This window comes from Phyllobacterium sophorae (assembly GCF_003010965.1).
Taxonomy (GTDB): domain Bacteria; phylum Pseudomonadota; class Alphaproteobacteria; order Rhizobiales; family Rhizobiaceae; genus Phyllobacterium; species Phyllobacterium sophorae.
Window position 1 is genome coordinate 55,630 of record NZ_PGGM01000012.1, and the last position, 115,343, is coordinate 170,972.

A 115,343-nucleotide genomic window follows, 5' to 3' on the forward strand; every position below is an offset into this window, starting at 1 on the left:
TTCGCGGCGGTCGAACCCAACCAGCGCCGCATCCACCAGATCGTCTACCTCCATCACGTTGGAAAGCGGGTTGACGTCGGCGCCGACGTGCTCCCAAATCTCGGTTCGCGTCGTGGCGGGAAGCACGGCCCGAACGTAAACTCCATTCGGCGCGAGCTCGAGGCTGAGGCCCTGCGACAGTACGAGCGCCGGTCGAACGAAAGAGCGGAATAGGATTCGCGGCTCGTATAGGAGGACCCCCCGAAAAACCCTATTCCACTATACTGTAAGCGATGTATTGATGGCGCGATGAACGGGAAAATATCGTCGAGTGACGCTCGGCAACTCTTGCGAACGGACATTCCACGCCAAGGTTCTCGCCGTAATCCAAGGACAATAAACTTTCTTCGATGAAACTCGCCCTCTGCCCACTCTGGCATCAATGGCAGTGATGCATTCCGTCGGCATTGGACGAGACATGATCATCAGTCAAAGCGCCCCTTGCTTTCCCGTTGGGTTAGTAATTGGATACACGGGGGGAGGGAAAAGGAGTCCGCTATGCTCGAACTTACCTATCCTAATGGCTTTCCGGTGCATGTGAACCCGTATGCAGTCATCACGATTACCCAAGCCGGCGAGACCACGAATATCGTCACGACCAATGGTGAATTCTCCGTGAAAGAGGACCTGACCATCGTCTCTCAGAGATGGGTGAACCTCATGTCTCAATACGCGGGCCGTGGCTAATCATTCTGCCGCCAGCCAATCCGGTTTCGAGAACCCACTATCTCCGGTACGTCGGAGGATGGTTCCCAATGTAGTCTCTTGGGCATTCGCCCTTTGATTGCAGCCATCTGCATTGACCGGTAATGGCTTCTACCTCACACATCGGCACTTTGTTGAACTACTGGATGTAGTGGGCGAGTTCGTGAACGAGCACGCCCGGGTTCAGCCAGTCCGCAAACGCCAGCAACGTACTCACAGCGCGAATGCAGCGTCGCCTCCGTCACGTCGACAAAAGCTCCGCCACAGAGGTGGCGCCATAGGACAGCAGGTCGCCTTGCCAATTGCTGCGTTTCACAAATTGCTCCCAAGTCAACGCATGCGGATCGATTTTCCGACTCCACGTCAGGTCGCGATCGGGGGCGTAATAGCCATACTCGACAGCGTATTCCACCATGCCCACCAATTCGCGCACGAGATGCTCGTCGGCGGCAAAATTCGGAAAGTGGCGCAACAAGTCTTCGCGCGAGTAAGCGGAGGCATAGTGCGCCCGCTGACCGGTAACCCGCACAAAAGTGTCCACCATTTCTTGCGCCGAGAGAAACTCGCCGATCACTGGTAGGGTTTTGCCGGTGTATTGCGTCGGGTGATCGAAAATCTCGCGCACCGCCGGTCCGGCGGCAGTGAGCGGATCACAGAACGGCATGGGTATATGCGGGGGCAAGTATATGGCGAACGTTATGCCGTCCGCCCCGCGCTGCGGCACATAGTATTCTAGGAAGTTGGTGTAGTAAAATGCCAGGTACACGAACGAACTGCGAACGGGCAAGGTGCGAATGTAGTCCTCCACCTTCGCCTTGTCGGTGAAGTGCGGCGCCCACTTCGTGCCGCCGGTACGCGCTTCGACATTTTCGAGCCCGCTGAAAACCACATGTTCGACCCCAGCGGCCACCGCCGCGTCAGCCAATTCCATTCCGAGGGTAAGCTCGAGTTCCTCCGGCGGCACCTTGACGATGGGCGGCGTCATCAAGAACGCTCCGTACGAGCCGCTCATGGCCGCGGTTAGCTCGGCTTCCATGCCGAGTTCAAGGGGTGCCACCACGACCTCGGCGCCCTTTTGCGCCAAGATTTGCGCGGGCTGGCTATCGCGGCGACGCGTCAGGGCACGCACCCGGTAGCGCCCGCTGTCGAGCAGCGCCTCGGCGACACTGCGGCCTTGCTTGCTCGAGGCACCGACAACAGTGATCAGAGGTTTGGAGGTATCGGCTTGGATCATGCAACTTCTCCTAGTCTTGAGATTCCTGATCTTGAGGTCGTGAAGTAGTCGCCCGGTTGCTGTCCACCAGGTGCTAGTGAACGGCGACCGCGGAAAAGGTTGGACCTCAGGCCCGGAAGTCTCGCCTGTTTCGAGCTATATTTGAAATCATAGGAATGTTCGGCTACTATCCATTCAATGGATACCAAGCGCCTGGATCTCAATCTGCTGGTCACTCTTGAGACGTTGCTCGTGGAGCAGAACGTGACGAAGGCGGCCGCTCGCCTGAATCTGAGCCAACCGGCGGTAAGTGCCCAGCTAAACCGCCTCAGGCATGAGTTCGACGACCCACTGCTGATTCCTGCACAGCGAGGAATGACGCCGACCGCTAAAGCAATGGAGTTGCTCGACCCTTTGCGCCAGGCCCTTGACCAAGTTCGAGCCACGGTTGTTTCCCATAGGAACTTCGACCCGGCTCAAGCCAAGCTAACCGTCTCTATCGCCTGTACAGATTATCTGCAGGCGGTGGTGGTCAAGCCGCTCGTCGTGGAACTCAGGATGCGGGCACCCGGAGTTCGTGTCGCGCTGCGCAATCTCGACGTGCCGCAGTTGGACGCGCAGATGGCGCGGGGTGATGTGGATCTGGCGCTCATGACGCCGCAGGCCGCTTCGCCGAGTCTTCGTACTCGACACCTGTTTAACGAGCGCTATGTGCTCATCGGCCGACGGAAGCATCCGAGACTACGAGAGGGAATCACGGTCGAGGAGTTTGTTGAGATGGACCAGGTAATTGTTTCCTTGGACGGCGGTGGCTTTGTGACGCCAGTGGACAGGGTTTTGGCTGACCTCGGACACAGACGCAATGCGGTGTTATCTGCAGCCTCATTCTTGTTCGTTCCTGAGATCGTGTCTTACTCGGACCTCGTTGCCCTTGTTCCAGAACGTCTCGTACGCGACCGTGCCGACAAGCTCATGGTAATAGACTGCCCATTTCCCGTCGAAGGTTTCGCAGTGGGAATGGTGTGGCACGAGCGTTGTCACGGACACGGCGGCCAACGCTGGATCCGGGAGGCTATTGTGTCGCTAATGGCGCACACATAAATGGCTGCCCTGGCCGTGACGAAAGCGACACGACTTGGCGGACTAGGGCGTCCTCGAACGTGCGACTGAGGAGCGGGCATCCCAACGCATCGACTTGGAACTGAGGTTCGGTGGTTACGATCTGGCTTTGGCTTCTCGAAACTATCTTCAGTTACAATGCGCAGATCCGAGGGCGGCGGTTCACGTAGACGAGGAAATCGTCCGCGCCCGCAGGGCTCCAGCCACAGAAAGCGGAAGAATACTATCACGAACCCGCCGAGTGAACCCGCCCATGGTGGTCTCGCCCCCTTATTTAAGAGCGCTTACCTTATCTCATTTCCTATTTAAGCCAAGTGGCTATTGCTTAAATAAGGCCTCAGCATCATATTTGGGTCATGTCTGAACCCGCCTCCATCTCCGGCTAGGCCACTTTGTCGAGACCCCCGTTGCGGGTGAGATGGTGCGCGCCTTCGTGCCGCCGCCCTTGCCGCCGGAGCCGTCGATCGACGTGCTTGCCTTGTTGGAGCGGCTGAGTCTGGCGGAGCGAGCCTTGGGGCGTCTGGACGGCATCACAATGCTGCTCCCGCGTCAGGAGCTGTTCCTTTATATGTATGTGAAAAAGGAAGCTGTCCTCTCGTCCCAGATTGAGGGCACACAATCGACCCTTTCGGACTTGCTCCGCTTCGAGACCGAGGCGCAAACCGGCCAGCCGATCGGCGACATCCGCGAAGTCTCGAACTACGTCGATGCCATGATGTACGGGCTGGAGCGGCTGGAAGATTTACCGCTGTCGTTGCGCCTGATCCGTGAGATGCACGCCCGACTGCTACAAAGCGGACGCGGCGGCACGAAGAGTCCTGGCGAGTTCCGACGCTCGCAGAACTGGATCGGCGGCACGCGCCCGGGCAATGCGCTGTTCGTGCCGCCACCTGTCACCGAACTGGACGGCTGCCTCGATGCGCTTGAGCGTTTCATGCATGAGGAAGGGTCGCTACTGCCCGCCCTCATCAAGGCCGGTCTGCTGCACGTTCAGTTCGAGACCATCCATCCGTTCCTGGACGGCAACGGCAGGATCGGCCGCTTGCTGGTCACGCTGTTTCTTTGCGTCAACGGCGTGCTGCGCAAGCCGCTGCTCTATCTGAGCCTTTATCTCAAAACCCACCGTGGCGACTATTACCGCCTACTTCAGGAAGCGCGCGAGCATGGCGCATGGGAAGCCTGGCTCGACTTCTTTCTCACCGGTGTCGCGGACACCGCCAATCAGGCTTTCGATGCCGTTACCCGGATCGTCGAATTGTTCAAGGAAGACCGCGAACGCATTACGGCAGAGAGTGACCGGGCTGGCTCGGCGCTGCATATCCACGATCTCTTTCAGCAGAATCCCTATCTGACGGCCAACCAGCTCGTTCAGCAGACGGGCCTTTCTGCCCCGACGGTCAATGCGGCGCTCGCCGATCTGGAGCGGTTTGGCATAGTCGAGGAGGTTACTGGCCGCAAACGGGGCCGCGTTTTCAGTTACCGGCGCTATCTCGCAATTCTGAGCGAGGGCACCGACCCGCTCCCCACTGCCGCCTGACGGAAGGAAGCCTGTGCGTATCGAATCCGTAACCTTGTCCAGCGTCCGCTGTTTCTGCCCTGATCCGATCACGGTGCCTATCTCATCGCAGATTGCGGCCGTCGTCGGTCCGAACGCGGCGGGAGAGACCGCACTTCTCCATGCACTGTCGAAACTTTCTGGCGTGTCGCGTGCGCAGCGTACCGGTGCAGCGTTCGGATTTCCACTTCTTGGGCGCGGACGACGATCCGGATGATCGTGAACCCAGGGATCTGTTCATCGACGTGGTGATCGGATTGCCCGAACTGGCCGATGGCATTCGCGCCAACGCGGCCACCACAGGTTCAACTCCCTAGAGCCCTTGGCGCGACGCGACCGCTCCTGTTGGCCCAAGCCCATGCGGTCACCGCTATGCCGATCAACGCTGGCAGTGAGACCGCCGGGAAATCTCGAGGAATGACAGATGGCGCGCAGATACCCACGGCTACTTCCCATAAATGAAGATCGCGTGTGCGGAGAGCCACAATGTTGGCGCTGCCCAAAGGCCCAGCCGCAAGTCCGGTTTGCCTATACCCGCCACATACGCCGCACCAATGAATAGTTCGATGAGGCCGATGTCGCGGATGAAGTGCTGGTTGAACAAACCGGCGGCGGCAACACCTGGAACCGCAAAATACCACGCTTCGGGGTTCACCAGCATGAAGACACCGTTAGCAAACATTGCCGCACCCAGGAAGCCGGCAAATCCGAACACAAGTTTAGACATGTTCGTCGCTCCCGTTGGCCTGTTGCATAGCAACGTCCTTGCTCAGCTTCTGTCTCTTTTCGGCGTCAATGACCAGATGGGGATCGAAATAGAAGACGCGCAAAGTTGCAAGACGACCGTCTCGAACGGTCCAGTGTTCTGCGAGTCTCGTGATGTCATTTTGGCCTTTGATACCGGCATAAACAAATGCGGCCACCGTGGTGTCGTCCGCAGTGAAAGAATCATAGCCGAACCTGTCAAAGTCAAACATTGCCGCAACGCGCGGAAGGACTTGCGTTACAAATTGTTCGGCCCCGAGACCCTTGCCGCCCCATGGCAAGATTGCCGGCACATCCCATAGGAAATCTTCGGCAAGATATCGGGAAAAAGTCTTCGTGCTGCCAGCGAGAGCTGTTCCGTTAAAATCACTTACCAGTTGCTTGTTTTGCTCGCTCATTGCGGCTCTCCTTGAAGCAAAAATTGGTTGAGATAGGGCGAGCCGCATCATTGCGGCCCGCCAGATTACGCCTTGATCGGGCAGAGCGTGCTGCTCGGCCCCAGAGTGAATGGCCCGATCAATTTGCAGAAAGTTGTGATCGATACGCGCACCTACAGGCTGAGTGCTTGCTGAGGATCGGCCGCGGCGAATGCAGCGTCACGGTCGGCTGGTGGATAAATCAGAGTACCATTGATCATCATCTTCATTGTTTTACCCTCGGCTCCTGTCAGCCAGATCTTTCGATCCCTGCCCCGGGTGACGACCGCTCCAGCCGATCCCAGATCGAGGCAAGTCACATAGTGGGGTTGGCTGTAGGGGGTTGGACGCTGGCCCAGCAGATCTGCGGCAGCATTGTCACCCGCGGATTTTCCAGCGGGTATCGCATGCTGGCACGACATCAATGTATGATTGCCTTGATCATCGGTGGGCGCCACAGCGGCATCCCCTGCGGCAAATATTTTGGGCGCAGACGGCACACGTAGATCATGGTCCACGCGAAGTCGTCCGAGTTCGTCTCGCTCCGCCGAAATCTGCGCCGTAAGTGCGTTGGCGCGTACACCAGCAGTCCAGATGATCGTGCCGGCTTCAATATATTCGCCGTCGGCAGTTTTCAGACCGTCAGCGCTGATCACGGCCACCGCTGATCCGAGACGGTATTCGATGCCGAGTTCTGACAGAGCCTTGTCGATCACCGGCCGCGGTCCGCTGCCAAGGCCCGGGCCGATCGCGTCGGCCCGCTCGACGATCATGATCCTTATATTGGCGTCTGACCCCAGAACCTTCTTCAATCGGCCCGGAAGCTCCGTTGCGATCTCCAGTCCTGTGAAACCACCACCGGCAACAATGACCGTATCGCGCTTCAGCGATGCCGGTTGCTGTGCCAGATTTTTAAGATGGACATCGAGAGCGGCAGCTTCGTCGCGTTGATCGACACTGAAGGCGTACTGACGAAGACCGGGAATGTCAGGACGAAACAATTTGCTTCCTGCCGCCATGACGAGCCGATGATAAGAGAGGGTCAGGCGTTCACCGGATGCATTAATATAGTCAACCTCGTCCGTATTGGCGCGGATCGTCTCGACGCTACCTTGGATATATCGAACGCCGGTCTCTTCGAAGAGGTTCTCCAGCGAAGCAGTCATATCGTCGGGCGCAGCTTCGTACAGCCTTGGCCGGATCGTGAGTATCGGCTCTGGCGCAATCAAGGCCACTTCGATTGCACCGTCTTTGCTGCCCTCAATCTCAAGGCGACGGGCCGCAGCGAGCGCGCTCCACAGGCCGGCAAAACCGGCACCTATAATGAGTATGCGTTGCATGATGGTTATCCTTTCAATCGGCGCACGAATGCCTTCGGCTCCGGCGGAGCCGATTTAGGTGTCCATAGGGTATGGAAAAACGACGGCTTAGTTTTCGTCGCTTCGGTGTCGGGCCTTTGGTTTTTTCAGGGCCACGACGCGCGTTTGTTCACGGGTATCGACCCGATCGGCAAACCACGTTTGGAGTTGTTCGGCGAAGCCGTCCGGGGCCTTGCGCGCGACCCCTTTCGTCAGATCGCGTATCGTGGTGCGGGCAAGTTCGTCACGCAGGGTCTTTTCTGCGCGCAGCATGACGGCGTGAATACTGCAGACACCGCTCGTCATCCAGGCTGGCGGCTTGTCTTTGAAGAGGGCGCAGCGCCCGCGGATGTCCTGACAGTCAAACAGTGGTTTTCTGCCCTCAACGGCGTCAATAACTTCGAGTACCGTGATTTCCTTGGAATCTCGCGCCAGCTTGTAGCCGCCGCGAATGCCTTCCGAAGCGGCGACGATCCCGGCCTTTTCCAGTTTCGGGAATATCTTGGCAAGAAAGGATGGCGATACCCCCTGTAGTTCGGCAAGGTCACGGCTGCTTGCGGGTTGGGCAAGCGGCTGATCGAGCAACAATAAGCAGTGAAGAGCGTACTCAACGCCGGTTCCGAGATGTGCCATAACGCAGACTATATTAGTCTGTGTTATAATTCGCAAGGACTTTTATCGCAATCACGCGGCCATAATATCCCGCTTGAAAATGGAGGTGGAAAAATAGGAGCAAGGCGAGTTTCCGTTCCTCCTGGCGCAATCAATCCTGGCGAGTGACTGCTCTTCCCGCGTACACTGCGGCACCGCCGGATTGTTGGGATGTGGGGCGACTTTGGAAAGACGACGTCGCGGGGCACCTTTTTGCATAGTCTATTGCACGTTTGTTGGACAGCGAGATTTCATACGTTTCTTTCGCCTCCCCGGGCGACATAGGAGCTAGGGCAACGCTTTATCCTGGATCGCCGCCCCGGTTGGAATCGTCATGTCGGGAAGCAAAATTGCGGCGTAGTCGCTGTCCCCGATCCGTGCTCCGAATGTCGCATAAAGCCTCCTCTGGACCCGCACCTGGGAAATCTGCATTGAATGGGACTGCGGCTCGGTTCCTTTCAAGGCGAGGAATATTAACCCCGGGCGTTGTGAGGCATCATTGCATTTCTGTGTAGATGTTCGAGATCTTGTTCTGAAAAATCGCAATGTCTCAAGAACGGGTGCCGCACTGAAGTCATCCGGATTTGCATCCACTCAGTGCTCTGCTAATTGCAGCAGATCATTTGAACGGGAGGATACTCGAATGTACAAAATCTTGATCGCAATTGCTTTCACACTCATGGCGTTCCCCGCACAAGCGTTGGACAGTACAGTCACGGTCACCCCGGTTTTCAAAACGACACGGACGATAGCTGATCAACCTGTTCAACTCCCGCAAAAAAACGTCGAGGTCATTGTGTCGATGTACGATATCCCGCCTGGCGCAGAGTTGCCCGTACATCAGCACCATTATCAACGTTATGCGTACGTTCTCTCCGGAACGCTTAGCGTCAACAATCTCGAGTCTGGAAAGAACAGTACGTTTAAGCAAGGCGAATTCGTGGTCGAATCGCTGTCTCAATGGCACAAGGGAGCAAACAATGGCACTGAGCCGGTTAAACTGCTTGTCATAGATCAGATCGAGCAAGGCGCCGAAAGTGTCACCTTAAGAAAGTAACGGCGAGCCCACCGTGACCTGCAACATCGACAGATTTGGGACGCTGTATTGGCCATACATTCTGATACTCGCTGCGGCTCGGGGGTGGAGACCAGAGAGCCTCTATTCCCCAACGCCCATCGCTCTGTTGAATCGCGAAGTGCGTATTGACCCTAATTCTTGCCTTTACCTCCCGAGGCCGGGAGCATCCGACTCGGGCCGGGGCTGATTATCGCGCGCCGAAAGATAAAAATTCATACCGCCCGCGAATTCCGAATTGATTCCCCGATCTTGAGCTCGACAACGATGAAGCAGCGCTACCGGAAATCATCAGAAGATCCAGATCGTAGGTCCTGGCCACCAACTTCAATGCGATGCTGGCTACCCACGAATGCAAAGCCCTTACAGAGCTCAGGAATCAAGAGCGCAAGAATGCTCAAATAGGCCTTTCTCGATTTCGCGCTCGGACATTGCTGGGCCAAGCGCGAGAAAATCGAAGTTAGGGATCTTTGATTGCTTCTTGGGCCAAGTCAGACTGTGGCGCAGGCAGGCAGTGTCCGCGCGAAGTTGGTCCGTGCTTTGCGTTGTCGTCGATCAAGACCACTTTCGATCTGATGCGCGAGAACGTTGCGGCTCCCCCATGTTCCAGTGCGTTGCGGGCAGACCAAAGCCGCTCTCCAGGACTCTTCAAAGCCTCAATGGCGCGATATGCCCGGTCCATATCGATGCGCTATCATGGCGCATGGGCTGATCAAAAACGTGAAGCTGTCCGGCGCGGCGATGAGGCCGTGTCCATAAGCGGTGTCGGGTGCGTAGCCATTGGCGCCGGTCCGTCGCTCCGGCCGAATTGTCCCAGGATATTTTCGGAAATCTCCTGACAATATCGGCAAAACCGGGACGTTTGGCAGGTCATAATCGGCTTGTGCAGGCGGGCATCGGTGGGCTGACAGCCCGTTTCTTGTGACTGCACTGTCCAGTTTTTTCGCTGTGCAGTGCAGCAACGATTCACACTTGAAATGTTGAGTAAAATAGATATTACTTAACACAATTACTCAACATGATGGAGAGAGATCATGGGGAGTATCGAGGGAACAAGCGAGATTTTTGAGAGCGGCGCGGTGTCGCTTATGTATCTGGGAGGAATGCATGCAGACGATAAAGCAAGCCCTGCTTGGGGCGACATCGGCACTTGTGCTGTTCACGGCTGCGCCGAGTTTGGCAAAAGCCGACGAACTCACTTTATGCTGGGCGGCGTGGGATCCGGCCAATGCTCTCGTTGAGCTTTCAAAAGATTTCACGACCCACAGCGGTACGGCGATGAAGTTCGAGTTCGTGCCGTGGCCAAATTTCGCCGATCGCATCCTCAACGAACTCAACTCCGGGGGAAAGCTCTGCGACCTTCTCATTGGCGACAGCCAATGGCTCGGTGGGTCAGCCGAAAACGGCTATTATGTAAAGCTCAATGATTTCTTCGACAAGGAAGGGATCAAGATGAGCGATTTTGCGGACGCCGCGGTCAACGCCTATGCGACCTGGCCGAAGGGCACGCCCAACTATTGGGCGCTTCCGGCAATGGGCGATGCCAACGCCTGGTTCTACCGCAAGGACTGGTTTGCCAAGCCCGAAATACAAAGCGAATTCAAGCAGAAGTACGCCCGCGACCTGGCAGCACCAGCGACCTGGGATGAACTGAAACAGGTCGCGGAATTCTTCAATGGGCGCGAAATAGACGGCAAGAAGGTCTATGGTGCCGCGATCTTTACCGAACGTGCTTCGGAAGGCATTACCATGGGCGCAACAGGGGCGCTCTACCCCTATGGCTTCAAGTATGAAAATACGCCGGGTAAATACGACATGGAAGGCGCGGTCAACTCACCTGACGCGGTCGCCGGCCTTGAGGCGTACAAAGCCCTTTATAAATGCTGCACGCCGCCCGGATATACGGATGCCTATATGGGCGAAAGCCTCGATGCATTCAAATCGGGACAAGTGGCGATGGCGATGAACTGGTTTGCGTTCTTCCCGGGCCTTTACAAGGACGAGAAGGTCGGCGGCGACAAGATCGGGTTCTTCGTCAATCCCAAGGAAAAGGTCGCAGCGTCGACACTGGGCGGACAGGGAATTTCCGTCGTTGCCAATACGGACAACATGCAAGGCGCGCTTGCCTATATCAAATGGTTCGCCCAGCCGGACGTTCAGAAAAAGTGGTGGTCGCTCGGCGGTTATGCCGTACACAAGGCCGTCTTGACCGATCCGACCTTCACCGAGAGCCAGCCATTTGCAGCCGACTTCCTGGTTGCCATGAATCAGGTTCAGGATTTCTGGCAAGAACCGTCCTATGCTATTCTTCTGCAGGCCATGCAAAAGCGCCTCCACGATTACGTCGTTGCAGACAAGGGCACGGCCAAAGAGGCGCTTGACGGGCTGGTCAAGGACTGGACGGAGGTCTTCAAGGACGATGGGAAGCTCTAGAGCTTCGGTGCTTTAGGTGACCCGTGCTGAAATGACTGCCCGGATCCGAAAAACGTACCGGGCAGTACTTTCGAATGCTACGCTCTAAAACCCAGGTGAAGTCTGTGACCGATACAAGTTCCTCCATTTTGGGTGAGGGGGTTGCCCGTGCTACGCCGGCACCCATCGCTACCAGAATTCGCGGCATATCTGATCGGGCCATGGCGTGGCTGTTTATTGCGCCGACGATTGTCTTGCTGTTGGCCGTCAATATCTTCCCGCTAATTTGGGCCGTCTATCTCTCATTCACGAACTTCAGGGCAAATCGGCCCAACGCACCTATCGAAGGCGTTGGCCTGAGCAACTACAGCCGGGTGCTGAATGATCCGAATATCTGGCAGGCCATGCAGACAACGGCTCATTTCGTCTTCTGGACAATCCTGCTGCAGACGCTGATCGGGTTTTCTCTTGCCTACCTGATCGACCGGAAATTCCGGGGTCATGCCTTGTGGACCACCATCATCCTGGTGCCGATGATGTTGTCGCCGGCCGTGGTCGGCAATTTCTGGCGGTTCTTGTATCAGCCGCAGATTGGCCTCTTCAATTACATCGTCTCTTTTGTCACGGGTATCCCGCCGTCTTCGTTCGAAATGCTCGGTTCGGTGCCGTTGTCGCCCTGGGCCATCATCATCGTCGATACATGGATGTGGACGCCCTATGTCATGCTGATCTGCCTTGCAGGTCTGCGGTCCATCCCCGATTACATCTACGAGGCTGCCGAAGTAGACCGAGCATCGCTCTGGCGCCAGTTCTGGTCTATCACTCTGCCAATGGCGCTTCCTTTCATCATGCTGGCGGTGCTCTTCCGCGGCATTGAAAACTTCAAGATGTTCGACATGGTCACCCTCCTCACCGGGGGCGGTCCGGGTTCGACAACCGAAGTCGCTTCCATCACGTTGAAGCGGGAGGCGTTCGAAAGCTGGCGCACCGGCAGGGCATCTGCCTTTGCCATCATTCTGTTTGTCGCGGTGTTTGGTCTCGCCAACATCTATGTGAAAGCCCTCAACAAGGTGAAACAGCGATGAGTTCCGTCAATTCTGCCCATTCGGTCGTTGCGCCGGGCGCTACGTCAAAGCGTATCGCCGCTACAATCGTCATCGCCTATGCCCTCATCACCATGGTTCCCCTTGTCTGGATTGTGATGACGAGCTTCAAATCACCGCCTGATTCAATCAGCTACCCGCCGAAAGTTGTTTTTCAGCCAACACTTGAAGGCTATTGCAACCTTTTCACCACCCGCACGCGTCAGACTTCCGATTACATCGCTTCGCTTGGTGCACCAACAAGCACCTGTGATGAGATCACGCGAAGCCGCAATATGGTCATCGCGGGGCCCTCGAACTACTGGCCGCGTTTTCAGAACTCACTGGTGATTGCTTTCGGCTCGACATTTCTTGCCGTTTCTCTCGGTACCTTCGCCGCTTACGGATTTTCGCGTTTCAAGGTTCCGCTAGCCGAGGATCTGCTGTTCTTCATTCTCTCGACACGCATGATGCCGCCCATAGCCGTCGCGATCCCGATCTATCTGATGTATCGCGAGCTCGGTTTATCAGACACTGCGCTGGGCATGATACTTCTCTATACGGCGGTCAATGTTTCACTTGCCGTTTGGCTCCTGAAAGGCTTCATCGACGAAATTCCGCGGGAGTATGAAGAGGCGGCCATGATCGATGGCTATACGCGCATGCAGGCCTTTTTCAAGGTTGTCCTGCCGCAGGCGACCACCGGCATTGCCGCTACGGCCATCTTCTGTCTGATCTTTGCCTGGAATGAATATGCCTTCGCGGTGCTTTTGACCTCGGGTGCGGCCCAGACTGCTCCACCCTTTATCCCAACAATCATTGGGGAGGGCGGGCAGGACTGGCCGGCGGTTGCCGCTGGAACCACGATCTTCGTCGTACCCATCCTGGTGTTCACGGTTCTTCTGCGCAAGCAGCTGTTGCGCGGTATCACCTTTGGAGCTGTACGCAAATGACGCCACAATCACCGCTCCACTTGAAGCCGAAACGGGCGTTCTTTCTCAGACGCGGTCCGATGGAAAATGTTGCAACCGGCCTCATCGGCCTCGGATTCGTGATGTTGTTCCAGCCTTTCCTGCTGATCCTTTACACCTGGTCGCTGGTCACGCTCCTGATTGGTACCGTTCTTTTCATCATTGTGTCGAAGTTCCCGGAGTAGGCGATGGCAGAGATCAGAATAGAAAATCTGCGCAAGGAATTTGGTAGTTTCAGCGCGGTTGAGGATTCGAGTTTCGTCGTTCGCGACGGAGAATTCCTGGCCCTTCTTGGCCCGTCCGGTTGCGGCAAGACAACAACGTTGCGCATGATTGCGGGTCTCGAGCTGCCGACCAGCGGCAAGATCTTCCTTGCAGGCGAAGACGTCACATTCAACCGTGCCAGAGAGCGGGACATCGCCTTTGTCTTTCAGCTCTTCGCGCTCTATCCGCACATGAGCGTGCGCAGGAATATCGGCTTTCCGCTCCTTGCCCAAGGCGTGGCGAAAACCGAGATTCGCTCCCGCGTCGAAGAGACGGCAAGGCTGCTGCAGATCGATCATATACTTGACAGGTCTGTATCCGGTCTGGCTGGCGGAGACCGCCAGCGTGTGGCGCTGGGAAGAGCGATCGTGCGCCGGCCGAAGTGCTTTTTGATGGACGAACCCCTTGGCACGCTGGATGCGGAGTTTCGCGATCTGATGGTGCGGGAACTGCGCGAACTGCATAACCGGATCCATGCTACCACCGTCTATGTCACCCATGACCAGATGGAGGCGATGGCCATGGCCGACAAGATCGCGGTGATGAATCATGGCGTTATCGAACAATTCGGCACGCCACAGGAAATCTACAATCGGCCCGCGACCATGTATGTCGCCGATTTCATCGGTTCACCGCCAATGAACTTTTTACGGTTTACTTCTGGTTTGCGAAAGGGAACGCGCTCGGTTTCCCTCGACGGCGTGGATATCCCCGTACCGGAAATCCAGCAGGATCTGGCGCAGGGCGAGCTTGCGCTTGGCGTGCGTCCCGAGGATATCCGCTTCAGCGACGCCTCCTCCTTGCGTGGTTGCGTCTATGCCAGCGAATATCACGGCACAAACCAGATTGTTGCCGTGGAAATGGCAAAAGGACTGGTCAAGGCGCGGGTTCCAGCCGATCAGAACTTCCGCATCGGCGAAACCGTCGGACTTGAACTCAACTACGAAAAACTATCCGTCTTTGACTGCGAGTCGGGCAGGGCCGTTGCGTCATCCCGCTATGCGGAGCATCATCATGGCTGAAGTCGTCCTGAAAGGCATCAACAAGAATTTTGGTGAATCGCGTGCCGTTTGCGATCTGGACCTGGCCATCGCCGATGGTGAATGCGTCGTCCTGCTTGGTCCCACCGGTGCCGGCAAAACCACCACGCTGCGTCTGATTGCCGGGCTGGAACGGCCCGATAGCGGGCGCATCATAATTGGCGGATACGATGTGGCAAGAGAAGCGCCGGCCGGGCGCGACGTGGCCTTTGTTTTCCAGCAATATTCACTCTATCCGCATTTGTCCGTGTATGAAAACCTCGCCTTTCCGCTCCGCTCGCCGGCACGCCGTCTCGGCAAGGATGAGATCGACCGGCGCGTCCGGGAGGTGGCGCGTATGGTGCGCATCGAGCACAAGCTCGATAATCGTTCGACCCGTCTTTCGGGTGGCGAGATGCAGCGCGTGGCCATCGGCAGGGCACTGGTGCGGCGGCCGGCGATCTATCTCATGGACGAGCCGCTTTCCTCGCTCGATGCCAAGCTCCGTGCCGAACTGCGGCTGGAACTGAAACGCATTCAAAAGGAGCTCGGCTCAACGATCCTCTACGTGACGCACGATCAGATCGAAGCCATGACCATGGCTGATCGCATCGGCATTCTTGCCGATGGACGGCTGGTACAGATTGGAACGCCGCGCGAGATCTATAGCAACCCGGCCAATGTTCACGTTGCTTCGCGCCTTGGACAGCCGCACATCAATCTTTTTCCGGCCAATTTGCTGCCCGACAGCAGGACGCCGGCTGCTACCCGGACGGTTGGAGCGCGCACTGAACACCTGGAGATCTCCATCGGTGGTGATGCAAACGCGCAAGTCGATTGGGTCGAACATTTGGGAGACCAGAATCATCTGCACATCCGCGTTGGTGACTGCAAACTCGTCACCCTCGCCAATCCCTACCTTCCCGTCAGGCAGGGCGACAAGATTGGCCTGGCACTCAGAAATCCTCTTTATTTTGGAACTGATGGAAACCGGGTGTACTGACTGGGTCGTCCCCGATCGATCGCATTTTGTTGAACCACGCAAAACAAGGCAAAGACTGGAAGATGCAGATGAAACACTTCTTCAATCGCAGGGAAAATATCGTCACCGAGGCGCTTGATGGTCTCTTGCTGACAAGCCGTCCAGGAATGCTTGCGCGGCTCGACAGCTATCCCGACATCAAGGTCATCCTGCGTGCCGACTGGGACAAGTCCAGCGTTGCCCTCATATCGGGCGGCGGAGCGGGGCATGAACCTTCCCATGCCGGCTTTGTCGGAAAGGGTATGCTCACGGCCGCTGTGTCGGGTGAGATTTTTGCCTCACCGAGTGTTGATGCTGTCCTGACGGCAATCCGTGCGGTCACAGGGCCAAAAGGGTGCCTGCTGATCGTCAAGAACTACACCGGGGATCGGCTGAATTTCGGGCTGGCCGCCGAACGCGCGCGCGCCGAAGGCTTCAAGGTGGAAATGGTCATCGTCGCGGACGACATCGCCCTTCCAGACCTTGCCCAGCCGCGCGGCGTCGCGGGTACATTGTTCATTCACAAAATCGCAGGTTTTCGCGCCGAACGAGGCGATAGTCTTGGAGATGTTGCAGCCTTTGCCGCGTCGGCGGCCGCTGACATTGTGTCGCTGGGGGTTTCGCTGTCCACCTGCTCGATACCAGGACAGGAGCATGAGCAACGTCTCGGCCTCGATGAGGGGGAACTTGGGCTTGGTATTCACGGCGAACCGGGCGTGGAACGTGTCCAGATACAGGAGGCCGGCAAGATTGTCGCGATCATGGCCGAACGGCTTGCGGCGTCGCTGCCGGTTACTGGCGAATATGCGCTGTTGATCAACAACCTGGGGGCCGTACCGCCGCTGGAAATGAGCCTCATTGCCCGGGATGTTCTTTCCTCGTCACTTGCCGATCGGGTGAAGCTCATCATCGGCCCTTCGCCGATGATGACAGCGCTCAACATGAATGGCTTTTCGCTGTCGCTTATTCGCCTCGATATGGAACGTGAGGCAGCACTTGCCTCCTCCGTGGAACCCCACGCCTGGGTTTCCCCGGTGCCGTGCCACAGCATAAACATTCTTCCGCTACCACGGGCGCCGGTGGGAGAGGCCGTTGCCGCGGCCAGTCAAAATCCGCTCACTGAAAAGATGGTGGCCGCCATTTGCGAGCATCTGGTTTCGCTGGAAGTGGAACTCAATCGTCTCGACGCGCGCGCTGGTGATGGCGATACAGGATCGACCGTTGCTGCAGGGGCACGTGGTATTCTTGCGCAGATCCGATCATTGCCTCTGGCTGACACACCGGCGACGCTTGCGGCGGTCGGCAGAATTCTTGCAACCAGCATGGGCGGTTCAAGCGGTGTTCTGCTCTCCATATTTTTCACGGCCGCAGCAAAATCGATGGCTGGGACGGGAATTCTATCAAGCGCGCTGCTTGCAGGTCTTGAGCGTATGACGTTTTACGGCGGGGCAAAGCCGGGTGACAGAACCATGGTGGACGCCCTTGAACCAGCATTGCGATCCCTGGCAGCAAGCGGGCTTTCGCAAGCAGCCCGAGCTGCCCGCGCTGGTGCCGACGCCACGAGCGCAATGACCACAGCAAAAGCAGGTCGCGCGTCCTATGTCGGTGCAAGGGACCTCGTTGGGGTTCCTGATCCGGGCGCTGTGGCCGTGGCAGCAGCTTTCGAGATTGCGGCAAACGTGATTTCAAGCCAGGTTGCACGCGGGGAGGCGACAGTCGTTGCAGATTAATCGTGCGCTCATCCTTGGGTTGATCGAGACATGCCACGAGGTGATTGCGTCTCATGCCGATGATCTTTGTGAACTCGATCGTGCGATCGGCGACGGTGATCACGGCACCAATATGCGGCGCGGTTGCGATGCAGTCTATCTTGATAGGGAAAGATTGGGCGCACTGCCGTTGCCGCAGGCGCTCGAGACGATCGGCACGATGCTCGTCATGAGCGTTGGCGGTGCGTCCGGGCCGCTTTATGGAACACTGCTGATCGAGATAGGACGGCGGCTCGGCGCCCGGCAAAACGGCGCAGATTTCGCCAATATTGTTGGAGAGGCAATCGAAGCAGTGGCAAAGCGCGGCCGCGCTCAGGCAGGGGACAAAACATTGCTCGACGTGCTTTACCCTGTCCACAGCGAAATGGTAAGGCAGTCTGCTCTCGTCCATATCGCTGAAAGGGCGCAGCAGTCCGCGCAACTGACCGCTGGTATGAAGGCGATGCGCGGGCGCGCTTCCTTTCTAGGGGATCGTTCCATTGGCCATATCGATCCGGGGGCCTCGAGCTGCGCCCTCCTGACCACGGCCATTTGCCGCTACCTGAAGGAGTACCATCCGGCATGAAAGGCAAGATTGCAAATGTGGGAATTGTGATTGTCTCGCATTCACCGCTTGTCGCCAAAGGCACTGCCGATATGGTGCGCCAGATGGTCGGTGACGGCGTGCCGCTTTCATGGTGCGGAGGCAATGCTGAAGGCGGTCTCGGCACCAATGCCGCGGGCATTCTTGCGGCCATCGAGGCGGCATGGTCCGATCATGGTGTTGCCGTGTTCGTCGATCTTGGCGGTGCGGAGACAAATAGCGAAATGGCAATCGAAATGCTGGGCGAACCGCGCTCCAGTCTCGTTGCCATTTGCAATGCGCCTCTCGTGGAGGGAGCGGTCATTGCTGCTGCCGAAGCCTCCGGCGGGGCTCCACTTGCAAAGGTGGTCGCTACGGCAGAGGAACTCTCGCCCTTATGAGCAACAAGCAGGACGCGAGGCCGCAGGAGAAGGATCACGTGACGAAGCAGTGGCAGACGGAAATCGAAGTCATCCATGGGATCGGGCTGCATGCCCGGCCTTCCGTAATTTTCACCCGTTTAGCCAAGACCTTTCCCTGCACGATTGAAATTGAGGTGAACGGAAGCAGCGTCTGGTTGAATGGCAAAAGCATCGTCAAGGTCATGGGTGCCAAAATTCGAAAAGGTTCCGTCCTGAAAATTCGCGCTGACGGAATCCGTGCAGCAGAAGCAATTGCAGCATTGAAAGAACTGGTCGAGCACAATTTCGACGAGGGCAAACTCCATGGCCGAAATGTTTAGACTGCAAGGGCAGGGAACGTCGCCGGGTACGGCTTTTGGGCAGATTCACCTGGCGGTTGAGACCGAAGCAATGTTCTCGTCTCAAACCAATCCTTCCGCTGAACGTGCCATCCTTTTGGACGCGGTCCAGGTTTCCATCGCCGCCCTGCGTGCGCTTGCTGCACGATCCCCGGCGGAAAGTGCTGCGTTCCTCGAGTTCCAGATCGAAATGCTCCTTGATCCCGAGATCACCGAAATGGCTGCCGGGCGTATTGGTAGCGGAGATGGCGCAGCTCTTGCCTGGGTGACGGCTCTTGATGATTACATCGCCGGCTTTGAACAATCGGACAACGATGACGTCCGCGCACGGGCAGCCGACGTCATCGACATCAAGAACCGTGTGCTCGCGGCCATGACAGGAAAATCGGTCGCGGATTTCCCGGCAGGGACGGTGTTCGTGGGCAAAGACATCTCGCCGAGCCTTTTCCTTGCCCATGACTGGTCGGCCGGCGGTGGAGTCGTCCTGTTCAAGGGGAGCGCCGCAAGCCACGTCTCCATGCTTGCCCGCGCCAAATCGGTTCCCATGGTCATTGGGACCGGCACCTTCAACATCGCCGGGAAAACGCAGCTTTTGCTCGATGGAGGCTCGGGTTGCGTCGTTTTACATCCTTCCGATGAAGAGCTACGGCAGGCGCTATTGACGCCGTTGTCCATGCGCCAAAGCGCAGACGAGGGAGAACGACCTTGCCCGACCGCAGTGCGAACCGCCGATGGTGCAAAGATCAGTCTCTCGATCAACGTCAATGATCTTTCTGATCTGATCGGTGTTGATCATGCGGGAATTGCAGGGATCGGGTTGCTGCGCACCGAGTTCTTGATGTCATCAGCTGCCGATATCGCTAACGAAGACAGGCAATACGGCATCTACCGCCAAGTCCTGGAGTGGGCCGGACAAAAGCCTGTCACCATTCGCTTGCTCGATCTAGGTGGTGACAAGCCGGTTCCCAGCGCTGACAAAGGCGATTGGACATCGTTTCTCGGCTTGCGTGGTATCCGTCTTTTGCTTGCCCGGCCAGAGATCCTGCGCATCCAGGCGCGCGCGTTGCTGCGGTCCGCCATTCACGGTAAGCTGAAGGTAATGCTGCCGATGGTGACGTTGCCTTCGGAACTCGAAAGAACGGTCACGATATTCAGGGAGGAATCCACCCTCTTGGAACGGTGCCGGGTTAACCATCGTATCCCGCCGATAGGGATCATGGTCGAGGTTCCCGCGACCGCCCTCATGCTGGATACATTCGGCGCGGCGGATTTCTTCTCCTTCGGAACCAATGATCTCGCGCAGTATCTGACCGCTGCCGCGCGCGACAATGCCGCCGTCGCCGATATTTACACCCATGCCGCTCCTGCAATCTTCAGACTGCTCGCACACAGCTTGCAGATCGCGGCAAACTTAGAAACGCCCGTCAGTGTCTGCGGTGATATGGCGGGCGACCCGGAGTGCATTCCTGGCCTATTGGGCTGCGGATTGCGGCATTTCTCGCTGGCGCCGGTGCAACTGGTCGCAGTGAGATCACAGATTGCGCAATTCAACGCGGATGGAACGATGGCAGTGGACAAATAGGATGGCACGGGAACCCATGGAAGACGCCATTATTTCCTACAAGGCTATCCTGGCTCAGATCATTGACAATCGTCCTTCCGGAACACGTCAACGCCTGGCGGCGGCACTCGGCAAGCACCGGAGTTTCGTTACCCAGATTACAAGTCCGGCCTATGCCACGCCCCTACCGGCGCGGCATCTCGCGACGATTTTCAGGGTTTGCCACTTTAGTCCGGTTGAACAGGATCGTTTTGTCGAGGCCTACCATGCTGCGCATCCGGGAAAATTGCCGGAATTTGGCAGTTCCGAAGGATTGAGGTCACTATCACTGATGGTTCCGGATCTCGGAGACGACAAGAAAAATCGCCTGTTAGACGAGGCAATTACAGATTTTGTCCAGAAAATCGCAACGCTGTTGGGAAATACAGATTAGCACATGATCCTCGCGATGGTGGTAAGATCATGCACCAGACAGAGGGGTAAGGAACTCGACCAGATGGAAAGGCAATCATCTTGCCTCGACTCGCGCCGCAGCAAGACGTTGCGGTTGGATAAGGACGCTGGCGCGGGAGGGGCGGGATGAAAAAGTTCATGAACGGGGCCGCGTCAATGGTTGCCGAAAGTCTCGAAGGTTTCGTTTCGGCCCATGACTCGATGGTCATGTTCGGTGCAGGCCGGAAATTTGTTCGGCGCCGTCATCTTGCTCCCGGAAAGGTTGCAATCATATCGGGCGGAGGGGCGGGGCATGAGCCAATGCATGTCGGCTTCGTCGGACACGGCATGCTTGACGCTGCCTGCACCGGTCACATCTTTACCTCGCCAAATCCTGATCAGGTCATTGCCGCCATAGCAGAAACCGACACCGGAGCAGGGTGTCTGTTGATCGTCAAGAACTATGACGGTGATGTCATGAATTTCGAAATGGCCGCTGAAACGGTGTCGGGGCGCCACCGGATTGAGACGGTCATCGTGAGCGACGATGTTGCTGCGCAGGGCGCGGCGCGCAGAACCGGTCGTCGAGGCGTTGCTGGAACGCTCATCGTCGAGAAGATGCTTGGAGCAGCCGCCGAGGCCGGATCGGATCTCGCCGGGCTAAAGGCGCTGGGTGACCGGCTGAGTACGCAAATTCGTACCATGGGCGTAGCACTCAGTGGCGTTACCGTTCCCGACACGGCGCGTGCCACCTTTACCCTGGAACCGGATGAGATGGAGGTCGGGGTGGGGATCCATGGCGAACCTGGACTTTACCGCCAGAAGATCGCTGATGCGGACACAATCGCCAGCATGATCTGCAACGCCATACTTGCAGATATGGGGCAACACAACAGCGACCAGGCATTGCTTTTGGTCAATGGCTTTGGGGGAACCCCGACTCCAGAGCTCTACCTCATCTACAATGTCGCCCGCCGCTTGTTTGAAGCCAGCGGCATCCGGATCGCAAGATCTCTCGTTGGAACCTACGTGACCTCGCTGGATATGGCCGGTCTCTCCGTCACCTTGTCGCTCCTTGATGAGGAGACATTGCACCTTTGGGATGCACCTGTTTTGACGGCTGCATTGCGGTGGCTCCGTCATGACCCAACGAACTTTGGAACAGAGGACGTTCATTTGAGCTAAGATGGATGGATGTGGGCCGAATACCTTTTGAGTGGCCCTCGTGCGAAGAATTCACGCTTTGGATGCAAGAGTGAAACGGGTGTCCGCACGAGCAGCAGACATCGGCTGAAATGCGGCCGTCGCCTATTGTAAAGAAGAGGGCTGATAAAGACTGGCAAGCATACAAATCAGAACCGAACAGAAAAACCCGGCACGCGAAAAGTGCCTGCCGGGCAAGATCATAGAAAATAACTATTTGGTGGCGTGAATGATTATCGTCCCCGAAGATACCTTTGGCGCATCCACACCAATGTGTGCTGCATTTTTTGAAATCCACTCCTTGGCAATTCGGACACTCTCTTCCGTACCGGCCTTGTCCTGACATACGGTCATCGACAGGCCACCATCGCTCTCATTACTGCGTGCCAGGGTGTAACTCACAAAGCCTTTGACTGAGCGCATGGCCTTTTCAACGTCTGACTTTTTCTCTTCCAGCAGCGAAAACAGCTCTTTCGAGCCCTTACCTGAATAAGTTCTTACAACGACATCCATGATAGATACCCCCTCTGCATAGCCGTGCATTGTGTGAACGTGCATTCTGGAGAGCATCGATCCGAACCAAAGGTTCCGGTCCTGCTGACCGACTTTGCAGTATAGTCCTTTCATCCACTGAAGACGATGCAACTATGAGCTTGGACGTCTTCCGCGTTGTGGCTCCTACTCACACAGCGGGCTCCATCGCTCCAACGGTGATGCTTCAGGATAGATGGATCAAAGCCGCGCGAGGGTCACTGCCGGGATTTTGCCCAAGGATCGATGTTTGGACACTGTCAAAGCCTAACCTGCAGGCCCGGTGTAGCCGATCGCATTTGGCCCGCCATTCATCTCTCGAAGCTTGGTTACATATTGTTGGGGACGGAGCCAGATGCCGGGCGTCTTATACCCCATGGAGCGCGCAATGTTCCCAACGAAGGCATTGCAGTTGTTGACTGTGGCTTGCCAAAAATGGGAGCGGGCCTTTAGGTCGCGGATGTAGGCAACGACTTTGTTGTATTCGGGTTCGCTCAGCATAACGCGCCAGCTCGCCGACCTGAACCTGTCATCCAGATCACCGTCGCTCTCCCCAGTTTCCGCCGGCACGGGTATGTAGTGGCCCAGAACATAAGGTACGGCACTATTCGAAGCCGGGGCAAGGCCGGCCACTTCGCGATCGATCATCTGGCCCGCCTGGTCCACGCGCCCAAAAATCACGTAGGTGTGGCCGTAGGTGAGGGCATAGCGGGAGCGGAACTCAATGAAGTAACGGCCTTTCGTCTGTTGCGGTGTTGCCGTGGTCGAGGGAGCGCCGGCCGCCATGGAGCCTTGATTGTTGTAGGACACGACGTTCGGCTTGATTGCCGCATCCGGCGCACATCCCGCTACCGCGAGGGCAAGCAAGGCTACAAACAATAAACGACCACTTGCAATCATCATCACACTCCCAAACTCCAAAAAGGCGCGGCAACTCGCCCATACCCACGCCCGACGATCAGACAGTCGTGGGTTTGAAACAGGCCAAGTCCGGATCACATATTCATGGGGGAGGGGTATAGCCACCGTCTCCATACTGAGCGAATGTCTTGTTTTTGAATCCTGCTCATCTGACGATACTTCCCCAAGACGATTCGGCTGTCGACTGTAACGTACCACAAATACTAGCGAAGGCCAGGGTTTGGCTTAGGGAAGGCACAGTCTCTCAGCGGTCTGCAAAAGCTCAGACAGCGGTAAACCCCTCCAATTCGGAAATCTAGACGAGGGCTTCCTTGAGCCGCAATTCGATGAGCTAGGGATCAAAAATGGGTAATTGAGACTTTCGTTCCCGGATTGCCTGCGACGGTCGTAAACGTAGCATCAAGCTGTTTTGCCATCGCATCAACAATGCCCGTGCCCAAGCCGGGCTTGGAAAACTTGGGATCTGCAGAGACCCCGACACCGTCGTCACTTACCGACATCGACCATTTCGAGTTTTCGGAACGATAGTCGACGACGATCTTACCACTGCGATCGCGGGGAAACGCATGTTTGAGCGCATTGATCACCAGTTCGGTGACAATGAGACCGAGACTGACAGACACATTCGCCTTGGCGGTACTGTCATCGACCGTCACCTCAATCGAGAGCTTTTCGGGATCGTGGATCATTGATGCCCCGAGGCTTTGGCAAAGCTGCGTGAAGTACGGCCGGAGGTGAACATCACCAAGTCTGGAGACCGCTAGCTGCTGTTGGACAGAGGCGATAGACAGCACCCGGCCGTGTGCTGATTGCAGGTGCGCGCGGGTCTCCTCGGACTGAACTGCTCGTGCGCTTTGCATGAGGATGCTGGCGATGATTTGCAGGCTGTTGGCAACCCTATGCTGGATTTCCTGCAGGAGAATGGCTTTTTCCCGTAAGAGGTCATCCTTGAGTTTTTCGGCGAGGCGGGCGTCGGTGACATCTGACACCGATAGAAGAAGTCGAACGCCGTCGGTGTCCCCGTATTGGAGTTTCTGCGCGTTCAATACCAGGCGTCGCGGTTCTTGACCTTCACGGGTCAAGTCCATCTCGTAGGCGCGGATATCGGCGCTGCCTGTAGCAGTAGCCTGTAACAGTGACGATAACCGCCGCGAATTCCATTCTCCGCTCCCGAGATCCGTCAGTTTCCCGTTCGAAACCTGGGCCGGATCAATCTGAAACTCGCGGCAAAAGGATTCACTCGCTGCAATCACCACGAGGTCACCGTCAAGGAGAAGTAGCGGCGCATTGGATGATGCAACCACCGCCAAGGCAAGGTTCATACCACCTTCCGGCTCAATTGGGATAGTCATTAGAATTTGTCCTTGTGGGGACCGGAGGCTCGCGGTGCGAAAGCCTTCCCCGGGCATGGACGTTGCTCGCTCCATAGTCCGAGTGTACGCAAAGACACAATAGCACAGATAAAACCTGCGCGTTGATCTCAATTTGATCCGACGAGGGGGCGAGGAGCCATATCGACAAATCGGAGTGATTGCGGAGCACGTCACGTCATTATGCTGAGTTGCAATGCTACGGGCACTTGGCCGCTGTGGACGAACTTAATCGTCCTTGGCTGGTCCCATATTTTTATTGGCGTTTTGACGATCCATTAGAAAAGCCAGTATGTCGCCATTACAAGCATCCCTAAGCTCTTCCAACGTGAATCCTTCGGCTAATGCGTGGGTCTTCAAGTCATCGGCTTCTTGGACCATCTGAACCTTATCTTCTTCGTGCGCTTGCGATGTGATGTTTACATCGACCCACGCTTGAATACACTTGCTAATTTCTGGCATTTTTTCTCCTTGGAGACCGAGTGCTACATCGTGGATCTGTGGATGTCGTCCATACCTTGAGCGAACACGATCCGGTTGCCATCCGGGTCCTTGATGATCGCAGTTTTGACGGCATCCCCATCTGAACCGCTGCTGGAGACTATTTCGATGACTTTGGCTCTCAAGTCTTCGATGCGGCCATCAACACTGTTCTCCACAAGCGTGACAAAAGACCTTGCGGCTCCGCTCTTGACCTCAAAGACCTGAAGCCATCCGCCCTTTTCGAATTCCCATTCGAGCAAGCCCTCCATGGGTCGCGTATCGGGCGGGCGCCCAAACAACTTCTCATACCATGGACCGGTCTTGTCCAGATCTTTGACGGCAACGCCAGCCAAGACATTGATGACTTCCATAACCAGTTCTCCGGAGCACCGCGATCAAATAAGGGCAGGTGGCAATCACACAACTCCAGGCCACCGTCATTGTTCCCTGTGACCAAGCAAGCGCACCATTTGAAGATGTGGTCTTACAGGCACCAATGGAACCTAAATCGGTTTAGTCCGTTGTGCAGTACCGTCAGAAATGTTTTGGGCGGCTTAAAGATCACAAGAGGATGAAATGGATATCACCACAATTCTCATAGTCGTTTTGATCGTACTTTTATTGGGTGGAGGCGGCTTCTACGGTCGCGGCCGTTGGTATTAAGATAAACCGGGAGCTTTAGAAAAGCTAAGTATCCAATCCAGTGAGGACGCACGCCCTCGAAATCTTCCGGCGTAAGTCCGCAAGAATGGTTCCCAAGGGCGAAGCAATCTGGGTGACCGACAGCAGGAACCCATTTGCGATGTTCGGTAGAACTGTCCAGCAAGTGACTAGGCTCGGGACAGAGAGCTTATCGATATCTCCGGACGCTTGACGCCAGTTGAATTCGAGCCGAAACGGCTCACTCCCGCGGCGTAAGACCTCCATAAATGTCTGCGCCCCAATTCCAGTCGTTGACAGCAGGTGCAACAAATGCCCGGATTCGACCCGTTGCGGACATTCAGCGGTTCATGCACGTTGCCACATTGCCAAAATGTAATGAGCTTGCCAGAATAGCGTTGACAACAGAGCGGGGACACATGAGCGGAATTCTGGACGCCGCTGTCATAGGGGCAGGTTACGCCGGACTTGGCGTTAGCTACTTCCTGCAACGGCACGGCGTAACGCATGAGGTGCTCGAACGCTCCAGGATCGGTGAGACGTGGCGCACGCAGCGATGGGATTCGTTTCGGCTGAATTCACCACATGTGCGCTCCATGCTGCCCGGGGACTCCTACGAAGGACCAGACCCCTGGGGTGCCATGACCCAGCATGAATTCGTCGCCTATCTGGAAGAATACGCCAAGCGCAATCGCTTGCCGGTAAGTACCGACACTCCGGTGAAGGAACTGACGAAAGAGAACGGTGCCTATCAGTTGGCGACAACCCGCGGCACGCTCAGGGCACGCAATTTATTGATCGCGACCGGCAATCTGAATTGCCCGGTGCGCCCGCCATGGTCCGCCAACCTGCCGTCAGCTCTTGGGCAGATTGATTGCTCGGCATATCGCAATGCGGCCGAACTCGCAGATGGGGCCGTCTTGGTCGTCGGCAGCGGCCAATCAGGCGGGCAGATCGCCGAGGACCTGGCCCGGGCGGGGCGCTCCGTGTTTTTAGCGACCAGCCGCACCGGCCGCTTGGTGCGGCGATACCGTGGTGGCGATACCTTCAATTGGCTCACAATATCCGGCTTTCTTGACGTGCACCGGAAGGAAGTCATGCTGCCGTCTGGCAAAGTGCCGCCGCGCGCCTTGCTCGGCGCAACCCATACAATCAGCCTGCAATCGCTTAGTGCTCAAGGAGTCGTATTGCTCGGCCGCTTCCAAGGTGTCGAGAACGGCCATCTCATGTTTGGCGATGAATTGGACGAGCATCTTCGCTTCGCCGACGAAGCCTCCGCGAACGTCAAACGCTTTCTTGATCAATACATCGAACGAACTGGACTCGATGCGCCAGCGGCAGAGGATGATCCGGCCGAGACGGTTGAGCCGCAGCTGCCAAGGCCGCCAATCCGTTCTATCGATTGGGCGGCGAGCAACATCACGTCAGTGATTTGGTGCACCGGCTTCGTAGGCGACTTCCGGTGGATCCAGCTCCCCGGCGTCCTCGATGAGGCAGGCCAGCCCATTCACGAGGACGGCTTGGGGGTCCTTCCAGGCCTCTATTTTGCCGGCCTCGATTTCGGATCGACGCGGAAATCGGGGACAATACCGGCAATTGCTGACGAGGCCGCCCGCCTCGTCAGCCATATTGTCACAAGGCGAGTCGACTTGTTGTAGAGACGCCCGCAGTATCGAAGCGACATACTGGCACCGGTCAACGAAAATATGGATTGCGTAAAATCCTAAAATTGAATCATTCACGGTAGACCCTGCCTGGGCTATCGCGCAGATTGCCACATCGGAAAAGACGACAACGCATACCACGGCCATCAGAAGATAGAACAGCCTTGCGGATATGCGATCGAGCCGATCCCGGGGTGGAGCCGGCGGGCCAAAATCTTCGACTAGCAGACGACCACCGAGGCTCTCAAATCGTTTGGCGCTTCGTAGTGGCAAGAAAGCATAGCAATCCACAACGAATTGTCCGCCCGGCGACGGATCTAACAAATCACAATTGGCAGACAAGGGCAGTGGGGCCCAACGTAAGCACCAAAGCAGTGAAACGTGCAACGCCGAGCCCCGTGCCGGCACCAGCTCTGGGATTGTGGCCCATTGGCTGAAAGGTATCAATCAATCGCGGGTTCGCTAGAATTCATTACTGTCGAGCAAGTTGACGCGGTCTCTGAGCTCCGCTGCTCTGAGCGATGCGGTGAAACGAGTGCCAGATTGGCGCGCTTTGCAACAGAGAGACAAAGGGGAAGATAACCGAGGAAGGAAAATCGAGCCGTCAATCCTATGTCCTCAATGATGGCCCGATTGGGCCCAACTGGTGACCTCGTAGACAACGACAAACCGCTACGGCGCTGTGAGGTCCTTTGCTGGCGCAATACCGTCGTCCCCTCCTGCCTTGATAAGCCCCGCGCGCAGGTGATCGACGTCGGATTGTTGCGCGTAGTGCAACGTGGCGAGGAAGGATTCGACAGCATACGCGGGCTGGAGCTTTTTAACCTTCTGCATATGAGCCGCAGCAGCGGTCCCATCGCCAAGCCAGCCGTAACATGCTGCAACGAATGCGTGCTGAATCTCATCCATGACAGACAGGTGCATGAATGCTTCGATCGCTTCGCCATACTGATGCGCAGCAAAGTGTGCTTTTCCAAGATGACTCCAAAATCTTTCAGGGTGATGTGGATTCAGCCGCATTGCCTTGCGGATCCATTCGATACCCTCTTCAGGCCGCCCCAGCCAGGTCAGCAGTTCCCCTTGCTGGACCACCACAAGGTCGTAGTTGGGATTGAGGGAAAGGGCGCGCTCCTGGTGATAACGGGCCGTGGTCAGAGCGTTATTGTTCACACTCACCGCGGCCAGAATGCGGTGCACGTCGGCATCATTGTCATCCAGCGCCAAAGCCCGATCCAGCGCAGCAACAATTTCGCTCCACACAAAATCCTTGTCTTCGCACCAGCCGTGGACCCAGGCCTGGCCAAGAATGCACGCCCGCCAGGCATGGGCATGGGCATAACCCGGGTCGAGCGCGACTGCTCGGTCAATCAGGGACTGCGCTTCCCGATTGTCTGCAACTGTGCCTCTGTGATGCAGCACCTTGGCGGCTAGCGCGCATTCGTATGCCACCATGTTTGCAGGTTTTGTCCGTGCAAGCTGGTCGCGCTGGGCCGCTTCGACGCGTCCGGGTAGGGTTGCTGCTATAGCTGCTGTTATTTCATCCTGGATCGCAAAGATGTCGTCCAACTTGCGGTCGAATTTATCCGCCCAAATATGAGCCGCGTTGGCTGCGTCGATGAGCTGGACCGTTACACGCACCCTATCGTCGATCTTGCGCACGCTTCCCTCGACCAGGTACTGAGCCCCGAGTTTCTCGGCGACTTCGCGCACATTTACGGCCCGGTTCTTGTATACGAAACTGGAGTTGCGTGAGATAACGAACAGCTCGTGGCGGCGAGACAATTCCGTGAGGATGTCTTCGGTAAGGCCATCTGCGAAAAACTCCTGATCAGGGTCGCCGCTCATGTTGTTGAAGGGCAGAACCACGATCGATGGTTTGGAGACAGAACGCTTTGCATCGAAATCCGCCGCCCGAGCGGGCAAAGCAGAGTGCTCAAGTCCGATACGAAACAGACGAACAGGGCGGCTTATATTTTTTAGCGTCTTCTCACCCAGGTCCTCGAGGGAAACTTCGAGACGATCGGCGATTTGTGTTGCCACCGCAGCGGTGACACAGATACCGCCCACGTCGGCAAGTTGTTCAATACGCGAAGCAATATTCACACCGTCGCCGAAAATGTCCTCGTCTTCGAAAATAATGTCGCCGAGATTGATGCCGATCCTGAATTCGATCCGCCGATCCTGAGGCACATCCGAATTTCGCCGCTGCATGCGCTGCTGGATCTCCACGGCGCACTTTACTGCGTCAGTCACGCTCTGGAATTCCACGAGCATGCCATCGCCCGTCGTCTTAATGATCCGTCCCTTGTTCTTTGCGACGGCGGGATCGATCAATTCTATCCGGTGCGTTTTGAGGCGGGCGATCGTGCCTACTTCATCGGCCTCCATTAGCCGGCTATAGCCTGCCATATCGGCTGCTAGGATTGCGGCTAGTCTCTGCTCCATTGATTTGCCAACATAACGAGAACCGATGCGCGCTTTCGGTCCGGCGATAACAGCGCGTCCGGCGTGATTTTATAGCACCCCAATGAAATCGCCTATCTTTTTTAGCGTTGCCTTCTGAAAGTAGCGCGGTGCCGCACGGTCGAGTGACGTGGACGCGCGGTTTGCGGTCGAGCCCCGACAGTTTGGCACTAAACAGCATCACCTTCGGTGAATAGATCGCTTTGACAATCGAAGTATGAGCGTTCGTTTGAAGCTGACCGCGAAACGGCCCCGGATCTGCGAAGCTCGATGCTTGACCGCATTGACAGTCGAAATCTGCAAGGAAGCGTCGCCGCCCGCTGTCTCGCTGGCGGGCCAAGGCCATGCCAATGCCAGTTACAAACCCGCCGCTGCAATCCCGAGCATCGAGGAGAAGACAGACAGTCCTCTGATTTGCCGCCGCCGGATGTACATTGGTGTTGAACATCGTTATGCAACCCAATATTCGTACAGACGGTGGTGTATGAGGAGAACGAGTTCACGCCGATCGAAGGCCTTGGCCAGCCCGGTAATTTACGTCCCATGCAGGCCGCTTTCGTTAAACACGATGGTCTTCAATGTGGATACTGCACGCTTGGACAGATCTGTTCCGCTATCGCGGCGCTGGAGGAAATCAAGTCGACACCTAAAGTCACGTCACCGTTGATCTGACGGCGCGGGCCCAGCTTGTGCTCGATTGTACAGACACCGCCAAGACTACCTGGCGGAATGACGGTCGGCTGCCGGGACAAGCGGAATTTTTCAGGCCAGTCGCTCTGCCACTTGCCCGGCGGCACGCAGCCCGCTTTCCCAGGCCCCATGCGCGGTGGAAAAGTCTGAATTGTGGGTCGCCTCTCCGGCGAAGAACAGTCGATCGCGAATCGGCCGTGCCAAAATCTGGCGGGCGCCCGCGTGTCCCGGCAGCGCATGGCTGTAGGAGCCGCGTATCCAGTCGGTGCGACACCAGGAAGTGGCGGCGAGCGGCCGCAGATGGCGACGGATATTACTGCCCAACAGCGCGGCCAACTCATCCAGGGCAAAGGCGAACGCATCCAGCAGTCCGGCGCGCTCAATCATGTCGGCGCCGGTCCCGCCGAAGAATCCCTCCACCACCGGTCGGCCGAGCGGGCGAATGTAGTAGCTGCCGGTATCGCTCTTGCGGGGATTGCCGAGAAGGTGCGTTTCGGCCTCCAACCCGTGATTGCCATGCAGTTCGAAGAAGAGCTTGTCAGCAAGGCCAAGTGGCAACTGGCTCGATGCATGGATGTGGTCGTCGGCTTCCGTGTCAAACGCGATCGCGCCGGCAGCAAGCACATTTGTCGATGCTGTGATGACTGCTGCGCGGGCGGCGACCGGACCGCGGTCGGTGTCCAACCGGACGCCGCGACTGGTCAGCGCGATGCGGCGCACAGGACAAGACAGCCTCAGCGTCACATCGGGAACGCTCGCCGCGATAAGATTGCCGTAGCCTTCGCACACCCGCCAGTTGCCGTCGCTTGCCGCAGCGTCGTAAGCAAGGAAATCGGTGATCGACAGCCGATCAAGTGGCGCGCCGTTCATGTATCCGCTTAGCGACTGGCAATAGGCGTTCCATTCGCCGTTCGGCGGCAATGCGTCGGCTGCCCGGTCACTCGCAGGGGGATTGTTTCTCATCCGACTTGCAAGCGCATTCCACGCCGCCGCTGCTGCGGTCTGATCTTCGGATGCGAAGCCGAGATCATGCCATTGCATTTGCCATGCCGTCGGTCCGCGCGCAATCGTAAACCCACTCGCGCGGCCCACGGCTATGAGGGGATTGCGCTCTGCCGAATGCAGCCAGCCACAGCCCATATCGAGGGGGATTCCGCCCAGTTCGATGGTCCAAGCGCGACCGCCTACCCGGTCGCTGGCTTCAAGCACAATAACGGCCCGGCCGGCGGCAGCCAGTGCGCGTGCCGCAGCAATTCCAGCAGCCCCTGCGCCGACAATCGCAATCTCGTAATTCATCGTCGCCCCTGCGCCGTGAAGCGCTTCATCACCCGTCACGCCATAATTTTTATAGGGGAATCGCTCCCGCTTCAACGCGCGCGAAAGGCTGCTACTATGTGACGATGACTTTCTTCGAAACACTCGTTGCGTTGCTTGCCGTCGCCATCTTGCTATTGCAGGTGACGCGTCGCATGCACCTGCCTTACCCCGGCATCCTTGCCGCCGCAGGCGTGGCGGTGGCGATGCTGCCCGGCGCGCCCAGCATTCCGATTGATCCGCCCACCGCACTGGCGCTGTTCATCGCGCCGGTCCTCGTCGACTCGGCCTACGATTTCCCGTTAGCCGCGGCACGACGCATGCTACTGCCGCTGTTCTTTTACGCTGTGATGGCTGTGCTGGTCACGACCGGCGTGGTGGTCTCGATCAGCACGCTGACCGTCGGGCTACCGATCGCGGCGGCGATCACGTTGGGCGCAATCGTTGCGCCGCCCGATGCCGCCGCGGCCACGGCGGTCCTGTCCAATTTGCCCGTCGCCCGTCGTGTGGATGCATTGCTCAAGGGTGAAAGCCTGTTCAACGACGCGACCGCGCTGCTGCTGTTTAGTGCCGCGCTGACCGTTCAGGCGCGGGGCGGGTTCGATACCGGGACGGTGCTTCAACTGGCGTCCGCGGCACCCGGAGGGATTGTGTTCGGTATCGCCTTCGGATTTCTGGTCTCGCGGCTGCGGCCGGTAACCGAAAACACAGTCGGCGGCACCCTGCTTCAGTTCGTCTATGCGTTCGCGACATGGCTGATTGCGGAGCGATTGCATCTTTCGGCCGTTCTGGCGACAGTGGCGAGTGCGATGACGATCGCCACGCTTGCCTCGGTCGGTGATTCACCGCGCATGCGGGTGCATTCGTTTGCTGTGTGGACGACGGTCGTATTTTTGTTGAACGTCGTGGCGTTCCTGTTGATGGGATTGCAGGCTCGCCGCATCGTCGAGGCGATGTCGGCCGCCGAACTGCAGCGAGCGATTGGCTTTGCCGCGATTGTCGTTGCCGGCGTTATTGCGGCCCGTCTGGTGATCGCATTCCTGTTTCACGCTATCGTGGTCCATCGCCATCGACGCGGCCATGACCTGGCACCCTTCGCACCGGGCGAAACCTTGCTTGTCGGATGGGCCGGAATGCGCGGGCTTCTCACGCTCGCCACAGCGTTCGCTTTACCGGCAAACTTTCCCGAACGGGACCTGGTTGTCTTGACGGCCTTCGCGGTTGTGCTGGCGACATTGGTTATCCAGGGTGCCACTCTGGCGCCCATGATCCGATACTTCAAACTTGGCCGAGGGGCCGAGGCGCGCCACGAGCTTGAGGCGGCGCGAAGGTCGCTGGCTGAGGCCGCGCTATGTCGGCTTGATACGGAGGAGGGCGCCGAGGCTGAAGCCATCCGCCAGGCTTACCGGGCGCTTCGCGACGGGAGTGATCCTGTGCAGCTATCGCCGCTTGACCGCCGCCGCGGCCTTTCAGTCGCCGCAGTGCTGGCGCAACGCCAGCGCCTTGAAGAGCTGCGCGATGCCGACCAGATCGGTCCTGGCCAATATCTCGAACTCCAGGAGGACCTGGACTGGAAGCAGCTTGCGGCCGCTTCCGAAGAAGATCGGCGTATGACTGAAAGTTAGGGTGCGGCGTGATGGGGGTCGGAACGGACCTGTCCGGCCACAATGTCGAGGTGGTCCTGGTCGGCCACCGCCTCGATAATCTGCTGTTCCCGCGCAACAGATCACTGCCAATCCGGGTAACTCCATATCCGTGCCGAATGCCTGGCGAAGCAAAAAGCGGAACGTTCGCGAGGTCCTGGTTGCGTGCCCCCGAACGACAGATGCGCGGTCGCAGCTGGCGCATTTTCCGGGCTTGGCTGCGACCAGGAGGCCCCATCGAAACGCTATGCTCGTGGTTCAAGCCACATCGCGGTACCAGCGGAGCAGGTGTCCACAGTATCAACCGCGATTCTCCTCTTTCCCATCAAGGATGGAAGCCGACTGAGCAAAATGCTTGATCGAGAGTCCACGATCTGCGAAGTAACATCGGAGCGCCTCCGAATCCTGCTGGCTGGCCGCCAGCGCGACATAGGTGTCGGGCCGCAGCAAATACATGGCGTTGCGGGCAAGTCCCGTTCCCCGATATTCCTTCTGCCAAGGGAAAGTATGGAGCGGAAGTCCATGACGTTTGCACCAGTCGCGCAGCCCCCGGCTGGATTGACCATAAACATGCACTTGCCAGCCGATCGGGCGCAATGTCGCGAAATTGTCGGCGCTCGGTGCCCATGGAAGGCGATCGCCGCCGCTGACGTCTCCAGCCTTGCCTTGGCTGAGGGCGCTGTCGTGGTAGGCGATGACGAGCTGCGACACAGCACTGAACATATAGTGGCGCGCTGCTGCGAATTTGAAGAGCGTGGGAACGACCAGGGGGACAATGCGCGTGCGAATGAAGTCGGCCGCCCGTCCTTGCGCAGTCGCGAGTGTGAAAGCTTTGTCAGTGGTCGCCACAAGCTTTTGGGCAAAGGCCCGGCGCTCCGTTTCGTAAGTATCCAAAAGGGCCGTTGACGCTTGCCCCGCCAAAACGGCCTTCAACTTCCACGCCAGATTGATGGCGTCGCCAATGCCCGTGTTCATGCCCTGGCCGCCGGCTGGACTGTGAATGTGCGCGGCGTCGCCCAGGAGGAAGATGCGGCCCTTGCGGAAATGCGCGGTGACACGGTGGTGGACGTGATAGGTCGAGAACCAGTTGACCTTGCGGATCTGCACTTTCATGTGCTCGATAGCGCGGTCACGGACGTCTTCGAACTTGAGGTTTTCGGCGTGCGCCGCCCGCTCGTCGCGGACAGTCCCGATCAGCCGCGCGCGGCCTTGGCCCTTCAACGGGAAGACCGCGAGAAAATCTGCCTCATCGAGGTCAACATGCAATTCGCCGTCCAAAGCCGGACCCGCGGCATCGACGTCGGCGACGTAAAACACTTGTTGGTAGGTGCCGCCAGGAAAGCCAGTCCCCAGTGTCTGCCTGACGATAGAGCGGGCGCCATCGCAGCCGGCGAGATAACCCGCTTCGCACGCCTCGTTACCATCCGGTCGACATAACGTTGCCATGACGTGATCCCCCGCGTCGGTGAAGCTTTTAAGCTCAGTCCGTCGCTCGACCCGCACCCCGAGCGCCTCCAAACGGGTGATGAGCAGGCGCTCGTGCTGATCCTGCGGGTAGATGAAGGGACCATAAGGGGTCAGTCCTTCGGCGAGGGTTTCGAGAGGAACGCGCGTTGCCTTTTTGCCTTGGACCCACAGATTAATGCCAGCCACATTGTGACCTCTTGCCAAAATCTCCTCGGTCAGGCCGACTTGGCGATAAAGCTCGAGCGTTCGCGCCTGGACGGCGAGCGCACGTGACGTCGTTCCCGGTTCATCGGCCTTGTCGATGATGCGAACCTTCACACCTTGTTTGCTCAGCCACAGGGCAAGCACCAGGCCTGTCGGACCAGCGCCGGCAATCAGGACATCGCTGCGCTCCATCTCATCCTCCATCAAGGCGATGGTGATCCAAGCTGCGATTGAATGACAAACGGCTTGGGACATGCAATTTGATCAATACCTGCGCTTCTTTGGTGTTGGGACGGGCCGCGGTGGCTAAGGCCACGGCGCCTTTGGCGTGTGCTACGGTGCCAGATTTCAGGCGGACGGCAAGATCAGACTGATTCGCTTCGGCCCGCCGGTTTTTTCGCCGAGCTTCTGCTCTTGTCTGGTCCGTTTGCGCTGGAGCCAATTAATTTCACCAACCGCACAAAAATGCGCCAAAAGGATCGCTTGAGTCACGCTGACGTAACGCAACGGGTACTAGTCTATCCCTGTAGCCGCAAGTTAACGCGTTTAAAAACAAGAACAAAAGCTGATAAAAATGCGTTGGTGAGCGAAAGGGCAGAAGGGGAACTAAGCTCGTAATTCGATGTTAGATGAGTTCGAATGGGCTTAGGACTGCACTTAAGGGAGGCCGATAAGAAGAATACAGAAGACGACTGGCCGAAGCCTATCTCGAACGCGCTCTCAAAAAGGGGCGCGTTTTGTTTTAGTGCGCGGAAGATCACGGGCGGCGCCTGCTGCACCCCTGTGCAGGGTTATAAATAGCATTTGATCTCAATACGATAGCACCAAGAGTTAAATGATATGATCACGTTATGAGGTCGCGTCCGCTATCGCTGATTGCACAAAAATCCCGGAAATTCACTGTTTATTAACCACGCATTGTTGCAATGCGTTATATTGTGTTACTAAATGGGCAATGACTATGATCGGGGGCTTACCAGTCAAGCAGAGACGTCAGCGGGGAAAAAACCGCCCGCGGGGCATATCGGGCGCCATCTCCATTTCCTCGATGAAGTCCTTCTGGGGACTGATGCGGGCCTACTGGTTCTCGGACCGATGGGTTGAAGCATGGGCTCTTACAGCTGCAATCGCCTTGCTCACCGCGGCCTCAAGCAAAGCCAGTGTCTGGATGGCGGAAGCTTCCGGCGAATTGCTTAACTCTCTCGTCAACATCCACGATCCCTTCAACCAGAACCCTCTTGGCATTATTCTGGCCAATGCCGGAATCCTGGTCCTGTTACTGGTGATGAAGGAGGCCGGGTTCGTCGGATTCCGCCATCTGCTTTCGACCACGCTTCATCGTAAGTGGAGGGGGTGGTTAAATGCCAGGTTCAATGATGCGCTCCTCGACGCAAACCATGCGCACTATCATTTGCAGCAGGGTGATCGTGCGGCAATGCCCGACAATATCGACCAGCGCGTACAGGAATCGATCAAGGGCATGACCGGCGGTGCCATCGGTCTCGCCATGGGGGTACTCGGGGTGGTGATGTCCGTCATCTTCGTCGGGCAGAAACTGGTCGAGATGTCTACGCAGGTCACCGGCCTTGAGTTTTTGGGGGCATACGCCAGCGCGGTGCTGGCTTTCGTCGCCATCGCGTTTTATGTGCCGCTGAGCACCTGGGGGGCCATGCGTATTGGCAAAGTGCTGGAGAAACTCACACTCCAGATGCAGCAGACCGAGGGAACATACCGCAGTGAACTGACCACATTTCTTCGCCGCAGCTTTCAGGTTGCGGCCTCAGAAGGCGAAGGTGTGCAGAAAAGGGTCAATGCCCGTCTTTACGCGGGTGTCGACGGAACGTGGGCAAGGCTGAACCTCTTTGACGCCGCCTACATGTCGTTCACGGCAGTGTACAACTTTTTTGCCGCACGGATCGTGGCCTATCTTCCGGGCCTCCTGCCGTACATGGGCAACACCATCAGCCTCAAAAGTTACATTACCGGGGCTGAACTTGTCGGTTCGATGATCAACGAATGCTCATGGTTCATTCAGGTGATGCCTGCCATCGCCAACCTGAAGGCCAACGCGCGGCGCGTCACTGAGCTTGCTGCAGCCGTGGATGCGGTCTCTGTTCCTGCTGATTACTACGCAACGAGCGGCATCAGCGCGTTCACATTCAGCACCCAGCATGAACTTTTCGGGCTCACGCTGAAGAATGTTGAGCTCATGCACAGGTCGGACGATGCGCAGAGCTTTCTCTTGGCCGACCATCTGCATTTTCATGAGGGGGACTGGATCTATCTCAGAGGAGAATCCGGTTGCGGCAAGACAAGTCTGCTCAAGGCAATGAACGGTCTTTGGCCTTACGGCAGGGGCGAGATCATCTTTCCGCAGAACGCCCGCACGATGTATGCGGCCCAGGAGGTGAAGCTTCCGGGTGTCACGCTCAAGCAGCTCGTTTGCCTGCCTTTGAACGATTGCGCCTTCAGCGATGCAGCGGCTGCGGCCGCACTGCACCGTGCCGGCATGGGCGAGTTTATTGAACACCTCACGCAGGAGGAACGCGACGGAACATCATGGGACCTTCTCCTGTCAGGCGGCCAGAAACAGAAACTCGTGCTTGCCAGGATCCTCCTTCACAAGCCCAGCATCCTCTTTCTGGACGAGGCAACCGGTGCGCTGGATCCCGAGTCCAAGATCGCTTTCCATCAAGCGATCAAAGACCACTGCCGTGGCGTGACCGTGATCAGTGTCATGCATGAGCTGGATCCGCCGAAGTCAGCCGATGGACAGGATTTTTATTCCCGTGTTCTCGATATCAAAGGCGGCCGGACAGAGTTGAACAGGCTGCGGCGCGCCACCGTTCACAGGGTTCATCCGCAGGTGATCCATCCGCTTGTCGCAGCTGAATAATTCGATGCCCCTTCCGTCGGACTGACCCTCGCCGAGGGCCGCACAAGAGAAGGGTTCTTGGAATTTACAAGCCAATTTCGATTGCTGAGAAAAAATGAGTAACTTGGTTCGACGATCTCTGGCATCGGATCGAATGAGAATGTCGTTGACGAAACTCGTTTTCAGAAACGGCTTTATTTCTCTCCCGCGCAGCCCCCTTACGCTTTTTACGCACCAGAATAATCCAGCAGATCCCTGTCGATCCTTTTCTCTTGCAGGCCTGCGGCCAAGATTGTGTTCTCAACCAGATCCAAACCGTATATTGCTGAAAAATAACGTGTTATACCACAAGTAACTCGTGGAGTATAACTCGACCGGTTCGAGGTGAGGTGGTATCGCGATGAAGCAAATCGATTTCGTTTTCCGCACCATATTGGCCGAACTTGCTCAACGGGTCACTGCGGCACCCAGCAGCGCGTTTGACGTGGAAGGAAGGTTTGTGCCAGTCGCAGTGAAGGGCAGGCAATACTGGTATTTTGACCACCGGTGCGCCGGCGGGGGCAAAGTTCGGAAATATGTCGGGCCTGATGATGATGAGACGACCCAGACCGTCGCCCAATTCAGGGCGCTGAAGGACGACGCGAGGGCGCGGCGCAAGATGGTAAGGATGCTGACGCGGGAGGCCGATCTGCCAGCCCCCGACCCGCTTGCGGGCAAAATTATCCGAAGCCTGGCGGAGGCCGGTCTTTTCAGGAGGGATTGCGTCCTGATTGAACGGCACGCTTACGCGTGTTTTACTGCCTGTCTTGGCATGCAACTGCCCCAGGCCCTGTGGGAAAGAACGCAAACCGGCATCTGCCTATGCCTTCATGCAGCCGCGGACATCGCCACGGTCCGTGACGTCTTGAGATCGACCGACCGCAGCTTTGCCGCCACGTCCTTTTCTGCCGCGCGGCAAGGCGACGTTCGTTTTGCAAATGACGATGGATTTTGGATTGAACTGGCAGCGCCGACGCTGCTGGGAGCATACCTTGTCGAAGAGCCCGCGAAAGCGGTGATGCTGTACAATTGCGGCATAGAGGTCACGGTTCCCAGACCAGAGCGCTACGCCATTCATGAACTGATGATGTCAGCGCGAGCGGACGCGGACGATGGAATTCTTGTCCGCGAATATTTCCGGAAGCGCGCCCTTGTCATGATGCAGGCACTGTTGTGCGTAGGACGGCAGGCAGATCTAGCAGAAGCGTTTGAAGCTGCCTGGAGCCGAAATGATTCATGGAAAGAGCTCATCGAACGCGGGATGACTTTGATCGATGATATGCATCTGCGAAGCCGAATTCTTGAAGGTCTGACACAAGGCATGCAAGATATCGGTCACGACCCGGCCCACGTTCACTAGATTGCTTGGCAGGATTTGGTTGCCAGGATCAAGTTACCATGATCCCGGCAGTTTGCGCCTGTGCACGAAACAAGGTTTCATTACGAGCGAAACGCCCGGGACCGTAGCCGTTAATGCTTCGCCGCGCGAACGGGCGCATCGTGCGCCTTGAAGGTTTGGCACGAAGGTAATCGCAGTTCTTCCAGATACCGGTTGCGACACAGCGGCGTTTGCGCAGATGGGCGGCCGGAACGTTTCTTGCCGATGCGCTAACGGTCGATCAGAGGCTGCGGCCCGCGTGGGAAGTGCCTGGCCCCGGACCGGGTACCAGCGCTGCAAACGCATGCTGGCAAGCGGGATAATGAAGCTGCAGCGGTCAAAGACCGTCGCTCCTTCTTATCCAAAGCCGTCAGCCGGGATGTTGGCGGGGTTCCAGACAATTTCCCATAGATATCCGTTTGGGTCACGGAAGTATCCCGCATACCCGCCATAGAAGGTATCCTGGGCAGGTTTGATGATCTCGCCTCCGGCGCGAGCGGCCTCATCCAGCACCTCATCAACTTCTTGGCGGCGCACGACGTTGTGTCCGATGGTGAACGCGGTCGAGCTGACGGGCGTCTTGGGCAGGCCGGTATCATGGGCGATATCGTTCTGAGCCCATATCGCGAGCTTCAACCCACCCGATAGCGTGAAGAACGCGACGGCGCCATGCTCGAACTCGCGGCCGATAATCCCTTCGGTCGGCAGCCCGAGGCCGTCGCGATAAAATGCGAGAGAATGCTCAAGGTCGGCGACACCAATCGTCAGGACGGAAATGCGTGGTTTCATGGCAGTCTCCTCGGTTTGCCCAACGGCCACAATACTGTCCTCAGCCGTAAAGTCTTGAACAAAACGGCCAACCGAGAGCACCAATCCTGAAATGCTATCACTGCATGATGGACATGGCGGGGGGAGTTCTTTATCGCCAATGCGTGCGTGGAAGTTCTTGCGCGCACGACCAGCGCCTTCCATGGTGCAACGCTGATCAAGGATCTCGGGCCCTGAGCCATTCCTTACGCATATTGTGCCGCAACTGTTGTGTCGCTCGGGTGTTTGAATTCGACCCAAGGTGACAATGACAGAATTTGGCTCTCCCAGCATCAAAGCGAGTAATATTTGCCGGCAAGCGTGTTTAAAACAGTATCGCTCAATGGGACGACGCCGGAATCTTGTACGAAGCGTACTCCGAATTCCGCATCCTTGCGCCAGATGATTTCGGTGATCAGTGCACCGGCATATTGATCGTCAAACAGCCAGAAGCGATTGGGAATGGTACAGTGGCCGATAATCCTGATCCGAGCACCACCTCCGGCAAGATCTTGAAAATGGCATTCGGTTAAAAACTGACCGCCCAGCGTTACCAGCTTACCTGAGCGCAGCCTTGTTCTCTTGCGCTCCTCAAGACGTTTTTCGGTTTTGTTATCCGTTGCGGATGATGACATGGACAGCTGGACCAACAATGGTGGGTGACTGGTCAGAGGCGAGTGGGCATCTGTTGAGATCAAATTGATCTGATGTCTGTACCAGAAAAAAATTGCAAATCTGTTATCGCAAGGGAGGGCGGCGGAAGTTAATCCGTCACATCAGCCCGGGGGCGCGGAACTGCAACAGCTTTCAACATCGATGGAAGATCGCGCGGTCACGTCGATGTCAACGTTGGCCTTCCTCGAAAGTCGGCTTGCTGCAGACAGTCGAATTGTGACGTTGCCGCGCGCCATCGCGAGACGTCCTGAGGAGAAGCGCCCCGGGAAGTTTGATGCCAATGCGTGCAAAGCTGTTTAAACGTTTGTTCACCAGAAGGCCGACCAGTCGGTACTGCGGTGGCTGCGAACATGATGGCGCTGTGGATCATCGATCTCTGGTCAAAGCCGCAAGCCGGTGGAGCTTTGCGCTGACGTCAGCGGCTTGTCGTCCAACCCATGGCTCACCATGGGCGGGAGGCCGCCGAGGCTGACTGACCGAAAGTGATGCCCATCGGTTCCATGCGGATGTTTACCTCGACGGTGCATACGATGCATTGAGCAGTTTCAGGCAACTGAATCTGTCTGCAAGGTGGTTCCCTGACGGTGGTACCAATTGATTTTGATCCGAACCGGTTTTGCCCGCCGAAACATTCATGCATGAAACGAGTTGATAGCGCAGCCAGGAACTGTATCATTGCGCCATTGAATTTTGGATCGTTGAATTTTGTTTTTCGCGTGCAGACGCTTCAACGAAGGTCATCTTCAAAACTCGATAGAAGCCGTCATCGTCCACAAGCACGATGACGAATTGGTGTCGCTATAAGAAAGGTTCAAAATGGCCACTGGTACAGTTAAATGGTTTAATTCCACAAAAGGGTTTGGTTTTATCCAGCCCGATGATGGGGGCACCGATGCGTTCGTTCATATCTCTGCCGTGGAGCGCGCAGGTATGCGCGAAATCGTTGAAGGTCAGAAAATCAACTACGAGCTGGTTCGCGACAAAAAGTCGGGCAAGTTGTCAGCGGATCAGTTGAGCGCTGCTTAACGGCGGCCTTGGGCCGCAGCGATGGCAGCATTGCTGTAAGATATAAAACAGGCTGGGCTCGTGCCTGGCCTTTTTATCGGCAAGGGGTCGAACGGCCGTTGGTGCTTGGTTCCAAGCAGTCACGACCGATGCCACGATCGAAACATTGGTTCGATGGGATCGAATCCGCCCACTTTTGCGCAGCCGCTTATCTGCAGCGTTTCAGACTGAAGCTGTCGCCGCTTTCGGGCGAATAAAAAGTCAGCGTGGTCCTCGTCACGTTGCGCAGCTGGAAGGCATAGCCGTCCCTCAGCTCCACCCGGTAATTATTGCCGTTGCGCTCGATATTCCTGATCGGTGTCCCATCATAGATTTTCGTGTTCAGATCCCAAAGCCTGCCAGTGCACTTGCCGTCGAGCTGATCCCATTTGCCGACAAAGGCCGGCCCCGCAGCAGGCTTGACCGCTGGTTTAACGGCAGGCTTTGCCATGTTCGCCGCGACGTCGGCCGCCCGTTTGGCATCAGCGGCAGCCCGCGCCGCTTTCGCCTCAGCAGCTTGCTTTTGCTTTGCCTCATCGGCGGCCTTTTGGTCGGCGCGTAGCTTCGCGATCCGTGTATCGACCTTGGCGATGTTGTCAACGCCAAGCACGTCGGCGCAGTCAAGGAGCGGCAGCCGGTAGGAAAGCAAACCATCAAGGTCGGCGGCGTCGGCGCGCGATTGCAGATCGCGGCAGGTTGCGGACCTCCGTTCGGCGCTCGCAGCCTTTTCTTGTGCCGCCTTTGCTTGTGCGAGGTTCTGCTCGATAGCTGCCACGTGCTGCTTTGCATCCTCGATCGTCGCTGCGATACTGCCGACGAAACTTACCGCTGGCGCACAGGCCGATTGATCCACTTTCAAATGTTCTGCTGCGGATCGATTGGCATCCGCAACAATGTCCGTAGCTTTCTCGCCCTGGCCGATTTCCTCCCGGAACGCGGCCTCTTGCGAGGCGGCATCGGCAAGGGGCTGACTGGCAAATGGATGGTCGGCAAAGCAATAGGCGTCGATGGCCTTTGCATAGGCGTTGGCCTTGACGAAGCTCAGCGCTTCAATAGCGGCGCGGGTTTTGTCGTCAACGGCATAGGACGCGCCGCAAAGAACCGCCCATGTTGCGGCGGCAATTATGAGCCTCTTCATTGGCGCAGATCCTCAGTTAACCAACACGAATTGAAACGCGCGCCACCAGGAAATGTTCATCTGTATTATAATGAATTCTTGCAGAAACAGGTGTTGTTGATTTTGTTCGTGTCTAAATGTAGACAAATAGGCGCCAATCAAAATGTCCCCTTACCGGCATTTCCAAAAAATGGATGGGGAATCGAATTGTACAAAACCTCTGATTCCACAGTCTTCTCAGCCAGCGGCGCCTCTTCCCAGCGGTTCTGAGTGTGCATGGCCGCGACCCGTTCGCCAGTTTGATTCCGATCATCATGGCGATCAGCAGCCAATAGGATGTCTGATTCAGTCGGCCCCCCAGCGAATACGAATTGTGAATTCTGGCCAATGTGTCACCGGATAAGTGATTGAAATCATACGGCTATTTGACCAGTTTTGGACCTGCGTCAATAGGGATCTGCGTCTGCGGTGATCGTTAGACAAATGGTGCGGCGTGCGATGAGGTGGGTGATGACGGCCATTTTCTGATCGTTCAGCTGCGGCTGCGCCGTTTCCGCCAGCGAAGTGTCGGTGATCCATTCATTGCTGGACGTAGCTGTATGAGCCATCTGCCGCCTTTTCCCATTTGTACATGACATAGCCCGGGAGAGTGGGGTCGCCCTTCTTGTCGTAGGAGATATCACCGAGAACCGTTTTGAACGGCCCTTTTTCCTTCATTGCCTTGGCCACTTGTTTCGGGTCGGTCGATTTTGCTTCGGTGGCGGCCGCCGCGATACTTTGGACGGCGGCGTATGCGTTGAACGCGTATTCGACCGGTTCGATTCCGGCGGCACGAAACTTCTCGACGAGATGTTTGTTCGCTGTATTGTTGACCGGTTGAGGCGCAAACGTGTTCAAGGTTCCGGCAGCAGCGCCGCCGGCAATCGAGGCAAGTCTGTTTGTCATTATCCCGTCGCCGGAGACGAACTGGACCTTAAGGCCGTCATCGGCGAGTTCGCGCATAATCTTTCCCGCCTGTTTGTCGAGACCACCCCAATACAGCAATGTAACGCCGGTCTTTCGGACCCTCGCAACCAATGGCGAAAACTCTTCGCTTCGATAATCCACGCTTTGGCGGAATGCTATTTTGACGCCTTTGGCTTTGAGGGTTTTCGCTGTCCATTGGCGAGGCCGCGGCCATACGGCGTTTCATCATCAATGATTGCAATTTTCGCATCTTTGAATTTTTCGGCAATGTAGGCTGCTGCGACATCCCCCTGCCGGTCATCCCGCCCACAGGTGCGGAAGGTGTTCCAGAGCGGTTTGGGTCTGTCGGTGAAGTACGGATTCGTCGAAGCGGGAGACACCATTAAAATGCTGTTTCGGGCATAGACTTCCGACGTGGGGATTGACACCCCAGAGTTGAAGTGACCGATAACGAACTTCACGCCGTTAGCGACAAACTTGTTGGCGACGGCCATGCCCTGCGCAGGATTGAAGGCGTCGTCACCCACTGTAAGCAAGATTTTCTCGCCGTTGATACCGCCGGCAGCATTGATTTCAGCGGCTGCGGCCTCGGCGCCCTTCTGAATCTGTACCCCGTAGGCACCATAATCGCCACTGAAGGGCGCTCCTAGTCCAATCAAAATGTCTGCGTTGGCAAAACTGCACAAGTTAAGCATTGCCGCAAAGGCAACGCCGAAAAAGCGTATCACTCTCATTGCTGTTATGTCTCCCGGCGCGAACAAGCCCTGGATCGACAATGATGTGAACAGCGATAACTGCAAGGGCCGCCGATTGTTTTTCAATAGCTATTTTAATGAATGCCCGGTGCAAGTTGCGTAAGGGCTTGAACGCCATCGGAACACGGCGGCCGATATCTTTAGTTGACGAAGCGGACGACAACGCCCGGCTTGACCATTCCAGCCAGCTCCTCGGCGTCCCAGTTCGTCAAACGAACGCAGCCATGCGACCCGACTTTGTTGATAAGCTCGGGATCAGGCGTTCCATGAATGCCGTAGGTTGGCTCGGTTAGATCGATCCAGACACTTCCGACCGGCCCATTGGGGCCCTTGGGGATGGTGAGGACCTTGTCGTTCTTCCCTTGCTTAAAGTTGACCTTTGGGTTGTACCTGAAGACGGGCATCCGCGCGACGCCCTTCACCTTGTGCCTGCCCCCTGGAGAAGGATTGTCCTGGCTGCCAACTGTCGCGGGATACGCCGCGAGAATGACATCGCGGTTATCGTAGGCCGTGACCTGCCCAGCCGTCTTGTCGGCTTCGATGCGGGCCACCTTTCCTTGGCGCGGGGGACCCGGCATGGCTACCTGGACTGTCTCTCCAGGGACGAAATCCGAGCCTGGATTAAGCGCCGTCAGCAGGTCGACATGCATGTGGAATCGCTCTGAAAGTTTTTCGGCGACGCTGGTGTAACCCAAGCTGGGCATCTTCGCCTTTTCGCCGTAGTCTGCGGGAATATCGTCGACGAGGCCCTTTGCGTCGTCAGCCGTGACCGTGTAGGTGCCGATGATCGGGCCACCCGTCTCCAGCCTGCTGATTACGTCGGAGTCGATGGTGCCGTCCGGGGGCATCCCCGTCATCTTCTCGAAACTGGCCAGTGCCTTGGTAACGTTCGTTCCATAAATGCCGTCGATCACCCCCGGCGATATCCCCGCGCGGTCGAGGAGAACCTGAAGGCGGACGATCGCAGGGTCGGGATCCGCAGATGGTTTGGAAGCGCGCTCCGCCGGGATTGTGGACAGGGATGCGGAATTGATCGCGTCGGGTTTGACCTCTGCGGCCCCAGCGGCGATGACGGAAACGGCAAGTAAGAACGTGGACAGTCCAACAAATGTTTTCATGTCCGCTCAATGGAGTTGCGATGAAGATGTTCCGAAAATAATTCTTCTTCTGTTAGAATTCAGGAACCAATCGAAATCGGTAAAAACGGCATTTCAAAGAAAGGGTGCATCCATAGCCTTCGAAATTGACAGGCACCCCTGTTTGAGTTTGGCAAACACAGCCACCGAAACTGAACTCACAACGTGAAAGCAATATCGTCGGCAGATAAGTCCGCAAGCGAAACATCTTCGATGAGGATACCTTCGATTTCACCATGAAAGGCGACATAGACACCCTGCTGTGTGTCACGCGAGGCAGCGACAAAGGAAGCAAAATTATAGATGTTGGTGTCGCCCGGATAAAAGCCCCCCAACTCGATCATGTCGCCACTTTGGGTGTCAAAGTCGACGATATGGTCGATGCCTGTGCTGCTGCCGTCTACCTCATATCCAGTCCAGCGGAATGTGTCAGCGCCCGCACCGCCGATCAGACGATCCGCTCCCTCTTGGCCGGCGAGGGTGTCATTGCCGCCGCGCCCCTCGAGAAGATCATCGCCACTTCCTCCCCGGATAATGTCGTTACCGTCAGCGCCGCGTAGAGTGTCATCATGCTCACCATAAACGTTTATCTGAAAATCTTCGACATTGACAAAGGTCAAGCCCGTCGAGCTTGATCCGCTCGCGGCGTCAACATTGATCGCAACCGACAGATTGGAGACGGTGATCTGAAGCGTATCGTGGCCATCGCCGCCATCAATGTCGGTCAGCCGCGCGGCAAAGATCGAGTCGTCACCGGCACCGGCCCTGACAGTGGTGATCTCCGTCGTATTGGAGTTGACGACCGTGAAATGGTCATCACCATTGCCGCCGTCGAGCATGTCGGCGCCACCGTGGCGGTTGTCGAGCCAATCATTGCCTTCGCCGCCGAATAACGTGTCATTGCCTTCATCGCCATCGAGGAAGTCAATACCGTCGCCTCCAGAGAGGTGGTCATCGCCTTTACCCCCACTTAGTGAGTCGACTCCGTCACCGCCTTCAAGGCGGTCATCATCGCCTTCGCCATAGAGGTGGTCATTGTTTTCTCCGCCAAACAGGTAGTCGGTCCCGTTGCCGCCGAAGAGGTTGTCGCGACTGCTGCCGCCGAGCAAAGTATCACTGCCGCTACCGGTCAGTGCGTAGACCCGCTCGAAATTGTGAAAGGTCGTACCGGTCGATGCAACGCCATTGACTACATCGAGCGTGACATCATCGCTCCGATCCGTATCTTCGAGCCGCAGCATGTCGTCACCGTCGCCGCCGTCGAGCTGGGCAGACGAAAGTGTTGTTGTGATGCTGTCGTCGCCACTGCCGCCGGAAAGATGATTGGCGCCGAGCCGATCGATGATCGTGTCATTGCCCGCGCCGGCGTCGATAACATCAGCACCCAGGAAACTTTTTTCATTGTAGGTGTTCGGCAATGACTGGCCGCCGATTTTGTCCGCGCCGTCTCCGGTCGAGATCACGTCGTCACCCGTGCCACCCTCAACGGTGTCGTTGCCGCTACCGGTCGTCAGCTCCAGCCGCTCAATGCCGCGGTAGAAGAGGTGATTGGCGGTCTCTGCCGGGTCACCGAAGGTTGCGTGGCGGTTCATGCCGTTAAACGTAACTCGGCTGCCGGTCCCTGAAAGATTGATGACCAGCGTGTCGATGCCGTCACCTCCCCGCGCCGCGCCACCCGTTGCGTTGAGTTCCAGCCGGTCATCGCCATCGCCGCCATCGAGCTCGTCATAGCCGCTGAAACTCATCAGGACGTCGTTACCGGCCCCGCCATAGAGAAAATCGTTCCCAGGTCCGCCGTCCAGGGTGTCATTGGCGCCGAGGCCCCAGATATTGTCATTTTCGTCTGTCCCGAACAGCGTGTCGCTCGCATCAGTGCCGACTATCTTTACCATCGCCTTCATCCTTTCCGAGATCTGAAAGGAAGTTATAGGCAAACAACCATTCCATACAAGTATTACATTTATTGCACATTATTAATTTTATGTAGTTCAATTATACTTCAAATCTCAAATCAATATGCGGCATTATCTTTCAAATAGTGAAAACCAAGTCTGCATGTTTTTGCGTTATTTACTCTGGCCGGCGAGCACTTCGCACCGCGTCTGCGAAACATCAGGAACCGGACGTTCCCCACCTTCGAGAAGGCCGATGCCTATCCGGCGCTGGCAAAGCATATCGCTCTGCGCGCTGATCGATTCCGCTTGCGCCTGAAGTGCGAAGAATGCGGCAATTCGCGCCCTCGACGAGGCAGCGTATCACAGCTCCGGCAAGACCGGGTCCCGGTTCCAGGCCGCGCGTTCGTTGAGTTCGGCTTCGAAGCGGCCGAAGACCACACGGCCGTGCGCCAACGTTCCGCCTTGCGGCAGCCGTGAGAAGAAATGGACGTCGACCAAGCCCGACTCCGGCTCTGGCAGGCGGGCAATCAGCGTGTAAGGCTTGAGCGGTTCGGCGAGTTCGATCCATCCGCTCGAGGCGAGCACGCCCACGTCCTGCTCCGCGTCATCGGGGCCATGGCCGGAGCGGGTAACCACGAGTTGCACCAGTAGCCGCGTCTTACAAAGACCGTCATCGATCTTCGCTTCGCAGGACACCGCAGCAAGTCCCGATACCGCCGGCAAGCTGATGCAGGCTGCCGATGCCGGCGTTACCCGCAAGGGGCGCAGCAACACCCGGCCACGATCGAGGTAGCCGAAATAGGGATAGGCCCAGGTGAGCTCCCTTGTCGATCGCACCGCGGCAGTTACGTGCTCGGGAATCGCGACCACGGGATTGGCCGGCAAAGGCGCGGCGTCGGAACTGGCAACCGTTCCTACGCCCGGAAGACCGCCCCAGAGCCTGAGTGCCAGCATCGTACCGTTCGCAGTGCCGCTGTCGGGCCTCGAAAAGGCGTATTCCTTGAGAAGACCGGTCGGGGCGCTCGAAAGCCGGGGCGCCGTCGCTCCGCCAGAGGCATGGATCCGAAGTTCGAGAGCGCGCCAGGTAAGGGTCGAAGCCGCCGGCAAACGCAAGGGCAGCCAACCCGCATTGATTTCGCGATAGGACATCCGCCAACGTGCCAATTCCGCGTCTGCCTCCCGGGCGACCAGCTGCACTTCGACAACACCGTCTCCCGTGCCCGGAGCGGTCAAGTGGAGATCTATGCCAAGGAGCCCACGGGCCCCTATCGGCAGGCGCTGGCGCAGACCGGCCGTCGAAATGCTGTCTGCTGGCCCTGTCACCGGAACAGCCGTATCGCCGTAGGCAGCCGGAGTCTCGAAGACGAGACGAGGCGGTGCGACACGAAGGTTTGCCAGCAGTTCTTCGAGTTCTGGCGGCAGCCGGACGTTGTGGGCCCAGCTTTCGCGCAGGCTTGCCAGGTCCTCGATCAGCAGTTGGTTCGCCCGCGTCAGGCGATCGACCTCGGCCAGCGAACGTTCAATCAGCACCGCGCTCAACGTCGCCGCATCGCCGTGAACGAAGATCGGCTCGGCCCCGCCGACACGTGACCACCAATCGGCCAGGCCGGCCAGCGGAACCGCGCCTTCAGGACTCCAGACGGCCCAGACATTGGTGGGCGGCAGCTCGATCGTGTGCCAATCGATTTCGGCTGCGCCGTCGTCCTGGTTCAAGAGGACAAAATCGGTGCCGTTTGACGTTTCCGCAACAAGCCAGCACAGGGCATCGGTTGGCGGGACGAAGCTCCAGGACAGGGTCCGTGGTTTCACCACCAGAATTTTGGGGCGCCCGCTATAAAGGACAGGCAGCAATTCAGCAGAGGCTCGCAGCATCAGGCAGAGAAACTCCGATTCTGTTCGACCGCGGAGGCCGTCGTGTCCGGGCCTTTCAGGGTCGCGATGGATTCCCGCGCGGCACCCGGCCCGAACCTCAGCTTTCCCGGGGGAATTCCAAGGCCGCGGCAAAGTTGCAGCATTTGCCGTGTTTCCGGAAAGATCGCGTCGTAGGCCTGCTCAAAGGCGGCGCAGGCCGTAACCAGATCGCCGGCAGAGCGGGCCTGGTGTTCGGCAAGAAAGGCCCAGGTCCTGACCTTCAGCTGCCGCAGGGCGCCTGCGACCAGATGCACCACCGCACTCTCAACGGAAACGACGAGGGAATATGCGGCAAGTGTCGCCAGCGCGGCCTGTCTGTCGCGCCAGTCGAGGAGCGGGAGGCTCGCCCCGAGATAGTCCTGGCGTGCCGGCTCGACGCGACCGCAAAGGGAAGCAAGCGGCAGCGACACGAGCTCGGCAAAGGCGTCGAGATCCTTGTACTGGCCTGAAAACCGTTCCCCGAACGTCACAAGATGCAGAACATCTCCCTCCTTTCGCAAGGCGTCGCCGAGCTGCGCGGCGCGGGCGACAGACGCGGATGAAGCCTCGTCGATGACGAGCGCTACACACTGTCCGGTCGCGGCGGGAAAAACCGATGGGGTGTTGAACAGCTCACCATAGAAATCGCGCGGCACAGCGGCCTGCGCCCGATACCGGTCACGTTTTGCAGCACGCCAAAGCGCGCGGCTCTCGCGCGTCGCCACATCGTCCAGAGCCCGCCGCAAGCAAGCAAGGCCCTCGGCTGCTGGCCGTGGCGTTTCGATCTCCTGCGCACAGCCGAGCGCGAGGTTGAAGAAACGACCGCTGAGCGGCTTGACGGTGTGCCAGTGATTGCCGTGGGCGAAGCCGCCATCCGGAAAATGATGCGCGAGCAGCGCGCCGGCCTCGATGGCCACGATCTGAGCAGTTTCTGGCGGGGAAGGGATGTGCTGCGCCGTCAGGCGGCTGGCCGCAACCGAGGTCCAGCTCAGCGTCAAAGCGGTTGAGGAGCGGACCACGATCGAGCAAGCAGCAATCGTGGCACTTGTTACCGCATATTCCAGCTTCCAGAGCAGGCCGGCGAGCAGGTGCCATCGTTCCAGAATATCGTAGAGTGTTTGATCCATGAAGAAAAGGTGGCCCGGGCAAAGACCATAGCCGGGTCGCTCGACGGCCCGCAACAGGCGGACAAGATAGTGGTCGAGCGTCATGAGCTGGTCTTGTCCGACCGCAGTCATGCATCGGACAAGACCAGTATCGGGGTGATAGATGGCGTAACGCGACCGCGCCTCGATTTCCATGCTCAGCACGGCATTCACGTTGTAGAGCCGGGAATGCTTGCCGCGGATATAGGCGAGGATCGGCGCGAAATCCCGTTCCGCCTCGACCAGCATACTCTCGCCGCGACGACGATAGCGAAAGCCGGCGTCCGGTACATGGACGCCGCGAAATCCCTCGCCGAGCCCTTGCAGCCAGAAGTCCCAATCCTCCACACCCTTGCGCATCGCCGCGTCAAAGCGGATGCCAGCGTCGAGCATGCGCCGCGAAACCGCGCTACCGGCCTCGCAGAAACTCCGGAACAGATGCTCCAAGGGCGAGTAGTCGCCGGACGTATCGTGAAAACTTGCAAATCCAAACTTGTCGACATCGGCATAGGCCCAGCCAACTGTCTCATCCGACGCGCGCAGCGCATCGACCATGCGCTGCAGGAGGAGAGGGCCGATGTGATTGTCGCAATCCAGGAAATAGACTGCTTCCAGCGCGGGAAACGCACGAAGGGCGAACTCGATGCCCGAATTCCGCGCCGCGCTAAGGCCCCCATTGGACTTCTTCAGGTAAAACACCTTGCCCGGGTAGGCGGCCGAAAAGTTGAGGCAGATGTCGTGTGTTTCCGGCGAGGAACAACCGTCGTTGACGACCACCACCGCGAAGGCGAACTCTGTCCGTTGCGTGACGGCGGTATGAAGCGCCTCGGCGGTCAGCGAAGGCTGGCCATAAGCTGGTACAAGAATGACCGCGCGCACTTCCGTTTCCACCCTCGTGCTCACGCCCCCTCCCGTTTCCTTCAAATCGCGCTGTGGTAAAGGAGCGACGCCCGCCGTCTCCCGGCCATCAATTAAGAGGTGCGCTGCACGCCGTCAAGCCAGAGGCGTGGTGGCCAAGCGGCCCTGGCCCCCGCAAGGCGTTGCCAGGGGTTCGTGAATAAGGTCGATGTCCGCGACACACGCCAGCGCCGACGTTCCGCATGGAGCTCCTCTCGTTGGCGCGTCAGAATCTCAATTTCCTCAGATTGCGCCCGAATCGTGGCGGCTGCGATGAAACGTAGGCTCATGACATGCGTGTGTGCCCAGACTGAACGACCGTCCAAGTCCATTCGCCTCCCTGCTCACACGTTAATTTCGCGTCATACATACTCTCACCTGTGCTGATTGTGCCGCTGTTGAGATAGGTGATCGAGTACTCGCAAAGCATTTGAAGGATCTTGTGGAATTCCTCGGTCCCGAGTGTGGTGTCGATACGATCAAGGAAGACGAACCGGGGCGCTGAGAGGAGTATGCCGATCAGGGCTAACAGCTGTTGCTCACGCAGTGAGAGGAGCACCTCCCAGTCGCTTTCCTTGTCCAGGCCCTCTGCCTGGCCGACATCGAGATCGAATTCACGCAAAAGGTAGAGAATCCGTTCATCCGAGATCTCGGCCGCCTTGTCCGGGGATAGGAGGGTCTGACGCAACGTACCCGGCATCAGATAAGGCTGCTGGGGGAGAAACAGAATGGGGCGTTCGGGGCCGGGGCGAATGATGCGACCGCTACCTGCAGTGGGAATACCGGCAGCCGCCTTGAACAAGGCAGCACCTGCTGGCTGATTGGGTCCCGTGATCAACACGCGGGTTCCCACGGCGACAGATGCTGAAAAATTCTTCAGCACAGTCCTGCCGTCCGAAGACAACAACGTCAAGTGCTCGAAAGCCAGGCGCCCTTCGCCGTCGACAATCTCGATACCTGGCGGCATCGCCGGGGCATGCGATTGTTCGATTGCCTCAAGGAGCGAGCTGAGCCGGGCAACCACTGCGGCGAAGTTTGAAATCGACTGGAATTGCGTGATAATCAAGGAAAACGCACCCACAAGCATCGCGAAGGCGGCGGCCGATTGGGTGATAACGCCAAATTCGACATCGCCCCGGATGAAGGCGGGCGCGACGATCAGGGCGGGAATAATCTGGATCAGCCAGTTGTAGCCCGTGGTGAAGAAGCCAACGTTCCTGTTGACGGCTGTGATCCGGCGAAAATTGCCGATCGCCTCGTCCAAGCGCTGCAGGAGACGTGCATTCTGCTGCTCCTCAGCGCGTGCCACCATGATCGCTTCAGCGCTTTCTCGAACGTGAATGAGACCCGAGCGGAAGCTGGCCTCCTTGTCGAGTTGATCGTAGTTCAGCGTGATGAGAGGGCGGCCAAGGGTAATTGTCAGAAAAGAGCCGCAAGCGGCGTAGAAGACAGCCACAACAAACAGCAACGGGCTGATCGACCACAGCACTCCCGAAAAGGCCAGGATGGTGAGACCGCTGTTGAATATCATAATGACAAATGAAAGCGTGGTGACCGTGAAACCACGAACGTCATCGGCGATCCGCTGATCCGGATGAGTGAGTTGTCCAGAAGCACCCATGTGGAAATAGGTGGCATCGGCCAGATAGAGTCTGACTGCCCGCCGGGTGAGGAACTCCCTCCAGAGCAGCGCCAAACGCTCTTCAGCGAATCGCGCAATGACGGCAACAACGGTGGAGGCAGCGAAGACTCCTATGTAGAAGATCGCTTGCTGGGTAAATTCCGCCGTCTTTCGGTCCGCGATGGCAGTCATGAAGTTCCTGCCAACGTAGCTGTTGACGACGTTCAGTGCATTTATACCGCACAAGAGAAGGACCAAGCCGGCAAGCATCCATCTCGCTTTCATTCCGGCCTCGGAGCTCATAAAGATCTTGACCGCGCGTACAAAACGAACTGCTGTTATCTTGAGGGGAGGTTTCTGCTTATCCATGGCATCCCTCGGCATGTTAGAACTAAGTTGCACACGTAGATCCGGCATTAAGGACACGGCGGGAAGAACAAGAAAACCGAGAGGCTCTTCCCAAGCCGGCCAAAGTCTGTGTACCAGGGTGCCCGTTATCGATCCGGTGGAATGCTTGCCGCGTGACGAGGTCGCCTCAGTATGCTCGCGGTAAGACTGTAACCGGCAATTTGCCCGACTTCTGCAAGCTCCCCCCAGTCCCAAGGCGGCGGCCAATCCGCGCGGACTTACCCTCCAAGCGGGTTGGGCCTGCGACCCGCAACAACGATTTCAATCCTCAAGGTCGCCGCACTACAGGTCCGACGTTCTTGAATGGATTGAGCTCCCGAGCTGCAGAGGGCTCCAGATCGAGTCCCTTGCGCATTTTGGCAGCAGCTACGGCAACGCCTCGACGGGATCGAGTGAGATTTACCCGACGGTCGGGTTGTACCACCCAGCCAGATATTGTCGGGCAGCGCCAGCGACTGGCGAATTCTTCGATACGACGTATCTCTTTGTCGATTGGGACAGTCGCACCAACCAACTAGTCGAACCGAACGTCGGCAATGACCGCATCGTGGTTTTCGGTAACTGGTGCATGGCGATCGCTGATATTCTGCCGGTTGCCGCGCGTTCGCGGCGCAGGGCCGGGGGGCTGTTTGCCTCGCACCCGCCAAAAGCACCGCATGGCTGCCCTCCCGCGAAAGACCCAACCCAGTGCAGTCATTCTTCAACGGCCTTCCAGGTCTTGTCCGGATTGAACACGTTGATTTCCTTCGCCAGCCTGGACGTTTCGGGACCAAGATCTTTTTCATAAACCGTACCATGGTGACTGACAACAAAGGTCATAACGCCGGTCTCGCCATATATCGCCGGCCAAGCGATCAAGGCGTTCCCGGCGATCATGTTGCCATTGATCACAAAGCCATATTTGCCGCCGGCAATATTGCTGCCCTGCGATTTGAGGATGCGATAGCGATAGCCGAAATAGCCCTGGTCTGAGGCGGGAGCGCCTTCAATCCTGGCGGGATCGGCAAAACTGCCCGCAGGACTTTCCTCGCCGCCTTCAGACTTCCAATAGAGGCCGTCCTGCATGCCTTCGTCGCTGATGATCTTTTGCGCAAACTCGAGAACGCCGTCACCATCACGGTCTTCCTGCGCATAGGCAACCTGGGCGAGGACTTCATTGCGGCAAGTCTGGATTGCCTGAAGCTCATTTTCTCCTATACGGCGCGCGAGGATTTCCTCCAGACCTGCAACGGTGTCGAACTGCCAGGCGTCATTTTGCTTGACGAGTGGAAACGGGAATGGCCAAACGCGACTACCCAGGATCACTTCCTTGGCACCGTCGGCGCGATCCTTCAATTCGGTCCGTTCCTTGGATGCCTGCTGCAGTTCCGAGAGCCGCTCGTCCAGGTCTTCAGACTTTTTAGCCTGTTCGGCATTCAGTCCGAGCAATTTCGCCAGAGCATCGACGTCCTTGGTCTCCAGCCCTTTCTTCAGCGCGTCCACCGCCTCAGCGGGCTCCTTGAACGATGATGGAGACTCGGAACCAACAAAACGTTGGAGAGACGGTTCTGCTGCCAATGACGCCGTGATTGGCAGAAGTGCAAGGACAGCAGCGACCCCAATCATTTTCAGAATTGTGCGATACATTTTGCAATCCCCTTCAAAACGAATGTCCATTGGTCTTGTTCACTTCAACGGCGTCCACCTCTGCCACCGCCTCTGCCACCGCCGCCACCCTGCCGCCTTCCTCCCCCGCCGTGTGACATCCGCGGACCGCCCCCACCGTGCCCTACTCTTGGGCCACGGCCGACGTCGCGGCTGTAGTTACCGCGTTGGGATGCGATGCGCGTGTCACGGCCAGGACCATAATTGCCAAGCGCACTCGGCTGCCGCGGACGGTTGTCAATGCGTCCTGCCGCCTTCTTGCTGGGGCGATCAATATTCTTGAGCTGGCCACCGGCCTTGCCTGGACGGTTGAGATTGGCAGCCTGTCCCTTGTTAAGGTTTGGACGGTTGGCTGCTGCCTTTTGTCCGATATTGCGGTTTGCAGCTTGCCCCTGGGCTTTGCTGGCGATGCCACCGGCTTTTTGTTTGAGGCCTTGCTGCACGTCGCGCCGGATATCGCTGCTCTGGATTTTCGATCCGGCGCCAGCAAGCCCGCCGGACGTCCTGGCGGACTGCCGATTGTTTTTCAGATCGAGGCGGTTTGCGTTGTTCTGGCGAAGGTTGTTGGTGATGGAATCTCGATCGAATTTGAGCTGGCTCCTGTCGAAGTTAAGATTTTGCAGGTTGTCCCTGTCAAATTTGAAGTCGTCGCGGTTGATGTTATTGATGTCGATGTCGATATCGTCCCCGCCCCAGGAATGCCAGTTATCCCAGTCCACTGCCGCGCCCCAAACTGCTCCGGTCAGGAAACCGGTCCAATAGGGTGCATAAGGGTAGTAATAGGAAGGATATGGATCGCCGTAGATGATCGGCTCGGTAGCGACGTAAGTGGGGCTGGTCAAGATCATCGGGTCATATGTCGGAACGTACGTTACTTCCTTTTGTGCCGGCCGGATAATGACATTGTCGTTCTTTGTTTCGACGATCACTTTGCTGTCCGACTTGATTGTCCCGTCGGCCACCGCTTTGTCGCGCAGCTGCTGGATGGCGACGAGAACGTCCTTCTGCTGGTCGACAACCGCTTCGCCAAGTTGTTGCGTCCATGCAAGATCATCATTCATCATCGTCAGCACGGTGGGATAGTTGAGCAGTGAAATGATGCTTCCATCCCAGGCCGGATCGGGCTTCAAGTCCGGTTTATTTTTGGCTTGATCTATAAAGCGTGCAGCTTGCACGATCTGAAGCGGGTTGACCGTCGCAGATAACACCAGCGCGACCAGATCATCAGGATAAAGCGCGATGCGTGCAACAAGCGTTTCCAACTCGTCCGCCGTCAGCAAGGTCGGTGCGTCAGTTGCGGTGGCCGCAGCTTCTGGCGCGGATTGGGTTTGAGCTGAGGCGCCGTGCAGCCAAGGTTCCGAAAGCAGCATCAGTGCTGCCGATATAATGAGAGCGATCGCATTGTTGTGAAACGACATCACGGTTCTCCTCAGTAAATTTCCCCAGCGTGTTACGACTTGGCTCTGCGACTTCTTGCGCGTAACTTCCGCATTATTAAGATGGCCTAATCTTTGGTTCAGACCCATTTCACAAGATACTACGCCGACTTTCAAAAAATTCTATCAGCTAATCAATAAACTGAGGACCCCCGCAGCCGATATGGTGCGGTCCTTGAATATGACGGGCAAGACATGTGGACCTGGTCAGGTAATGAGCTTGAAACGCATATCCTGCGCAGCACGTGGCCGAGCAGCACCTTGCGTGCGATCACGTTTTGATCAGGTCCCGCATCGAAGTGACGCCGTCCAACGCCCGCGTAATATGATCCCGCGTATTGTAAATGTGTGGACACAGCCGCAGTCCGCCGCTGGAGGACGCCGCGATGCCGAATTTACTATACATGGTGTCGGCAACAGTTTTCTGGTTCTGTTTTGGAACCTCTATCACCACCACCCCCCCGCTCATGGCCGGATCCTCCGGGGTGACCAAGGTTGCTCCGCCTTCCTTTAGGCCCTGCTTCAATAGGCCGGCGAGTTCTTTGATACGGGTCTGTATCCGCTCAGGGCCAATTTGCGTGTGAATATCCGCAGTATCCCCAAGCGCGGCGACTGCCGCATCGTCCCGTTGGCCAAGAGTCTCGAACTTAAGTGCGCTCTCAAGGTCAAGCTCGACCTTTATTTCCCCGGTGTAGCCGATAATATTGGGCCAGATTTCACGCGCACGGCCATTGCGGACGTAGAGAATGCCCACCTCCTTCGGACCCATGAACCATTTGTGGGAACTTGCAGAAAACGAATCGCACCCAATGTCATGGAGATTGAGGACGGATGCTCCCCAGCTTTGAGCCCCATCGACGTGGCAATAGAGCCCCTTGGCCCGGGCCATCGCGGCGAGCTTTTTTGCCGGCAACTTGAGACCACTCACGTTAGAGCATTCCGTGAAGCTCACTACCTTGGTGCGGCCAGTGCAGGCCTTGGCGAAAAGGTCGACGATCTGTTCGTCACTTTCGGGAAAGCGAGGCAGCGAAACCCGCACAACCTTCAAGCCGAAGCGCCTGGCCCTTATGTCCCAAGCTTCGTTGTTCGTCACATGGTTCTGTTCCCAGATGACGATTTCGTCACCCTCCTTGAAATCGAGGCCGTTGGTGATGGCGCTATTGGCCTCCGACGTGTTCCGCACCAGCGCTATCTCCTCGGGCGCTGCACCAATCTGCTGCGCCACCTTTGAGCGGGTGTCTCTCAGATGGTCGTTAAATTGCGCACGGTTGTTGAGAGACACGTCATAGTCCACAACGCGAGACAGCTCGGTCACCTTGTCGGCCACCGCGCGAAATGCAGGGCACAAATTGGCACTGTTCATCGGGACCGCAGTCTCGGGAAAAATGAACTGGTGGCGGACAATGTCCCAGTACATGTCATCGCTGACGGCTTCGCCACGCGCAACTTTCGGAAGGACGCAGGCAGTGGTGGCGGTAAGGGCGGCGGCGCCCGCATAGTGGAAAAGCGACCTTCTTGTGATGGAAGTTTGCATCGCATCTCTCCTCATGGTCATGCGAAAGCGCGACCAAATATGCTCCCATGGCGCCTGCATTGCAAGAATAAGCACGTCAACAGCGATGACTTCGTTAGCAATCGTTGTTTAAGTGTTATTGCAGGAAGACCTTCCCTCCTCACATAACCCACGATACCCCGCCGTCGCAGGTTGGTTGTCGAATAATCACAACAGGTTTAATGTGTTCCAGGGCAGAGATCGGTGCTGAAATTCAGGTCGGAGTTGGAGCCGCGATGCGCGTCAAAGATGTAATGACGACGAGGGTCGTCAAAGTATCACCTGACAACAGTGTAAGGCAGGCAGCCAAAGTCATGCTGGATAATCACGTCAGCGGTATCCCGGTGGTTGACGATGAGGGTCATCTCGTTGGCATCATCAGCGAAGGCGACTTGATCCGTAGAACGGAACTGGGAGGCAGAGAGATCGCCTCGCTTGCCGAGATGGCCAGGCCTGCCGAACAGAGAGCCGGCGCATATGTGAAGCGCTGCTCGTGGAGGGTCGGCGACGCGATGACGCATGATCCCGTCACAATTGAGGAGGATGCCTTCCTCAAGCGCGCAGCAAAGTTAATGCAGGAGCGCGGCATAAAGCGTATTCCCGTAACAAGAGCCGGCGAGCTGATCGGCATCATTAGCCGAGCGGACCTGCTCCAGGCCATTCTAACGGCCAAGCACGATGAAACGGCATCAGGAGATGAGGCCATTCAGCGCAGCATCGCGACACGTCTGGGGGAAAATACTGGTCTGGAAGGGCTCGACGTGAAAGTGACCGTAGCCGAGGGAATTGTGCATCTTTGGGGTAATGTCGAGACGGCAGAGTTCAGAAGAGCCGCACGGGTCGTCGCAGAAGGTGTTCGCGGCGTCAGAGGAGTCGTCGAACACTTTTCGTAGTCTGTCCACAACAACGAATATGTAAGCGCCCAACACCAATGGCATGTCCGGCGCATGGCAAACCACTACGCTTTTAACGACAGCGCGATTCTTCTGTGCATGGGGCAGCTTTTATGCGACATTAGCGCACCGCCCTGATCCCAAGCAGTCTTGAACCTGGGACAGCACGGCACCTGCGAGTTAGCATCATTTACGCGATAATAATCCCGACTTCATAAGGAGGCTTCAATGGCTTCGCATGAGACGGTAAAGCGCAAGGAACCAGCAACAGACGGGACTCTAACGGCACCCCCCCTGTCAGCAGACGAGCTTCGCCTGATGGACGCCTATTGGCGGGCCTCGAACTATCTTTCGGTCGGTCAGATTTATCTTCTCGACAATCCGCTCCTGAAGGAGCCATTAAAGCGAGAGCACATAAAGCCGCGTCTGCTTGGGCACTGGGGAACATCGCCAGGCCTCAACATGCTCTATGTGCACCTCAACCGGATCATCAAGCGTCACGATCTCAATATGATTTACGTGATCGGTCCGGGCCATGGCGGACCATCGTTGGTCGCTCACGCCTACCTGGAAGGGACGTACAGCGAGGTTTACCCAAATGTCGGCCAGGACACGGAAGGCCTAAAAAGGCTTTTCAAACAGTTCAGCTTCCCTGGCGGCATCCCGAGCCATGTCGCGCCCGAGACGCCGGGCAGCATTCATGAAGGCGGTGAGCTCGGATACGCCCTTAGTCACGCCTATGGAGCGGCTTTTGACAATCCGGATATGATTGTTGCTTGCATCGTCGGTGACGGGGAGGCAGAGACCGGGCCACTCGCGACCGGATGGCACGGAAACAAATTCCTCAATCCGGCCCGCGATGGCTGCGTGCTGCCGATTCTGCACCTCAACGGCTTCAAGATCGCCAACCCATGCTTCCTGGCCCGCATTCCCGAGGACGAACTGCGGAAATTCTTCGAGGGCATGGGCTATAGGGCTCACTTCGTCGTTGGGAACGATCCGGAGGATGTCCATCAGAAACTGGCTGGCGCGCTTGACACCGCCGTGGGCGAAATCCGGGAAATCTGGGCGGATGCACGCACGAAAGGCAACGTGAAACGTCCCGCGTGGCCAATGATCGTCTTTCGGACGCCAAAGGGCTGGACCGGCCCGAAGGAGATCGACGGCAAGAAATGCGAGGACTATTGGCGATCGCATCAGGTGCCCATGGGCGAGATGGACAGGCCCGAACATGTCCGCATTCTCGAGCAGTGGATGAAAAGCTACCGGCCCGAGGAGCTCTTTGAAGAGGGGGGCCGCTTCAACCCCACCTTGGCAGCGTTGGCTCCGGCAGGCCATCGCCGCATGAGCGACAATCCCCACGCAAACGGCGGACTGCTGTTGCGTGAACTGAAGCTGCCGGATTTCGGGGACTATGCGGTTTCGGTCCCGAGCCCAGGAGCCACAACGGCCGAGTCGGCACGCGCGATGGGCAAATTCCTGCGTGATGTGATGAAGTCGAACCTGGAAAGCAAGAACTTCCGCCTATTCAGTCCGGACGAGAACAACTCCAATCGCTGGCAGGATGTGCTGGAGGTGACCAATCGCTGCTACATGGCGGAAATCTATCCGGACGACGATCATCTCTCGCCAGACGGACGTATCATGGAGGTTCTCAGCGAACACCAATGCCAGGGTTGGCTGGAAGGCTACCTCCTGACCGGCCGCCATGGCTTCTTCTCCAGCTACGAGGCCTTCATTCACATCGTCGACTCAATGTTCAACCAGCACGCCAAGTGGTTGAAAATATGCAACGAGATCCCGTGGCGGAGACCCATCGCCTCGCTGAATTACTTCCTCAGCTCACATGTCTGGCGGCAGGATCACAATGGCTTCAGCCATCAGGACCCCGGCTTTATTGATCATGTCGTCAACAAGAAGGCGGACGTGATCCGTGTCTACTTGCCGCCCGATGCCAACACCCTTTTGTCGGTGACTGACCACTGCTTGCGCAGCCGCAACTACGTCAACGTGGTCGTCGCCGGCAAGCAGCCCGCGCCGCAATGGCTCACCATGGACGAGGCCGTCAAGCACTGCAGCGAAGGACTTGGCATTTGGGAATGGGCCAGCAACGACCGGGGCAGTGAACCCGATGTCGTCATGGCCTGTTGCGGTGATGTTCCGACCCTGGAGACGCTTGCTGCGGTTCAGTTGATCCGCGAACACCTGCCCGAGTTGAAGGTGCGCGTCGTGAATGTCGTGAACCTGATGAAGCTGCAGCCTGCGGAAGAGCATCCACACGGACTGTCAGACCGCGATTTCGATGCCCTGTTCACCAAGGACAAGCCGATTATCTTTGCCTTCCATGGCTATCCATGGCTGATCCATCGGCTGACATATCGGCGAACAAACCACGATAACCTTCACGTTCGCGGCTACAAAGAGGAGGGCACAACAAGCACGCCCTTCGACATGGTGGTCATGAACGAGCTTGACCGGTTCCACCTCGTTGAAGACGTCATTGACCGGCTGCCGCAGCTGGGTGCCCGCGCAGCCTACTTCAAGCAGGCAATTCACGCGAAGCTGATCGAGCATCGGCAGTACATCGAGAAATATGGCGATGACATGCCTGAGATAACTGGGTGGAAGTGGGGCCTGAAGGGCACTGCAGAAGCACCCCGGAAAACTTCGACGGAAGGAGACAACGTTTGAGCAGGAACGCTGTCGAGCTTCATGTCGATGATTGAGGCCAGGCTGGTCTGCAAGCAATCGCTCATGCTTGGTTGCCAGCGCGTCGAAAGAAAAGCACTCGATGGTGGTCGGCTGTCGCATTACACCTTCTTGTAAGACCGCGGTCGCGCACTCGGTGCTGCATTTAATGTGACCCACCAGGTTGCGATCGAATGCCTGTTACTATCGCAATGATGCGGGTGCTTAGCTTAAATCGACATTGAGGAGAATGGCGATGGCGAAGATGATGAAGGCGGCCATGGTGCGACAGTTCAAGGAGCCGCTATCGATCGAGGAGGTTGCGGTGCCGGAGGTCGGGCGGGGCCAGATCCTGGTCAAAATCGAAGCCTCGGGTGTGTGCCACACGGATCTGCATGCCGCGGACGGCGACTGGCCGGTCAAGCCGCATCCGCCCTTCATCCCCGGGCATGAAGGCGTCGGGACCGTTGCCGCCGTGGGAGCTGACGTATCGGCTGTGAAGGAAGGAGACCGGGTTGGCGTGCCTTGGCTGCATACTGCTTGCGGGCATTGCCGGCACTGTCTGGCGGGCTGGGAAACGTTGTGTGACTTGCAAAAGAATACCGGATACTCCGTTAATGGCGGCTTTGCAGAATATGTTCTCGCGGATCCGAATTATGTCGGTCACCTGCCCGATGGTCTCGATTGGGAACCCGCCGCCCCCATCCTTTGCGCCGGCGTCACAGTCTACAAGGGGTTGAAGGAGACCGAAACGAAGCCGGGCGATACGGTGGTGATTTCGGGGATTGGCGGGCTCGGTCACGTTGCCGTGCAGTATGCGAAGGCAATGGGGCTGGACGTGATCGCCGTTGACATCTCCGACGAAAAGCTGGCGCTCGCCCGCGACATGGGAGCGAACGCGGTTATCAACGCGAAGACGACCGATCCAGTCGCCGAGGTGAAGAGGCTATGCGGCGGGGCGCAGGGCGTCCTTGTTACCGCCGTCTCGCCCAAAGCCTTCAGCCAGGCCCTCGGCATGCTCGCCAAGCGCGGGACCATGTCTCTCGTGGGCTTGCCACCGGGCTCGTTCGAACTGGACATCTTCAACACGGTTCTGATGCGCAAGACTATTCGCGGATCAATCGTCGGAACCCGTCTGGATCTGGCCGAATGCTTGCAGTTCGCCGCAGACGGCAAGGTGAAGGTTCACTATTCGGTAGAGAGACTGGAAGATATCAACAGTATATTTAGCCGAATGCGTGACAATAAGATAGACGGCCGTGTCGTATTGAAAATATAATCGCGGCTTTGCCTCGAGTTCTTTTACATGATTTTGACACCCCGCCCAGTGTCACCTGGACTTGAGGCCCTTAGTCTTTGTCGCGGCAAATACCAATCGCCTTGCCACAGGACAGGCAGTGACTCCAAGCGAGGTCGTGGCGCCGGGCCAGGCAATGCCAAAATCGTTTGCGTGCCGACGGGCTGCTGATGGCAAGACGGGTTCTGTGCAAAAAGGAAATAGCCATGGATGAGGGCTTGTCGTCGAAGGTACGTGAAGGGCTCTCCAGACGCGAGCTCCTGGCAATGGTGGGGGCGGCCGCTGGCACCCTTGCCAGCCATAGCGATGCGACCGGGGCGGCGCCCGGCCGCATCATTGCGGTCGAGGAGGTCGGACCGGGCGAGGACGTCTTTGCGTATATCAGCAGAGTCAAAGGGAATTTTGATCACACAGTCTACCAGCAGGTGATCGGCGCTGCGAATGACTTTAAGGAGGGAGATCTGGCCGTCGGAGTGGGGGCTGTGGATGAGGCAACACGGAAAAATGCCCGCGCCCTTTTGACAAACACGACGATCAAAGATCTCTACCAGCACCCGCTGCTTGAGGACAGTCTGCAACAGTTGATCTGGCGGACCACGGACCAGGCCCAGTATGCAAAGGTCAAGGACTGGACCCTGGGCCAGTTGAAGGAGTTCCTTTTGGCTGAGCCAGAGGTCAAGATCAAGGCCGTCATGAATGGCTTGACCAGCGACACGATCGGCTGTGTCCCGAAACTGATGAGCAACAAAGAGCTTATCGCCCTGGGTCAGAAAATCTTCAACGTGCTGCCGGGCACCCAGATGGGGGCGAAGGGATATATGGGTGCTCGAATCCAGCCCAATTCTCCTACCGATCATCCCGACGACGTGGTTTGGCAGGTCTTCGATGCGTTTTCCTATGCAACGGGTGACATCGTTATCGGGACCAATCCCGTGGACAGCACGGTCAAAAGCGTCGTCGCGGTTGAACGAGCCCTCAAGGACATCGTCGATACCTTCAAGTTGAACGAGGTCATTCCCTGGTGTGTGCTTGCCCATATCGATGTCCAGGCAGAGGTGAGCGAAAGTTACCCCGGAACGGTTGCCACGATGTTCCAGAGCCTTGCTGGAACAGATGACTGCAACAAGATCTTTGATATTACGATTGAGAAGATCCTGAAGTATGCCAGCGCCACGAAGGGACAAAGATATGGACTCTACTTCGAAACCGGGCAGGGATCCGAATTCACGAATGGCGCAGAAAACGGCGTCGACATGATGGTACTCGAGTCGCGAAAGTATGGCTTCAGCAGGGCGGTGGGAACAGAACTCGCAAAGGTGCAGCCCAGGGGTGCGTGGCTTCATGTCAACGATGTCGCCGGATTCATCGGGCCGGAGGTCTTCAAGAGCCGCGAACAACTGGTGAGGTGCTGCCTTGAAGATATTGTTATGGGCAAACTCCATGGGCTGACCATCGGTCTGGATATCTGCACGACCCTGCACATGACGGTCAGCCTGGAAGACCTGGATTGGTGCCAGGACCAGATCTTGCCGGCCAATCCTGTTTACCTGATTGCGCTGCCCACCAAAAACGATCCGATGTTGAGCTATCTCACGACCTCGTTCCAGGATCATGTCCGGCTCAGGGATAAATTCGGCTTCAAGGTCAATGATGCGATGTGGGCGTTCTACAAGCGGATCGGGATCGTTGATGAGAACAACAAGTACACCATGAACTATGGCGATCCTCTTTGGGTGTACTACCAGTACCGACTTGCCAAGGCTGAAACGCGCTCAAAGGACGCCGTCTACGCCGAAGGCCGGCAAAAGATGAAGGAAGTTGAAGAGAGAGGCATCGACCTGGCGACCGGGTACGGCGAGAATATCTGGGATCTCAATCCAAAGCTCGCGGCCAAGGTTAAGGGGTTATATGATGATGCCAAGCAGTCGCTTTGGGCCGAGCTCACGCCCGAGTTCATCGCCGCTATTCCCGATGTCGTGCCGGTCCGCACCCTGTCGAGGGACCGCAATGACTATATCGCCCATCCCAGTACAGGTGAAACACTGAGCTCGGAAGCTATTGCAGAAATTAAAAAAATAAAGGATGCGTGGGGCGCCGACCCGCCCAGGGGTCAGATCGTCATCTCCGATGGCTTGAACGCCAAAGCCATCATGGATGACGGCCATCTTGCACCCTACCTGGAAGAAATACGCAGGTTGCTCGCCGAGGCCGGCGTAACGATGAGCGACAAGAACATCCTGGTTACCAGCGGAAGGGTCCGGGTCGGCTATCGGATCGGCGAGATGCTCTTCGAGACGGCAAATCCCAACAGTTTCAGAGGCATTCTTCACGTTATAGGTGAACGGCCCGGAACAATGCACCATGCCTACTCGGTCTACATCACTGTTGCCAAGGGCAAGCGCTGGTCTGAGAAGAAGATCGATCACGACATGACGAAACTTGTCAGCAATGTTGCAGATACCGCCTTGCCGCCCAAGGAAGCGGCCAGGGAAACCTTGACCATTATCAGGGAAATCGTCGGGAAAGATGTCAATGGCAGCCGGCGGTATGGGACATAGGGACGAATGGCAAGATCAAGCCCAGAAGGACCCCTGGATGGCTGCAAGCCGCCATTGTGGCCAGTGCAGGCAGCGTGGTCCCATTCGTTGCATTGAATGACCGTGACGGAGATTTGTTTTTAGGCGCCAAGGCTCCCAATCTGGGCGACATTCCTGATAATCGTACAGAATTTCAGGCCTGCCTGCGCGGCGACGAAGGTCTGCGAGCGGTGGACTTGTCTGGTGGCCGGTATTCGGGACGCGGCGATCGCCAGAGAATAGTGAAGAACGAGACGCGGACCTTGCCGCAGGCCTCATCAGGTCGAACAGGGCAGGCGCTTGACGGCCTTCATGCTCGTGTCAGCTGCATGCCTAAACATCAGCGTTGCAAGTAATACGCCTGGCCCGTCGATCGCAGCTGCTCAAGGGTTTTCCCTGCGCAGTTTCCCGACCCTTCTCCGCCAATCAGTTGGGCCTTGCCCGTTATCGTTAACGTGCCAGCCAGCCTGTCGGGCGAGATATAGACGGCAACTCCGTCGGGGTCAATTTTGGATAAATAGAATGCATGATCAACCCCAGCAGCCTCACAATGGACCAAGAAGGGAAAGTCAGTAAATGATGCGTCCTCAGCTTGTGCGTGCAAGGCATCGGCGGCCGCAAATTGCGATAACGCAATGGCGGCGAAAGCTGTTCTTATAGCCACCCCGCGCACTTTCACACGAAGATGAGACGCGACAACTACCATTGGGAACCCCACTTGCTCGCCGTTATTCGACTGCTCTGGTTGTCATGGTGGCCCGACAATTACGCTATTCCCTGATCTGCTCGAAGAGCGGGTCTTACGAAGGATCAGTTTCGCACAGATGGTATTGTCAGGCAAGTTCCGGCCCGTTTTCGCCTTCCATTGAGCCTCGGTTGTAGCGGATTCATTTGCGCGGTATCGTCGTCCGATCAGCCGTCTGCGGTTAGCGTCACGCTACCCTCCCGATGCCGGTGAAAGTCCCGGAATCGGGCATCAACGCGCCGCTCTCGTTTCCCGGCAAACCACCCGTCAAATAATTGACGCGTGTCTGCCTCGCATCAGCGCAGGATGATGCGATCGCGAACTTTGAGACTGGAACTTTGAAGTTCCCCTCGATTTTACTGTGCCTTGGAGGCTTTTTGTGCGACTATTCATGCTATACGAGCGTTCTGTCGAGGACGTTATTGACCGCTTGCCGCAATCGGGTGCTCGCGATGCCTATTTCAAGCAGACTATTCACCAGACGCTGATCGAACATTTGCCGTATATTGAAAGATACGGGGACGATATGCCTGCGATACGCGGCGCGAAGTGCGGGGCAGGTACGTCTTGGAGAATGTCCAATGAAGGTGACAAAACTTGAGCGGCGACGCAGCTCATATCGAACGGAGGTGTACCTGTGCCAACGAGCGCACCCGAGGCGGCGCGACGCACTAGCGTCCCGGAGTCGATAGCTCCGAACTCCGCCGTGGCCCTGCTTTCCAACGGTCGCTACAGTGTGTTGGTCACTGCTGCGGGTGCCGGATACGGAACATGGCAGGGCTATGACGTTACGCGGTGGCGAGAAGATATCACACGCGATTGCTGGGGACAGTTTTGCTATGTTAGGGATCTGACGGACAATAAAATATGGTCCATCGGAACGCAGCCACTTATTCGGCTCAGCAATATCCACGAGCATGCTTTTCATAATGACAGGGCCGAATTCCGATGCCGTGCCGATGCCATCGAAATTGTTTGGAAAGTCTGCGTCGCACCGGATGTAGACGCAGAATTGCGCGCCCTTACAATCGTCAACCATGGCGAGAGGGAACGAACCCTCGAATTGACCAGCTATGCCGAAGTCTGCCTAAACAACCGCCGCGCGGACCACGCGCATCCGGCGTTTGCCAAACTCTTCGTGGAGACGCAGTACGACGACGCCACGGGCGCCTTGTTTGCACGTCGCAGACCGCGCGATGCGAAAGAGAAACCGATCTGGGCCGTTCATGTTTCTTCATCGGATCAACCGGCCAGCCATCCGGTCGAGTATGAGACTGATCGGCTCAAATTCCTCGGACGGGGCCGCACGACCGCCAACCCCGCCATATCTGACCCTGGCGCGGTACTTTCCGGGACGACCGGACCCGTTCTCGATCCAATTTTTAGCTTGCGACGGACTGTCCATTTGCAACCTGGTGCCCAGGCGCGCGTGGCCTTTGTCTCGGGAGCCGCCGACAACCAACCGGCGGTCCAGGCAATCGCCGAACAATACGCGGACATCGATGCGGTCGACCGCGCATTTTTTGAAGCCCTGAAAGCTTACCAGGACCAGCTTCATGGCTCAAAACTGACGCCTGGCGAGGTTTCACTGTTCAACCGGCTGGCAGGGAGTATCGCATTTGCCAATCCGGTTGTGCGGCAGGCGACTGCGGTCAAGAAGAACCGTTCGGGTAGGGCGGCCCTGTGGTCTCATGGAATTTCCGGTGCCCTTCCGATTGTGCTGGTCCGCATCCAGGGCGTCGGGGATAACGCTCTCATTCGCGACGTGACCATGGGGCACGATTTCAGTTGTCGCCGGGGTTTGGGATTTGACCTCGTCATGTTCGACGAACGTGGCGCTGCTAGCGCCAGGCGATTGGCCAAAAAACTGCAGGCGGGTTCGGACGCTGAAATGCAAGGCAAATCAGGAGACATCTTTGTCCTGTCCGCGGCCACCGCTTCAGACGATCACATGGCCAGCATCGCCGCCGCCGCACGCATTGTCTTGCTGGGCGGCGGCGGCTCACTCGCCGATCAGCTTGTCCCGCAATCCCCGATCGCGTCACCTCTTTCACAAATGCCGTCCCGTCAAATGAGCGAGGAACTCGCTGAACCTGCTTCCATCGCGGGCGTCGCGGTCAAAGATTTGTTGTATTGGAACGAATTCGGTGGCTTTACCCCTGACGGACGCGACTATGTTGTCGTGGTAGACGGCGTCAATTCCAGGGTGCCGGCCTTGCCGCCGGCACCCTGGACCAACGTCATAGCAAACCCGGACTTTGGCTGCCTGACGACTGAAGCTGGCCTTGGTTACACCTGGTCGGGCAACTGCCAAATGAACCGGCTAACACCGTGGTCGAACGACCCGGTTTCGGATACGCCAGGCGAGGTCGTTTATCTGCGGGACGAAGAAAGTGCAGAGGTGTGGACACCAACGCCTCTGCCCCTTGGACATGGCGCGGTGGTGACCGTTCATCACGGCCAGGGTTACAGCCGCTATACAAGCCACAGCCGACACCTGCAGCAGGAGTTGATGGTGTTTGTTCCGCCCAAGGACGCAGTCAAAATCATGCGCCTTAAGCTGAGGAACGACCACACCCGAACTCGTCATTTAACAGCAACGTATTTTGCCGAGTGGGTCCTGGGAACCCATCGCGAGGACGCTGCGATGCAGGTCGTTTGCGAGCGGGATGCAAAATCGGGAGCCATCATAGCGCGGAACGCATGGGCAGGCGATTTCGCCGGAAGACTGGCTTTCGCGGCCGCCAGTCAGCCGGTGAGATCAACGACCTCCGACCGTACGGAGTTTCTTGGCAAATACGGGTCCGTATCTCGGCCAGCTGCTCTTGCCCGAAGCAATCTGGCAGAACGCTTCGGTCCACTGCAGGACCCCTGTGCGGGGCTGATGGTTGATATCTCCCTGGCACCAGGCGAAAGCAAGGAGGTCACCTTTGTTCTTGGACAGGTTGCGGGCCTCAAGCAGGTCCGCAGACTTGTTCACGATTATACCGACGTGACACACGCGCGTGCCAGCTTCTTGGCTGTATCGCGCCAATGGGATGACATCCTCGATACGATCCAAGTTTCAACGCCGGACGTCGGCTTGAACTTGATGGTGAATCGTTGGCTATTGTACCAGGTCTTGGCGTGCCGCGTTTGGGCGCGCACTTCCAACTATCAGTCTGGCGGTGCATACGGGTTCAGGGACCAGCTTCAGGACGTGATGGCGTTGGTCTGCAGCGCGCCGAGTGAAACCCGCTCGCACATCCTGCGGGCGGCAGCACACCAATTTGAGGAGGGAGACGTCCAGCACTGGTGGCACCCTCCATCCGGCATCGGCGTGCGCACCCGCATCACTGACGACTTGTATTTCCTGCCTCTTGTTGTTCACTACTACGTTTCCACCACGGGCGACGTTCGAATACTTGATAACACAGTACCCTTCATCAAGGCACCGGTATTGCGAGACGATCAGGACGAGGAGTTCAATCAACCCAAGACCAGCGAACAGACGGGCACCGTTTACGACCATTGTATCCGTGCGCTGGAACGTGGTTATCGACTGGGCAGTCATGGCCTCCCACTCATGGGAACGGGCGACTGGAACGATGGCATGAACAAGGTCGGAGCGGAAGGAAAGGGAGAAAGCGTCTGGAACGGCTGGTTCTTCCTTACAGTGCTGAAGTCATTTGCCACGATCTCGGCCTCTCGTGGAGATGCCAGCCGCGCCGCGTGGTGCCGCGAACGCGCCGAGGCATTGCGCGTGGCCCTTGAAGCCGAATCCTGGGACGGCGCTTGGTATCGTCGGGCGTATTTTGACGATGGCACTCCGCTCGGGTCGAGCCTCAACGACGAATGCCAGATCGACGCCATCCCGCAGGCCTGGGCCGTCATTTCGGGTGCGGCTGATGCGCAGCGGGCCTCAAGGGCGATGAAGTCGGTTCAGGACAGGCTTGTCCGGCATCAGGACATGCTGATCCAGCTGTTCGACCCGCCATTTGATAAAGGCTCTTTGTACCCCGGCTACGTCAGGGGCTACGTACCCGGCATCCGCGAAAATGGCGGCCAGTATACGCATGCTGCGACCTGGGTCGTCTGGGCGACTGCATTGCAAGGCAACGGCGATCTTGCTCTGAAGCTTTGGAACTTGATCAACCCGATTTGCCACGGTGCGACAAAAGATCAAGTCGAACGTTACAAGGTGGAGCCGTATGTGGTCAGCGCTGATGTGTATGGCGCGCCTCCCCACGCGGGCCGAGGTGGATGGACGTGGTACACCGGATCGGCCGGCTGGCTGTATCGCATAGCGCTGGAGGCCATTCTTGGTTTCCGCCGACAAGGCCAATTTTTGCGGTTTGAGCCATGCGTTCCGGCCAGTTGGCCGGGCTATGAGCTTGTCTACAGGTATGGGTTGGCGACTTACCGTATCAGTTTCGACAACTCAAAGGGCGTCGGCCGCGGCGTGCACTCGGTCATGCTGGACGGGAGACCGATGACTGATGGAAACGTACCTCTTAGAAAAGGCGGACACACGCATGATGTTCGCGTCGTAATTGGATAGCGATCATGCCCCAAATGCCCTCGACCGATGCCGATCTCGACCGTTTGCCGACCGACCAGGACCTGGGGCGGCTGCAATTCACCACTTTGCTGTACTATCTCCACTGCACCAACCCCGACAACGGGCTGGTGCGCGATAAGACCGAACCGAATGCCCCAGCAAGCATCGCGGCAATCGGCATGGCTCTGGCCACGATCCCCGTTGTTGTCGAGCGGGGGCTCATTATCCGCGAATTCGCCGCCAAGATCACCCGCAAGCGACTGCGAAATTTGATGGCAAGCCCGCAGGGGCCCGAAGCGGATTCATCAGGATACAAAGGCTTTTTCTATCATTTTCTGGACATCGAAACAGGGCGCCGGGTCTGGCAATGCGAGTTGTCGACCATCGATTCGGCGTTCCTGTTTGCCGGCGCCTTAACCGCTGCGACCTACTTTGATCGCGACACATCCGATGAGGCACAGATCCGTCAACTTGCTACGGCGCTCTATGAGCGTGCAGACTGGAAATGGGCCTGCGATGGTGGTCCTACTCTGACCCACGGCTGGCGCCCGGAAAGCGGATTCATTCCTTATCGATGGCGCGGGTATGATGAAGGTTTGCTGCTCTACATTTTAGGCTTGGGGTCGCCAACCCATCCATTACCGCCCGAGTGTTTTGCCGCTTACACCGAAACCTATGAATGGAAAAGCATCTACGGCCGCGAGTTTCTGTATTCGGGGCCGCTCTTTACGCACCAGCTATCGCACATGTGGATCGACTTTCGGGGCATCCGCGACGAGTTCATGCGGCTGCACGACAGCGACTACTTCGAAAACAGCCGGCAGGCAACGTTTGTGCAGCAGGAATATGCAATTCGCAATCCAATGGGCTTTGCGGGGTACGGGGAGCACTGTTGGGGCTTTACCGCGAGTGACGGACCCGGTTGGTTCAAACGAACAGTCAATGGTGTGGAGCGGGAGTTCTTCGACTACGTCGCGCGCGGGGCTCCGTTCGGGCCTGACGATGGGACGGTCGCGCCATGGGTTGTCGTTGCCTCATTGCCCTTCGCGCCGGAAATCGTCGTGCCGACAGTGCGAAACTTTGCACGGATGAATCTCGGCATGACACGACTCTACGGTTTCAAACCGTCGTTCAATGCGACATATGCAGTGGAAACCAGTCCGAGCGGATGGTGGGTAAGCCCCTATCATTTTGGTATCGACCAAGGGCCAGTCGTGCTGATGATCGAAAATTATCGGACGGGCCTGATCTGGAACATCATGAGTAAATGTCAGCCGGTCGTGACTGGATTGCGCAAAGCCGGATTTTCCGGTGGCTGGCTGTAGATTGCATGGAGGCGTTGCGCCCCGGGCATCGCGCCCAGCCCGACTGACCGCCCCCTGGTTGTACGCATTCTACCGTTGGCCGGCGGTATTGTGCTTTTTGTCTCCCTTGACCAGTTCTAGCGTGTGCAGCGCGATCATCAGTTCTTCGTCAGTTGGAACGACCAGTAAAGCAAGCCGGCTTTCCTTGCTCGATATCAGAAGTTTCCGCGCCATGTTGGCGGCTGGGTCGAGCGTGGCACCGAGCCACGCAAGCTTCTCGGCGATGCGTGCCCGAACCAGGGCCGAGTTCTCTCCAATCCCGGCGGTAAATACGAAGGCGTCAAGCCCGCCCAGGGCCGCCGCCAACGTCCCTGCGTACAGACCGACGCGGTAGACGAAATAATCGATGGCGAACCTGGCACGAGGATCCGTGTTCTCCTGCAGTTCGCGAACGTCGTTGCTGATTCCGGAGAGGCCCTTTAAACCGCTCTGGCGGTAAAGCAGGTCCTGCACGGTCTCAACCGTCATGCGCTTTTCCGCGATGAGATAGAGGACCACGCCCGGGTCGATCTGCCCGCACCGCGTTCCCATGGGCAGGCCGTCGAGCGCCGTGAATCCGAGCGTGCTTTCGATGCTACGGCCATCCGACAGGGCGCACATCGAAGCGCCGCTGCCCAAATGCGCGACGATCACCCGTCCGCCGGCGAGGTCTGGCGCGACCGTCCGCAGGCGCTCTGCAACGTACTCGTAGGACAGGCCGTGAAAGCCGTATCGCCGCACGCCCTGCGCATAGAAGCGTTCCGGGATCGCGTAGTGATCCGCAACCGCGCTTTGACCGCGATGAAATGCCGTGTCGAAGCAGGCTACCTGCGGTAGTTCCGGACGCCGTTCGAGCAGCGTGCGAATTGGCGCCAGATTGTTTGGCTGGTGGAGTGGCGCGAGGGGGACGTAGCGTTCGAGACGTTTCAAGACGGCCTTGTCCACGCGAACGGGCCGGGCGTAATCAGGCCCGCCATGAACGACACGGTGACCAACGGCCACAAGATTGACATCCGTCGTCTCACGCAGCCAATCTCCCGCAACCCGCGTGGCAGCCTTGAGATCCGAAACATCGTCCGGCAGATAGTTCCGATCCAACAGCGGCTTTTCATCCGGCCCTGTGGCCCGCAGCCGCGGTGACGTGCCGACGCCATCGATCTGGCCCTTGACCAATCTTTGCAAATCCCCGGTCCCGCTGATCCCGAATACCTGAAACTTCAGGCTCGAGGAGCCAGCATTGAGAACCAGGATCGCGTCCATCGCGGCTACTCAGCCGGCAGTGCTGCTGCGCGACGCCGCGCGTCGGCAAGCAGCACTGCAACGGCGCAGGAAGCCAGGCGTGTGCGAACAGAATCGGCACGCGACGTGAGGATGATCGGGACGCGCGCGCCCAGCACAATGCCGGCAGCGTCTGCCTTGGAAAGGAAGGTGAGGTTCTTGGCCAGCATGTTACCTGCTTCCAGATCGGGAACGACCAGAATCTGCGCGCGTCCAGCGACGGGGGAGTGGATACCCTTGATCCTCGCTGCCTCCGGGTCAATTGCGTTGTCGAAGGCGAGCGGACCGTCGAGCACTGCGCCTGTGATCTGGCCGCGCTCGGCCATTTTGCACAAAGCCGCAGCCTCAATGGTCGATGGAATCTTCGACGTAACGGTTTCGACGGCAGAAAGGATCGCGACCCGAGGCTCGCCGAGTCCGACCTGGGTGAAGAGGTCGATCGCATTTTGGATAATGTCGCGCTTGGCATCGAGATCGGGAAAGATGTTGATGGCTGCATCGGTGATGAACAACGTCTGGGCATAGGTTGGTACGTCCATCACAAAGACGTGGCTAACCCGCCGCGCCGTACGCAGCCCCGTCGCGGACGCGGTGACGGCCCGCATGAGCTCATCAGTGTGCAGGCTGCCCTTCATCAGCAGTTCGCCCTTCGCCTCGTGTATGAGCTGGACCGCCCGTGTGGCCGCTGCCTCGCTGTGCGGCACGTCGACGATTTCGAACCGACCCACGTCAAGCGTGTGCTCTTGCGCAACGGCACGGATTTTGCGGCTCGGCCCCACCAGGATTGGTACGATAATGCCGGCCTCGGCCGCATCAATTGCGCCTCGCAACGATGTCTCGTCGCAGGGATGCACAACCACCGTTGTCGCTGCAGGCGTCTCTTTCGCCCGCGCAATTAAGCCCTCGTATTTCGCATGCATCTTTGGCGCCTGAGCGACCTGGCGAACTGACATCGTAAAAGCTCCCCATTCGTGCCGGTTCGATAGCGAACTCTACCGGGTGTGAGGTCATGGCAAGCTTGCTTCATCCCTAAACGTTCTGGCGGTAAGGGATAGTTGGCAGGCCAGCTGCAACGACCTCGGCGGTCAGGATCCGCACCTCATATCCGTGTTCGTCTGACTGCCCTCCACCCAGCGCTTTGCACCGATCTGCGGATGAGAGCGATGACCCGATCGAGGAACAACGTCTTTGCCCGCGCGGGCAGCCGAGGGTCTGTACTGTTGAACGGCTGCTTCGTGCCAGCGGTCATTTTATGTCTCCTGCGCAAAGCACCGGCAGCCTATCAAATGTCCATAACGGGACGACAGGACCCTTCGAGCTTAAGCGCGATTCAAACTTGCCTGGCTGGCATTGCACGCAATCAAGTCCAACAAACCATGCGCTGATAATGTCGCAGGTATGGCACACGTAGTCAATCGGCGTGGAGCTTTCGACCCTCCATCTGACCCAGTGTTAATGCATCGCGCAGTTGGATGGCCCATTGGTCTGGCTTGGAGCAAATCGAGCTCTCCGCGACCGCTGGTTTGGCGGCTTGAGTTTAGCGATCTGCCCTTCGGCCAGGCGTTCGGCCGAGGTGGGCGATTGCCGCGTTGACGGCTGACGCTGTCAGCGAAAGGCGACCCAGACTTGTACTAGCCTGGCCATTGCATGGAGTAAGTTCCCGTCGCCAAGCCGGGATTGGCACGGCAGCGAAAAATCTTAGCCGAACAATGAATTAACGCGGATGCGGGCACAGGCCACCAGGCGTAGGGCTTGCCCGCACGGTCGCGAAACGTCCCGCGCTGCAGCACTGGTATCATTGTGCATTACAATCCGAGGCGGAAGCGATAATATGCGGCGGTTTCGGGGAGTTGATGGGAACAGGGGTCCTCCATTGTGACAGAGCAGGATCGCACTGCGGGCAAGCCATCGCGCATCAATGGTGCTGCTGCGTTGCTGCGGCCCCTGTTGAGACCGAGCTAAAGCTCCTTGCCCCTTCAGGTGCTCTGGATCAGCTTCGAACCTCGCCCGCCATTTTGCAATCCGCCCGCAACAAGGGGACAGTCCGTCGGCTGGAAACGACGTATTACGATACGAACGACCATCATTTGTTTGATGCCGGCCTGTCCCTGCGGGTTCGGCGCAGCGGCAGACATCTTACGCAAACAATCAAAAGCTTTTCGGTCAATGGTGCGTTGACACGTGCGGAATGGGAAGCGCCAGTCAAGACGTTGGCTCCTGACCTCAGTGTTGCCAACCGCCGAGATTTCCGAGGTTTTCAATCAGATTGCTGTCCACGAACTCGTGCCGACCTTGTCACCAGGGTCCGCAGGCACGCAATTGTCGTCGATGTGCCGGATGGCCGGATCGAAGTCGCCTTCGACGAGGGTGTGATAGAAGCCGGAGTCCAGCGAGAGCCGGTGCCGGAAATCGAACTTGAACTGAAACAGGGCAAGGCTGCTGCGCTTTACCAGTTCGGCCTCGGCTTGATGGATGTCTCGCAACTGAGGCTGGGAGCCCAGAGCAAATCCGATCCGGCGGCGGTGAAGGCTGGTCCGTCGAATCTTCGCGGCGACGACAGCGTCGTTGAGGAGATTGCCAAACTGTTGTCGGCCTGTCAGCAACAGATACTGTCCAATCTTTACCCCGCCGCAAGCGGCCGTGAACCCGAAGGCGTCCACCAGTTGCGTGTGGCCCTGCGGCGGCTGCACACGGCTTTCTATTGTTTGCGGCGGGAGATGGACGCGCCTTCTTTGCAGGCGCTCGATGCCGAAGCAAAGCGCTTCGCGCGAACACTGGGACCGGCACGCCTGCCAACCTCGAGAAGGCCAATCTCCCGGATATCGAGTTCTCCGCCTTGCGCAACGCCAGCGCTCCCTTGCGGGATAGAGCCTATCAGGAAGTGCGTGAAAGCATTGCCGATGGGCGAACCAACCGCTTTTTGTTGTCTCTGGGACTCGCGATCGAGCAGAGGAGCTGGCGCAACGACGGCGCCATCGGTGCGGTAACCGGCTGGCAGGGACATCTCGAGCTTGCCGGGGCCTGCCGGCTCCAGGGCAGGTGGCACAAATTCAAGCGTATGGCTGCCAAATAAACATAATTGAGCAAACGTTCCAAAAATATCAATATAATCAATAGTTTATTTTGCAGTAGGCCTTGGCTCGCGGAACGGCTGCCGACATATTCGAATTGACGCCGGGGACACGCGACGAGGTCAAACGCATGGAGAGAATGCAAGTGGCCGCTGAACCTTTACGGACGGGAGGTACAAATTCGCTTCGCCCTGCCAGCTACATCCTTACCAATCATCATGTCGTGGCCAACATGACCGAAGACGAAAGCGGCTTAAAACTGTGTGCTTTGGTGTGCAAACTTCGCGATACACTATGATCCAAGCCCTCGACCATGAGCTTGTCGATGCCAATGGACGGTAAGCCCGCAATGCCTCGCCGATGTGTACTGGCGAAGCAAAAACGTGGATGCTCGTGGCGACGGAAGCGGCTGCCTGCCCGCTTAGGGCCAATGCGATCGATCGCCATCAATCCAAATCAATCAGAATTTTTTGTCGAGCCGGGCCTACAGGCCAATGATCTACCCACATGCTTATCCTGGTGGAATAGCGTGGGGTGTGGCCATACGGCGACAGTATTGACGCTGCCGTGGTGCTATACCTTGCTCAGGTTGCTTGAGGGTTGCTGCGACTCACTTGATTGAGTGCAACCGATGGGGGATGCCATGGATTTTCGAGCTCTTCTTCTCGCCGTTGCAGGAACAGTCGTTGTCGCATCAGTGGCACGCTCAGCTGACGCTGTGGTCGTCGCTGAACCTGATTCCATGGAATATGTTCGTGTATGCGATGCCTATGGCGCCGGCTTCTTCTACATACCCGGCACCGAGACGTGCCTAAAGGTCAGCGGGTATCTGCGTTTTGACCTGGCAGGAGGTGATGACGTGTTCACCGGCGGCCCCGTCGGCGCAGACGAAAACGACACCTGGTATGCTCGCTCGCGCGCCGAACTTCGATTCGATGCTCGCTCCGAGACCGAGTTGGGCACTCTGCGATCCTTTGCAGACACCCGTGTTCAGAATACGAACGGCGATAATGCGGAGTCCCTGCATCAAGCATTCATCGAACTCGGCGGTTTCCAGATCGGCCTCAACGATGTGCTGTTCGGCTCCTGGTTGGGCTATGCCGGAAGCAGCATCATTCAGGACGACGTGATCCAGTACGGTTCCGACAGCATTTCCAGCAACCAGATCAGCTATACTTTCAAGGGCGGCAACGGATTTTCGGCCATTATCGCCGCCGAACAGGGCGAAATATTCAACGGATACGACTACATCATTGATGACTATATGCCACACGTTCTTGCGGGCGTGAAACTGCAGCAGCAGTGGGGACAAATCGGTGCGGTCGTCGGCTACGATTCGGTGCAGGAGGATGTGGGAATCAAGGCACGCCTGGATGTGAGTTTGAGCGACGCGATATCGGTTTGGGTGATGGGTGGATATCAGTCAAACTACGACGCTGACTCCTTCGTCACCAACCAGAACCGCAACTGGTACGGCCTCTGGGAAGGCGACTGGGCTGCCTGGGGCGGTTTTGCCTTCAAGGTCACCGAAAAGGCGACGATTAACGGGCAGGCCGCCTACGAAGAACAGGGCACCTTGGCTCTCGCCCTCAATGTGAACTATGAAATTGTACCTGGGCTCATCATCAGGCCCGAACTCAACTATACCAAATTCGGGGGCGCGCGGGAGGATGAGGCTGTCAGCGAGTTCGGCGATGATGACGCCATCGGGAGCATCGTCCGCGTCCAGCGCAACTTTTAGGCGCACCTGCTGCCACTCGTTTCGCGCAAAGGGGAAGGCCGATTTCCGATCGATATATGCCGTGTTGTGTAAGACCAGAACTTGGTAATGTTGTGCGAATGGTCCGAAAGGCCAATGGGATGACTGACGCGGCCGGCCGATGGGCTGCCATCATGCTTTCTCCAGGTCTTGACAGCGCCTGCCCGATCAAGAATTTTACGCCTCAATGAACGCCGCCATCAACACGTTCGCTTTGGTGCTTGCATCGATCTTTCCAGTCGTCAATCCACCTGGCTCTGCGCTCGTCTTTCTTGGATTTACAAGGGGCGCTACGCCCGAACTTCGCGCTTTCCTCGCCCGGCGCATCGCCCTGAACTCGTTCATCCTCCTGGTGTGCTCGTTTTTGCTCGGCGCGCTCATCCTGCAGTTTTACGGCATTTCCATCCCGATCCTTCGCGTTGGTGGGGGATTTATTGTCGCCGTATCGGGATGGAAGCTTCTCAATGAAGGAAGCCACAAGGAACTGGAGACGCCGGCAGACGCAGCTCCTCGCACCCGTCTGCTTGATCAGGTCTTCTATCCGCTGACTCTCCCGCTCACCACGGGCCCAGGCTCGATGGCAGTGGTGATCAGCATCGGACTTTCGGAGGCAACGATCAACAGCCCGGCTGACAGGCTCATATTCGTCGTGGCGAGCGTCGTCGCCATTGCTGTTCTGGCGCTGACCATCCTGCTTTGCTTCACTTACGCGGATCGCATTCAAAGGATCCTCGGCAAAGGCGGCACCGATATCGCAGTGAGGCTTTCGGCATTCATTCTGTTTTGCCTTGGCTTGCAAATCCTCTGGTCGGGCGGCAGCGAGCTGTTGAAATCCATTTTGGTCGCAGGTTCTGCGCCATCGGTACCAACGCCGTAACCGGCGATGGCGTCGGTCGGGGTCTAACCGGCCATGATGCCCACGATCACGGTTCCCCAAGTCGTCAGCAGGATGTGGCCGATGGGGACTGCCGGGGTGTAGCCAAGGACGGCAACCGGGCTGCCCGAGCGTTCCTGTACTGCGGCCATGGCGGCGGTCATTGTCTGCGATCCTGCCAGACCACCCAGGAGCAGTATCGGGTTCATGCCGAGCAGATAGCGTCCGACGTAGAGGCCGACGATCATGGGCATCATCGTAACCACCATACCGCCGAACAGCAGGCCGATACCCGCCTCTGCGATGGCCGACAGGAAGATGGGTCCGGCATGGAGGCCGGTCATGGCAACGAAGGCGGCGAGACCGAGTGCCGTCATCAGCGAGACGGCTCCATCCGGTATGCGGCCGAACAGCGGGAAGCGCGTGCGCAGATGCCCGACGACCAGCCCCGCCAGCAAGGTTCCCACGCTGGTGCTCAAAGAGATCCGCATGTCCCCCACTGGAATGGTGACAAGCACGCCGACAAGCCCGCCAAGGAAGATAGCGAGGCCAAGGACGAAGAAATCGGTGGCGGTCGTCGGTGCGACAATGACGCCTACCCGCTTGGCGGCGCGCGAGACGACGGCTTCCGGCCCCACCAGCCGGAGGAGATCGCCACGCTGCACCGCGACCCCCGGGGCAAGGGGAAGCTCCTGGCCCCCGCGCGTAATGGCTCGCAGATAGAGGTTGCGAGTCCAGTCCTCCTTGGCCGCGTCAGCGATACTGCGACCGTCCAGGTCCCGGCTTGTTACCAGCACCTCTGCAACTGACACCGGAATATCGAGGAGTTCGCGATCTTCTACTTCGGTGGCGCGCTGACCGAGCAACTCCACCAGGGCCTCTCTCCTGCCAGACACTGCGACGACGTCCCTCGGGCTCAATACGAGGTCCGGGGTCGCCTCGAAAATTCGCTCCCCGCGCCGCACACGCTGGATGAACAGCCGGTGCTCGGGAAATTTTGCCTCAGCAGCGGCAACAGACAGTCCTGCGCTTGGCGCGTCTTCCGCGATCCTGTAGGAGCGCAACTCGAACCTGTGCCAGGCAGACGTGACTCCCGACGCTGTCCGCTTGATGCCTAGCTCCTGCTCCAGCTTTAGTGCCTCGGCGGCCAGGTCGATACCAAGCAGTTTCGGCGCTACCAGACTGCAGAACAAAATGACGCCAACGGCACCGAACACATAGCACACGGCATCGGCCACCGCGACGTGTGCCACCAGCCGCGCGCGTTCATCCTCCAGGAGCGGCAGGGCATTGATGGCTTCTGTCGCCGTGCCCATCGCCGGACTCTCCGTGAGCGCGCCAGAAACAAGTCCCGCAGCAAAGCCGGCATCAAGCTCAAGAGCCTTGGCAATGACAATAGCAGTGAGCAGTCCTGTCACGCATACGACCACGGCGAGCAGTACCGGCTTTAACCCGTCGCGCTTCAGCGCCTGCAGGAATTGCGGTCCGACCGAATAACCAATGCCGAACAAGAACAGAAGGAAGAGAAAAGACTTTGCCATGCCGGCAATCGGAACGTGGGCGAATTGACCAATCAGAATACCGGCGAAGAGTGAGCCGGTAACGGGCCCAAGGCCAAAGCCCCTGACCTTCACGCCGCCGATCACATAGCCGATACTGATGGCAAGAAACACGGCGAGCTCCGGATATTTGACCAGGAACTGCTCCAACCAAATCATTGGCACCCCCCACCAGGACCTTCGCTTTTGAGCGCGATCAGCTCATTGTCACAGGGCGCCGTGGCGGTCCCGCTCAACGCCTTGCTCTTGCAGCGATGGCATCAGGTAGCAGCAACTTTAGGCCCTTGGCTTTCTCGTAGCCGTGAATTTCCTTCACATCCAGCTTTCGCATGAAATCGATCGTTTCCTGGGTCAGCACCTGACCCGGCACCATGATCGGGAATCCCGGTGGATAGGGTATGACGAAATTGGCCGAGACCATTTCCGGTCCCTTGCTCAGCCGGCGGTCGCATTCTGCGCCGAACAGCGGCACGTATTCGCATATCGAAGGATCGTAGGCGCCAAAAAAGGCTTCACGGATATTGCCCTCCGGCGTCGTTTTCCCCGCGTCGCGGCGAAACACATCGTGGAAGCGGCTGAAATTGGGCAGGTCGGGCACGTCGGTCATCAGCGATTTTACCCGCGCCTTGAATGCGGTCCGCTCGGCCTCTCCCCCGTCGGCCAGCCGTTTCTCGATGACATGGCAGATCTCCACCAGAACGCGGACCAGATGGGCGACATCGCTGCGCGTGTTGTTGATGTTCGATTGCAGCAGCACACTGTTGCGCGACGTCTTGTTGAGCTGGATACCGTATGCGCTCGCCAGAAGGCCCTTGAATTGCGTTCCGTCAAAACCGGCCCTGCCGCAGACCAGGGTCATGCGTGTTGGATCGAGATAGAACTCGTCTTCCCGCATCGCCTTTACGACCGTTGCCCAGGTAGCCTCTGTTGCCAGATAGTCCGTAAATCCCGATTGGCGAAATGGTGCCGGGATCATCTCATCTGCTCCAAGTACCCGAAAGTACTTCGAAATCAGCGGATGCTCGTTGATGGCCCGCCGGATCTTGAGCGCAATCTCTATGGCGTTCATGACCAGGCCATAGCCTTCGAGCTCCATTTGCCGGCGCGCCGTGTCCAGGCTTGCGATCAACTGCTGGTTGGGACTGGTCGAGGCGTGAGTGAACACCGCTTCATGGAACTGCGCCTCGACCGTGGGGAAATCGACATCCTTGACGAGCAGCATGGAACCCTGGCGGATCGCTGACATCGATTTGTGCGTGGAGTTTGTCTGATAGACGCGCAGCCGGACCTGGCGCGGATCCGGGATCAGCCGCGTTGACAGCAGTTTGTTGTCGGATGGTTTCTTGCCCAATGCTTCCTGCTGATTCTCATATGCCTTCATCGACGCCGGATCGCGCAGCCATTCCTCAATTTCCGTCGCCGCGCCCATGGCAGTTCGCGGACGCAGGAATGGCGAAAACCGGGCAAAGCCAGACCACGCCTCGTCCCAAAGGAAGATCAGGTCCGGTTTAATGGCCAGACATTCCTCCATGACCCGTCTGACGTTGTACATATGACCGTCAAAAGTGCAGTTCGTCAGGTCGAGAAGTTTAACGCGCTCCAGACGGCCCTCTGCCCGCAGCGCCAGCAGCGCGCGCTTTATGGTGTCGAGCGGAACTGCCCCATACATAGAATATTCCGTCATGGGGAAGGCTTCGACATAATATGGCTGAGCGCCGGTCAGAACCATGCCGTAATGGTGCGATTTGTGACAGTTGCGATCCACAACTGCGATGTCGCCGGGAGCCAGCAGCGCCTGCACTGCCATCTTGTTTGAGGTCGAGGTGCCGTTCGTGACAAAGAAAACATGATCGGCGCCAAAAGCACGAGCGGCCATCTCCTGTGAGCGCTTGATATTGCCCGTCGGCTCCAAAAGGCTGTCGAGGCCACCCGTGGTCGCACTGCTTTCCGCCAGGAAAAGATTGATTCCGTAAAATTCGCCCATGTCACGAATCCAGTCGGAATGAAACACGGATTTGCCGCGAGCGATGGGCAATGCGTGGAACGTGCCAATCGGCCGGCGGGCATAGTTCTTCAGATTGTCGAAGAACGGCGTTTCGTAGCGTGCCTGCACGCCCTCCAGGATGGCAAGGTGCAGTTCAAGCGGTTCCTCGACGGCATAAAAGATACGCCGCACAGCATCGGCTGCCGAGTCGCCAGCAAGCTTTTCCACCTCGCGATCGGAAAGCAGATATATGTCAAGTTCCGGCCGGATCCTCTTTAGAGTGCGTGCAAGCCGAAGCGCTGATTTGTCGGCTGTTTCCGATTCGGCAAGGGGATCGAGCACGGAGCGCAGGACCGGCACATCATAACGCGACCGGTAGGGGAAGCCTTCAGCGAGGACGACCGAAACAATGTCGGGGTTCACAATTGCCGCGCATAAGGCATCCTCGAAAGAACCAACGAAGATGGGTTCATAGATGAAAGTATCCTCCGGCCGGCGCAGGCGTCGAATTTCGCCGGCAAGCGCGGGCCAACGCGCCGCCGGCTGGCTGTTGACGAACAGCACTTCGAAATAGGGCCGGCGAGCGCCCGTCTCACCCGTGGCAGTCGGCATGACATCCGCCACTTCGCTGGGCGACATCTCGTCATGAACATCCCACTCCGCCGGACGGCCACGGTAGACACGGGTCAGCAGACCATTGGAGATGCGCCGCGCGAGTTTTGCAGCACCCCCCGCGTCGTTGCTGGCTATGCGTTCGCTCAGCGCCCCGAGCAGCCGTGCGCCCGGGTAGGCGTGATATTCCTCGCTGGCCGATAAGGCAGCGAGCGCGCCTTCCAACGCAGCCCGTTCGCCTTGCTTGGCCGCCCAGGCATCGGCTAGCGTCGTGATCTCGCGCCAGTTGTCAGCCCGAGCAGAATGGATGAGCAGAAATTGATCATTGTGTTTGGTTTCGCGGGGCACGGGGTTGTCCTCCCTTCGCGTCTGTGTTCGAGTAAATCCGAGCCGTCGTTGTCACGTCGATCTCGTCGCATCCAATGCTCTTGGTAATCCCCAGCCAACCTGGAGAGCCGGCACACTCACGCCATCAGCAGGACAAGGACCATACCCCAGACGGTCAGCAGGGTATTGCCCACCGCATAGGTCACTGTGTAGCCAAGCCCGGGAATCTGGCTCTTTGCCCGGTCATTGATCATGCCGAGTGAGGCGGTCGTCGTGCGGGCGCCCGAGCAGCATCCCAATAGGATCGCGGGGTGGAAGCGAAACACATATTTTCCCACATACATTGCCAATATCAGCGGGACTGTTGTGGCGAAAATGCCCCAAAGAAACAGGCTGAAGCCCAATTGCTGCAAGCCGGCAATGAAGCCCGGTCCTGACGAAATTCCGACCACGGCAATGAAGATGTTCAAGCCGACGGAATTCATAAACCATACTGTCGATGACGGAATTCGTCCGAATGTCGGATGGACGGACCGCAACCAGCCGAAGACAAGTCCGGAAATGAGCGCGCCCCCGGACGTGGATAGCGTCAACGGTATATCGCCGACCTTGTAGACAAATGCTCCGACCAATGCGCCGATCGCTATCGCGGCACCGATGAAGGCAACGTCAGCGATATCGCTCGGGCGATCGGCAACGCCTAGTGCCTTGGCCGCGGCGCTGGTATCCTGAGTGCGGCCGACCAATGTCAATATATCGCCGCGATGGATCTTGGTGTTGGGCAGGATGGGGATTTCCGTCGCTGTTGCACCGCGAACAATCCTGCGCAGGAACACACCGCGGGCGGACGGTAACTGCGCAAGGTCGGCAAGTGTCTTGCCGTCGGCGTGCTTGCTGGTAACCAGCACGTCCACACCTTCGACCGGCACCGCCAGAAGCTCGCGATCGTCCACCTCTTCGGCGGCTGCGCCGATCAGACTGACCAGGACTTCGCGGCGTCCGGCGACTGCCACGATGTCACCAGCCTGGATAACAGTGTCTTCGGTCGCGTCGAGGATCTTTCCGCTCCGTCTTACACGCTCGACAAAAACCCGCTGCCCCGGGATCAGCGCCTCGGCCTGCCGCGCCGTGAGGCCGACAACCCTCCCGTCTTCCTTGACGCGAAAGGCGCGCAATTCGTAATTGTGCCAAGCTGTTCCGGCACCGCCTATTTCCTTCTTGCCCCCGTGCTCTTCCTCATAGCGCTTGCATTCCGCTTCGAGGTCGATGCCCAGCAATGCCGGACCTAGCAACGCCAGTACGATAGCCGAGCCCACAGTGCCGAAAATATAGGTCACGGCATAGGCAACCGGCATGGCGTCGAGTAGCCGCTTGGTTTCCTCGGGTGCAAGGCCAAGGCGATTGATGGCGTCCGTCGCGAGGCCCATAGAAGCCGAAATGGTCTGCGAACCGGCGTAGAGGCCCGCCGCCGATCCGACATCGTAGCCAGCCACCTTGGCGGCAATGAAAGGTGCACCGAGACAGAACACGCACACGATTGCGGCAAACAATGCTTGCGGCACGCCGTCCTTGGCGATGCCCCGGACGAATTGCGGACCGACGCCGTAACCGACTGCGAACAGGAACATCAGGAAGACGGTCGCCTTGAGCGGCGGGGAAATGGTTATGCCAAGCTGGCCAATGATAACGGCGGCAATTAGGGTCGCCGTTACGGCGCCGAGACCGAGGCCCTTATACGTAAAGGAACCGAAGTAATAGCCCAAGGCTAGGGAAAGAAAGATAGCGATTTCAGGATAGGTGCGGAGTGTGTTTGCGAACCAGTCGAACATGATGCCCCCCATCAGCCAAACGGCACGCTGCCCAAGCAGCATACGCCGTTCACCCCGAATACCCAACTGTATTGACAAGCTTACACTGTTGTGTGCACGATTCCAAGCAGAAGTATTTTGGAAAAAAATGTAAATATTGCCTCTTCTATTTTACTGTTTGAATTTGACTTTATGCCGCGTTGGGACTTTCTGCATGCATTTGGGACGGATCGACTCTAGTCTTTCCGTTTGCGGATCTTTGATGTTCTTGGAACGAGGTGGCGATGCCAGTATTTCCTGGGCGCGATGAGGCTGACGCAGTCGCTGCTTGCGAGCAGGAGCCCGTCCCACACCGGAAAGAGATCCGTACCGTGTTGGCTTGGTGACAATTGTGGGAGGAATATCATGACGACGATTGACTACCGCGACTATGAGAAAATGAGCCCGTTCGAAATCAAGGACGCGTTGATCAAGTTGGCCAAGCGCAGTTCGCAGAAGTCGACCCAGGTCCTGCTCAATGCGGGGCGCGGCAATCCAAACTGGATCGCGACCAAGCCGCGCGAAGGTTTCTTCCTGTTCGGCCAGTACGCTCTGTCCGAATCGCGCCGTACGATGGATAATCCTACGGCCGGTGTTGCCGGGATGCCGCAACAAAAAGACATCGCCGAGCGTCTCAAAACCTGGCTGGAGAAGCACGCAGAAATGGAAGGGGCAGATTTTCTGTCGCGAATGGTCGACCATGCGGTCAGGGGGTTCGGTTTTGATGCGGACGCGTTCGTGTTCGAACTTACCGATTCCATTATCGGCGATAATTACCCTGTTCCCGACCGCATGCTGGTGCATGCCGAACAGGTGGCGCACCGTTATCTGATGTGGGCGATGTGCGGAGACAAGGTTCCGCCAGGCAAATTCGACCTTTATGCGGTGGAAGGCGGCACTGCCGCCATGTGCTATATCTTCAAGTCGCTGATTGCTAACCGTATCCTGAAGAAAGGCGACACCATTGCCCTCGGAACACCAATATTCACGCCTTATATCGAGATTGCCGAACTTGAGGACTATGCATTCAAGGCGGTGCACATAAAGGCGAAGCAGGAGAACCGATTCCAATATTCCGACGAGGAGATCAAGAAGCTTGAGGATCCGAAGATCAAGGCCTTCTTCGTGGTGAACCCGGGCAATCCGACATCGATGGCGATCGACGCCCCGACAATGAAGAAGATCGTGGACCTTGTGAAGAAAAAGCGGCCGGATCTGCTGCTGCTCACTGACGATGTCTATGGCACCTTCGTGCCAGGCTTCCGCTCGCTGATGGCAGAACTGCCGGAAAACACCATCGGGGTCTATTCCTATTCGAAATACTTCGGTTGCACCGGCTGGCGACTGGGCGTCATCGCCATTCATGAGAAGAACATTCTCGACAGCATGATTTCCCAACTGCCCGCCAGGGATCTCGAAGCGCTCGACAAGCGCTATATTTCGATCACGCTTGAGCCGCGCAAGCTCAAGATGATCGACCGCATCGTCGCCGATAGCCGTGACGTCGCGCTCAACCACACCGCGGGTCTGTCATTGCCGCAACAGGTGATGATGACCATGTTCTCCATCAGCGAGTTGATGGACACCGAAAAGCTTTACCAGAAGGCTTGCATGGATATCTGTCACAGCCGCGTGGACAGCCTGCTCGAAGGGTTGCCACTTGATGTCCAGCCGAACCCCAACTTCGCGTACTACTACGGCACGATCGATTTCGAGTTCTGGCTGCGCCGATATGTCGGCGAAGATATGGTAAAGTGGCTGAAAAAGAACGTCCATCCGCTCGATCTCGTTTTCAAACTCGCCGAAGACCATGCAATCGTGCTCCTCAACGGTGGTGGATTCGATGCGCCGAACTGGAGCGTGCGCGTTTCCTTCGCCAACTTGACCGACGATGTCTACGACGATATCGGCAGGGCGGTTCGCGCTGTCGGCCGCAGTTATGTCGATGCATTCAACGCTTCGACGAAGAAGGGAAAATAGGCCGAAAAGCTGCCAGAATGGCTGACGCCTACGGTCGAACATGCGCGTGGGTAGCTCCAACAGACCGTGTGCAAGCCGAGGTCACGGCCGTTGGCGTTCGCCAGCGCGGTCTCGTCGCGTTGAGGAGGTCTTCGCAATTGTTGATGGAAATTTGACGCTCTTGGTTTGCTTAAGCGCAGTGAGACGAAACTTGAGGGTTCCGGTCGCTTCTTCCAATCTGGTTGCGTGAAGTTCTCTTGCCGATGACAGCTTCCAATCGGGTGGATACATCGTCAGCGCGCGTCGCATGATCTAGGCGCACATCTTGGAGCGATGCCGTTTCACCTTGCAGCTGTGGGGTTAGCTGGCTTGCGCCGAGAAGGCCCTGACCGCGTCCTCCAGATCATCGAAAATCATGTCGGCACCGACTCTGGCCACCACGCCTGAACGCTTCAATATTTCAAGCGGCTCGCTGTGCAACTCTACAATTCCAAACTTTAGCCCACGCTCCTGTGCGAGCAGGCGCATGTCGTCGAGCATGACGGCTGCCGTGGTGTCCATCTGGGCGGCCGCTCCGGCATCAAATATAAACCATTTGGTGTCCGGTGAGAGTTTTGCGATAACGTCTTCGATACGGCCTCTGACATAGTCGACATTGAAGAACAGCAAGCTGCCTTGGGGAAGGTAGATCGCCAGCCCCGGAATAGGCTGCGCTTGTGCGTACCGGTGGAGCTTGTAGAATCCTTCCCGCCCGGGAATACGACCGAGCATTGCGTCGCGTGGCCTTAACCCTTTCATGAGGAGATAAAGCAATGTGGCGCCCACTGCGATCACGACGCCCTTCAGGACGCCGAGGCCAATGACGCCCACGATGCTGATCAGCGCAAATGAGAACTCGACCCGGCTGATCCGCCACAATTCCCGCAGGGTATGCAGGTCGATCAGACTGACAGCAGCCGAGGCGAGTACGGCGCCGAGTGCCGGTGTCGGGAGGATAGCCAACACATCGGTAAGGAACACAACCGTGAATGCCAGGGCAGCTGCAGAAACAATGCCAGCCAGCTGCGTTTTTCCGCCCATCAAATCATTGATTGCAGTACGGGAATCCGATGCGGTCACAGCGAAACCGCCGAACAATCCGGAGGCGACGTTTGCTGCTCCAAAGCCCAAGAGTTCGCGATTGGCATCAACGGGATATCCATTTTTCGCGCCGAAGCTTCGGGCGGTCACAATACCAGAGCCGAAACTTACAATCAGCACAGCCACCGCACCGAGAACGAGATCGCCGATAGGGATGCCCTGGGGGATCAGCATTACCGGAGATGGCAGTTGCGAGGGGACCTCACCAACGACAGATATTCCTAATCCCGGAAAGTCAAACAAAAAGGACAGAGCGGCGGCCAGTCCCATGGCCACCAGTGGTCCGGGAACAGCTGGAAGCCATGCCCCTAAAAACCGAAGCAGGATGAACAGCCCGGTGCCGAGTGCCAGGGAGGGCCAGTGAATCAGTTCGACTTTCGCCGCGAGTTCGACAATGGGCCTCAACAGACCGTCGCTGTCGATCTTGACGCCGGTGAAGCGGCCCAATTGGCCGACAAGGATCGACAACGAAATACCCGTCATGAACCCGGTCAAGATCGGACGTGACAGGAAGTTGGCGATGAAGCCAAGCCGAAGGATGTTGGCGAGAAAGCAAAGCAGGCCGACCATAGCCGCAATCGCAGCGGATGCTACGATTCGCTCATCGGTCGATGACAGGCCGAATGACAAGAGAACGGCGGCCAAAACCGTTACCGTGCCCGCGTCCGGCCCCACAATGAGCTGCCGCGACGAGCCTAACAGGGCATAGCCAAGGAGCGACATGATGCTGGCATAGAGACCGACCTCAGGGGGCAATCCGGCCAGGGCAGGGTAGGCAATTGCACTTGGTAATCCGACTGCAGCAATGGCTAATCCGGACGTGACATCGTAGCGGAGCCATTCGGGCCGATATTCTCTTAAGCTGGATATCAGGGGCAGCGTTGGCATGGGTCGAGTATCCATCTTCCAGGTAGCGCTATCACGCGAGAGAAGACCATGCTCAGTCCACGGGGCAATTGCAGTTGCCACCTTCAGCGCCCGTCGAAATCATGACTTTAACACCCGCCCGAGCCCGAAAACAGCCTTGTTCGGGGCATTTCAATAATGTTGGCGGGCCGCATATTCTTTCAATGACGCAGCAATCTTGTACAGCCGACAAATCAAAATCCATGCTTGCGCAGGCTTAATGACGACGGATTTCGCCCCAGCCCACAAAAAGACCAACATCGCCGGGCATTCCATTTGGCCATTCTACGATCATCGCTGACATGCGATAACCGTCCGGCTTCATACGCTCGCGCCACAATTCGAATAATTGCCTTGGGACACCCGTTAGAGTTTCGGGCCAATCGGGCTCATTGTTGTTGATCGCACGACCCGTGTCGGTGCAAAGCTCGACGGGGAACTGAAGGACCATCAGTTCGTTTTTTCCATCCTCGGCGGCTTGCCTTACCTGGGTTCTGAAGTTGACCCGCATGTCCTCGGTAATCGTTAAGGGTCTTGACAGTTTGTCCAGCAGTTTTTTTCGCGCATCCTCTGCGACCTTCATGCTGCCGTACGCCTTGGACGCACGCGCCATGTCAATTTTGTCCGCGTATGCACGCAGTTCCTCGGCCGACATGAACAGATTGGCCTTCGAATCCGCCGCACTTGATCCGCTTTGCTTCATCACGACTCCTCCCGATACTTCCCAGTACTCAGTGTCAAAGGCCCATTGCGGTCACCCCAGCCCCGATGTCAGGCCTGAATACTATCTTGGATCATAGGACTTTCCCTCTTGAGTATGATAGCATGTTTGGGCTTGTTGGCCAACGTTTGGTATACCGCGCGAGGGGCAGATGAAACTTGATGTGGACTTTGACAAGAAGCGTGAAATTGAAGTTGGATCGAGTGGCAAAGTAAAGTTCAGATTCCGCGATATTGCGGTGGAACCCGGAAAATCTGTGTCGCTCAAAAAGGACTTTGCCCCGGATTTCACCGGCGGCTATGACGACAAGGCCGGGGCCCTTGAACAGGTGGCGGCAAACGTTCAGTCCCTTGCTGCCATGCAGGAGCTCCTTTATGCGCAGGACACCTACGCTCTGCTCATGATCTTTCAAGCCATGGACGCGGCCGGAAAGGACGGGGCGATACGCCACGTCATGTCAGGCGTCAACCCGCAGGGCTGCCATGTCACAAGCTTCAAGTCGCCGTCGGCCGAAGACCTGGATCACGGTTACCTTTGGCGGGCTTCCAAGGCGCTGCCGGGGCGTGGCATGATCGGCATCTTCAATCGATCCTATTACGAGGAAGTTCTGGTCGTGAGGGTTCACCCGGAATTTCTCGCAAAGCAAAAGCTTCCGCCGCTCGATGGAGGGGGAGACATCTGGCGGCGACGGTTCAAAGAAATAAACAACTTCGAAAAATATCTGCGCCAGAACGGCACGATCATTCTGAAATTCTTTCTCAATCTTTCCAAGGACGAGCAAAAGCGCCGCTTCCTTTCTCGGATCGACGAGCCGAAAAAACATTGGAAGTTTTCGGCTGCGGACTGTGAGGAGCGAAAATATTGGGATGACTACCAAAAAGCGTTCGAGGAGATGCTTGAGCATACCAGTACGGAATGGGCTCCGTGGTTCGTCATTCCCGCCGACAACAAATGGTTTGCGCGGCTTGCTATCTCGCAAGTGGCATCGGCCGCCCTCGACAGGCTTGATTTGAGTATGCCCAAGAGCAGCGAGAAACGCATAGAGGAGCTGAAGGAAATACGTCGTCAACTTCTCGCTGAACTAGCCTGATCGTGCGTGATTGTTGGTGATCGATGCCGGAAATCCTTGGGGGACCTAGGCTTTGAAGTTGCGCCTTTTATTGTTCTTTTTGCTCTTGTCCTCGCCCGCCGGTGCCATGACCGCGGCAGAGCTCTTGGACGCAGAAAAGCGGTTTGCGACGGGGTACATATTCGGAGCTGTTGAATATCAGACTGGTGTAGCATTTAATGACGATTTTGCCGCACGTCGTCAGGAAATCCGCCAGTGCTTGCTCAGCGGCCAATTCACGTCCGACGCCCTCTATGTTACGGTAACGGCCTTTATTCGAAATCACCCGGGAACACGTCAAAACAGTGCGGTCAGAGCGATAGTACAGGCAGTAAACGAAATTTGCCCGCAAGGCGGGAAATAAGGCGAACGGCGTCCTCCATCCAATGCAGAAAGAACCAGAAAAAACATCCATTCGAAACTAAATCGGCTTCGATTTCTTCAAGTCCAGGAAGGTGGTGCGGATGAAAACTCCGGTGCTTTCAGCGACCAGTTCACTAGCCGCAGTCCTGTTGCTGTCGTGCTTCGGCAATCTCGCGCTTGCCGAAGAGCCGACATTCGCCAAACTTCAAGGGATGTGCCGGAATGAAGCAGATCCGTTGCAATATGGATACTGCATCGGTTTTGTCGAGGCGATCGCCTTGCGGATTGCTCACGAGAACAAGAACTGCACATTCCTCCAGGACTTCATCGACAGCACAAATGGAAATCTTGCGTTTCCCGATTTGATCGGCGATCTCGATCCTAAAGAATATTCCAAAGACGCGTTCGGGGCGGTGGAGAAATTCTTCTACAGCAAAGGGTGCTCCTAGGGGCGCTCCTGAGCGGGCTTGCTGGCGCTGTTGATTGGCGATTTTTGCCCTGCCATGGGTATCGATATGAACTGCCGATTTAAACGTTTCGCCAGCCGCATGCGGCCGAAAAAGCACAGAGGCCCGGCAGTGCGACTGCGGCGGCGGCCGTGCTACGCCGCATGCAACCGGCCGCGTGGGGTCTGCCAAGACGTGTCGTGAATGAACGCATGGGAATCCTATCAGTGACATCTGTTTGCATCGAATCTGCATCTGAATTAGAGGCGAAGAAAATGGTTCAACCGCGTCAGGATATTACTCGGGTGACGCTCGCGGTGCTTTTCATAGGCGGCTTGCTTGTTAGCAGTGCCTGGGTGTTGCTTCCATTCCTGCCTGCCATTGTCTGGGCTTTGACTTTGGTTATTGCCACCTGGCCGTTGATGATTTGGGTGGAACGTCATGTCGGCAATCGCCGCGGCACGGCCGTCCTGGTAATGACGCTTATTCTCTTGTTGGTGCTCATTGTACCGTTCTGGCTTGCCATCAATATGATCATCGACAACGTGGATAATATCAAAGGCTTCATACGAAGCGCCTTCGCGCTGAAACTCCCACCGGCTCCCGAATGGTTGGCTCGTGTCCCAATTGTCGGGGCACGCGCGAGCGACGTCTGGGGTAGACTGACCGCTGCCGGAATTCCCGAATTGGCACCGAAGCTTGATCCCTATGCCGGCGAAGTGGCTCAATGGTTCGTATCCGCAGCAGGTAGTCTGGGCGGCATGTTCTTACACTTCCTGCTAACGACCGCGATAGCCGCGGTGATGTACGCTCGGGGCGAACAAGGAGCTGCCACAGCTATCCGGTTCGGCCGCCGTTTGGCTGGCGATCGCGGCGAAATGGCAATACGCCTGGCAGGACAAGCCATTCGCGGCGTGGCGCTCGGCGTCGTGGTTACCGCCGTTGCGCAGAGCGCTTTGGGCGGCATCGGGCTGCTCGTTGTCGGTATGCCCTTTGCTGCGGTATTGACAGCTTTGATATTTATCTTGTGCTTGATGCAGATTGGCCCCGCACTGGTGTTAGTCCCGGCCGTTTTTTGGATGTACTATTCTGGTGATACGATATGGGCAACGGTTCTTCTGGCGTTCACCCTTGTCGCCGCAACGATGGACGGCTTTCTACGCCCTTTTTTGATTCGCAAGGGTGCGGACTTGCCGTTACTGCTTATTTTTGCCGGGGTCATAGGCGGGTTGGTGGCATTCGGGATCCTGGGGATCTTCGTTGGACCAACACTCCTGGCGACCGCCTACACCCTGTTGCAAGCATGGATGGCGGAGGCCGACGAGGAACAGTCCGCGCCCGCGGACGACTAATGAATGGCAATCCCTAGACCCATTGATGCGCACCCTGGTGCGTTGAATATTGTTGGGCAGCACCACGTGGTTATGCCAGGGGGTGCGCTTACAGGATTTTTGGCGGCAACAAATAAAGTGTCATGGCGAAAATCAGATACACCATCAACAGCAGCACTCCAACGAACCACGCGGAACGGCCACTGTTGGTGACTATCGTGGCCGTCATTGTGGCAATGAGCACCATGATGACTGCGCCTGGCCAAAACTGCAAGTCCATCGGCGCGGGGCCAATGACGTAACTAAGCAGCACCAGGATCGGAGCAACGAAGAGGGCGATCTGTGCTGCGCTACCCAGCGCGATGCCGACACTCAGGTCCAGACGATTCTTGCGGGCGCCGGAAAACGCCGAAGCCATTTCCGCGGCCCCCCCTACCAGCGCCACAACGATAAAACCCACAAATGCCGGTGTCATTCCGAATGTCACCGCCGCCTGCTGCACCGACTCGACGAACACTTCGCTGACGAGCGCTACCAGAACCGTCACGGCGGCCAACGCAGCAAGGGCCACATTTAGCGGCCATGGGGCCTCTTGCGAAGCGACCTGGTCTGCACCGCCGAACAATTCGCGATGGCTCCTGAGAGTGAAGACCAGGCCCAAGCCATAGGTGAGGATAAGAACAACAGACAGACCGAGACTGAGCTTTTGCATGAAGTCTGGCGCGGCTGCCACATCGACTTCGGCCAGTGCCGAGGGGACAATCATTGCGATTGTGGCCAGAAAGAGCAGACTTGCCTGCAGACGAGCGTTCACGTGATTGTAATCCTGCACATGGTATTTCAGGCCGCCAAGCAGGAACGATGCACCCAACATGAAGAGCGTGTTGGCGACGATAGCTCCCGCCACGGAGGCCTTCACCAAGGTGTATTGGCCCAGTCTTAGCGCGGCCAGCGCAATAATCAGTTCAGTCAGATTGCCCAGCGTGGCGTTGAGAAGGCCGCCAACCGCGTCGCCGGTCTTGGCAGCGACAGATTCGGTCGCATGGCTCAACAAGGTAGCCAACGGAATGATAGCCAACAGCGAAAGCAGAAAAAGCAGGGTGTGTGCCTCGGGTAGGGCCCTTTGTGCCACAAGGACCACCGGTACCAGGGCCAATAGCCAAAGGACGGGGTTGTGCCGGATTTCCTTCCATAAATGCCCCATGATAAACCTCATGCTCCTCCAGGCGCGTTGACTGGCTGGCGGGTGGAACCGGCCAGGCCGGTCGTCGTCCAACTGGAATTTTGCGCCGCGTTGAGCGCGAGTCCTTGGTGGCGCTTGCCATGTGAACGGGCGTGCATTGGGTGGACGCTCACTCGGTGCGATCAATGGCTGTCGCCCGCAGCGCCTGGACGCTGACTGCCGCAACGAGTCCGGTCAAGACAATACCTGCAAAGCCAATCACGATGGCCAGAATGCGCGATGAACTATGGCCCGGGGCCAGATCACCGTAGCCAATGGTGAGCCCGGTAACAAAAGTGAAATACAGCGTGTCGATCACCCGCCAACCTTCTATTTGTCCAATCAAGAGCCCGCATCCAACCATCACCACAAGAACGCCGGACAGGATTGGCCAGATAACCCCAAGCTGGTGATAAAGCTCTCGAAAAAAGATGCGTCTTGTTTGCCTCGATCCCATCGGACCCTACCTGAGAAACGAAAGCCGTTCGGCTCATCAGCAGCACAATGACCACGCCGAACATGGTTAGCGGAAACATTCGCATGCCCTGGCAGACACATTTGCCCACTATACCCGCACTGTGCTGACCTGTCTCAAGAATTTCGTCAGCGTGGGAGCCGCCAAAACCGGGGCGAACGGTGGCTGCAACGAAGTGCGTAGGCGCTGGAAATCAAAATGGCATTCGGTCAGAAACTGCCCCCCAACGTTACGCGATTGCCTTGCGCCCCTCGCGACGCTTTTCGGTTCTGTTGTCCGTTCCGGATCGTGACATGGACGAGTGGGCCAACAATGGTGGGTGACCGGTCAAGGTGAGTGGGCATGCAGATCAAATTGATCGGATGTGTGTCACATCAAAAAAACTGCAAATACGTTATCCCAAAGGAGGGGCGGCGAACGTTCATCCGTCACGTCGGCCCGTCAGGCGCGAAGCGGCAACAGTTTTCTGGCAACATCGATGAAAGCGCGAAGCTTGGGCTGGGACTGGGCACGTTGCGGAAAATAAAGGAAAAGCCCCGGTGTGGTGGGCAAGAAGGGCTCCAGAACACGCTCGAGCAGTCCAGCAGCCAGCTCGGGCTCGACCGCGATGTCTGCGACGTAGGAAAGGCCAAGTCCCGCCTTGGCAAAAGAGACCAGCAGTGCGCCATCGTTGACAATAATGGCTCCTGGCGGATCGACCGAGACAGAACGCCCGTTGCGTTCAAATTCCCATCGATAGAGCGCACCCGAGGCCGGGAAGCGGTAGCGTATGCTCTCATGACGGGTCAGGTCTTCAGGCGTCAGCGGGCGGCCATGGGCGGCCAGGTAGGAGGGGGCGGCGACCAAAGACCAGACGATATCGCGCGTCAGTCTTATTCCCACCATGTCGCGTTCGACATATTCGCCAATGCGGATGCCGGCATCGAAACCGCGTCCGAGCAAGTCGACCGTTGCGTCTTCGACCGCCACTTCGACCGCAATCCTCGGGTGAGCGCGTCGAAGCGCCGGCACCACGGGGTCAATAACAAGGGGCACTGCCATGCGCGGCACCGTGAGGCGCAACAGACCCGATGGCTCATCTCCCATCGCGCCGGCAGCTTCGATGGCTCCCGCAATGTCGGCTGCCGCGGGACGCACGCGCGACAACAAGGCGGCCCCTGCTTCGGTGAGGCCAACGCGGCGTGTGGTGCGAACAAACAAAGGTGTCCCTAGCCGCCCCTCCAGGGCCTTGACTGCCTGGCTCACGGCCGCTGGCGAAACGCCCAGTCGCGCGGAGGCAGGTGTGAACCCGCCCGCATCCGCGACGGCCAGAAAGGCAGCCAGACCGGAAAATGGGTCACGTGTGATGCTCATGATTATAAAGCTACACTAAATAGTTTTCAAAGATACCTGGGATTTATCCCCTCAATAAAATGAGACTATTGTTCCGGGAGTTTCCTGTTGGAGGATAAGCGATGACGAACAGATCTGGAGAAACGTTTGGGCGGCGTCAGGTTCTTGCGGGCATGCTGGCGACCGGCACGCTGGCGGGGCAGGATCTCATAACATCGGCAGCAGCCCAAACACCGGGTGCCTTTGTGGACAAAGTGGTTCTCGTCACCGGCGCCACGTCCGGCATCGGGGCCGCAACCGTTGCAGCTTTCGCCAGTGCCGGCGCTAGAGTCGCCTTCAATGGAAGACGTGACGCACTTGGTAAAAAGGTGGAGGCAGACGTTCGCGCTGCCGGTGGTGACGCCATGTATCTTAAATCGGACGTGCGTGACGCTGGCCAGATGGAACAGTTTGTATCCGATGTGGTTGCGCGTTACGGAGGCATTGATGTCGCCTTCAACAATGCGGGCATTGACTTGCCGCCGGCGCCCATTGCCGATACCGATCTTGTGGGTTTCGATGACCAGATCGCAACGAACCTGCGCGGTGTGTTTGTCTCGATGAAATATGAGATGCCGCATCTTGTGCGTTCCAAAGGCGCCATGATCAACATGGCATCCATTGGCGGTCGCCATGCCTTCCCCAATATCGTTGCTTATGGTGCCTCGAAGGCCGCGGTCATTCATATGACGCGCGCAGCGGCGCAGGAATATGGCCGCAACGTGCGCATCAATGCGATCGCGCCGGGCGCGATTGAGACCCCGATGCTTGAGCGCGTGCGCCGGGACTGGAGCGTTACCAACGAACAACTCGTCGCCCCTTATCCGATGCGCCGGGTCGGTACGCCCGACGAAGTCGCAGCTTTGGTGCTGTTTCTCGCGGGTGACCAAAGTTCATATCTCAGTGGACATGTTATCGGAATTGACGGAGGTGATCTTCCTTGAAACGGCGCATGATAGCTTTTGAATGGTTGTGTCTGCAGGCAGCGCTGCATCTTGTTGGAGAGTTGCTGGCGCCGCACGCCAGCACCGCATTCCGGCCTAGTTGACCTGCGAATCCGCCAACGGCACTTTGTCTAATCGCAAAACGCCATCATCATCTTTGTCAGCCAAATATCTCCGCTGCAGATTTCCCCATTCCCCGAAGACGTTCTGGCAGTTCGGGCAGCGAATTATGCTGTGATCCGTCAGCAGCCGCGGGGATACAACAATCACCCGGCAACAAACGCCGCATTCAAACTCCGGATACAGCTTCGCGTTCATCCTGGATGCTCCAGCTAAAGGATGGGACAATCTATCGACTCTTGGCTGGATTGGGAGTCGCCAATTGTAAGTATGGCTAACCAATTCATGTTAGGCGACCGGAGCTCTACATCATGAATGGACGATAAGCCGATTGTGCATCGGAGACTTGCCCAGTTGCGCGCAGCAACTGTGTGGTGTCGGCAGCTGAGCAGGGTTTTCCGAAATAGTATCCCTGGCCGAGATGGCAGCCAAGTTCGCACAGCTGTCTGACCTGTTCGGCCGTTTCTATTCCCTCGGCAACAACGCGAATATTCAAACGTGTGGCGATATCCATTATTGCCGCAACAATGATCGAACTTGGACTTTCCCGGGAAAGGCTTGCCACAAAAGATTGGTCTATCTTGATAATGTCTACCGGAAAGCACATCAGATGCGTCAGAGAAGCAAACCCGGTGCCAAAATCATCCAGCGCCACCAGAAGCCCTTTCTCTCGCAGGGCCCGGACAGCTTTTGCGACAAATTGATCCGTGCCACCCATGAAAACCGACTCATTCACCTCGAGCAGGATATGTTCAAGCGGCACATTCTTCTTGGCAAAGCACCCTTCAATCTTGTCTTGCAAACTGCCGTAACGAAAATCGCCGGTCGTTACATTGATACCGACATGCTGAACGGGAATTCCAAGATCAAGCCAGCCCCTGATATCTTCGGCCACCTGGTTCAGCATGGTTTCGGTGACCAGAGAGGCGATCTTGGCATCGGTGAATGCCGTTGCGAACGAGCCGGCGGAGGCGATTTCGCCGTTTGAATCCTGCATTCTAACGAGCGCTTCCAACCCAACGATTTCTGCCGAATCCAGGCGTGCGATGGGTTGATAATATGCAACAATGCGCTGCTCAGCGAGGGCAGAATCGACGCTGCGCACGACGTTGATGCGCTCAATGATTGTCGTTCTCAATTCCGGCCGGAAATGCACGTATCCGCCCCGGTCCGTCTCTTTCGCATGATACAGGGCAAAATCGGCATTCTGCCGCAGCATTTCGGCATCGGCCCCATCAGCGCCGAACAGCGCGCCTCCTATGGTGACACTCGAAACCAGCGTTTCGACGCCCAAGGCAATTTGTCTCTTTGTCCTGTGAAGAATTTCCAAGGCGGCCGCGTCCAAGTCATCGGCCGTCTTGCAATTGTCGAGAATGACCGCGAACTCATCGCCGCCCAGCCTGTAAGCAAAAGTCTGCGTTTCATCGGACCCGATCATGGTCGCCACACGCTTGATCAGGCGGTCACCTGCAAGGTGCCCCATGGTATCATTCACTGCCTTCAGGTGATCAATATCGACGAGCAGCAGGCCAAAGGGAGTTTTGGCAGCAATGCGTTCGCGCAGCATCGCGTCAAATCGGCTGCGGTTGGACAAGCCGGTTAACACATCGAAATATGCAAGCTTGTAGTTGCGAGCCTGTACTTCCTCATGCTCCATCGCGATTGCGCACAGATGAACACAGGTTTGTACAATGCGCTTTTCGAGCTCGTCCGGCCCTCTGGCGGACCGGTAATAGATGGCAAATGTACCCACCACACGCTCATCGCGAGACTTGATCGGCGTCGACCAACAGGCGCGCAGGCCAAGGGGCAGTGCAAGCGCCTTGAAATCCTTCCATAAGGGATCCGTTTCAATGTCTGACACAATGACGGCTTGGCCACGCCAGGCAGCCGTTCCGCATGACCCTACAGACGGCCCAATTTCCAATCCGTCCAGCGCCCTTGAATAGGTGTCTGGCAAACTGGGACTGGCGAGAGGGTGAAGACGGTTTTTGTCGTCGACAGTGAGGATCGAGCAGATGATCCCCGGCACCAGGTTTTCTATCCGCCGGCATAGAATATTGGCGATCTCCTCCAGCTTGTCACTGTAAGCAACAGCTTCCAGTATTTCATTTTGAATATGGAGCAGGAGATCGCTGACGCCAGGCTTCATATGTGCTTTCCGTTTTTAACAAACTCCGTGACAGTATTGCCTTTTTTGCCAAGGCCATAAGAACTAGCACTTTTCTATGAAAAAATCATGGACAAGAAACCATCGTCGCGTGGCGATTTCATTATCGGCGACCCGGAATTGTTGCAAACAGGTCAACCGGGGCGTTCGCCATTGCTTGCCTGCCTGAGTTGCTCAATATATCTGGCATGGAAACGGACATACCCGGCTTCCGTTTCCTTCAGGTGTGTTCTTATCAGCGCATGAAATTCCGGCAGCCGGTAAAAGGGCACGCCCGGATAAGCATGATGCTCAGCATGATAGGGCATGTTCCACGCCAGTTTGCGGATCAACCAGTTCGTGGTGGTGGTCCTGCTGTTTTCCAGCATGTTGGCGACAAAGGGGCAGCGGCCATGCTCGGCGAGGAGATAAAGGCGCAGGAAGGGCTGTCCCAGTACTGCAGGCAAAATCCAAACATAGACGAGGACGGCGGTCTGAAGGAAAACGGAAATCCCGATTATGAGGGCATATAAGATGAGCATCGTCTGAGCTTCGATGCGAACTTTTGCATGGCCCTTTGCCGGCACAAATGCATCGCGGCAACGGCCCGCAGCATTGATCGCAAGCGTCTTGATCTGCCCCCACCAGACCGTAAGCCCCGACAGATACACGAGATATTCGCGCAGCGTTTCCGGCTTGGGAAAGGCCAGCTCCGGATCGTTCTGCGGATCCTGCGTAAAGCGGTGATGAGCAAAATGGAAATAGCGAAACCAGTCGGATGGCAGCACAATCATGAAGCTGCACGCGCGCGCGACAATGTCGTTCAGCATCTGCGTTGCAAAGGCGGTGCGATGAATTGATTCGTGCAAAAGGGTGAACAGGAACACGATCAAAATGCCTTGTGGCAGCATGAGCAGCGGCCAAAAGGGCACCTGTACAGTGATGAGCCAGCCGAGCAAAACAATAGCGCCCCAGTGAACGGCGAGCTGAACAAGACCCACACTGTCTGATTTGGCCGTCAGACGGTCACGTTCCGCCGATGTCAGTGAAGCGATAATCGTCCGATGGTCCATAGTGCCGAGCCTGCCTGTGTTGAGACTGCCAATCAAGCATACACTATGCCAGTATTCGTCTTCGTTAAACGGTGTTTTCGGTAATCGGGGAAGATGCGCCTTTGGTATGAGCGCGTCTTCCCTCTGCCCCGGAAGCCTTCAAGGCTGCTCCGGCACGGCGCAAGGACCAGCGTTGATCTCTGCGGCAGCAACGCCACCCATTGGTATGCGATTTACGCCAGTGAGCGCACCTTTGGTTCGCGATCCCAATAGCGCCGGGCTGCCGCCTCAACGAAGTTGTCGTCAATCAAGACAACGCCCTGGTCCGGTTCTATCCCTGCCTTGTCGAGGAGTTGCTTGGCTTCCGGCCCATATCCGATGGCTTTAAGGTGCCCGAAGGCATCCATCACCCATTGGACGGCAGCCCCTTCGTTGATCAGCGTCCTTGTGGCGCCTTGAGAAAGAAGGATGGCAATGGCATCGAACAATTGCGATGGTGAGCCCATCAGCTGGCCGTCAGCTTTTACGATTGTGCCGTCCGCCAATTTCGCACCGCCAATTTTTGGAGCGACCAGAAACACCCTGGCACCGGCCGTTTGAATCGCTTTGGTCAGCTTGGCCAAAGCGGAAGCATCCGTGCCATCGGCAACCAGAATGCCAATGGTCCGTCCCTCGATCGTCGCTTTCATGTTGGTGTGAATACTCAGCGCAGGCGACGGTTCCATGTCGAAGGGTGCACGGGCAGCGGGCGCCTTTTGGGGAAGCGCAAGACCCAATCCAGCAGCAACACGTTTCGCCAGGTCTTCGTCGACATTTCGCAGATTGCCGACCATTCGTGGCGGCACTTGCGCCAAACCTACCTTTGAAAGTTCGAACACGAATGATGACGCAATGTGGGCTTGCTCTGATGGCTGTTGCGAGCGCCAGAACAGCCTTGCCTGGCTGTAGTGATCGGCAAATAGTTCGGCACGAACACGCAGCTTGTCGCCCTGTTCTTGCTGCTGTGAGCGTCCCTGGAATGTGCTGAACCCGCTCACAGGGCATTCGCGTGGGCCACCTTCTTCATCGTGCCCAGCGAGACTGTTCGGCTCGTAATTGGCGCGCCCCATGGGCACGTTCATCTGCATTTGCCCATCCCGTTGAAAATTCATGACGGGACATTTGGGTGCGTTGATTGGCAATTGATGAAAGTTTGCAGTGCCAAGGCGGGATTTTTGCGTATCGAGATAACTGAACAAGCGACCCTGGAGCAGGGGATCGTTGGAAAAATCGATGCCAGGGATGATGTTTGCCGGGCAATAGGCGGCTTGCTCGGTTTCTGCAAAGAAATTGTCCGGGTTACGGTCAAGGACCATGCGACCGACAATGCGCACCGGAATGATCTCCTCGGGAATGATCTTGGTTGCGTCGAGAACATCATAGGGTTGTGCATCGGCGAAATCCTGGTCGAACAGCTGAAGACCGAGTTCCCACTCCGGGAAATTGCCGGATCGAATGGACTCCCAAAGATCACGCCTGTGATAGTCATTGTCGGCGGCCTGGAGTTTGAGCGCCTCGTCCCACACGGTCGATTGCAATCCGAGTTTGGGCTTCCAGTGGAATTTGACGAAGGTCGACTTTCCCTTCGCATTCACAAGTATGAACGTATGAACGCCAAATCCTTCCATCGTACGGAACGAACGGGGAATGGTGCGATCCGACATGGCCCACATGAGCATGTGGGTGGTCTCCGGCATTAAAGATGCCCAATCCCAGAACGTATCATGGGCGCTGCCGGCCTGCGGGAAGGCTCTGTCGGCTTCCATCTTCACCGCATGGACGAGATCTGGAAACTTGATTGCGTCCTGGATGAAGAAAACTGGAATGTTATTGCCAACCAGGTCCCAGTTGCCTTCCTTGGTGTAAAACTTGACGGCGAACCCGCGCACATCTCTGGGGGTATCGACCGATCCCGCACCACCGGCGACCGTTGAAAATCGCGTGAATACCGGGGTTTTTTCTCCCGGGCGCTGGAAGAGGTCGGCTTTTGTAATATCGGAAAGGGATTCGAAGAGTTCAAAGAAACCATGGGCCGCCGAGCCGCGCGCATGGACGATGCGTTCGGGAATGCGTTCATGGTCGAAATGAAAGATCTTCTCCCGAAGGACGAAGTCCTCAAGCAGTGTCGGGCCACGCTCGCCCGATCGTAGACTGTTCTGGTTGTCGCTGACGTGGAACCCCTGATTGGTTGTCAGGTGATTGGTCCCCGTGTGCGTTCCCTTTTCAGGGACATGCTGGTGCGTTTCGCCGCCGGTTCCCCGATCGGTGTCGAAAGTATTATCGGTAGCCATAGTACCGCCCTCGCTGTTGGTGGAATGCAGTTTAACGAGGCGGGTGGGAGAAGGTTCCGGTTCTCTGCCAACACATGCCCGGCCAGGCAATTATTTTGACGTGGACAGGTTCAGTTCGTCTGGCCGTGTCTTCGAGCCCCCGTAAGGGACAACGTTCACCAGCTCATTTTGACGTAGACAGGTTCAGTTTATTTGGTCGGTAAGTCGAGGCGGCTCAGTGAGAGAATGAAACGATTGTCAGCGTCCCCCAACCCCTTGGTTCTTCAGGTTGCGCTGCCATGCCGGCAGGGGTCGAGAATACTTGAGCGTACCGTATCTGGGATTGCGCATTTCGACGGTGCCATTAGCAAGAACCCGATAGGTAATTCCCGACCTGGTTGTGGCAACATCTCCCGGTTTGCCTTCTCCATTCAAGAATTTGGCGAGAACGCCAGATGTGGCATCTGGGGCAACGTATTGAGCTTGGGCAGATGCTGACATCGACATGGCCGCCCATGCGCCTACTGTTGCAGATATCCAATTCCGTTTCATCGAAATGGCCTTCCAGTCTGATTGGTGGGTACACGGCATTGCCGGAACCTAATGTAGTCAGCGCGTTGAGCTTTTCTATATTTGCAGGGCAAATAGGTTGCATGCATTGACACGTCGCTTGTCAGCTCCGGCGCAACGGCGGCGGTCGCCACCGTTACCCATAAATTGGCATCCAGGATCAGCTCTTACCTGCTCTGGGCTGCGGCGACTACCAAGCCTCTGGATATTCCTGTTCCAGCGAGGCTCATCAGTCCTGTCCTTGCGATCGGGCGGCTTGTCTTAATCAGCATTTGACCGATGCGGCTGAGGCGGCTTGCGCCGGGACATGGAAGCATCCGAGCGCCGAGCTGCGCATGGGCGCGCTGGCGTCGGTATCGGCGGCACTGCGCTATGTGTCAGTATCGCCAACTCGTTCGAATGGTTTGCCAAGCTCTTCCACTGGTGAGGCTTGGCCTCATTGCGTCATGGAGGAATACATGCGGCCAAGCCTCTGCTGTGAGCGTCAACCCAGTCCGAGTCCCAGAGAGGATAAAAGTCGGGCCATTTCTGAACCCGTAAAATGTCCTCGAGGTCTTGCCAACAGTCAAATCACATTCCTGCCCGCTCGCGCTTTTTGCATTCCCAACGCACCAACTTGAGGCTGCTGATCAACGGCTCGCAATCACATCGTTGTCACAACCATCCTCGGGCTTTTGCGCTATAGTGTGGCTGCAACAGGATCGGACTTTCGGCTCGCCATTCCGTGCAGGCTGGGCTGGGTGCCGAAAGTTGCCTTGTTGGAGGAAACCACGTTTGTCCAGTTCATTGAAATTCCTTGGGATATCGGCCGCGATTGTGACGGGGCTGGCCCTCGCATCACCGATCGCTGCTGCCGAGGACAATCAGTCCCCCGGATCAAACATGGGATCTGGGATGATGGAGCACGGCGGCATGATGAACATGATGCAGCAGATGAGCCAGATGATGGATAGCTGCAATACGATGATGCAACGCACTCCCGACCCCGGAAAGTCGATTGAGCAGCCTCCCAGGAACATGCCGATGCATCCCGAGAAGAAGGGGTGATGAAAATGATGAAAAGGCGTGAATTTATATGCACGGGCATGGCGGCGATCGCCGTGACGCTGATCGCCAAAAAGGCAGGCGCGGAGCAGCGTTGGTCGATGACCGTTTATAAGGATCCCAACTGCGGATGCTGTAACCTCTGGTCCAAGGCCATGGAAAATGCTGGGTTCAGGGTCGAGCGGGTGGATACTGACGATTTGCCAGCCATCAAAAAACGCTTTGGCGTGCCCGCTGCAGTCGAGGGCTGCCACACGGCGATAATAGGCGGCTATTTCCTTGATGGCCATGTGCCGCTCGAAATGGTTAAAAAGCTATTGTCCGAAAGACCTGACATTGCCGGACTGGCGGTGCCTGGCATGCCCGTAGGTTCGCTGGGAATGGATTTCGATCCGAATGCCAGCTACGATGTCTACGCCGTAGCCAAAGGGGCAGAGCAAAAGACATCAGTTTATTTCAAGGTCAGACCCAAGAATTGATCGGCGGTGTCATTCAGAACGTCAATCTAATCCCCCGAAAATAGCTGCGTAGTGGTACGGCGGCAGTTCCTGTACTCGAATGGTTTGAAACCCGGTAGGCTCAACGACAGCTTGGAGCGCTTCTGGCGACATTCGCAGGTCCGATTTGGATCCTCGCGGTTGGTTGAGCACTATTGTCAGTTCCCGCGGAAGGGCGTGCCAATTGACAACCCCAAACAAGCCATTCGGTCGGATCATGGCCCGAATGGCTTCCATTAACCCGGATTGGTCCGGCACACCGTGAAACGTGTTCGCCATAAGAACATAATCAACGGATTCGGTGATATGCTGTGGGGCATCTCGCGCATCGGCACAGATCCATTTTAGGACGGAGGTGTGCAGTCGTGCCACTTCCGCCTTGGCCAGTTCGATCATTAACGGATCGAGATCGAGCGCATACACGTTTCCGACGAGTTTCGCGAGGGGAGCGGTGAAATAGCCGTCGCCACAGCATAGATCGAGCACGCTCATCTCGGGGATTACGCCAGGGCTTTGCACCACGTCACGTGGATCGGGCCACCTTAGTCCAAGGACTCGTCCAGTCGAAACAGGCTGGGTTCGCATTTCACGAGCCCAGCCGGAGAAACGCTAACTCGCTCAAGCAGGGATCAGAATGCCTATCGTATGAATCCCAACCCCGTTGCCTGTGTTTGTGGCCCCGTCCGTCTTGCCTTTGGCGCAAGCGTACATCTCGCCTTCTTTTACTTTGAATTCCCGATCTGGCTTCTTGATCGTGAACTCGCCCGCAGTGATGTAGCACAGCATGTCATTGTCCATCATGGTTTCCGGGGCCACCGCGCCGGGCTGAAACACGATATCGACCATGTCGATGCTCTTGTAGGCGGGGATGTCTGATTTAAATGTGCCCAACTTCACCAGTCTGACACCCGGGGCAATCTCCTCGCCATCGTTTTTGCCGTATTCTTTGGTCTTGGACAACGCTGGACTTGCGAATGTGAGCAGGGGTGTTGCGGCGGTCGCCGCCAGACCGAGTGCCAATGCCGATCGACGGTTCATGTCTATCATGGCTTCCTCCCATATCTATGATGCAGGATGCACCGAAGAGAGGAGTCCATACCCCGCGAAGCGATGTGTCAAAACAATTTAGCAGCCCGCAAGCATGGGCCGGTCCGTCGGAGCAACGAGATTCCGATGCGTGAGGCTTGGACTTCTAAACAGCTCGTGGTCAAAAAGAGGTCTGGCAACTGTGTGAAGCAAAGTCGGATCCCCAGCCTGTTGCTGAGCTCGCGCCTCGTCCGACTGTCGGTGCAGGCAACGGTTGCAATCGGAGACGATCGACCGATCGCTGAAGGAGGCCCAAAAAGTCTGCGCTTTTTTCCTCTGGGGAGGATCGGCGCGAGACTCCCGGGACCAGCGCGGGGCGGAGGAGAGTCAAGCATCGGATCCTGCTGGAATAGTGTTCCTTGACTATGGATTCCACAATTAGTTTTTTGGCCCAGCGCTAGGTGGCCCGGGCTTTTTGTGTTGACGGCTCTAAACGAGTGCAGTGATCGCCGGTTGCGGAGCGCCCCGCAACCGCTTCGATGGTATAGCCGATTGGTTATCTTTCGATGATGTGCACGACCTTGCGGGTCTGGGGGTCGATCAGCACGGTGCGACCGTCCATTTCGACGTACTGATACCTGGTCGGGACTGTATTTTCGGCAAGTTCGCCCGGTTTAAATATATCCGGTATGATCGCCCCGAGTACCAGTTCAAAGTTGGACGGACGTTGGACGACGACGGGCTTGGTTTTCACATATTCGCGGATTACAGTTTCCTGCTCGGGCGTGACCACAACAGTCTGGGCAACCGCGACAGCGGTTCCAGCAAAAAGGATGGTAGCGGCAATCGTGCTTCGGAAAGTCATATCGGCCTCCTATTGTTTATCGTCATTGTACAACCGCTGTCGGGCGAAAGGGTTCCGAAATCGCAAGCAGTTCCTATTGATGTGGTGACATTACTTCGCCTAAGCCTTGGATATAAAACTGAAATTCATGGCTCTCGATAGAGAAAGGCTTGTCTTTGTATACAGCCGTATCGTTGATGAGATAATTTCGCCCGGCGCCGTTCAATCGGTCACCGGGCTTTTTTGTGATTTCGTGGAAGAGTTTTCGCGACCTTCGATCCCTGGCCAAGGGATAGCACTTGCCCACCTCTGCAGCTTTCCGGGTCGGCGGCGAGCATGGCGTGGTGTCGACATGGTATACCAGCCTCCCTCGCAGACTCGATAGGGTAACGCGAGCAACCGCAATCTGCGACCGCGCAAAAAAACGGCGTGCTTGTGGCACACCGTCTAATTTTCGAGTCCTGAATTTACGGGGGCGGAAATCAGGAGCTCAGCTGACCTGGAATTCAGCAGTGAATCAACCAACCAAGACCGATTTCGTTCCGTCTTTGTACGCTTCCGCACATAAGTGAGAGCTTCAGGGAGAGGGAACAGCGGCCAGGCCTCATGTCAGGGGATGATTGTCTGACTTGATAAGTCTCGAACCGTGCCCGCCCACAGTCAAATCACATTCCGACCGGTTTAAGATCGACGTCCCGGCTTGCTCTTGTGCCAGCGCTCCAGCTTTCCGATCGCGGGAGGCCGTGGCGTGGTATCGACATGGATACCGGCTTCCTCGCAGCCTCCACAAATGCCACCCGAGCAACAGCAGCCGGACATTCGCCAGCCAGGCACATCACGAAAATTCCTTGGAGTTTGTCAGCTTCGGCCCGCGTCATCTGGCCAGTGATCCAATATGTATTTGGCTGCGTCATAAGCGCAATCAATAGCAACGGCCTTACTGCCCTGCAGCACTGAGACCATCTTAACGGTTTATAATCTTCCATCGCCAAGAAACGGTAGCAGAATGCGTCAGTTCGGGCATTAGACCCTTAGAACTGGTCAACCATCGCACAAAATTGAAGGTCGCTAAGATTTCGCTTCGGAGGCCAAGGAATCCTGGCGCAGCAAAGTGATTCCCAACAATACCGTTTCCTCGTTGACCGCCCTCGACGCCATGATGTTTTCATCACGCACACCCTGATCGAACAGCCTCATAACTGTTCGGGCAAGACGGTCAGCGTTTTCATGGGTCTTTGGACAGCGATGAAGCATCTCAGATGCCGTGGTATGGGCACGCTGCATGAGGTCCCAATCTTCAGTCGAATAAGCATTTTCGGGTGATCTACGGAGCATAACGATCCTCCCATCGCATAAGGCGGGAGCACGTTCCATCTCTCAAACGCCAGCGGCCGTTACATGCCTGGCGACTTTGGCATTGTCTGCCAGTGGACGATATAAGTCAATTGAACGGCAATAGCGCAATGGATTCCGGGGTTTGCAAGCAGTCGCTCCCTAGCGGTGGAACCGATATTGTGTGCTGACGTTTCAAAGGATGGAGTTCATTTATTTTCCCCGGTCAAATTGGTGACCGGAGACCGAAACAAGTTGCGAATCGTAAGTTCTGTCCAGGACGCGTGGAAGTTACTTGCAGAGGAATGGCCGCCGGGTGAAACAACCCTACGTCATAAAGCCCTGACTATTTGCGCCCTTGCCCTTCGAGGGAAGGCTGGCGCGGACGTTGCCCGGGAGGTTTTGATTGTAGCGGCAAAGAAGCGGGCATATTCGCATCGGCCATGTAATGCCAATTGCTAGTTTGCCAACAGGGAACCAACGCCATTGGACCCGGTTGCGAAACAGCGCAGCGAGAGTGACTATTTTATAGAGGCAGCCGGGATGCATCAGTCGCCCACATTACGTGAATTCAGCCTCCAACTCGCTCCATCTGGCAAGAACCCGTGCGCATGATTTACACTGTATGAGGGTGTGGTTCTGCACGTTATAAGGCCTACGCAGATAGAACGTTCCGCACGTTGGGCACTCCAGTTTGCGCATCAGATTGTCTGGCATCTCAATGACGCGTTGATAGATGGTTTCGCGATGCGCTGCGAGCGATGCAATTATCTGGTAATCGCGTGTGCCTTTATTGAAGAGGCTCATTATTGTTCGCGCCAGACGATCCTTATGTTCATAATAAGCCGGATGCAGACCGAGGATTTCGCACGCCTTGATGTGAGCGTCCTCCATGACATGCCAGTCGTCTTCGCTGTAGGTGAGTTTGTCGGAAAGATTCTGGATCATCTTGGCTCCTCCTCCACCAATGGCGGGAGCCCGTACCATCTCTCAAGCGCCGGTTCGCCATTAGCAGGCCCAGCGACCGAGATATTAAGAACCTCATCTTAGATTTCGTCAATGGACGGTCGGATCCGCAGATGGAACCAAGTGGATCTGGCAGGGTTTGAGGTGTCTAGGGACGCGCTCGATGATGGACGATGAAAAGAAACAAAATCACGTACAGCAGGTTGTTCGAAGGCAATTAAGTCAGGACGACATGAGAGAGGCGTTTCGCAGCCAGTACAATGTTCGCGCGCCTAACGATCGATTCAAGAAATTGCTGGAGCGACTGGAGCAGGCGGAGATCGACCAAGCGCAGCGCTAGCACTCAGCATCCCGCAACTAAGTTTGCTCCGGCTCAACGCTACGGCGACTGAGGCGAAAATGCGGTCTTGAAGGCTTGGGCTGCAAAGACAAGGCCAGCTTTGGAACACCCTCTGCACATAGCGGACGAACTGGATAACTAGTCGGCAACGCTGGAAAGCAGCTTCCACGGCGAAGATGCGCACCCGAGCGCGGCACCTCTGAGTGCTGCGTGGTGCCCCCTAACTTCACAATGGATCGACCGAATAGTCAAAGGCGACCGTCCGTTCACATTCTTGAGGATCGCCGTGCGATGAACAATTGCGGAACTAAAGCCGTGCACGAAGGTTGATTTACAAATAGTGGAGGGCGGCCTCTCATGAGGATCATTGAAAGACGTAATAGTGCACGAGAAGACGGTGGCGGACACATCGTTGAGTTTGTCTACGAGGATGGAAAATTGTTCTCTCTGGTGCGGATTCTGTCGGCCTTGGCCAAGACGAGCTTATTCGGAAGGCAGAGCGCTTGCTTGACCAAATAGACGCTAGCGAGGCGCGAGGGGATATGCCTCCGTATGGCATCGGGGACGGACCGAATTCGCTGGGTGAGCAAACGGCCAGGGCGAAATCCTTGGGGACAGATTCCTCGAATACTCCGGATCAGCCGGAGGGGCCGGTTCCCCCGAAAAACCCGCTCCTGGACGAGCAAGATGAGAACGCCGACATTGTCGGGCTCAAGGGCGAAGGCCTTATTGAGCCTTAGGGGCAAGTTTGGCGGGGAGCAGTGTCATACGTTGGTGCAAATTAGGCAATGGATGCGCGTAAGTCGGCGCTTCCAAAAGCCTTCAGTGTCTCAAAACGCGATAATATGCTCCTTCATCGAAACCCCCATCCATTTGGGCTTGGATTAATCTGGCTCGGAGGCGCATACACGCCTATTAAGCACTTGCATCACTGCCTCCTTGTGGAGAGAGACGTGCCCACCCTGTAGGATGAGCACGAACAATGTTAAGCTGCCATTTCCTGGGCTTTTCTATTGATACCCCCTTCGGCCAGTTTGGTAAGTGCCCGATCCGTGGCAATCTCTTCTTCGAGGGTTTGAAGAAGAAGCGCCATCGCGTCTTTCAGTCCAAGCTCCGCTGCCCAGCGAGCCAACGTGCCATAGCGGGCGATTTCATAGTGCTCCACAGCCTGCGCCGATGAAACCAAACCGGCGTCTAAAGCCGGCTCGCCTTTGAATTCATCCAGAACTTCCTCGCCCTCGGCAATAATTCCTTCAATCGCATCGCATGTTTTTCCCTGGGCGCGCTTGCCGAAGATTTCAAAGACCTGTTGCAGGCGCTCGACATGCATTTCGGTTTCATCGCGGTGTTTTTCGAAGGCTGCCCTCAACTCGGAAGAAGCTGCCCCTTTAGCCATCTTCGGCAATGATTTCAGAATCTTGCGCTCGGCGTAGTAAACATCCTTCAGCGTCTCGTGGAACAATTTTTCCAATGTCTTTTCGACCATAATACGTTCCTCCATAAATCCCGGCCACTTGTGTGACGAGTGCGAAAAGAACGAACCTTCATGGCGAATGTTCCCCGACCCTAGAGAAAAAGAACTTTGCGCTTGGGCGGTCAGCGGGATGCGAAACGTGAAGCAAGTAGACGAGACTGACCAGTCCACGGATGCCGAATGGCGAGTAATGTCCCGATCCTCGCAAGCCGCGTGGATGGCAGACACCTCAGCACAAAAAACATTTCCGGCGGGGAACAAGAGGGGTTGGTCGTGGTTCGCCACCCAATAGACCTCGTCCTTCAACGCAGAGCGTTGGCGAGAAATTGGGAGACCACACATGCAGGACCATTCGAAAAATCCGTCTAAATCCAGCCCCACGGCAGATCACCCCGCCGCGCTGTCTGGGACCATTGAAACGAAGACGAGCTTTGAGGAGCTCAAGCGCAAAGCGGCTGACGACGTTGGAACGGTAAAAGAAAAGCAAAGGCACAGGTGCGTGATGCAGCTGGCAAGGCCGAAGAAATTGCATCGAAGCAAAAGAATATCGCCGCCCGTTATGCGGGCTCGATAGGCTCTGCCTTGGAAAAGGTGGGTTCCGAAATGCAGGGAGCCGATGATGCGGCCATAGGGAAGTACGCGAAGGAGCTGGGTTCCACAATCCAATCGTTCGCCAAAGATGTCGAGGACCGTAAGCTCAGCGATGTCGCAGGTATGGCCGAAGACTTTGGCCGCAAACAGCCGCTGGCATTTCTTGGCCTCGCCGCATTGGCCGGATTGGTGGCCAGTCGGGTCCTTACAGCGTCCGCTGATAGGCGCGCTCCTGCCGCGTCGAGTCCGGGCTCGACGCAAGACGGCTCCAACACGCAAAGGGAAGGACAACGCTGATGTCCGATTTTAATCAAAACAAACCACTCCCCGAGTTGATCGGGGGTCTGCTTACCGATGTGACGGGATTGGTCCGGAAGGAACTTGAACTTGCCAAGACCGAAGCTTCAGAAAGTTTATCGCGGGCTCTTGGTGGCATTGAGTTTTTAGCCATCGGCCTGGTTTTCGCGATAGGTGCGCTCGGAGTGCTGTTGAGTGCCCTGGTAGCCGGGCTGGCTGCGTTCTTGATATCGCAGGGATTCACTCAATCTGCAGGAAATGGCCTATCGGCCCTTATAGTCGCTCTCTTGGTGGGTATTACCGCTTGGGTCATGATTTCCAAGGGGATAACTGCGCTTCGGGCAAACAATTGGACATTCGAGCGCACCGCAGCCTCCATCGGCCGCGACGCCGAAGTGGTAAAGGAGAAAACGTCATGACATCATCTTCTGAAAGACAAAGCGCGGCCGAAATTCAACGCGATATTGAGGATGACCGCCGAAGGATTGAAGAGAGTATAGACGTCATTCAGGAACGGATGTCCCCAGGCCAGTTAATCGACGAAGTTCTCGGGTACCTGAAGAGCAGTGGGGGAGGCGCGTACGTCGCCAACCTTGGTAACGCGGTTAAGAACGATCCAATACCTGTCGCACTGATGGGAGTAAGTTTGGCTTGGCTCATGGCGGGGACGGGTACTGGCCGAGTTGACGACGGCAAATCGATCAGTTCATTCGACAAACGGCCTGAGCATCCTCTGGCGACAGTCGATGGAGACATCCGTTGGATGGGTCCCGCACTGGATGAGGGGGACGCACAATACATGCACTTTGCCGACAGTGCCGGCAATCGTTTCAGAGCCTTGACCAACAATGCGGGCAAACGTGCAGGCCCGTTCCTGGACGACAGCGGCAAATCCTATCGGGGATTTGCAGATGCCGCTGGCAACCGCATTGAAGCCATCAAAGACCAAGCGGGTGCCATATGGGATGATGCATCGGACTGGCTCTCTGACACGTATCAGCAGGTCAGCGATGCGGCGGCCGGAGTGGCGGACCGTGTAAGCAGCCAGGCCCGGTCTGTTGGAGACACCTCCGCTTCTGCGGGAGCCGCGATACGGGACCAGACAAAAAGGCTTAACGAAACGATCCTCACGCACTTTCGCGACCAACCCCTGGTTGGGGGTGCACTTGCCTTTGCAGTCGGTGCTGCGATTGGGGCGGCCCTGCCTCACACGGCGGCCGAGGATGCCGCCGTCGGAGAAGCAGCGCAAAACCTAAGGGATCGTGTTTCCGAAAAGGCGGAAGAAATTATCGACAAGGGCAAAGCCGCAGCATCTGACATTTATGAGCAGACCGTCGATGTTGCAGATGATGTTTACGATGCGGCCCTCGATCGGATCAAGGATTCCGGCAACGCTGGTCAGTCGTAGGATAGGTTTGCAATTTGGAGGGGGCGGTACTGCGCGTAGGATGGTTCGAGGCGTCCAGGGACGCGCTCGATGATGGACGATGAAATGAAACGAAATCACCTACAGCAGGTTGTTCGAAGGCAATTAAGTCAGGACGACATGACAGAGGCATTTCGCAGGCAGTACAATGTTTTCGCGCCTGACGATCGCTTCAAGAAATTGCTCGAGCAACTGGAGCAGGCGGAGAAAGCCCGAAAGGCCTAAAGCCGTTTGTGTGTGATGTAGATGCCTGCCTCTCTGGCAGCTGCAATAAAGGCATTCCGACAGGCCGTGCATGTAGCTTTACCCGCAACCGAATCAATACAGATGCTTTGCTTGCTGGTGTTGATCGCCGTTGCGCATCGGCGAATGACGTGCCGCCAATGCGAGAAGGTTGGGTTCTTCGTCGCCAGCGATCTGGCCAATGTAAATGGCCACGGTCGATCGTTCGACAGTTTGGGCTTCCGGTGTAAGGAATGCGATGCAGTCAATTGCGAAGTCGTGCTCTTCGAAGATGACCGCGACAGGGTCAACAAGAAGCGAATTTTGTGGCGTCCGGTGCAGATGTGAGCGGCCTATTGAGTCTCACTACCATCGGCGGATTGATCGACAATGGATACGTTCTACGGGCGTCTTGCAGCGCTTCGAAATGCCGCCATTGCGCGCGACTGGATCTTGAGGCGTCCGCTGCTAAGCTGGGCCGAGATCATGGCAGCATGCACAAAGACCTCGTTCCTTTGCTCTTCTGCTCGAAATGCGGATCGAAGAATATCGCTTTGATCCTGTCGAGCAAGGAGACCAAGGGGCGTGGGCACGCGTGATTGTGGTTGAATTGAAATGCCGATTTATCGGCCTGTCTCGGAATCTGCTGCGCCGCATCGCGCGCGTTCAGGGCTGATGGCCGAAATTCGTACTTTTTCGGCTTCTTCGAGTGCCTCGGCGATCAGAGCAGCCCATTGCCTTCCTTGCTTGTCCTTGTGCGAAGATCAGAGAGCCTATCGCAAATCACCTCAATCTGCTGTCGGTTCGTTTGATCCATTGCGCTACTCCAAACTGACGACCCGACCTCTTTACTCAACACAATTACAGATCGGGCCGCCACTGAGCATTGGGGCGTCAGCAATGTTACAATGCTCGCCGATGGTTAACGAATAGTTCGGTCGGCTCACCAAACTCCGGCATAGATCACTGAGCCGTGAGTGAGGATACTGCGCTGGCCTTCGAGACCGGTGGCGGGTTCCACTTCCCTGTCAGAGCCTCAGCCTTGGGTGCGTAGAGTCGCATT

Annotated in this window: 93 protein-coding genes and 6 pseudogenes (2 of these 99 only partly in view); 50 read left to right on the forward strand and 49 right to left on the reverse strand. The window is 57.0% G+C overall.

Annotated features, from left to right (window positions below; genetic code table 11):
• Positions 1 to 186, reverse strand: a pseudogene (locus CU103_RS22085) (SDR family NAD(P)-dependent oxidoreductase) (its annotated part extends 123 nt beyond the left edge of the window); the annotation flags it as partial.
• Between the two features lie 351 nt (positions 187 to 537).
• Between CU103_RS22085 and CU103_RS22090 the strand changes: the two are divergent.
• Positions 538 to 726, forward strand: a complete 189-nt coding sequence (locus CU103_RS22090) for a hypothetical protein (RefSeq protein WP_106666194.1) — start codon at positions 538 to 540, stop codon at positions 724 to 726.
• A 259-nt stretch (positions 727 to 985) separates the two neighbouring features.
• On the opposite strand, the gene CU103_RS22095 is transcribed toward CU103_RS22090, so the two are convergent.
• Positions 986 to 1,978 (reverse strand): NmrA/HSCARG family protein, encoded by a 993-nt coding sequence (locus CU103_RS22095; protein ID WP_106666195.1) that lies wholly within the window; start codon positions 1,976 to 1,978, stop codon positions 986 to 988.
• Positions 1,979 to 2,155: 177 nt separating this feature from the next.
• On the opposite strand from CU103_RS22095, the gene CU103_RS22100 reads away from it, so the two are divergent.
• The 3 genes from CU103_RS22100 to CU103_RS31800 all read left to right on the forward strand — a co-directional run bounded on the left by CU103_RS22100 (position 2,156) and on the right by CU103_RS31800 (position 4,948).
• Positions 2,156 to 3,058: a LysR family transcriptional regulator gene (locus CU103_RS22100; protein WP_106666196.1), complete on the forward strand. Its 903-nt coding sequence runs from the start codon at positions 2,156 to 2,158 to the stop codon at positions 3,056 to 3,058.
• A gap of 436 nt (positions 3,059 to 3,494) precedes the next feature.
• Complete coding sequence (locus tag CU103_RS22105; RefSeq protein ID WP_106666197.1) at positions 3,495 to 4,613, forward strand: Fic family protein; 1,119 nt, start codon at positions 3,495 to 3,497, stop codon at positions 4,611 to 4,613.
• 170 nt (positions 4,614 to 4,783) lie between these two features.
• Positions 4,784 to 4,948: a hypothetical protein gene (locus tag CU103_RS31800; protein WP_210203823.1), complete on the forward strand. Its 165-nt coding sequence runs from the start codon at positions 4,784 to 4,786 to the stop codon at positions 4,946 to 4,948.
• A gap of 128 nt (positions 4,949 to 5,076) precedes the next feature.
• Here the strand turns inward: CU103_RS31800 and CU103_RS32170 are convergent, their stop codons facing one another.
• From CU103_RS32170 to CU103_RS22130, 4 genes are all read right to left on the reverse strand, one after another.
• Positions 5,077 to 5,358, reverse strand: coding sequence for a hypothetical protein (locus tag CU103_RS32170; protein WP_245448941.1), 282 nt, complete (start codon positions 5,356 to 5,358; stop codon positions 5,077 to 5,079).
• Complete coding sequence (locus tag CU103_RS22120) at positions 5,351 to 5,794, reverse strand: nuclear transport factor 2 family protein (RefSeq protein WP_106666198.1); 444 nt, start codon at positions 5,792 to 5,794, stop codon at positions 5,351 to 5,353. Before CU103_RS22120 ends, CU103_RS32170 begins: the two co-directional genes overlap by 8 nt.
• 152 nt (positions 5,795 to 5,946) lie before the next feature.
• Positions 5,947 to 7,152: an NAD(P)/FAD-dependent oxidoreductase gene (locus CU103_RS22125; protein WP_210203824.1), complete on the reverse strand. Its 1,206-nt coding sequence runs from the start codon at positions 7,150 to 7,152 to the stop codon at positions 5,947 to 5,949.
• Positions 7,153 to 7,239: 87 nt separating this feature from the next.
• Entirely contained in the window at positions 7,240 to 7,803 is a 564-nt protein-coding gene (locus CU103_RS22130; RefSeq protein WP_106666200.1) for an RrF2 family transcriptional regulator, read from the reverse strand.
• A 661-nt stretch (positions 7,804 to 8,464) separates the two neighbouring features.
• On the opposite strand from CU103_RS22130, the gene CU103_RS22135 reads away from it, so the two are divergent.
• The 14 genes from CU103_RS22135 (at position 8,465) to dhaK (ending at position 21,934) form a co-directional block, all read left to right on the forward strand.
• Positions 8,465 to 8,878 (forward strand): cupin domain-containing protein, encoded by a 414-nt coding sequence (locus tag CU103_RS22135; RefSeq protein ID WP_106666201.1) that lies wholly within the window; start codon positions 8,465 to 8,467, stop codon positions 8,876 to 8,878.
• Between the two features lie 1,125 nt (positions 8,879 to 10,003).
• Positions 10,004 to 11,329, forward strand: coding sequence for an ABC transporter substrate-binding protein (locus tag CU103_RS22145; RefSeq protein ID WP_106666203.1), 1,326 nt, complete (start codon positions 10,004 to 10,006; stop codon positions 11,327 to 11,329).
• Positions 11,330 to 11,433: 104 nt separating this feature from the next.
• On the forward strand, positions 11,434 to 12,393 hold the full coding sequence (locus CU103_RS22150; RefSeq protein ID WP_210203825.1) for a carbohydrate ABC transporter permease: 960 nt from the start codon (positions 11,434 to 11,436) through the stop codon (positions 12,391 to 12,393).
• The gene (locus tag CU103_RS22155) at positions 12,390 to 13,343 is read left to right on the forward strand and encodes a carbohydrate ABC transporter permease (RefSeq protein WP_106666205.1); all 954 of its coding nucleotides are present in this window, start codon (positions 12,390 to 12,392) and stop codon (positions 13,341 to 13,343) included. Before CU103_RS22150 ends, CU103_RS22155 begins: the two co-directional genes overlap by 4 nt.
• Positions 13,340 to 13,546, forward strand: a complete 207-nt coding sequence (locus CU103_RS22160; protein ID WP_106666206.1) for a hypothetical protein — start codon at positions 13,340 to 13,342, stop codon at positions 13,544 to 13,546. Before CU103_RS22155 ends, CU103_RS22160 begins: the two co-directional genes overlap by 4 nt.
• Before the next feature lie 3 nt (positions 13,547 to 13,549).
• The gene (locus CU103_RS22165; protein WP_106666207.1) at positions 13,550 to 14,647 is read left to right on the forward strand and encodes an ABC transporter ATP-binding protein; all 1,098 of its coding nucleotides are present in this window, start codon (positions 13,550 to 13,552) and stop codon (positions 14,645 to 14,647) included.
• On the forward strand, positions 14,640 to 15,647 hold the full coding sequence (locus CU103_RS22170; RefSeq protein ID WP_106666208.1) for an ABC transporter ATP-binding protein: 1,008 nt from the start codon (positions 14,640 to 14,642) through the stop codon (positions 15,645 to 15,647). Before CU103_RS22165 ends, CU103_RS22170 begins: the two co-directional genes overlap by 8 nt.
• A gap of 68 nt (positions 15,648 to 15,715) precedes the next feature.
• Entirely contained in the window at positions 15,716 to 17,395 is a 1,680-nt protein-coding gene (locus CU103_RS22175) for a dihydroxyacetone kinase subunit DhaK (RefSeq protein WP_106666209.1), read from the forward strand.
• Positions 17,385 to 17,999: a dihydroxyacetone kinase subunit DhaL gene (gene dhaL / locus CU103_RS22180; protein ID WP_106666210.1), complete on the forward strand. Its 615-nt coding sequence runs from the start codon at positions 17,385 to 17,387 to the stop codon at positions 17,997 to 17,999. Before CU103_RS22175 ends, dhaL begins: the two co-directional genes overlap by 11 nt.
• Entirely contained in the window at positions 17,996 to 18,397 is a 402-nt protein-coding gene (dhaM, locus tag CU103_RS22185; protein WP_106666211.1) for a dihydroxyacetone kinase phosphoryl donor subunit DhaM, read from the forward strand. Before dhaL ends, dhaM begins: the two co-directional genes overlap by 4 nt.
• Positions 18,394 to 18,738, forward strand: a complete 345-nt coding sequence (locus tag CU103_RS22190) for an HPr family phosphocarrier protein (RefSeq protein ID WP_106666212.1) — start codon at positions 18,394 to 18,396, stop codon at positions 18,736 to 18,738. Before dhaM ends, CU103_RS22190 begins: the two co-directional genes overlap by 4 nt.
• A complete protein-coding gene (locus CU103_RS22195; protein WP_106666213.1) occupies positions 18,722 to 20,338 on the forward strand; it encodes a putative PEP-binding protein in 1,617 nt (538 codons plus the stop codon). The genes CU103_RS22190 and CU103_RS22195 overlap by 17 nt, the downstream gene beginning before the upstream one ends.
• Position 20,339: 1 nt before the next feature.
• A complete protein-coding gene (locus CU103_RS22200) occupies positions 20,340 to 20,750 on the forward strand; it encodes a hypothetical protein (protein ID WP_106666214.1) in 411 nt (136 codons plus the stop codon).
• Between the two features lie 146 nt (positions 20,751 to 20,896).
• Positions 20,897 to 21,934: a dihydroxyacetone kinase subunit DhaK gene (gene dhaK / locus CU103_RS22205; protein ID WP_106666215.1), complete on the forward strand. Its 1,038-nt coding sequence runs from the start codon at positions 20,897 to 20,899 to the stop codon at positions 21,932 to 21,934.
• Positions 21,935 to 22,165: 231 nt separating this feature from the next.
• Here dhaK and CU103_RS22210 read toward each other — a convergent pair whose 3' ends face one another.
• The 5 genes from CU103_RS22210 to CU103_RS22230 all read right to left on the reverse strand — a co-directional run bounded on the left by CU103_RS22210 (position 22,166) and on the right by CU103_RS22230 (position 25,628).
• On the reverse strand, positions 22,166 to 22,465 hold the full coding sequence (locus CU103_RS22210) for a hypothetical protein (RefSeq protein ID WP_106666334.1): 300 nt from the start codon (positions 22,463 to 22,465) through the stop codon (positions 22,166 to 22,168).
• Between the two features lie 285 nt (positions 22,466 to 22,750).
• Positions 22,751 to 23,386 (reverse strand): hypothetical protein, encoded by a 636-nt coding sequence (locus CU103_RS22215; protein WP_106666216.1) that lies wholly within the window; start codon positions 23,384 to 23,386, stop codon positions 22,751 to 22,753.
• 356 nt (positions 23,387 to 23,742) lie between these two features.
• Entirely contained in the window at positions 23,743 to 24,756 is a 1,014-nt protein-coding gene (locus CU103_RS22220; RefSeq protein WP_106666217.1) for a sensor histidine kinase, read from the reverse strand.
• A 246-nt stretch (positions 24,757 to 25,002) separates the two neighbouring features.
• Positions 25,003 to 25,236, reverse strand: coding sequence for a hypothetical protein (locus tag CU103_RS22225; RefSeq protein WP_106666218.1), 234 nt, complete (start codon positions 25,234 to 25,236; stop codon positions 25,003 to 25,005).
• A 23-nt stretch (positions 25,237 to 25,259) separates the two neighbouring features.
• Positions 25,260 to 25,628 carry a VOC family protein gene (locus CU103_RS22230; protein ID WP_106666219.1) on the reverse strand — a complete coding sequence of 123 codons (369 nt, stop codon included), beginning with the start codon at positions 25,626 to 25,628 and terminating at the stop codon, positions 25,260 to 25,262.
• A gap of 708 nt (positions 25,629 to 26,336) precedes the next feature.
• On the opposite strand from CU103_RS22230, the gene CU103_RS22240 reads away from it, so the two are divergent.
• Entirely contained in the window at positions 26,337 to 27,575 is a 1,239-nt protein-coding gene (locus CU103_RS22240) for a flavin-containing monooxygenase (RefSeq protein ID WP_106666221.1), read from the forward strand.
• Positions 27,576 to 28,253: 678 nt separating this feature from the next.
• Here the strand turns inward: CU103_RS22240 and CU103_RS22245 are convergent.
• Positions 28,254 to 30,026, reverse strand: a complete 1,773-nt coding sequence (locus CU103_RS22245) for an adenylate/guanylate cyclase domain-containing protein (RefSeq protein ID WP_106666222.1) — start codon at positions 30,024 to 30,026, stop codon at positions 28,254 to 28,256.
• Between the two features lie 519 nt (positions 30,027 to 30,545).
• On the opposite strand from CU103_RS22245, the pseudogene CU103_RS22250 reads away from it, so the two are divergent.
• Positions 30,546 to 30,727, forward strand: a pseudogene (locus CU103_RS22250) (2Fe-2S iron-sulfur cluster-binding protein); the annotation flags it as partial.
• Between the two features lie 79 nt (positions 30,728 to 30,806).
• Here the strand turns inward: CU103_RS22250 and CU103_RS22255 are convergent.
• The gene (locus tag CU103_RS22255; RefSeq protein ID WP_106666224.1) at positions 30,807 to 32,030 is read right to left on the reverse strand and encodes a flavin monoamine oxidase family protein; all 1,224 of its coding nucleotides are present in this window, start codon (positions 32,028 to 32,030) and stop codon (positions 30,807 to 30,809) included.
• 104 nt (positions 32,031 to 32,134) lie between these two features.
• Here CU103_RS22255 and CU103_RS22260 point away from each other — a divergent pair, with 104 nt between their 5' ends.
• Complete coding sequence (locus CU103_RS22260; protein ID WP_106666225.1) at positions 32,135 to 33,673, forward strand: cation:proton antiporter; 1,539 nt, start codon at positions 32,135 to 32,137, stop codon at positions 33,671 to 33,673.
• A gap of 318 nt (positions 33,674 to 33,991) precedes the next feature.
• Here CU103_RS22260 and CU103_RS22265 read toward each other — a convergent pair whose 3' ends face one another.
• Positions 33,992 to 35,617, reverse strand: a complete 1,626-nt coding sequence (locus CU103_RS22265) for an FAD-dependent oxidoreductase (protein WP_245448942.1) — start codon at positions 35,615 to 35,617, stop codon at positions 33,992 to 33,994.
• A gap of 793 nt (positions 35,618 to 36,410) precedes the next feature.
• Between CU103_RS22265 and CU103_RS22275 the strand changes: the two genes are divergently transcribed.
• Positions 36,411 to 38,258: an ABC transporter ATP-binding protein/permease gene (locus tag CU103_RS22275; protein ID WP_106666335.1), complete on the forward strand. Its 1,848-nt coding sequence runs from the start codon at positions 36,411 to 36,413 to the stop codon at positions 38,256 to 38,258.
• 379 nt (positions 38,259 to 38,637) lie between these two features.
• The gene (locus CU103_RS22280; protein ID WP_106666228.1) at positions 38,638 to 39,636 is read left to right on the forward strand and encodes a GSU2403 family nucleotidyltransferase fold protein; all 999 of its coding nucleotides are present in this window, start codon (positions 38,638 to 38,640) and stop codon (positions 39,634 to 39,636) included.
• Positions 39,637 to 40,011: 375 nt separating this feature from the next.
• On the opposite strand, the gene CU103_RS22285 is transcribed toward CU103_RS22280, so the two are convergent.
• Both CU103_RS22285 and CU103_RS22290 read right to left on the reverse strand, forming a co-directional pair.
• A complete protein-coding gene (locus CU103_RS22285) occupies positions 40,012 to 40,443 on the reverse strand; it encodes a VOC family protein (protein WP_106666229.1) in 432 nt (143 codons plus the stop codon).
• Positions 40,444 to 40,754: 311 nt separating this feature from the next.
• A complete protein-coding gene (locus CU103_RS22290; RefSeq protein ID WP_106666336.1) occupies positions 40,755 to 41,096 on the reverse strand; it encodes a PilZ domain-containing protein in 342 nt (113 codons plus the stop codon).
• An 856-nt stretch (positions 41,097 to 41,952) separates the two neighbouring features.
• Here CU103_RS22290 and CU103_RS22295 point away from each other — a divergent pair.
• Positions 41,953 to 42,162: a cold-shock protein gene (locus CU103_RS22295; RefSeq protein ID WP_106666230.1), complete on the forward strand. Its 210-nt coding sequence runs from the start codon at positions 41,953 to 41,955 to the stop codon at positions 42,160 to 42,162.
• Positions 42,163 to 42,349: 187 nt separating this feature from the next.
• On the opposite strand, the gene CU103_RS22300 is transcribed toward CU103_RS22295, so the two are convergent.
• The 5 genes and pseudogenes from CU103_RS22300 to CU103_RS32550 form a co-directional block, all read right to left on the reverse strand.
• Positions 42,350 to 43,318: a hypothetical protein gene (locus CU103_RS22300; protein WP_106666231.1), complete on the reverse strand. Its 969-nt coding sequence runs from the start codon at positions 43,316 to 43,318 to the stop codon at positions 42,350 to 42,352.
• A gap of 425 nt (positions 43,319 to 43,743) precedes the next feature.
• A complete protein-coding gene (locus tag CU103_RS31535) occupies positions 43,744 to 43,905 on the reverse strand; it encodes a hypothetical protein (RefSeq protein WP_170117099.1) in 162 nt (53 codons plus the stop codon).
• Positions 43,877 to 44,997 (reverse strand): annotated as a pseudogene (locus CU103_RS22305) (branched-chain amino acid ABC transporter substrate-binding protein). The gene CU103_RS31535 and the pseudogene CU103_RS22305 overlap by 29 nt, the downstream one beginning before the upstream one ends.
• Positions 44,998 to 45,158: 161 nt before the next feature.
• On the reverse strand, positions 45,159 to 46,136 hold the full coding sequence (locus tag CU103_RS22310) for a L,D-transpeptidase family protein (RefSeq protein WP_106666232.1): 978 nt from the start codon (positions 46,134 to 46,136) through the stop codon (positions 45,159 to 45,161).
• 176 nt (positions 46,137 to 46,312) lie between these two features.
• Positions 46,313 to 48,046: a calcium-binding protein gene (locus tag CU103_RS32550; protein ID WP_170117100.1), complete on the reverse strand. Its 1,734-nt coding sequence runs from the start codon at positions 48,044 to 48,046 to the stop codon at positions 46,313 to 46,315.
• 162 nt (positions 48,047 to 48,208) lie between these two features.
• Between CU103_RS32550 and CU103_RS32860 the strand changes: the two are divergent.
• Positions 48,209 to 48,331, forward strand: a pseudogene (locus tag CU103_RS32860) (Tn3 family transposase); the annotation flags it as partial.
• A 78-nt stretch (positions 48,332 to 48,409) separates the two neighbouring features.
• On the opposite strand, the gene CU103_RS22320 reads toward CU103_RS32860, so the two are convergent.
• The 6 genes from CU103_RS22320 to CU103_RS22345 all read right to left on the reverse strand — a co-directional run bounded on the left by CU103_RS22320 (position 48,410) and on the right by CU103_RS22345 (position 58,624).
• Complete coding sequence (locus tag CU103_RS22320; RefSeq protein WP_106666234.1) at positions 48,410 to 49,921, reverse strand: DUF6212 domain-containing protein; 1,512 nt, start codon at positions 49,919 to 49,921, stop codon at positions 48,410 to 48,412.
• Positions 49,921 to 51,987, reverse strand: a complete 2,067-nt coding sequence (locus tag CU103_RS22325; RefSeq protein WP_210203826.1) for a glycosyltransferase family A protein — start codon at positions 51,985 to 51,987, stop codon at positions 49,921 to 49,923. The genes CU103_RS22320 and CU103_RS22325 overlap by 1 nt, the downstream gene beginning before the upstream one ends.
• 280 nt (positions 51,988 to 52,267) lie before the next feature.
• Positions 52,268 to 53,971, reverse strand: a complete 1,704-nt coding sequence (locus CU103_RS22330; protein WP_106666236.1) for an ABC transporter ATP-binding protein/permease — start codon at positions 53,969 to 53,971, stop codon at positions 52,268 to 52,270.
• A gap of 732 nt (positions 53,972 to 54,703) precedes the next feature.
• Positions 54,704 to 55,636: a DUF2950 domain-containing protein gene (locus CU103_RS22335; RefSeq protein ID WP_170117101.1), complete on the reverse strand. Its 933-nt coding sequence runs from the start codon at positions 55,634 to 55,636 to the stop codon at positions 54,704 to 54,706.
• A 44-nt stretch (positions 55,637 to 55,680) separates the two neighbouring features.
• Positions 55,681 to 57,072, reverse strand: coding sequence for a DUF3300 domain-containing protein (locus CU103_RS22340; RefSeq protein ID WP_106666238.1), 1,392 nt, complete (start codon positions 57,070 to 57,072; stop codon positions 55,681 to 55,683).
• Between the two features lie 289 nt (positions 57,073 to 57,361).
• Positions 57,362 to 58,624, reverse strand: a complete 1,263-nt coding sequence (locus CU103_RS22345; RefSeq protein WP_170117102.1) for an aminotransferase class V-fold PLP-dependent enzyme — start codon at positions 58,622 to 58,624, stop codon at positions 57,362 to 57,364.
• 254 nt (positions 58,625 to 58,878) lie between these two features.
• Here CU103_RS22345 and CU103_RS22350 point away from each other — a divergent pair, with 254 nt between their 5' ends.
• From CU103_RS22350 to eutB, 4 genes are all read left to right on the forward strand, one after another.
• Positions 58,879 to 59,535, forward strand: a complete 657-nt coding sequence (locus CU103_RS22350; protein ID WP_106666337.1) for a CBS domain-containing protein — start codon at positions 58,879 to 58,881, stop codon at positions 59,533 to 59,535.
• A gap of 228 nt (positions 59,536 to 59,763) precedes the next feature.
• Positions 59,764 to 62,226 carry a phosphoketolase family protein gene (locus tag CU103_RS22355; RefSeq protein ID WP_106666240.1) on the forward strand — a complete coding sequence of 821 codons (2,463 nt, stop codon included), beginning with the start codon at positions 59,764 to 59,766 and terminating at the stop codon, positions 62,224 to 62,226.
• 253 nt (positions 62,227 to 62,479) lie between these two features.
• A complete protein-coding gene (gene adhP / locus CU103_RS22360) occupies positions 62,480 to 63,502 on the forward strand; it encodes an alcohol dehydrogenase AdhP (RefSeq protein WP_106666241.1) in 1,023 nt (340 codons plus the stop codon).
• A 224-nt stretch (positions 63,503 to 63,726) separates the two neighbouring features.
• Positions 63,727 to 66,078 carry an ethanolamine ammonia-lyase subunit EutB gene (gene eutB / locus CU103_RS22365; RefSeq protein WP_106666242.1) on the forward strand — a complete coding sequence of 784 codons (2,352 nt, stop codon included), beginning with the start codon at positions 63,727 to 63,729 and terminating at the stop codon, positions 66,076 to 66,078.
• Between the two features lie 358 nt (positions 66,079 to 66,436).
• Here the strand turns inward: eutB and CU103_RS22370 are convergent, their stop codons facing one another.
• Complete coding sequence (locus CU103_RS22370; RefSeq protein ID WP_245448944.1) at positions 66,437 to 66,802, reverse strand: hypothetical protein; 366 nt, start codon at positions 66,800 to 66,802, stop codon at positions 66,437 to 66,439.
• A 448-nt stretch (positions 66,803 to 67,250) separates the two neighbouring features.
• Between CU103_RS22370 and CU103_RS32865 the strand changes: the two are divergent.
• The 3 genes and pseudogenes from CU103_RS32865 to CU103_RS22385 form a co-directional block, all read left to right on the forward strand.
• Positions 67,251 to 67,442, forward strand: a pseudogene (locus CU103_RS32865) (hypothetical protein); the annotation flags it as partial.
• A gap of 36 nt (positions 67,443 to 67,478) precedes the next feature.
• Positions 67,479 to 71,381 (forward strand): GH36-type glycosyl hydrolase domain-containing protein, encoded by a 3,903-nt coding sequence (locus CU103_RS22380; RefSeq protein WP_106666244.1) that lies wholly within the window; start codon positions 67,479 to 67,481, stop codon positions 71,379 to 71,381.
• A gap of 5 nt (positions 71,382 to 71,386) precedes the next feature.
• Positions 71,387 to 72,706 carry a glucoamylase family protein gene (locus CU103_RS22385; RefSeq protein WP_106666245.1) on the forward strand — a complete coding sequence of 440 codons (1,320 nt, stop codon included), beginning with the start codon at positions 71,387 to 71,389 and terminating at the stop codon, positions 72,704 to 72,706.
• 69 nt (positions 72,707 to 72,775) lie between these two features.
• On the opposite strand, the gene CU103_RS22390 is transcribed toward CU103_RS22385, so the two are convergent.
• On the reverse strand, positions 72,776 to 73,984 hold the full coding sequence (locus CU103_RS22390; RefSeq protein WP_106666246.1) for an acetate/propionate family kinase: 1,209 nt from the start codon (positions 73,982 to 73,984) through the stop codon (positions 72,776 to 72,778).
• Positions 73,985 to 73,989: 5 nt separating this feature from the next.
• On the reverse strand, positions 73,990 to 74,955 hold the full coding sequence (locus CU103_RS22395; protein ID WP_170117103.1) for a phosphate acetyltransferase: 966 nt from the start codon (positions 74,953 to 74,955) through the stop codon (positions 73,990 to 73,992).
• Between the two features lie 900 nt (positions 74,956 to 75,855).
• Between CU103_RS22395 and CU103_RS32870 the strand changes: the two genes are divergently transcribed.
• The 3 genes from CU103_RS32870 (at position 75,856) to CU103_RS22410 (ending at position 79,709) form a co-directional block, all read left to right on the forward strand.
• Positions 75,856 to 76,989, forward strand: coding sequence for a CYTH and CHAD domain-containing protein (locus tag CU103_RS32870; protein WP_106666247.1), 1,134 nt, complete (start codon positions 75,856 to 75,858; stop codon positions 76,987 to 76,989).
• Between the two features lie 727 nt (positions 76,990 to 77,716).
• Positions 77,717 to 78,814 carry a porin gene (locus CU103_RS22405; protein ID WP_106666340.1) on the forward strand — a complete coding sequence of 366 codons (1,098 nt, stop codon included), beginning with the start codon at positions 77,717 to 77,719 and terminating at the stop codon, positions 78,812 to 78,814.
• 205 nt (positions 78,815 to 79,019) lie between these two features.
• Entirely contained in the window at positions 79,020 to 79,709 is a 690-nt protein-coding gene (locus CU103_RS22410; protein WP_106666248.1) for a MarC family protein, read from the forward strand.
• A 23-nt stretch (positions 79,710 to 79,732) separates the two neighbouring features.
• On the opposite strand, the gene aspT (CU103_RS22415) is transcribed toward CU103_RS22410, so the two are convergent.
• The 3 genes from aspT (CU103_RS22415) to aspT (CU103_RS22425) form a co-directional block, all read right to left on the reverse strand.
• Complete coding sequence (gene aspT / locus CU103_RS22415) at positions 79,733 to 81,424, reverse strand: aspartate-alanine antiporter (protein WP_106666249.1); 1,692 nt, start codon at positions 81,422 to 81,424, stop codon at positions 79,733 to 79,735.
• Positions 81,425 to 81,497: 73 nt separating this feature from the next.
• Positions 81,498 to 84,209: an aminotransferase class I/II-fold pyridoxal phosphate-dependent enzyme gene (locus CU103_RS22420; RefSeq protein ID WP_106666250.1), complete on the reverse strand. Its 2,712-nt coding sequence runs from the start codon at positions 84,207 to 84,209 to the stop codon at positions 81,498 to 81,500.
• Between the two features lie 116 nt (positions 84,210 to 84,325).
• Positions 84,326 to 86,017: an aspartate-alanine antiporter gene (gene aspT / locus CU103_RS22425; protein ID WP_170117110.1), complete on the reverse strand. Its 1,692-nt coding sequence runs from the start codon at positions 86,015 to 86,017 to the stop codon at positions 84,326 to 84,328.
• A gap of 384 nt (positions 86,018 to 86,401) precedes the next feature.
• Here aspT (CU103_RS22425) and CU103_RS22430 point away from each other — a divergent pair, with 384 nt between their 5' ends.
• On the forward strand, positions 86,402 to 88,015 hold the full coding sequence (locus CU103_RS22430) for a bifunctional aspartate transaminase/aspartate 4-decarboxylase (RefSeq protein WP_106666251.1): 1,614 nt from the start codon (positions 86,402 to 86,404) through the stop codon (positions 88,013 to 88,015).
• A gap of 339 nt (positions 88,016 to 88,354) precedes the next feature.
• On the opposite strand, the gene CU103_RS22435 is transcribed toward CU103_RS22430, so the two are convergent.
• Together CU103_RS22435 and CU103_RS22440 are read right to left on the reverse strand one after the other, a co-directional pair.
• On the reverse strand, positions 88,355 to 90,022 hold the full coding sequence (locus CU103_RS22435; RefSeq protein ID WP_170117104.1) for a SulP family inorganic anion transporter: 1,668 nt from the start codon (positions 90,020 to 90,022) through the stop codon (positions 88,355 to 88,357).
• Between the two features lie 235 nt (positions 90,023 to 90,257).
• Positions 90,258 to 90,695, reverse strand: coding sequence for a hypothetical protein (locus CU103_RS22440; protein ID WP_106666342.1), 438 nt, complete (start codon positions 90,693 to 90,695; stop codon positions 90,258 to 90,260).
• Positions 90,696 to 90,912: 217 nt separating this feature from the next.
• Between CU103_RS22440 and CU103_RS22445 the strand changes: the two genes are divergently transcribed.
• From CU103_RS22445 to ydiK, 4 genes are all read left to right on the forward strand, one after another.
• Positions 90,913 to 91,851, forward strand: coding sequence for a polyphosphate kinase 2 family protein (locus tag CU103_RS22445; protein WP_106666253.1), 939 nt, complete (start codon positions 90,913 to 90,915; stop codon positions 91,849 to 91,851).
• 52 nt (positions 91,852 to 91,903) lie between these two features.
• Entirely contained in the window at positions 91,904 to 92,233 is a 330-nt protein-coding gene (locus CU103_RS22450; RefSeq protein ID WP_106666254.1) for a hypothetical protein, read from the forward strand.
• A gap of 100 nt (positions 92,234 to 92,333) precedes the next feature.
• Entirely contained in the window at positions 92,334 to 92,681 is a 348-nt protein-coding gene (locus CU103_RS22455) for a hypothetical protein (protein WP_106666255.1), read from the forward strand.
• 272 nt (positions 92,682 to 92,953) lie between these two features.
• Complete coding sequence (ydiK, locus tag CU103_RS22460; RefSeq protein WP_106666256.1) at positions 92,954 to 94,030, forward strand: AI-2E family transporter YdiK; 1,077 nt, start codon at positions 92,954 to 92,956, stop codon at positions 94,028 to 94,030.
• Between the two features lie 88 nt (positions 94,031 to 94,118).
• Here ydiK and cax read toward each other — a convergent pair whose 3' ends face one another.
• The 3 genes from cax to CU103_RS22475 form a co-directional block, all read right to left on the reverse strand.
• Positions 94,119 to 95,213, reverse strand: a complete 1,095-nt coding sequence (gene cax, locus CU103_RS22465; RefSeq protein WP_106666257.1) for a calcium/proton exchanger — start codon at positions 95,211 to 95,213, stop codon at positions 94,119 to 94,121.
• Between the two features lie 148 nt (positions 95,214 to 95,361).
• The gene (locus CU103_RS22470; protein WP_106666258.1) at positions 95,362 to 95,688 is read right to left on the reverse strand and encodes a potassium channel family protein; all 327 of its coding nucleotides are present in this window, start codon (positions 95,686 to 95,688) and stop codon (positions 95,362 to 95,364) included.
• A gap of 459 nt (positions 95,689 to 96,147) precedes the next feature.
• Positions 96,148 to 97,059 (reverse strand): LysR family transcriptional regulator, encoded by a 912-nt coding sequence (locus tag CU103_RS22475; protein WP_106666259.1) that lies wholly within the window; start codon positions 97,057 to 97,059, stop codon positions 96,148 to 96,150.
• A gap of 101 nt (positions 97,060 to 97,160) precedes the next feature.
• On the opposite strand from CU103_RS22475, the gene CU103_RS22480 reads away from it, so the two are divergent.
• Positions 97,161 to 98,021, forward strand: coding sequence for an SDR family NAD(P)-dependent oxidoreductase (locus CU103_RS22480; RefSeq protein WP_106666260.1), 861 nt, complete (start codon positions 97,161 to 97,163; stop codon positions 98,019 to 98,021).
• A 96-nt stretch (positions 98,022 to 98,117) separates the two neighbouring features.
• Here the strand turns inward: CU103_RS22480 and CU103_RS22485 are convergent, their stop codons facing one another.
• The 4 genes from CU103_RS22485 to CU103_RS22500 all read right to left on the reverse strand — a co-directional run bounded on the left by CU103_RS22485 (position 98,118) and on the right by CU103_RS22500 (position 103,672).
• Complete coding sequence (locus tag CU103_RS22485; RefSeq protein WP_106666261.1) at positions 98,118 to 98,339, reverse strand: hypothetical protein; 222 nt, start codon at positions 98,337 to 98,339, stop codon at positions 98,118 to 98,120.
• 106 nt (positions 98,340 to 98,445) lie between these two features.
• A complete protein-coding gene (locus CU103_RS22490) occupies positions 98,446 to 100,293 on the reverse strand; it encodes a putative bifunctional diguanylate cyclase/phosphodiesterase (protein WP_245448947.1) in 1,848 nt (615 codons plus the stop codon).
• 152 nt (positions 100,294 to 100,445) lie between these two features.
• Complete coding sequence (locus CU103_RS22495; protein WP_106666262.1) at positions 100,446 to 101,363, reverse strand: fatty acid desaturase family protein; 918 nt, start codon at positions 101,361 to 101,363, stop codon at positions 100,446 to 100,448.
• A gap of 212 nt (positions 101,364 to 101,575) precedes the next feature.
• Positions 101,576 to 103,672 (reverse strand): catalase, encoded by a 2,097-nt coding sequence (locus CU103_RS22500; RefSeq protein WP_106666263.1) that lies wholly within the window; start codon positions 103,670 to 103,672, stop codon positions 101,576 to 101,578.
• 1,323 nt (positions 103,673 to 104,995) lie between these two features.
• Here CU103_RS22500 and CU103_RS22505 point away from each other — a divergent pair.
• Positions 104,996 to 105,268, forward strand: coding sequence for a hypothetical protein (locus CU103_RS22505; RefSeq protein ID WP_106666264.1), 273 nt, complete (start codon positions 104,996 to 104,998; stop codon positions 105,266 to 105,268).
• 8 nt (positions 105,269 to 105,276) lie between these two features.
• Positions 105,277 to 105,744 (forward strand): DUF411 domain-containing protein, encoded by a 468-nt coding sequence (locus CU103_RS22510; RefSeq protein WP_106666344.1) that lies wholly within the window; start codon positions 105,277 to 105,279, stop codon positions 105,742 to 105,744.
• Positions 105,745 to 105,765: 21 nt separating this feature from the next.
• On the opposite strand, the gene CU103_RS22515 is transcribed toward CU103_RS22510, so the two are convergent.
• The 4 genes from CU103_RS22515 to CU103_RS22535 all read right to left on the reverse strand — a co-directional run bounded on the left by CU103_RS22515 (position 105,766) and on the right by CU103_RS22535 (position 108,967).
• Complete coding sequence (locus tag CU103_RS22515; protein ID WP_106666265.1) at positions 105,766 to 106,347, reverse strand: class I SAM-dependent methyltransferase; 582 nt, start codon at positions 106,345 to 106,347, stop codon at positions 105,766 to 105,768.
• A gap of 33 nt (positions 106,348 to 106,380) precedes the next feature.
• A complete protein-coding gene (locus CU103_RS22520; protein WP_106666266.1) occupies positions 106,381 to 106,809 on the reverse strand; it encodes a hypothetical protein in 429 nt (142 codons plus the stop codon).
• Positions 106,810 to 107,344: 535 nt separating this feature from the next.
• Positions 107,345 to 107,653 carry a DUF1236 domain-containing protein gene (locus tag CU103_RS22525; RefSeq protein WP_106666267.1) on the reverse strand — a complete coding sequence of 103 codons (309 nt, stop codon included), beginning with the start codon at positions 107,651 to 107,653 and terminating at the stop codon, positions 107,345 to 107,347.
• 1,047 nt (positions 107,654 to 108,700) lie between these two features.
• A complete protein-coding gene (locus CU103_RS22535; protein WP_106666269.1) occupies positions 108,701 to 108,967 on the reverse strand; it encodes a hypothetical protein in 267 nt (88 codons plus the stop codon).
• A gap of 231 nt (positions 108,968 to 109,198) precedes the next feature.
• On the opposite strand from CU103_RS22535, the gene CU103_RS32875 reads away from it, so the two are divergent.
• Positions 109,199 to 109,426, forward strand: a complete 228-nt coding sequence (locus CU103_RS32875) for a DUF982 domain-containing protein (RefSeq protein ID WP_425350637.1) — start codon at positions 109,199 to 109,201, stop codon at positions 109,424 to 109,426.
• A 99-nt stretch (positions 109,427 to 109,525) separates the two neighbouring features.
• Here the strand turns inward: CU103_RS32875 and CU103_RS22545 are convergent, their stop codons facing one another.
• The gene (locus CU103_RS22545; RefSeq protein WP_106666271.1) at positions 109,526 to 109,912 is read right to left on the reverse strand and encodes a hypothetical protein; all 387 of its coding nucleotides are present in this window, start codon (positions 109,910 to 109,912) and stop codon (positions 109,526 to 109,528) included.
• A 181-nt stretch (positions 109,913 to 110,093) separates the two neighbouring features.
• Here CU103_RS22545 and CU103_RS31540 point away from each other — a divergent pair, with 181 nt between their 5' ends.
• Positions 110,094 to 110,270: a hypothetical protein gene (locus CU103_RS31540; RefSeq protein ID WP_170117106.1), complete on the forward strand. Its 177-nt coding sequence runs from the start codon at positions 110,094 to 110,096 to the stop codon at positions 110,268 to 110,270.
• A 34-nt stretch (positions 110,271 to 110,304) separates the two neighbouring features.
• Positions 110,305 to 110,412 (forward strand): annotated as a pseudogene (locus CU103_RS32200) (DUF4142 domain-containing protein); the annotation flags it as partial.
• Between the two features lie 843 nt (positions 110,413 to 111,255).
• Here the strand turns inward: CU103_RS32200 and CU103_RS22560 are convergent.
• Complete coding sequence (locus CU103_RS22560) at positions 111,256 to 111,756, reverse strand: YciE/YciF ferroxidase family protein (RefSeq protein WP_106666273.1); 501 nt, start codon at positions 111,754 to 111,756, stop codon at positions 111,256 to 111,258.
• Positions 111,757 to 112,239: 483 nt separating this feature from the next.
• Here CU103_RS22560 and CU103_RS22570 point away from each other — a divergent pair, with 483 nt between their 5' ends.
• From CU103_RS22570 to CU103_RS31545, 4 genes are all read left to right on the forward strand, one after another.
• Positions 112,240 to 112,632 carry a hypothetical protein gene (locus CU103_RS22570; RefSeq protein WP_106666275.1) on the forward strand — a complete coding sequence of 131 codons (393 nt, stop codon included), beginning with the start codon at positions 112,240 to 112,242 and terminating at the stop codon, positions 112,630 to 112,632.
• Complete coding sequence (locus CU103_RS22575) at positions 112,632 to 113,051, forward strand: phage holin family protein (protein WP_106666276.1); 420 nt, start codon at positions 112,632 to 112,634, stop codon at positions 113,049 to 113,051. Before CU103_RS22570 ends, CU103_RS22575 begins: the two co-directional genes overlap by 1 nt.
• The gene (locus CU103_RS22580; RefSeq protein ID WP_106666277.1) at positions 113,048 to 114,040 is read left to right on the forward strand and encodes a DUF3618 domain-containing protein; all 993 of its coding nucleotides are present in this window, start codon (positions 113,048 to 113,050) and stop codon (positions 114,038 to 114,040) included. Before CU103_RS22575 ends, CU103_RS22580 begins: the two co-directional genes overlap by 4 nt.
• A 69-nt stretch (positions 114,041 to 114,109) precedes the next feature.
• Complete coding sequence (locus tag CU103_RS31545; RefSeq protein ID WP_170117107.1) at positions 114,110 to 114,283, forward strand: hypothetical protein; 174 nt, start codon at positions 114,110 to 114,112, stop codon at positions 114,281 to 114,283.
• 960 nt (positions 114,284 to 115,243) lie between these two features.
• Here the strand turns inward: CU103_RS31545 and CU103_RS22590 are convergent.
• Positions 115,244 to 115,343: the 3' end of a DUF1254 domain-containing protein gene (locus CU103_RS22590; RefSeq protein ID WP_106666279.1), read on the reverse strand. It continues 1,364 nt past the right edge of the window; 100 of the gene's 1,464 nt are visible here — the last part of the coding sequence; its start codon lies off the right edge, out of view; its stop codon occupies positions 115,244 to 115,246.

Bases quoted from the DNA above. Each gene is read 5' to 3' on its own strand.
- CU103_RS22120 (WP_106666198.1), bottom strand. From the start codon at position 5,794: ATGAGCGAGCAAAACAAGCAACTGGTAAGTGATTTTAACGGAACAGCT.
- CU103_RS32170 (WP_245448941.1), bottom strand. From the start codon at position 5,358: ATGTCTAAACTTGTGTTCGGATTTGCCGGCTTCCTGGGTGCGGCAATG.
- CU103_RS22390 (WP_106666246.1), bottom strand. From the start codon at position 73,984: ATGGACGCGATCCTGGTTCTCAATGCTGGCTCCTCGAGCCTGAAGTTT.
- aspT (WP_106666249.1), bottom strand. From the start codon at position 81,424: ATGATTTGGTTGGAGCAGTTCCTGGTCAAATATCCGGAGCTCGCCGTG.
- CU103_RS22330 (WP_106666236.1), bottom strand. From the start codon at position 53,971: ATGGATAAGCAGAAACCTCCCCTCAAGATAACAGCAGTTCGTTTTGTA.
- CU103_RS22090 (WP_106666194.1), top strand. From the start codon at position 538: ATGCTCGAACTTACCTATCCTAATGGCTTTCCGGTGCATGTGAACCCG.
- CU103_RS22290 (WP_106666336.1), bottom strand. From the start codon at position 41,096: ATGTCATCATCCGCAACGGATAACAAAACCGAAAAACGTCTTGAGGAG.
- ydiK (WP_106666256.1), top strand. From the start codon at position 92,954: ATGGTTCAACCGCGTCAGGATATTACTCGGGTGACGCTCGCGGTGCTT.
- CU103_RS22190 (WP_106666212.1), top strand. From the start codon at position 18,394: ATGAGCAACAAGCAGGACGCGAGGCCGCAGGAGAAGGATCACGTGACG.
- CU103_RS22240 (WP_106666221.1), top strand. From the start codon at position 26,337: ATGAGCGGAATTCTGGACGCCGCTGTCATAGGGGCAGGTTACGCCGGA.
- adhP (WP_106666241.1), top strand. From the start codon at position 62,480: ATGGCGAAGATGATGAAGGCGGCCATGGTGCGACAGTTCAAGGAGCCG.
- CU103_RS22225 (WP_106666218.1), bottom strand. From the start codon at position 25,236: ATGCCAGAAATTAGCAAGTGTATTCAAGCGTGGGTCGATGTAAACATC.
- CU103_RS22165 (WP_106666207.1), top strand. From the start codon at position 13,550: ATGGCAGAGATCAGAATAGAAAATCTGCGCAAGGAATTTGGTAGTTTC.
- aspT (WP_170117110.1), bottom strand. From the start codon at position 86,017: ATGTTCGACTGGTTCGCAAACACACTCCGCACCTATCCTGAAATCGCT.
- CU103_RS22410 (WP_106666248.1), top strand. From the start codon at position 79,020: ATGAACGCCGCCATCAACACGTTCGCTTTGGTGCTTGCATCGATCTTT.
- CU103_RS22490 (WP_245448947.1), bottom strand. From the start codon at position 100,293: ATGAAGCCTGGCGTCAGCGATCTCCTGCTCCATATTCAAAATGAAATA.
- CU103_RS31545 (WP_170117107.1), top strand. From the start codon at position 114,110: ATGATGGACGATGAAATGAAACGAAATCACCTACAGCAGGTTGTTCGA.
- CU103_RS22195 (WP_106666213.1), top strand. From the start codon at position 18,722: ATGGCCGAAATGTTTAGACTGCAAGGGCAGGGAACGTCGCCGGGTACG.
- CU103_RS22260 (WP_106666225.1), top strand. From the start codon at position 32,135: ATGACTTTCTTCGAAACACTCGTTGCGTTGCTTGCCGTCGCCATCTTG.
- CU103_RS22340 (WP_106666238.1), bottom strand. From the start codon at position 57,072: ATGTCGTTTCACAACAATGCGATCGCTCTCATTATATCGGCAGCACTG.
- CU103_RS22100 (WP_106666196.1), top strand. From the start codon at position 2,156: ATGGATACCAAGCGCCTGGATCTCAATCTGCTGGTCACTCTTGAGACG.
- dhaM (WP_106666211.1), top strand. From the start codon at position 17,996: ATGAAAGGCAAGATTGCAAATGTGGGAATTGTGATTGTCTCGCATTCA.
- CU103_RS22430 (WP_106666251.1), top strand. From the start codon at position 86,402: ATGACGACGATTGACTACCGCGACTATGAGAAAATGAGCCCGTTCGAA.
- CU103_RS22385 (WP_106666245.1), top strand. From the start codon at position 71,387: ATGCCCCAAATGCCCTCGACCGATGCCGATCTCGACCGTTTGCCGACC.
- CU103_RS22275 (WP_106666335.1), top strand. From the start codon at position 36,411: ATGAAGTCCTTCTGGGGACTGATGCGGGCCTACTGGTTCTCGGACCGA.
- CU103_RS22535 (WP_106666269.1), bottom strand. From the start codon at position 108,967: ATGCTCCGTAGATCACCCGAAAATGCTTATTCGACTGAAGATTGGGAC.
- CU103_RS22320 (WP_106666234.1), bottom strand. From the start codon at position 49,921: ATGCTGCGAGCCTCTGCTGAATTGCTGCCTGTCCTTTATAGCGGGCGC.
- CU103_RS22170 (WP_106666208.1), top strand. From the start codon at position 14,640: ATGGCTGAAGTCGTCCTGAAAGGCATCAACAAGAATTTTGGTGAATCG.
- CU103_RS22095 (WP_106666195.1), bottom strand. From the start codon at position 1,978: ATGATCCAAGCCGATACCTCCAAACCTCTGATCACTGTTGTCGGTGCC.
- CU103_RS22105 (WP_106666197.1), top strand. From the start codon at position 3,495: ATGGTGCGCGCCTTCGTGCCGCCGCCCTTGCCGCCGGAGCCGTCGATC.
- CU103_RS22175 (WP_106666209.1), top strand. From the start codon at position 15,716: ATGAAACACTTCTTCAATCGCAGGGAAAATATCGTCACCGAGGCGCTT.
- CU103_RS22405 (WP_106666340.1), top strand. From the start codon at position 77,717: ATGGATTTTCGAGCTCTTCTTCTCGCCGTTGCAGGAACAGTCGTTGTC.
- CU103_RS22130 (WP_106666200.1), bottom strand. From the start codon at position 7,803: ATGGCACATCTCGGAACCGGCGTTGAGTACGCTCTTCACTGCTTATTG.
- CU103_RS22345 (WP_170117102.1), bottom strand. From the start codon at position 58,624: ATGCAAACTTCCATCACAAGAAGGTCGCTTTTCCACTATGCGGGCGCC.
- CU103_RS22470 (WP_106666258.1), bottom strand. From the start codon at position 95,688: ATGGGATCGAGGCAAACAAGACGCATCTTTTTTCGAGAGCTTTATCAC.
- CU103_RS22310 (WP_106666232.1), bottom strand. From the start codon at position 46,136: ATGAAAACATTTGTTGGACTGTCCACGTTCTTACTTGCCGTTTCCGTC.
- CU103_RS31535 (WP_170117099.1), bottom strand. From the start codon at position 43,905: ATGGCTCATACAGCTACGTCCAGCAATGAATGGATCACCGACACTTCG.
- CU103_RS22220 (WP_106666217.1), bottom strand. From the start codon at position 24,756: ATGACTATCCCAATTGAGCCGGAAGGTGGTATGAACCTTGCCTTGGCG.
- CU103_RS22495 (WP_106666262.1), bottom strand. From the start codon at position 101,363: ATGGACCATCGGACGATTATCGCTTCACTGACATCGGCGGAACGTGAC.
- eutB (WP_106666242.1), top strand. From the start codon at position 63,727: ATGGATGAGGGCTTGTCGTCGAAGGTACGTGAAGGGCTCTCCAGACGC.
- CU103_RS22160 (WP_106666206.1), top strand. From the start codon at position 13,340: ATGACGCCACAATCACCGCTCCACTTGAAGCCGAAACGGGCGTTCTTT.
- CU103_RS22545 (WP_106666271.1), bottom strand. From the start codon at position 109,912: ATGATCCAGAATCTTTCCGACAAACTCACCTACAGCGAAGACGACTGG.
- CU103_RS22230 (WP_106666219.1), bottom strand. From the start codon at position 25,628: ATGGAAGTCATCAATGTCTTGGCTGGCGTTGCCGTCAAAGATCTGGAC.
- CU103_RS22125 (WP_210203824.1), bottom strand. From the start codon at position 7,152: ATGCAACGCATACTCATTATAGGTGCCGGTTTTGCCGGCCTGTGGAGC.
- CU103_RS22395 (WP_170117103.1), bottom strand. From the start codon at position 74,955: ATGTCAGTTCGCCAGGTCGCTCAGGCGCCAAAGATGCATGCGAAATAC.
- CU103_RS22435 (WP_170117104.1), bottom strand. From the start codon at position 90,022: ATGCCAACGCTGCCCCTGATATCCAGCTTAAGAGAATATCGGCCCGAA.
- CU103_RS22500 (WP_106666263.1), bottom strand. From the start codon at position 103,672: ATGGCTACCGATAATACTTTCGACACCGATCGGGGAACCGGCGGCGAA.
- CU103_RS22280 (WP_106666228.1), top strand. From the start codon at position 38,638: ATGAAGCAAATCGATTTCGTTTTCCGCACCATATTGGCCGAACTTGCT.
- CU103_RS32870 (WP_106666247.1), top strand. From the start codon at position 75,856: ATGGGAACAGGGGTCCTCCATTGTGACAGAGCAGGATCGCACTGCGGG.
- CU103_RS22355 (WP_106666240.1), top strand. From the start codon at position 59,764: ATGGCTTCGCATGAGACGGTAAAGCGCAAGGAACCAGCAACAGACGGG.
- CU103_RS22580 (WP_106666277.1), top strand. From the start codon at position 113,048: ATGACATCATCTTCTGAAAGACAAAGCGCGGCCGAAATTCAACGCGAT.
- CU103_RS22135 (WP_106666201.1), top strand. From the start codon at position 8,465: ATGTACAAAATCTTGATCGCAATTGCTTTCACACTCATGGCGTTCCCC.
- CU103_RS22515 (WP_106666265.1), bottom strand. From the start codon at position 106,347: ATGCGAACCCAGCCTGTTTCGACTGGACGAGTCCTTGGACTAAGGTGG.
- CU103_RS22560 (WP_106666273.1), bottom strand. From the start codon at position 111,756: ATGGTCGAAAAGACATTGGAAAAATTGTTCCACGAGACGCTGAAGGAT.
- CU103_RS22265 (WP_245448942.1), bottom strand. From the start codon at position 35,617: ATGTCCCAAGCCGTTTGTCATTCAATCGCAGCTTGGATCACCATCGCC.
- CU103_RS31540 (WP_170117106.1), top strand. From the start codon at position 110,094: ATGATGGACGATGAAAAGAAACAAAATCACGTACAGCAGGTTGTTCGA.
- CU103_RS22155 (WP_106666205.1), top strand. From the start codon at position 12,390: ATGAGTTCCGTCAATTCTGCCCATTCGGTCGTTGCGCCGGGCGCTACG.
- CU103_RS22510 (WP_106666344.1), top strand. From the start codon at position 105,277: ATGAAAAGGCGTGAATTTATATGCACGGGCATGGCGGCGATCGCCGTG.
- cax (WP_106666257.1), bottom strand. From the start codon at position 95,213: ATGGGGCATTTATGGAAGGAAATCCGGCACAACCCCGTCCTTTGGCTA.
- CU103_RS22200 (WP_106666214.1), top strand. From the start codon at position 20,340: ATGGCACGGGAACCCATGGAAGACGCCATTATTTCCTACAAGGCTATC.
- dhaK (WP_106666215.1), top strand. From the start codon at position 20,897: ATGAAAAAGTTCATGAACGGGGCCGCGTCAATGGTTGCCGAAAGTCTC.
- CU103_RS22145 (WP_106666203.1), top strand. From the start codon at position 10,004: ATGCAGACGATAAAGCAAGCCCTGCTTGGGGCGACATCGGCACTTGTG.
- CU103_RS22215 (WP_106666216.1), bottom strand. From the start codon at position 23,386: ATGATGATTGCAAGTGGTCGTTTATTGTTTGTAGCCTTGCTTGCCCTC.
- CU103_RS22295 (WP_106666230.1), top strand. From the start codon at position 41,953: ATGGCCACTGGTACAGTTAAATGGTTTAATTCCACAAAAGGGTTTGGT.
- CU103_RS22335 (WP_170117101.1), bottom strand. From the start codon at position 55,636: ATGTATCGCACAATTCTGAAAATGATTGGGGTCGCTGCTGTCCTTGCA.
- CU103_RS22455 (WP_106666255.1), top strand. From the start codon at position 92,334: ATGAAAACTCCGGTGCTTTCAGCGACCAGTTCACTAGCCGCAGTCCTG.
- CU103_RS32550 (WP_170117100.1), bottom strand. From the start codon at position 48,046: ATGGTAAAGATAGTCGGCACTGATGCGAGCGACACGCTGTTCGGGACA.
- CU103_RS22475 (WP_106666259.1), bottom strand. From the start codon at position 97,059: ATGAGCATCACACGTGACCCATTTTCCGGTCTGGCTGCCTTTCTGGCC.
- CU103_RS22575 (WP_106666276.1), top strand. From the start codon at position 112,632: ATGTCCGATTTTAATCAAAACAAACCACTCCCCGAGTTGATCGGGGGT.
- CU103_RS22525 (WP_106666267.1), bottom strand. From the start codon at position 107,653: ATGACTTTCCGAAGCACGATTGCCGCTACCATCCTTTTTGCTGGAACC.
- CU103_RS22485 (WP_106666261.1), bottom strand. From the start codon at position 98,339: ATGAACGCGAAGCTGTATCCGGAGTTTGAATGCGGCGTTTGTTGCCGG.
- CU103_RS22350 (WP_106666337.1), top strand. From the start codon at position 58,879: ATGCGCGTCAAAGATGTAATGACGACGAGGGTCGTCAAAGTATCACCT.
- CU103_RS22440 (WP_106666342.1), bottom strand. From the start codon at position 90,695: ATGTCGGCCGAGGAACTGCGTGCATACGCGGACAAAATTGACATGGCG.
- CU103_RS22245 (WP_106666222.1), bottom strand. From the start codon at position 30,026: ATGGAGCAGAGACTAGCCGCAATCCTAGCAGCCGATATGGCAGGCTAT.
- CU103_RS22210 (WP_106666334.1), bottom strand. From the start codon at position 22,465: ATGGATGTCGTTGTAAGAACTTATTCAGGTAAGGGCTCGAAAGAGCTG.
- CU103_RS22480 (WP_106666260.1), top strand. From the start codon at position 97,161: ATGACGAACAGATCTGGAGAAACGTTTGGGCGGCGTCAGGTTCTTGCG.
- CU103_RS22445 (WP_106666253.1), top strand. From the start codon at position 90,913: ATGAAACTTGATGTGGACTTTGACAAGAAGCGTGAAATTGAAGTTGGA.
- CU103_RS22520 (WP_106666266.1), bottom strand. From the start codon at position 106,809: ATGATAGACATGAACCGTCGATCGGCATTGGCACTCGGTCTGGCGGCG.
- CU103_RS22300 (WP_106666231.1), bottom strand. From the start codon at position 43,318: ATGAAGAGGCTCATAATTGCCGCCGCAACATGGGCGGTTCTTTGCGGC.
- CU103_RS22370 (WP_245448944.1), bottom strand. From the start codon at position 66,802: ATGGTAGTTGTCGCGTCTCATCTTCGTGTGAAAGTGCGCGGGGTGGCT.
- CU103_RS22285 (WP_106666229.1), bottom strand. From the start codon at position 40,443: ATGAAACCACGCATTTCCGTCCTGACGATTGGTGTCGCCGACCTTGAG.
- CU103_RS22255 (WP_106666224.1), bottom strand. From the start codon at position 32,030: ATGAATTACGAGATTGCGATTGTCGGCGCAGGGGCTGCTGGAATTGCT.